At 62.2% G+C, this 111,244-nt stretch carries 114 protein-coding genes, 4 tRNA genes and 2 pseudogenes (2 of these 120 cut by a window edge); 51 read left to right on the plus strand and 69 right to left on the minus strand.

What is annotated here, in order from left to right:
• The 3 genes from THL1_RS21995 to THL1_RS29880 all read left to right on the plus strand — a co-directional run.
• Positions 1–551, plus strand: partial view of a tyrosine-type recombinase/integrase gene (locus THL1_RS21995; RefSeq protein ID WP_069085214.1) — the 3' portion only. It extends 988 nt beyond the left edge of the window; 551 of the gene's 1,539 nt are visible here — the last part of the coding sequence; its start codon lies off the left edge, out of view; it ends in the stop codon at positions 549–551.
• Between the two features lie 543 nt (positions 552–1,094).
• Positions 1,095–2,063, plus strand: a complete 969-nt coding sequence (locus tag THL1_RS29875; RefSeq protein ID WP_145928365.1) for a hypothetical protein — start codon at positions 1,095–1,097, stop codon at positions 2,061–2,063.
• 239 nt (positions 2,064–2,302) lie between these two features.
• Positions 2,303–2,542 (plus strand): hypothetical protein, encoded by a 240-nt coding sequence (locus tag THL1_RS29880; RefSeq protein ID WP_145928366.1) that lies wholly within the window; start codon positions 2,303–2,305, stop codon positions 2,540–2,542.
• 90 nt (positions 2,543–2,632) lie between these two features.
• On the opposite strand, the gene THL1_RS29885 is transcribed toward THL1_RS29880, so the two are convergent.
• From THL1_RS29885 to THL1_RS22005, 3 genes are read right to left on the minus strand one after another with little or no spacing between them, the layout of a single operon-like run.
• Positions 2,633–3,832 (minus strand): hypothetical protein, encoded by a 1,200-nt coding sequence (locus THL1_RS29885; RefSeq protein ID WP_145928367.1) that lies wholly within the window; start codon positions 3,830–3,832, stop codon positions 2,633–2,635.
• Positions 3,833–3,844: 12 nt separating this feature from the next.
• Positions 3,845–4,261, minus strand: coding sequence for a hypothetical protein (locus THL1_RS22000; protein ID WP_069085215.1), 417 nt, complete (start codon positions 4,259–4,261; stop codon positions 3,845–3,847).
• Between the two features lie 52 nt (positions 4,262–4,313).
• Positions 4,314–4,814 (minus strand): hypothetical protein, encoded by a 501-nt coding sequence (locus THL1_RS22005; RefSeq protein WP_145928368.1) that lies wholly within the window; start codon positions 4,812–4,814, stop codon positions 4,314–4,316.
• Positions 4,815–4,844: 30 nt separating this feature from the next.
• Here THL1_RS22005 and THL1_RS29240 point away from each other — a divergent pair, with 30 nt between their 5' ends.
• Positions 4,845–5,063 (plus strand): helix-turn-helix domain-containing protein, encoded by a 219-nt coding sequence (locus tag THL1_RS29240; protein WP_083245991.1) that lies wholly within the window; start codon positions 4,845–4,847, stop codon positions 5,061–5,063.
• A gap of 481 nt (positions 5,064–5,544) precedes the next feature.
• Positions 5,545–6,087: a recombinase family protein gene (locus THL1_RS22010; protein ID WP_069085217.1), complete on the plus strand. Its 543-nt coding sequence runs from the start codon at positions 5,545–5,547 to the stop codon at positions 6,085–6,087.
• A 249-nt stretch (positions 6,088–6,336) separates the two neighbouring features.
• On the opposite strand, the gene THL1_RS22015 is transcribed toward THL1_RS22010, so the two are convergent.
• The 5 genes from THL1_RS22015 to dapA all read right to left on the minus strand — a co-directional run bounded on the left by THL1_RS22015 (position 6,337) and on the right by dapA (position 10,250).
• A complete protein-coding gene (locus THL1_RS22015; protein WP_069085218.1) occupies positions 6,337–6,831 on the minus strand; it encodes a hypothetical protein in 495 nt (164 codons plus the stop codon).
• Positions 6,832–7,029: 198 nt separating this feature from the next.
• A tRNA-Ser gene (locus tag THL1_RS22020) sits at positions 7,030–7,119 on the minus strand.
• A 158-nt stretch (positions 7,120–7,277) separates the two neighbouring features.
• Positions 7,278–8,147, minus strand: coding sequence for a phosphoribosylaminoimidazolesuccinocarboxamide synthase (locus tag THL1_RS22025; protein ID WP_069085219.1), 870 nt, complete (start codon positions 8,145–8,147; stop codon positions 7,278–7,280).
• Between the two features lie 87 nt (positions 8,148–8,234).
• A complete protein-coding gene (gene bamC / locus THL1_RS22030; RefSeq protein ID WP_069085220.1) occupies positions 8,235–9,353 on the minus strand; it encodes an outer membrane protein assembly factor BamC in 1,119 nt (372 codons plus the stop codon).
• Between the two features lie 18 nt (positions 9,354–9,371).
• The gene (gene dapA / locus THL1_RS22035) at positions 9,372–10,250 is read right to left on the minus strand and encodes a 4-hydroxy-tetrahydrodipicolinate synthase (protein WP_069085221.1); all 879 of its coding nucleotides are present in this window, start codon (positions 10,248–10,250) and stop codon (positions 9,372–9,374) included.
• A 177-nt stretch (positions 10,251–10,427) separates the two neighbouring features.
• Between dapA and THL1_RS22040 the strand changes: the two genes are divergently transcribed.
• Complete coding sequence (locus THL1_RS22040) at positions 10,428–10,985, plus strand: glycine cleavage system protein R (RefSeq protein ID WP_069085222.1); 558 nt, start codon at positions 10,428–10,430, stop codon at positions 10,983–10,985.
• Between the two features lie 13 nt (positions 10,986–10,998).
• A complete protein-coding gene (locus THL1_RS22045; protein ID WP_069085223.1) occupies positions 10,999–11,472 on the plus strand; it encodes a peroxiredoxin in 474 nt (157 codons plus the stop codon).
• A gap of 53 nt (positions 11,473–11,525) precedes the next feature.
• Here the strand turns inward: THL1_RS22045 and THL1_RS22050 are convergent, their stop codons facing one another.
• Together THL1_RS22050 and THL1_RS22055 are read right to left on the minus strand one after the other, a co-directional pair.
• Positions 11,526–12,596 (minus strand): AI-2E family transporter, encoded by a 1,071-nt coding sequence (locus tag THL1_RS22050; RefSeq protein WP_069085224.1) that lies wholly within the window; start codon positions 12,594–12,596, stop codon positions 11,526–11,528.
• A gap of 36 nt (positions 12,597–12,632) precedes the next feature.
• Positions 12,633–12,884, minus strand: a complete 252-nt coding sequence (locus tag THL1_RS22055) for a sulfurtransferase TusA family protein (protein ID WP_069085225.1) — start codon at positions 12,882–12,884, stop codon at positions 12,633–12,635.
• Positions 12,885–13,041: 157 nt separating this feature from the next.
• Between THL1_RS22055 and THL1_RS22060 the strand changes: the two genes are divergently transcribed.
• Positions 13,042–14,475 (plus strand): M48 family metalloprotease, encoded by a 1,434-nt coding sequence (locus THL1_RS22060; protein WP_069085226.1) that lies wholly within the window; start codon positions 13,042–13,044, stop codon positions 14,473–14,475.
• A gap of 188 nt (positions 14,476–14,663) precedes the next feature.
• Here the strand turns inward: THL1_RS22060 and nadA are convergent, their stop codons facing one another.
• From nadA to aspS, 16 genes are all read right to left on the minus strand, one after another.
• Positions 14,664–15,722, minus strand: coding sequence for a quinolinate synthase NadA (gene nadA, locus THL1_RS22065; protein WP_069085227.1), 1,059 nt, complete (start codon positions 15,720–15,722; stop codon positions 14,664–14,666).
• Positions 15,723–15,940: 218 nt separating this feature from the next.
• A tRNA-Lys gene (locus THL1_RS22070) sits at positions 15,941–16,016 on the minus strand.
• A gap of 57 nt (positions 16,017–16,073) precedes the next feature.
• Positions 16,074–16,748: a 7-cyano-7-deazaguanine synthase QueC gene (gene queC / locus THL1_RS22075; RefSeq protein ID WP_069085228.1), complete on the minus strand. Its 675-nt coding sequence runs from the start codon at positions 16,746–16,748 to the stop codon at positions 16,074–16,076.
• Between the two features lie 69 nt (positions 16,749–16,817).
• Positions 16,818–17,465: a 7-carboxy-7-deazaguanine synthase QueE gene (queE, locus tag THL1_RS22080; RefSeq protein WP_069085229.1), complete on the minus strand. Its 648-nt coding sequence runs from the start codon at positions 17,463–17,465 to the stop codon at positions 16,818–16,820.
• A 126-nt stretch (positions 17,466–17,591) separates the two neighbouring features.
• On the minus strand, positions 17,592–18,416 hold the full coding sequence (ybgF, locus tag THL1_RS22085; protein WP_069085230.1) for a tol-pal system protein YbgF: 825 nt from the start codon (positions 18,414–18,416) through the stop codon (positions 17,592–17,594).
• Between the two features lie 6 nt (positions 18,417–18,422).
• Complete coding sequence (gene pal / locus THL1_RS22090) at positions 18,423–18,920, minus strand: peptidoglycan-associated lipoprotein Pal (RefSeq protein ID WP_028627602.1); 498 nt, start codon at positions 18,918–18,920, stop codon at positions 18,423–18,425.
• Between the two features lie 57 nt (positions 18,921–18,977).
• Positions 18,978–20,282 carry a Tol-Pal system beta propeller repeat protein TolB gene (gene tolB / locus THL1_RS22095; protein ID WP_069085231.1) on the minus strand — a complete coding sequence of 435 codons (1,305 nt, stop codon included), beginning with the start codon at positions 20,280–20,282 and terminating at the stop codon, positions 18,978–18,980.
• On the minus strand, positions 20,279–21,280 hold the full coding sequence (gene tolA, locus THL1_RS22100; RefSeq protein ID WP_069085232.1) for a cell envelope integrity protein TolA: 1,002 nt from the start codon (positions 21,278–21,280) through the stop codon (positions 20,279–20,281). Before tolA ends, tolB begins: the two co-directional genes overlap by 4 nt.
• Complete coding sequence (gene tolR, locus THL1_RS22105) at positions 21,280–21,738, minus strand: protein TolR (RefSeq protein WP_069085233.1); 459 nt, start codon at positions 21,736–21,738, stop codon at positions 21,280–21,282. The genes tolA and tolR overlap by 1 nt, the downstream gene beginning before the upstream one ends.
• Before the next feature lie 34 nt (positions 21,739–21,772).
• Positions 21,773–22,468 (minus strand): protein TolQ, encoded by a 696-nt coding sequence (gene tolQ / locus THL1_RS22110; RefSeq protein ID WP_069085234.1) that lies wholly within the window; start codon positions 22,466–22,468, stop codon positions 21,773–21,775.
• Positions 22,469–22,470: 2 nt separating this feature from the next.
• The gene (ybgC, locus tag THL1_RS22115; protein WP_069085235.1) at positions 22,471–22,917 is read right to left on the minus strand and encodes a tol-pal system-associated acyl-CoA thioesterase; all 447 of its coding nucleotides are present in this window, start codon (positions 22,915–22,917) and stop codon (positions 22,471–22,473) included.
• A gap of 92 nt (positions 22,918–23,009) precedes the next feature.
• Positions 23,010–24,062 carry a Holliday junction branch migration DNA helicase RuvB gene (gene ruvB / locus THL1_RS22120; RefSeq protein ID WP_069085236.1) on the minus strand — a complete coding sequence of 351 codons (1,053 nt, stop codon included), beginning with the start codon at positions 24,060–24,062 and terminating at the stop codon, positions 23,010–23,012.
• A 6-nt stretch (positions 24,063–24,068) separates the two neighbouring features.
• The gene (gene ruvA / locus THL1_RS22125) at positions 24,069–24,674 is read right to left on the minus strand and encodes a Holliday junction branch migration protein RuvA (RefSeq protein WP_069085237.1); all 606 of its coding nucleotides are present in this window, start codon (positions 24,672–24,674) and stop codon (positions 24,069–24,071) included.
• A gap of 21 nt (positions 24,675–24,695) precedes the next feature.
• The gene (gene ruvC, locus THL1_RS22130; protein WP_069085238.1) at positions 24,696–25,220 is read right to left on the minus strand and encodes a crossover junction endodeoxyribonuclease RuvC; all 525 of its coding nucleotides are present in this window, start codon (positions 25,218–25,220) and stop codon (positions 24,696–24,698) included.
• 137 nt (positions 25,221–25,357) lie between these two features.
• On the minus strand, positions 25,358–26,107 hold the full coding sequence (locus tag THL1_RS22135; protein ID WP_069085239.1) for a YebC/PmpR family DNA-binding transcriptional regulator: 750 nt from the start codon (positions 26,105–26,107) through the stop codon (positions 25,358–25,360).
• Between the two features lie 61 nt (positions 26,108–26,168).
• Positions 26,169–27,944: an aspartate--tRNA ligase gene (gene aspS, locus THL1_RS22140; protein ID WP_145928369.1), complete on the minus strand. Its 1,776-nt coding sequence runs from the start codon at positions 27,942–27,944 to the stop codon at positions 26,169–26,171.
• 268 nt (positions 27,945–28,212) lie between these two features.
• Here aspS and THL1_RS22145 point away from each other — a divergent pair, with 268 nt between their 5' ends.
• The 5 genes and pseudogenes from THL1_RS22145 (at position 28,213) to THL1_RS30240 (ending at position 31,564) form a co-directional block, all read left to right on the plus strand.
• Positions 28,213–29,031 carry an SDR family NAD(P)-dependent oxidoreductase gene (locus tag THL1_RS22145; protein WP_069085240.1) on the plus strand — a complete coding sequence of 273 codons (819 nt, stop codon included), beginning with the start codon at positions 28,213–28,215 and terminating at the stop codon, positions 29,029–29,031.
• Between the two features lie 135 nt (positions 29,032–29,166).
• Positions 29,167–29,637, plus strand: coding sequence for a Dps family protein (locus THL1_RS22150; protein WP_028627590.1), 471 nt, complete (start codon positions 29,167–29,169; stop codon positions 29,635–29,637).
• A gap of 105 nt (positions 29,638–29,742) precedes the next feature.
• Positions 29,743–30,810 (plus strand): GGDEF domain-containing protein, encoded by a 1,068-nt coding sequence (locus tag THL1_RS22155; protein WP_069085241.1) that lies wholly within the window; start codon positions 29,743–29,745, stop codon positions 30,808–30,810.
• Between the two features lie 136 nt (positions 30,811–30,946).
• Positions 30,947–31,285 (plus strand): annotated as a pseudogene (locus tag THL1_RS31215) (cold shock domain-containing protein membrane protein); the annotation flags it as partial.
• Between the two features lie 54 nt (positions 31,286–31,339).
• Positions 31,340–31,564: a cold shock domain-containing protein gene (locus THL1_RS30240; protein ID WP_162493754.1), complete on the plus strand. Its 225-nt coding sequence runs from the start codon at positions 31,340–31,342 to the stop codon at positions 31,562–31,564.
• Positions 31,565–31,614: 50 nt separating this feature from the next.
• On the opposite strand, the gene THL1_RS22165 is transcribed toward THL1_RS30240, so the two are convergent.
• Complete coding sequence (locus THL1_RS22165; protein ID WP_069085242.1) at positions 31,615–31,821, minus strand: SlyX family protein; 207 nt, start codon at positions 31,819–31,821, stop codon at positions 31,615–31,617.
• A gap of 3 nt (positions 31,822–31,824) precedes the next feature.
• A complete protein-coding gene (locus THL1_RS22170) occupies positions 31,825–32,250 on the minus strand; it encodes an HIT family protein (RefSeq protein ID WP_069085243.1) in 426 nt (141 codons plus the stop codon).
• A 740-nt stretch (positions 32,251–32,990) separates the two neighbouring features.
• Between THL1_RS22170 and THL1_RS22175 the strand changes: the two genes are divergently transcribed.
• On the plus strand, positions 32,991–34,328 hold the full coding sequence (locus THL1_RS22175) for an OprD family porin (RefSeq protein WP_069085244.1): 1,338 nt from the start codon (positions 32,991–32,993) through the stop codon (positions 34,326–34,328).
• 68 nt (positions 34,329–34,396) lie between these two features.
• Here THL1_RS22175 and THL1_RS22180 read toward each other — a convergent pair whose 3' ends face one another.
• Entirely contained in the window at positions 34,397–34,810 is a 414-nt protein-coding gene (locus THL1_RS22180) for a PaaI family thioesterase (protein WP_145928440.1), read from the minus strand.
• A 113-nt stretch (positions 34,811–34,923) separates the two neighbouring features.
• On the opposite strand from THL1_RS22180, the gene THL1_RS22185 reads away from it, so the two are divergent.
• Together THL1_RS22185 and THL1_RS22190 are read left to right on the plus strand one after the other, a co-directional pair.
• Complete coding sequence (locus THL1_RS22185; protein WP_069085245.1) at positions 34,924–36,639, plus strand: proline--tRNA ligase; 1,716 nt, start codon at positions 34,924–34,926, stop codon at positions 36,637–36,639.
• Positions 36,640–36,647: 8 nt separating this feature from the next.
• Entirely contained in the window at positions 36,648–37,604 is a 957-nt protein-coding gene (locus THL1_RS22190; protein WP_069085246.1) for a hypothetical protein, read from the plus strand.
• A gap of 43 nt (positions 37,605–37,647) precedes the next feature.
• Here the strand turns inward: THL1_RS22190 and THL1_RS22195 are convergent, their stop codons facing one another.
• A complete protein-coding gene (locus tag THL1_RS22195; RefSeq protein ID WP_069085247.1) occupies positions 37,648–37,923 on the minus strand; it encodes an acylphosphatase in 276 nt (91 codons plus the stop codon).
• A 4-nt stretch (positions 37,924–37,927) separates the two neighbouring features.
• The gene (locus THL1_RS22200) at positions 37,928–38,407 is read right to left on the minus strand and encodes a TlpA disulfide reductase family protein (protein WP_069085248.1); all 480 of its coding nucleotides are present in this window, start codon (positions 38,405–38,407) and stop codon (positions 37,928–37,930) included.
• A gap of 30 nt (positions 38,408–38,437) precedes the next feature.
• Here THL1_RS22200 and THL1_RS22205 point away from each other — a divergent pair, with 30 nt between their 5' ends.
• Both THL1_RS22205 and THL1_RS22210 read left to right on the plus strand, forming a co-directional pair.
• Complete coding sequence (locus THL1_RS22205; protein WP_069085249.1) at positions 38,438–39,844, plus strand: PilZ domain-containing protein; 1,407 nt, start codon at positions 38,438–38,440, stop codon at positions 39,842–39,844.
• A gap of 121 nt (positions 39,845–39,965) precedes the next feature.
• Complete coding sequence (locus THL1_RS22210) at positions 39,966–40,355, plus strand: hypothetical protein (RefSeq protein WP_069085250.1); 390 nt, start codon at positions 39,966–39,968, stop codon at positions 40,353–40,355.
• Positions 40,356–40,361: 6 nt separating this feature from the next.
• Here the strand turns inward: THL1_RS22210 and THL1_RS22215 are convergent, their stop codons facing one another.
• On the minus strand, positions 40,362–40,553 hold the full coding sequence (locus tag THL1_RS22215) for a hypothetical protein (RefSeq protein WP_069086605.1): 192 nt from the start codon (positions 40,551–40,553) through the stop codon (positions 40,362–40,364).
• Between the two features lie 136 nt (positions 40,554–40,689).
• Positions 40,690–41,910 carry a virulence factor BrkB family protein gene (locus THL1_RS22220; protein ID WP_069085251.1) on the minus strand — a complete coding sequence of 407 codons (1,221 nt, stop codon included), beginning with the start codon at positions 41,908–41,910 and terminating at the stop codon, positions 40,690–40,692.
• 124 nt (positions 41,911–42,034) lie between these two features.
• Here THL1_RS22220 and arsC point away from each other — a divergent pair, with 124 nt between their 5' ends.
• From arsC to THL1_RS22235, 3 genes are read left to right on the plus strand one after another with little or no spacing between them, the layout of a single operon-like run.
• Positions 42,035–42,388, plus strand: a complete 354-nt coding sequence (gene arsC / locus THL1_RS22225; RefSeq protein ID WP_069085252.1) for an arsenate reductase (glutaredoxin) — start codon at positions 42,035–42,037, stop codon at positions 42,386–42,388.
• The gene (gene wrbA, locus THL1_RS22230; RefSeq protein ID WP_069085253.1) at positions 42,385–42,990 is read left to right on the plus strand and encodes an NAD(P)H:quinone oxidoreductase; all 606 of its coding nucleotides are present in this window, start codon (positions 42,385–42,387) and stop codon (positions 42,988–42,990) included. The genes arsC and wrbA overlap by 4 nt, the downstream gene beginning before the upstream one ends.
• Positions 42,983–43,390: a DUF2069 domain-containing protein gene (locus THL1_RS22235; RefSeq protein WP_069085254.1), complete on the plus strand. Its 408-nt coding sequence runs from the start codon at positions 42,983–42,985 to the stop codon at positions 43,388–43,390. Before wrbA ends, THL1_RS22235 begins: the two co-directional genes overlap by 8 nt.
• Positions 43,391–43,460: 70 nt before the next feature.
• Here the strand turns inward: THL1_RS22235 and hda are convergent, their stop codons facing one another.
• The 4 genes from hda to THL1_RS22255 are packed head-to-tail and all read right to left on the minus strand — an operon-like array spanning position 43,461 to position 46,873.
• Positions 43,461–44,165, minus strand: a complete 705-nt coding sequence (gene hda / locus THL1_RS22240; RefSeq protein WP_069085255.1) for a DnaA regulatory inactivator Hda — start codon at positions 44,163–44,165, stop codon at positions 43,461–43,463.
• Positions 44,162–45,256, minus strand: a complete 1,095-nt coding sequence (locus THL1_RS22245) for an AI-2E family transporter (protein WP_069085256.1) — start codon at positions 45,254–45,256, stop codon at positions 44,162–44,164. The genes hda and THL1_RS22245 overlap by 4 nt, the downstream gene beginning before the upstream one ends.
• Position 45,257: 1 nt before the next feature.
• The gene (locus THL1_RS22250; protein ID WP_069085257.1) at positions 45,258–45,806 is read right to left on the minus strand and encodes a CDP-alcohol phosphatidyltransferase family protein; all 549 of its coding nucleotides are present in this window, start codon (positions 45,804–45,806) and stop codon (positions 45,258–45,260) included.
• 38 nt (positions 45,807–45,844) lie between these two features.
• On the minus strand, positions 45,845–46,873 hold the full coding sequence (locus tag THL1_RS22255) for a DUF2066 domain-containing protein (RefSeq protein ID WP_069086606.1): 1,029 nt from the start codon (positions 46,871–46,873) through the stop codon (positions 45,845–45,847).
• Between the two features lie 230 nt (positions 46,874–47,103).
• On the opposite strand from THL1_RS22255, the gene purM reads away from it, so the two are divergent.
• From purM to THL1_RS22275, 4 genes are all read left to right on the plus strand, one after another.
• On the plus strand, positions 47,104–48,162 hold the full coding sequence (gene purM / locus THL1_RS22260; RefSeq protein WP_069085258.1) for a phosphoribosylformylglycinamidine cyclo-ligase: 1,059 nt from the start codon (positions 47,104–47,106) through the stop codon (positions 48,160–48,162).
• Positions 48,162–48,812 carry a phosphoribosylglycinamide formyltransferase gene (gene purN / locus THL1_RS22265; protein WP_069085259.1) on the plus strand — a complete coding sequence of 217 codons (651 nt, stop codon included), beginning with the start codon at positions 48,162–48,164 and terminating at the stop codon, positions 48,810–48,812. The genes purM and purN overlap by 1 nt, the downstream gene beginning before the upstream one ends.
• A gap of 11 nt (positions 48,813–48,823) precedes the next feature.
• The gene (locus THL1_RS22270; RefSeq protein ID WP_069085260.1) at positions 48,824–49,540 is read left to right on the plus strand and encodes a DUF3108 domain-containing protein; all 717 of its coding nucleotides are present in this window, start codon (positions 48,824–48,826) and stop codon (positions 49,538–49,540) included.
• Between the two features lie 174 nt (positions 49,541–49,714).
• On the plus strand, positions 49,715–49,990 hold the full coding sequence (locus THL1_RS22275) for a Rho-binding antiterminator (protein WP_069086607.1): 276 nt from the start codon (positions 49,715–49,717) through the stop codon (positions 49,988–49,990).
• A gap of 160 nt (positions 49,991–50,150) precedes the next feature.
• On the opposite strand, the gene THL1_RS22280 is transcribed toward THL1_RS22275, so the two are convergent.
• From THL1_RS22280 to cysM, 5 genes are all read right to left on the minus strand, one after another.
• Positions 50,151–50,690 (minus strand): DUF2058 domain-containing protein, encoded by a 540-nt coding sequence (locus tag THL1_RS22280; protein WP_069085261.1) that lies wholly within the window; start codon positions 50,688–50,690, stop codon positions 50,151–50,153.
• 47 nt (positions 50,691–50,737) lie between these two features.
• Entirely contained in the window at positions 50,738–51,568 is an 831-nt protein-coding gene (gene mazG, locus THL1_RS22285; RefSeq protein WP_069085262.1) for a nucleoside triphosphate pyrophosphohydrolase, read from the minus strand.
• Positions 51,569–51,661: 93 nt separating this feature from the next.
• The gene (gene relA / locus THL1_RS22290; RefSeq protein WP_069085263.1) at positions 51,662–53,908 is read right to left on the minus strand and encodes a GTP diphosphokinase; all 2,247 of its coding nucleotides are present in this window, start codon (positions 53,906–53,908) and stop codon (positions 51,662–51,664) included.
• 83 nt (positions 53,909–53,991) lie between these two features.
• Positions 53,992–55,344 carry a 23S rRNA (uracil(1939)-C(5))-methyltransferase RlmD gene (gene rlmD / locus THL1_RS22295; protein WP_069085264.1) on the minus strand — a complete coding sequence of 451 codons (1,353 nt, stop codon included), beginning with the start codon at positions 55,342–55,344 and terminating at the stop codon, positions 53,992–53,994.
• A complete protein-coding gene (gene cysM / locus THL1_RS22300) occupies positions 55,331–56,242 on the minus strand; it encodes a cysteine synthase CysM (protein WP_069085265.1) in 912 nt (303 codons plus the stop codon). Before cysM ends, rlmD begins: the two co-directional genes overlap by 14 nt.
• A 270-nt stretch (positions 56,243–56,512) precedes the next feature.
• On the opposite strand from cysM, the gene THL1_RS22305 reads away from it, so the two are divergent.
• The 6 genes from THL1_RS22305 to THL1_RS22330 all read left to right on the plus strand — a co-directional run bounded on the left by THL1_RS22305 (position 56,513) and on the right by THL1_RS22330 (position 62,953).
• The gene (locus THL1_RS22305) at positions 56,513–57,193 is read left to right on the plus strand and encodes a Fe2+-dependent dioxygenase (RefSeq protein ID WP_069085266.1); all 681 of its coding nucleotides are present in this window, start codon (positions 56,513–56,515) and stop codon (positions 57,191–57,193) included.
• A 3-nt stretch (positions 57,194–57,196) separates the two neighbouring features.
• Complete coding sequence (locus THL1_RS22310) at positions 57,197–57,988, plus strand: tetratricopeptide repeat protein (RefSeq protein WP_069085267.1); 792 nt, start codon at positions 57,197–57,199, stop codon at positions 57,986–57,988.
• 278 nt (positions 57,989–58,266) lie between these two features.
• On the plus strand, positions 58,267–61,029 hold the full coding sequence (locus tag THL1_RS22315; protein ID WP_069085268.1) for an ATP-binding protein: 2,763 nt from the start codon (positions 58,267–58,269) through the stop codon (positions 61,027–61,029).
• 60 nt (positions 61,030–61,089) lie between these two features.
• Positions 61,090–62,073, plus strand: a complete 984-nt coding sequence (locus tag THL1_RS22320) for a 2-hydroxyacid dehydrogenase (protein ID WP_069086608.1) — start codon at positions 61,090–61,092, stop codon at positions 62,071–62,073.
• A gap of 35 nt (positions 62,074–62,108) precedes the next feature.
• The gene (locus tag THL1_RS22325) at positions 62,109–62,549 is read left to right on the plus strand and encodes a hypothetical protein (RefSeq protein WP_069085269.1); all 441 of its coding nucleotides are present in this window, start codon (positions 62,109–62,111) and stop codon (positions 62,547–62,549) included.
• Positions 62,546–62,953, plus strand: a complete 408-nt coding sequence (locus THL1_RS22330) for an META domain-containing protein (protein ID WP_069085270.1) — start codon at positions 62,546–62,548, stop codon at positions 62,951–62,953. Before THL1_RS22325 ends, THL1_RS22330 begins: the two co-directional genes overlap by 4 nt.
• 96 nt (positions 62,954–63,049) lie before the next feature.
• Here the strand turns inward: THL1_RS22330 and dinB are convergent, their stop codons facing one another.
• The gene (gene dinB, locus THL1_RS22335; protein WP_069085271.1) at positions 63,050–64,105 is read right to left on the minus strand and encodes a DNA polymerase IV; all 1,056 of its coding nucleotides are present in this window, start codon (positions 64,103–64,105) and stop codon (positions 63,050–63,052) included.
• Positions 64,106–64,343: 238 nt separating this feature from the next.
• Here dinB and THL1_RS22340 point away from each other — a divergent pair.
• The 6 genes from THL1_RS22340 to THL1_RS22365 all read left to right on the plus strand — a co-directional run bounded on the left by THL1_RS22340 (position 64,344) and on the right by THL1_RS22365 (position 71,947).
• Positions 64,344–64,420: transfer RNA gene (locus THL1_RS22340), tRNA-Met, on the plus strand.
• A 116-nt stretch (positions 64,421–64,536) separates the two neighbouring features.
• Positions 64,537–64,613, plus strand: a tRNA-Met gene (locus THL1_RS22345).
• 146 nt (positions 64,614–64,759) lie between these two features.
• Positions 64,760–67,168 (plus strand): bifunctional diguanylate cyclase/phosphodiesterase, encoded by a 2,409-nt coding sequence (locus tag THL1_RS22350; protein WP_069085272.1) that lies wholly within the window; start codon positions 64,760–64,762, stop codon positions 67,166–67,168.
• A 216-nt stretch (positions 67,169–67,384) separates the two neighbouring features.
• Complete coding sequence (gene mprF, locus THL1_RS22355) at positions 67,385–70,039, plus strand: bifunctional lysylphosphatidylglycerol flippase/synthetase MprF (RefSeq protein WP_069085273.1); 2,655 nt, start codon at positions 67,385–67,387, stop codon at positions 70,037–70,039.
• Positions 70,040–70,046: 7 nt separating this feature from the next.
• A complete protein-coding gene (locus tag THL1_RS22360) occupies positions 70,047–71,318 on the plus strand; it encodes a virulence factor family protein (protein ID WP_069085274.1) in 1,272 nt (423 codons plus the stop codon).
• A gap of 80 nt (positions 71,319–71,398) precedes the next feature.
• On the plus strand, positions 71,399–71,947 hold the full coding sequence (locus THL1_RS22365) for a cytochrome b (RefSeq protein ID WP_069085275.1): 549 nt from the start codon (positions 71,399–71,401) through the stop codon (positions 71,945–71,947).
• Between the two features lie 87 nt (positions 71,948–72,034).
• Here the strand turns inward: THL1_RS22365 and THL1_RS22370 are convergent, their stop codons facing one another.
• A complete protein-coding gene (locus tag THL1_RS22370; RefSeq protein ID WP_069085276.1) occupies positions 72,035–73,939 on the minus strand; it encodes a potassium transporter Kup in 1,905 nt (634 codons plus the stop codon).
• Positions 73,940–74,147: 208 nt separating this feature from the next.
• Between THL1_RS22370 and rimO the strand changes: the two genes are divergently transcribed.
• The 6 genes from rimO (at position 74,148) to tsaA (ending at position 78,475) form a co-directional block, all read left to right on the plus strand.
• Positions 74,148–75,470, plus strand: coding sequence for a 30S ribosomal protein S12 methylthiotransferase RimO (rimO, locus tag THL1_RS22375; RefSeq protein ID WP_069085277.1), 1,323 nt, complete (start codon positions 74,148–74,150; stop codon positions 75,468–75,470).
• 152 nt (positions 75,471–75,622) lie between these two features.
• Positions 75,623–75,973, plus strand: coding sequence for a thiol-disulfide oxidoreductase DCC family protein (locus tag THL1_RS22380; protein WP_069085278.1), 351 nt, complete (start codon positions 75,623–75,625; stop codon positions 75,971–75,973).
• Between the two features lie 49 nt (positions 75,974–76,022).
• The gene (locus THL1_RS22385; RefSeq protein WP_069085279.1) at positions 76,023–76,664 is read left to right on the plus strand and encodes a glutathione S-transferase family protein; all 642 of its coding nucleotides are present in this window, start codon (positions 76,023–76,025) and stop codon (positions 76,662–76,664) included.
• 96 nt (positions 76,665–76,760) lie between these two features.
• Positions 76,761–77,531, plus strand: a complete 771-nt coding sequence (locus THL1_RS22390; RefSeq protein WP_069085280.1) for an SDR family oxidoreductase — start codon at positions 76,761–76,763, stop codon at positions 77,529–77,531.
• A gap of 64 nt (positions 77,532–77,595) precedes the next feature.
• Positions 77,596–77,781 carry a hypothetical protein gene (locus THL1_RS22395; RefSeq protein WP_069085281.1) on the plus strand — a complete coding sequence of 62 codons (186 nt, stop codon included), beginning with the start codon at positions 77,596–77,598 and terminating at the stop codon, positions 77,779–77,781.
• Position 77,782: 1 nt separating this feature from the next.
• Positions 77,783–78,475 carry a tRNA (N6-threonylcarbamoyladenosine(37)-N6)-methyltransferase TrmO gene (gene tsaA, locus THL1_RS22400; RefSeq protein ID WP_069085282.1) on the plus strand — a complete coding sequence of 231 codons (693 nt, stop codon included), beginning with the start codon at positions 77,783–77,785 and terminating at the stop codon, positions 78,473–78,475.
• An 82-nt stretch (positions 78,476–78,557) separates the two neighbouring features.
• On the opposite strand, the gene THL1_RS22405 is transcribed toward tsaA, so the two are convergent.
• Complete coding sequence (locus THL1_RS22405; protein ID WP_069085283.1) at positions 78,558–78,872, minus strand: putative quinol monooxygenase; 315 nt, start codon at positions 78,870–78,872, stop codon at positions 78,558–78,560.
• A gap of 60 nt (positions 78,873–78,932) precedes the next feature.
• On the opposite strand from THL1_RS22405, the gene THL1_RS22410 reads away from it, so the two are divergent.
• The gene (locus THL1_RS22410) at positions 78,933–79,346 is read left to right on the plus strand and encodes a VOC family protein (RefSeq protein ID WP_069085284.1); all 414 of its coding nucleotides are present in this window, start codon (positions 78,933–78,935) and stop codon (positions 79,344–79,346) included.
• Between the two features lie 53 nt (positions 79,347–79,399).
• Here THL1_RS22410 and fpr read toward each other — a convergent pair whose 3' ends face one another.
• Positions 79,400–80,179, minus strand: coding sequence for a ferredoxin-NADP reductase (gene fpr / locus THL1_RS22415; protein ID WP_069085285.1), 780 nt, complete (start codon positions 80,177–80,179; stop codon positions 79,400–79,402).
• A gap of 128 nt (positions 80,180–80,307) precedes the next feature.
• On the opposite strand from fpr, the gene THL1_RS22420 reads away from it, so the two are divergent.
• Positions 80,308–81,234 carry a LysR family transcriptional regulator gene (locus THL1_RS22420; protein WP_069085286.1) on the plus strand — a complete coding sequence of 309 codons (927 nt, stop codon included), beginning with the start codon at positions 80,308–80,310 and terminating at the stop codon, positions 81,232–81,234.
• Between the two features lie 5 nt (positions 81,235–81,239).
• Here THL1_RS22420 and THL1_RS22425 read toward each other — a convergent pair whose 3' ends face one another.
• Entirely contained in the window at positions 81,240–81,605 is a 366-nt protein-coding gene (locus THL1_RS22425) for a diacylglycerol kinase (RefSeq protein ID WP_069085287.1), read from the minus strand.
• A 73-nt stretch (positions 81,606–81,678) separates the two neighbouring features.
• Positions 81,679–82,329, minus strand: coding sequence for a response regulator transcription factor ErdR (gene erdR, locus THL1_RS22430; protein WP_069085288.1), 651 nt, complete (start codon positions 82,327–82,329; stop codon positions 81,679–81,681).
• Positions 82,330–82,456: 127 nt separating this feature from the next.
• Between erdR and THL1_RS22435 the strand changes: the two genes are divergently transcribed.
• Positions 82,457–83,437 (plus strand): DMT family transporter, encoded by a 981-nt coding sequence (locus THL1_RS22435; RefSeq protein WP_414703696.1) that lies wholly within the window; start codon positions 82,457–82,459, stop codon positions 83,435–83,437.
• Here the strand turns inward: THL1_RS22435 and THL1_RS22440 are convergent, their stop codons facing one another.
• On the minus strand, positions 83,438–84,148 hold the full coding sequence (locus THL1_RS22440) for a tRNA-uridine aminocarboxypropyltransferase (protein ID WP_069085290.1): 711 nt from the start codon (positions 84,146–84,148) through the stop codon (positions 83,438–83,440).
• 217 nt (positions 84,149–84,365) lie between these two features.
• Between THL1_RS22440 and THL1_RS22445 the strand changes: the two genes are divergently transcribed.
• Positions 84,366–84,779, plus strand: coding sequence for a quorum-sensing-regulated virulence factor family protein (locus THL1_RS22445; RefSeq protein WP_069085291.1), 414 nt, complete (start codon positions 84,366–84,368; stop codon positions 84,777–84,779).
• A gap of 230 nt (positions 84,780–85,009) precedes the next feature.
• The gene (locus THL1_RS22450; protein WP_069085292.1) at positions 85,010–86,089 is read left to right on the plus strand and encodes an LOG family protein; all 1,080 of its coding nucleotides are present in this window, start codon (positions 85,010–85,012) and stop codon (positions 86,087–86,089) included.
• A gap of 71 nt (positions 86,090–86,160) precedes the next feature.
• Here the strand turns inward: THL1_RS22450 and recX are convergent, their stop codons facing one another.
• The 3 genes from recX to THL1_RS22465 all read right to left on the minus strand — a co-directional run bounded on the left by recX (position 86,161) and on the right by THL1_RS22465 (position 88,279).
• Positions 86,161–86,625 (minus strand): recombination regulator RecX, encoded by a 465-nt coding sequence (recX, locus tag THL1_RS22455; protein WP_069085293.1) that lies wholly within the window; start codon positions 86,623–86,625, stop codon positions 86,161–86,163.
• Between the two features lie 7 nt (positions 86,626–86,632).
• Positions 86,633–87,679, minus strand: a complete 1,047-nt coding sequence (gene recA, locus THL1_RS22460; RefSeq protein ID WP_069085294.1) for a recombinase RecA — start codon at positions 87,677–87,679, stop codon at positions 86,633–86,635.
• 87 nt (positions 87,680–87,766) lie between these two features.
• Positions 87,767–88,279: a CinA family protein gene (locus THL1_RS22465; protein ID WP_069085295.1), complete on the minus strand. Its 513-nt coding sequence runs from the start codon at positions 88,277–88,279 to the stop codon at positions 87,767–87,769.
• Between the two features lie 70 nt (positions 88,280–88,349).
• Between THL1_RS22465 and mutS the strand changes: the two genes are divergently transcribed.
• Both mutS and fdxA read left to right on the plus strand, forming a co-directional pair.
• On the plus strand, positions 88,350–90,923 hold the full coding sequence (mutS, locus tag THL1_RS22470; protein ID WP_145928370.1) for a DNA mismatch repair protein MutS: 2,574 nt from the start codon (positions 88,350–88,352) through the stop codon (positions 90,921–90,923).
• Between the two features lie 140 nt (positions 90,924–91,063).
• Entirely contained in the window at positions 91,064–91,387 is a 324-nt protein-coding gene (fdxA, locus tag THL1_RS22475) for a ferredoxin FdxA (RefSeq protein ID WP_069085297.1), read from the plus strand.
• A 572-nt stretch (positions 91,388–91,959) separates the two neighbouring features.
• Here fdxA and THL1_RS22480 read toward each other — a convergent pair.
• The 9 genes and pseudogenes from THL1_RS22480 to THL1_RS22520 all read right to left on the minus strand — a co-directional run bounded on the left by THL1_RS22480 (position 91,960) and on the right by THL1_RS22520 (position 100,488).
• Positions 91,960–93,163, minus strand: a pseudogene (locus THL1_RS22480) (ISL3 family transposase).
• Between the two features lie 144 nt (positions 93,164–93,307).
• Entirely contained in the window at positions 93,308–94,312 is a 1,005-nt protein-coding gene (rpoS, locus tag THL1_RS22485) for an RNA polymerase sigma factor RpoS (RefSeq protein WP_069085298.1), read from the minus strand.
• A 106-nt stretch (positions 94,313–94,418) separates the two neighbouring features.
• Positions 94,419–95,291, minus strand: a complete 873-nt coding sequence (locus tag THL1_RS22490) for a peptidoglycan DD-metalloendopeptidase family protein (protein WP_083245993.1) — start codon at positions 95,289–95,291, stop codon at positions 94,419–94,421.
• 158 nt (positions 95,292–95,449) lie between these two features.
• On the minus strand, positions 95,450–96,085 hold the full coding sequence (locus THL1_RS22495) for a protein-L-isoaspartate(D-aspartate) O-methyltransferase (protein ID WP_177343863.1): 636 nt from the start codon (positions 96,083–96,085) through the stop codon (positions 95,450–95,452).
• A gap of 41 nt (positions 96,086–96,126) precedes the next feature.
• On the minus strand, positions 96,127–96,876 hold the full coding sequence (gene surE / locus THL1_RS22500) for a 5'/3'-nucleotidase SurE (RefSeq protein ID WP_069085300.1): 750 nt from the start codon (positions 96,874–96,876) through the stop codon (positions 96,127–96,129).
• A complete protein-coding gene (truD, locus tag THL1_RS22505; RefSeq protein WP_069085301.1) occupies positions 96,864–97,922 on the minus strand; it encodes a tRNA pseudouridine(13) synthase TruD in 1,059 nt (352 codons plus the stop codon). The genes surE and truD overlap by 13 nt, the downstream gene beginning before the upstream one ends.
• The gene (ispF, locus tag THL1_RS22510) at positions 97,919–98,392 is read right to left on the minus strand and encodes a 2-C-methyl-D-erythritol 2,4-cyclodiphosphate synthase (RefSeq protein ID WP_069085302.1); all 474 of its coding nucleotides are present in this window, start codon (positions 98,390–98,392) and stop codon (positions 97,919–97,921) included. Before ispF ends, truD begins: the two co-directional genes overlap by 4 nt.
• A gap of 55 nt (positions 98,393–98,447) precedes the next feature.
• Positions 98,448–99,293 carry an S-formylglutathione hydrolase gene (gene fghA / locus THL1_RS22515; RefSeq protein WP_069085303.1) on the minus strand — a complete coding sequence of 282 codons (846 nt, stop codon included), beginning with the start codon at positions 99,291–99,293 and terminating at the stop codon, positions 98,448–98,450.
• A gap of 82 nt (positions 99,294–99,375) precedes the next feature.
• On the minus strand, positions 99,376–100,488 hold the full coding sequence (locus THL1_RS22520; protein WP_069085304.1) for an S-(hydroxymethyl)glutathione dehydrogenase/class III alcohol dehydrogenase: 1,113 nt from the start codon (positions 100,486–100,488) through the stop codon (positions 99,376–99,378).
• A gap of 103 nt (positions 100,489–100,591) precedes the next feature.
• On the opposite strand from THL1_RS22520, the gene THL1_RS22525 reads away from it, so the two are divergent.
• Positions 100,592–101,506 (plus strand): LysR substrate-binding domain-containing protein, encoded by a 915-nt coding sequence (locus THL1_RS22525; RefSeq protein WP_069085305.1) that lies wholly within the window; start codon positions 100,592–100,594, stop codon positions 101,504–101,506.
• Here THL1_RS22525 and ispD read toward each other — a convergent pair.
• From ispD to dnaE, 8 genes are all read right to left on the minus strand, one after another.
• A complete protein-coding gene (gene ispD / locus THL1_RS22530) occupies positions 101,482–102,192 on the minus strand; it encodes a 2-C-methyl-D-erythritol 4-phosphate cytidylyltransferase (protein WP_069085306.1) in 711 nt (236 codons plus the stop codon). The genes THL1_RS22525 and ispD overlap by 25 nt on opposite strands.
• Positions 102,189–102,473: a cell division protein FtsB gene (ftsB, locus tag THL1_RS22535; protein WP_069085307.1), complete on the minus strand. Its 285-nt coding sequence runs from the start codon at positions 102,471–102,473 to the stop codon at positions 102,189–102,191. The genes ispD and ftsB overlap by 4 nt, the downstream gene beginning before the upstream one ends.
• Before the next feature lie 163 nt (positions 102,474–102,636).
• Positions 102,637–103,926 (minus strand): phosphopyruvate hydratase, encoded by a 1,290-nt coding sequence (eno, locus tag THL1_RS22540; RefSeq protein WP_069085308.1) that lies wholly within the window; start codon positions 103,924–103,926, stop codon positions 102,637–102,639.
• A gap of 144 nt (positions 103,927–104,070) precedes the next feature.
• A complete protein-coding gene (gene kdsA / locus THL1_RS22545; protein WP_069085309.1) occupies positions 104,071–104,916 on the minus strand; it encodes a 3-deoxy-8-phosphooctulonate synthase in 846 nt (281 codons plus the stop codon).
• Positions 104,917–104,919: 3 nt separating this feature from the next.
• Positions 104,920–106,551 carry a CTP synthase gene (locus THL1_RS22550; protein WP_069085310.1) on the minus strand — a complete coding sequence of 544 codons (1,632 nt, stop codon included), beginning with the start codon at positions 106,549–106,551 and terminating at the stop codon, positions 104,920–104,922.
• 173 nt (positions 106,552–106,724) lie between these two features.
• Positions 106,725–108,041, minus strand: a complete 1,317-nt coding sequence (tilS, locus tag THL1_RS22555) for a tRNA lysidine(34) synthetase TilS (protein ID WP_069085311.1) — start codon at positions 108,039–108,041, stop codon at positions 106,725–106,727.
• Between the two features lie 69 nt (positions 108,042–108,110).
• Complete coding sequence (gene accA, locus THL1_RS22560) at positions 108,111–109,061, minus strand: acetyl-CoA carboxylase carboxyl transferase subunit alpha (protein WP_069085312.1); 951 nt, start codon at positions 109,059–109,061, stop codon at positions 108,111–108,113.
• A 127-nt stretch (positions 109,062–109,188) separates the two neighbouring features.
• Positions 109,189–111,244: the 3' portion of a DNA polymerase III subunit alpha gene (dnaE, locus tag THL1_RS22565; protein ID WP_069085313.1), read on the minus strand. It continues 1,469 nt past the right edge of the window; only the last 2,056 of its 3,525 coding nucleotides appear in the window; its start codon lies off the right edge, out of view; it ends in the stop codon at positions 109,189–109,191.

A 111,244-nucleotide genomic window follows, 5' to 3' on the forward strand; every position in this document is an offset into this window, starting at 1 on the left:
CTTTACACGCCAAAGCCCTATCCCTCGGTAATCAGCCATTAGCGGACCTAATACAGCTTGCCGCTTACACTGGGGCACGCCTGGAAGAGATAGGACGTATTTCCATTGAAAACACGATATTTAAGGACGGCAAGCCAATAGCCTTCAAGATCGAGCAGGCAAAAACATCAGCAGGGGTTCGTGAGATTCCCATTCACTCCCGGTTGCAGCCCGTGTATCAGCGTCTGCTAGAAACAGCACACACCAACGGCGGCCATCTGCTCGCAGGGGGCAAAAACAAATACGGCAATCGCCTTGACTACCTATCCAAGCAGTTCGGCCGGCTCAAGGTCACAGAAGGCCATGACAGCCGCCACGTTTTCCATTCCATACGTAAGACAACGACCACCGAACTGCACAGAGCACGCATGACCATGGAGGTAATACCTTGGATTTTGGGGCATGAGTCGGATAAATCTTTCACGCTCGATGTTTACAGCGCCGGTCCGTCTTTCGAGCAGAAGCAGGAAGCTATAGAGGCACTGAAATTCGATTTTCCAAGCCTTAAGTAGACGCAAGAGCTGTCACTACAAACAGACAGCCTGATCAAATAATAACCAATTCAAGCAACACAGTTAGGGGATTCAGAGAAATGCGACTTCCCCCCAACAAGCTCAAGTCGTACTGCGAAAGCACCAGCAACACCGGGGCTTACAGCGTAGATCGCCAATCTATCAAGTGTCGAGGAGTACCGAAATGCTAAGCACACGCGCTCCTCCCTCCTCATATTAGTCTTGACATGACCTATAAAACCTTTAAAATGGATACTCCACGAAATAATTTAGTGGGTAAACAAAGGCAGATGGTGATCATATGAAGCAGACAGCGATTTACTCAAGGATGAAACATCCTCGTTAACGTCGAACGCTTGATTACCTAAAAGCCGCCTTGTGCGGTTTTTTAATGCGTGAAAATTGGCTGACCACCACTGACGGTCATCAGCAAGACCATGAGATAAATCTTATGACTATTGCAAACCGCACCAAACCATCAAAAGGCACGGCCATGTAAATAGCTGAATTTCTAAATTCCTCCCTATGGAGATCGCTGAGTACATGCCGACCTTAGTCGGTTTTTTTGTGCTCAAAAATCATCATAGAGGAGAACTTGTGAAGAAACTTAATCATACAGTTAGCGCATCGAATGATAACAACATCGAGAAAGTGCGCGATCGTTCAGACGACATCATTACGCCTGCCACTGTGTTGGTGAACAGTGGTGACGCTCATTACATTGTAGATAAGCGGACTGGCGAGATATTAAGCGCTCAATACGTTTTTCCGCCTGCTACCCAGGTAAGTGCAGCAGATAAGAAATATTATTCCACCACCACTAAACCGCCAGAAGAGATCAACAACGAGTCGGACCTTAGAGACTATTTAGGTTTGTTGGTGGATGGTCGAATGAGTAAGTTTGATAATCTAACAAGCTTTCATAACCAAAGCTCTGGCGAAGCCGTCCGTAGCGGGGGAAGGCGTGTATTTAGCGCAGCACACCTAAAGGTAATGGAGCAGTTAGCCAAGATACTGGTTTATCGTAATATTGTTATTGGCAAGACCGAGGATGTTGCTGCAAGTCTTGGAACGACTAAAAGTAATATTTCAGCCAAACTAACCCCGCTTGAGAATGCCGGACTCTTGAGGTTTTTCACCTACCCGCAGGATATGATTAAAGGTGAAATTAAAATCCTGGTTAATCCAGCATATATTTTTAAAGCCTCAAAATCAGGATACGCAAAAAGACTATCAGCCATCCATGGTTGGTATTCAAAATCGTTCAGCGCCAAAGGAAATGAAGTTCTAAAAGCGCTGGAGCAGGATGCCTTGCATAACCTTGAGAAACACAAGCTAACACATCCACCACAAACAGAGGCCGAGTTCTTAGCCGAAATTCGTCGCGTCGATGCTTACGCAATGCAAGACCTGGATTACAACTACGCTACACCAAGACGTAAAAAGATAAACATTGCCGCACTTGACCTAACCAACCTGATTCCATGCCCGCCTACAAGAGGTGCGGCCTGAATTCCTGGTCTTAGATTTTAAATAAACTTAAGGGGCCGCACCCCTGGACCCTTAGTGCCACGGGAGGATAGCAAAACAATGTAATTAACTAAAAGGAAACAAACGATACACAAGAAATTTATGTCTACCAAAACCGAACAAGCCACCCAGTGAAGGTGTGGGCTAAGCATTAGAATGCAATCAAGGTTTAACTAAGACAGAGAAAAGATATGAAAAAATAAACCATAATGGAGAAAGAAATGAAGAACAGAAAAATCAACGTTTACACTTACGAAATTGATCCCCCACACAAAACCACCATTTCACTGCCTGATTATTTGTTTGAATTATTTGCTGTGAAACTTGGCGGAACCACACAAGCTCAAGATTGGATTCAGGCAGAATTAGAGCGCAATCCAACAAAGTATGCGATAGATACGAGTCAGCAGGTGCGTAAAACCATCACCCTGCTTCTTACTGTTCCATCGCTTGCTACGTAAAATCAAAGTTGAATGAAGAGAGGAGGGGCTAACCCCCTCCTCTCGCACTCAACTCTATCCCTCACAAGCCTATCAAGTAATTGATTTTAACTACCTGCGTAAACTTACCTCTATTGTACCTGCGCGCTGCGGTTCAAAGTAGCAGTTAGCTGTATAGCCTATTTCAGCTCCATATTCATTTTTAGCATCAAAGTTAAAAGTTATAACTACACGACCATCTGCTTGAGACCTATATACATCAGACCCAAAAACATGGATATCTACTGAGCTTGGAATAGTTGCGTTATCTTTAATTAACTCGCGACAAGCAGTTCTTGCATCATCCGTATCCCAGGCCTTTTCAGATTCTGCCCTTACAGGGGTAGCATCTTTTATTTCTTTCTCACTCAAGTAAAAGCGTTGCTGATTGGTGCAGTCAACCCAAATATGAATATTCCTTAGAGAGCTTCTGCTATCACTAAGCTCAACCGCTTCAACGTAGTCACATTTACCACTATCAATAGCCATTTCAGCAGCACGACGACGCATTCTCTCAATTTCTTTAAGTCGCGATTTATACTTGGCTACCGTTTTCGGATATTGATCAACTGTATACGGATCAAGAGCATAGCTTCTAATTCTGGTCTTATAGTTTTCTTCAGCTTCTATTTTTGCCTTTTTGGCAAGTTCTATCTCTCTAGCCTTAGCCTCGGCCTGTTCTTTAGCTTTTCGCTCAGCATCTAGCTTTTGCTCATAAGCCGCTCTGGCTGCGTAATATGCATTTTCTTTTTCTGTGAAATTAGGATCTTTAACAATGCTGTAATTTTTAATTAGTTCACTCGCCGCCTCTATATCCATGCCCTGAGTTGCAGCATCTAACCTTGATAATATCTCCCCCTTGTTGATTTTAAAGTCAGCCGCAACCAATTCAACTCTTTTACGCTCTGCATCCTCTTGTTCTTTTTTCTGCTGAGCAGCCAACTCAGCGGCTTTCTTAGCTGCAATGTCAGCCTGCTGCTGTAGCAAAGCCTGCCTATTTGCCTCTATCTCGTTTTGGTGCGCATACATTACGAATGGTGCCGAAACAAGTAGAAGCCACGTTCCAACCACCTGCAAATTCATCCATTTATTTAACCTTAGCTTTTCTTTTATTCGTAAATAAATGAATGGATTTGAAATAACAGAAGCAAATAAGACAATCAGGGCCGCCTTCCAACTCGAAGCCGCCAGGTATATACCTAATGCCAACAATCCGAACGAAATACCCCACCAAGCGAAAGTATCGGAAGAAATCTTGCTTCCCTTTTCCATAGCCCTCATCCCTTATCTACCCTGAATGTAGCTGGATATATCAAATCTCTGAGGAAAAACATCATAACAGAGCAAGTCTTTAATCAAACCAGTAGCAAATACATAAAACTCTTCTTTTTTAGAAGGCGTACTATTAACTTGACTCATGGTTGAGGATGGAAGTAGCGGAGCAACTATCATGAATACAAAACGCTTTAACTCCTGCTCCCATTCAGACGTGTCAATTACCCCATACCCCTTATCCACAGTAAGCATCATTTCCTTATCCTTCAACTCAGCAAAATGCGCTTGAACTGCCCTGTATGTAGAGTCAGAGTAATTGTGCAGCCTGTTTAACTTGAGCGTCTCAACCACAAGCCGCCTGTAATAGAAAAAGACAAACAAACTAAAACCCAAGGAAACAAGAGAGAGAAGGAATAGGGGGTGCATTTAAAACTCCTGCATAGAAACAATAATACTCAGTAATTTGCAAGTTACAGGGCTATCGAAATGTCATATCCCCATTAATGTTTCGAATAACCTTTACTGGCTTCCCTCCCTCGGCCCGTGGATTTTTTTGCAGGGTGCAGTCAAACAAGCGATATGTCTGCCCGTTCTCACTTGAGACTTTATTTTCAAAGAATTCACACTCTACTAGCTTCTTATAAGCCACACTTCCTTGGGGCATTCTTACCATCCCAACCAGTTCGCCAAGGCTCTTCATTCTTGGCGCTTGAAGCTCGCTAACTAGGAACAAGTCATTATTCACAGGCTGGCCGTATGTAAAGGGACCGAATTCGCTCCTGACAAATATCGTTAGCTCGTCGTCAACCCGATAGGAAACTAACCTTTCCATCTGCGTTTCCATGTATTTCGTCCCAATTTTTATGTCTTTGGGTGGATCGGCATTAACTGTGGTGCTAGCGACTAGAAGTGCTCCGGCCATGAATCTAGTAAGCATTGAATAGCCTCCATCCCTGAATGTCACGATTAGTGTGTTCACGATTAGAGCACATCAAAGGACGATGGGCGAATGTCTTCGCCCTCCCTACGCCGTAGTTTTGGCAACCGCATCCGTGAGCTTCGTCTTGCTACAGGCATGACCCAAGAAGCTTTTGCGGACAAGTGCGGCTTTGCCCGAACCTACATGTCACGTGTGGAGACTGGAGGGGCTAACCCAAGCCTTGATGCAATCAAGGTTCTAGCGGATGCCCTTGGGGTAGACCTTTCTACGTTATTCCAAGGGCTCTAGGCATTCCGCTATGTCGGCGTGAAGGGCACCACTAGGCTGTAATCACAGGTCGCACAGCGCCTGAGCGCATGCTTGTCCCCGATATCGATGACCTGGTGAAGGGTTTGTTTCTCGCAATGCGGGCAAATAAAGCCCTTTCCAGAACCTGGCTTGACGGACCTATTCCAGCCCCACCCGGTCGTGCCACATTTTGAACATTGAGAGGTAGGACCTTTATTGAAGAAGGTCCTCTGCTTGCAGTGGGGGCACTCTGATCCTGCCATTTCCATTCCCTCGGTTGTTGTTCGCATGAAGGCAGATTGCCACTTACCCGCCTCTTGTCGCAACACGGCTTCATTCGTGTTCATTTGAGTACACCCTCATGAGCACTCGTCAGTGAATACAGGCACCCTGCAAAATTCGTATTCATTAGGGTTGCTTTTGGTTCTGAATACAGATATCGTCTCAGCATCTAGAAGCAAATGAATACAGGAGAGGCAAAATGGCAAAGGTCGGCTATGTACGGGTTAGCTCGGTAGACCAGAACACCGAGCGTCAGCTTGATGGTGTGCAACTGGACAAGATGTTCACTGACAAAGTGTCCGGTGCCACCACAGACCGCCCCCAGCTTCAGGCCATGCTGGAGTACGTCAGAGAGGGGGATACCATCGTTGTCCACAGTATCGACCGCCTTGCACGCTCTCTGGCTGACCTGCTGCGGCTGGTGGAAGAGCTGAACACCAAGGGCATCCACATCCGCTTCCACAAAGAGCAGTTGGAGTTCACTGGCGAGAACAACGCCATGCAGAAGCTCATGCTCTCCATGATGGGCAGCTTCGCAGAGTTCGAACGCTCGATGATCAAGGAACGCCAGCGGGAAGGTATCGAGCAGGCGAAGGCCAAAGGCGTATACAAGGGGCGGGTTAAGACCGTGGATGATGAGGCAATCCGTGCTGCTGTAGTTGGTGGCCTGTCGTTCCGTAAGGCTGCTGAAGAGCTTGGGGTTAGCTTGAGCACAGTACAGCGAGCTATGAAGGGGGCTTGATTGCCCCCCAATCGGCCTGAAGGGCCCCTACCATCAACGATGAGCAGAAACGGCAACCAAGGGGAGGGCCCTGGCTACACCCCCAAATACACGCTTGCAGAGCCTTGACGATATTTCTGATTCGTACCAGTCCGGTCTGGTCAAAAAATAATCACTGCTTGAAACGTCTTATCCCGCGACGGTCCTGGAGATATTTTCCAGCTAGACCAAGACCGTCCCTACGAATGTGTCCAGTTGACCATGGAGCGGCTATTTCAGGTTGCATGCCTGAAGGAAACGGTCTGCTTCTCTTGTGGATCCAGCAACAGAGGAGGTACCAGACCACTTGCTACCCGTCTCTGTGATCTGCAATCCAATCTGTATTTGAGCCTGGGCATCGCGAATTTCTTTGAGCAGCCCGAGAATCTTGTCTCTGTCTGCCGTAGAGGACTGCACGTACTGCTCGTTTCTCTGAGAACCTTTCGCGGCAAAATCGTAGATCGCCCCTTGGTCCACCTTCACCAGCAGCCGGTAGCTGGCGAGTTCCATTCCTTCCTGCCACTTCGACTTTTCAATGAGGCTGAGGGCTAACCTTTCGGAGTCGCAGTCAAATACCAATGCGTGGAACGGGTCCACTTCCCCTATGAGCATGGCCTTCTGCCCCCCGGAGAAAATGTCGTCTTGTGTAGTTGTCATCCAGCCTGCACTGGCCAGTGATGAGAACGTCAGTGCAACTACTGCAGAAATCACGCTTAGCTTGGGCATGTGCTGTCCCTTTCCTATGCTCAGAGCGGTAATGCTCGCCCGGCTAGGCTAATGCAGTGATAGCAATTTGCAACCCAGCCGATGCGTCGAGTACGACCAAAGGTTGTGAGGCGGCTTCCGATGAGTAGTGAAATTGAGTAGTGAAATCAGAAAAGAAAAAGCCCCGTAACTCGTTGAATTACGGGGCTTTTCTATGTATGGCGGGAAGATAGGGATTTGAACCCTAGGTGCCATTGCTGACACAACGGATTTCGAATCCGTCCCGTTCGGCCACTCCGGCATCTTCCCGAACGGCGCGCATCATACCAGCTCGTGGGCTAATGTCGAAGCCCACGATGGATTTTTTTCGCGTGGTTTCAGTCAGTTGCGATTCGAAGCGAATCGCAACGCGATCCTTGAGAAAAAATTCGCCCCTGCAGATGAGGGGCGAACAGGGAACTGGTTTATCAGGAAGTCAGCTTGGTCAGGGCTTCGCGGTACTTGTCGGCAGTCTTCTGCGCGACGTCCGCGGGCACTGCCGGGGCCGGCGGTTCCTTGTTCCAGCCTGTCGATTCCAGCCAGTCACGGACGAACTGCTTGTCGAAGCTCGGCGGATTCTTGCCTTCTACGTAGCTTTCCACTGGCCAGAAGCGGCTGGAGTCAGGAGTCAGCACTTCATCCATCAGGGTCAGGGTGCCATCTTCATCGATGCCGAACTCGAACTTGGTATCGGCGATGATGATGCCGCGCGTGGCTGCGTACTCGACAGCGGTGCTGTAGAGGGCGATGGCGGTGTCACGGACCTTGGCAGCCAACTCCTTGCCGACGATGGCTTCGCACTGTTCAAAGGAGATGTTCTCGTCGTGGTCGCCTACGGCGGCCTTGGTCGAGGGGGTGAAGATAGGCTGAGGCAGCTTGGAAGCTTCTTTCAGGCCGGCCGGCAGTTGGATGCCGCAAACGGTACCGGTCTTCTGGTACTCCTTCCAGCCGGAACCCACGATGTAGCCGCGCACGATGGCTTCAACGGCTACGGGCTTCAAGCGCTTGGTCACCACCGCGCGACCTTCCACCAAGGGCAGCTCGGCCGCCGGAACAACATCCTCAACCTTATCGCCAGTGAAGTGGTTCGGAACGACGCCCGAGAGTTTGTCGAACCAGAAATTCGAGATGGCGGTGAGAATCTTGCCCTTCTCCGGAATGGGTTGCTCGAGGATCACGTCGAATGCGGAAAGGCGGTCAGTAGCGACCATCAGCATGCGCTTGTCGTCGATTTCGTAGAGGTCGCGGACCTTTCCCGAATAGATCTTCTTCAGGCTGAGAGTGGTGGGTGTGCTCATGTCATTTTCCGCCTTTATCAAACGAAACAGGCGAAACCCTGGGGTTTCGCCTTGTTGCTTCCACGCTACGCCGCCGAGCGGCGCCAGTTAGCCGAGGTTTTCCTGGATCAGGGTCAGCACACGCCGCGCCACATCGGCGGGCGCAACGGTGTTGATGTCCTTCTCGACGGTAACCTGCACGCTGTCGCCAACACGGGTCAGACGCACCTGGTAGCGCTCGGCACGGGCTTCGACCTCTTCGTCACTGGGAGAACTGCCCCACAGGCTACTGAAGAAGCCGGGCTTCTCGTCTTTCTTCTCCGCACCTTCGGCAAGGTTGATGTAATAGACGCCGAGGCTGCGGTTGATGTCGTCGACACGTACGTCACCCATCTCCAGGGCACGACCGACACTGGACCAGGAACGGTCGAAGTCGGCGCCGAGGCTGAGCATGGGGTTGCCGTTGCCGTCTTCGGAGAGGGTTACACGGTTCGGCGCATCGAAATCGCGAGCGGCCAGCAGGGAAACGGAACCACCCTGCTCGGCGCTGCGCGCCATGCTGGCGAGCATTTCGTCCAGCAATGCAGCTTCCAGGCTCGGGCTGTCGGAACGGCTCGGCCAACCAGTATCGGCAGTGCTGCCGGCCGGACGGCTGGTGGTCACGACGAAGACTTCACTGGTGTTGCGCTGCACGCCCGGCTCGATACGAACGCGGGCGCGGATTTCGCTATCCGGCTCGACGCCACTGACGCGGCTACCCAGGCGACGAGCCAGGGGGCCGGAAAGCTGGTCAAGACGCTGCCAGTCGGTGCTGAACTCGCCGGTCTGCGGACGTTCGTCAGCAATGCGGAAGCCACCATCTTCGAAGAACTGACGCGCCACCGGCCAGACTTCAGCCGGTACGCGCTGGGCAACCACCCAACGCGAGTCGCCGCTCTTCTGCAGGCTGTAGTCGCTGACTTCGCCCCTGGCCTGCAGGGCCTGCGGACGAGGCACTTCGAATTCACCTTCGGAGCGGCTATCGGCGACATTCATCGGCACCGGCAGCAGCGGGTCAAGACGTTTGGTTTCAGCATTCGGCGGCAGCTGCATGGGCGCGGTCTGGCGCGCCTCCAGGTAGTCACTGCCGCGGTCACGGAAATAGCCATCTTGGCCCCAGAGCCAGCCGCAACCGCTGGTGCTGGAAATGATCAGGGCGAGTGCGGAGAGTCCGGCCAGTCGCTTCATGCGGAATGTTTCCTTGAATTAGGCCAGTACGCCGGACTGGCGCATTGCTTGGCGCAGCGGTTCGTGGCAACGAGGACTGAGCCAGGTCAGCGGCAGGCGGATGCCATCGGGGATCAGACCCATTTCGTGCAGAGCGAACTTCACCGGAATCGGGTTGGACTCGATGAACAGCGCCTTGTGCAGCGGCATCAGCTTGTCGTTGATCGCGCGGGCTGCTTCGGCGTCGCCACGCATGGCGGCGGCGCAGAGGTCAGCCATGGCGCGCGGGGCAACGTTGGCAGTCACGGAGATGTTGCCCTTGCCACCCATCAGCATCAGCTCGACGGCGGTGGCATCGTCACCGGAGTAAACGAGGAAGTCCTTGCTGACGCGATCCAGCACTTCCTGGCCGCGTTGCAGGTCGCCAGTGGCTTCCTTGATACCGATGATGTTGCCGATCTTCGACAGGCGCTCGACGGTTTCCGGGAGCATGTCGCAAACGGTGCGGCCCGGTACGTTGTAGAGAATCTGCGGAATGGCAACGGCTTCGGCGATGTGGCGGAAGTGCTGGTACAGGCCTTCCTGGGTCGGCTTGTTGTAGTAGGGGGTCACCAGCAGGCAGGCATCGGCGCCTACCTGCTTGGCCGCGTTGGTGAGCTCGACCGACTCGCGGGTGGAGTTACCACCCGTGCCGGCGATAACCGGGATGCGGCCGTTGACCTGATCGACGACGCGACGGATTACTTCCACATGCTCGGTGACGTCCAGCGTGGCGGATTCGCCCGTGGTGCCGACGGCGACTATGGCGTTGGTGCCCTCTTGAAGATGGAAGTCAACGAGTTTGGCCAGGCTGTCCCAGTCCAATTGACCCTGCGCGTCCATGGGCGTAACCAGTGCCACCATACTGCCCGCAATCATGCAACCGCTCCTGCCGGAAAAAGAGAGCCGTAATGGTACTGTCGGCTCTGGCCTTGCACAAGGTGAACTCAAGTGCCGTCAGGCGGTTGCGGCATTTCCCTCGGCGGCGCTTTTCGCTAACCTTCCCCGTTTGAACAGAGCGGCCTCGGCCGCCTCCCCTCGCTTTAGGAATGCTGCATGTCCACCACCCCGCCCCGCGAACAATTCCTCCTGATCAGTGCCTTGGGCCGCAACCCGATGGAGCTGACCAACGTGCTGTGCCGCGCCAGCCAGGAAAACCGCTGCGCAGTGGTCAGCAGCCGACTGACCCGCCACGGCGAGTTCTGCGCGCTGGTACTGCAGATTTCCGGCAGCTGGGATGGCCTGGCACGCCTCGAGTCGGGCTTGCCGACCCTGTCCAAGCGCCATGGCTTTACCGCCAACGTGACCCGCAGCAACCCCCTGGACTCCCGCCCCCAGGCCCTGCCCTACGTGGCCTACGTCAGCGCGGCTTACCGCCCTGACATCCTCAACGAGCTGTGCCAGTTCTTCATCGACCACCGAGTCGAGCTGGAAAACCTCACCTGCGACACCTACCAGGCCCCGCAGACCGGCGGCACCATGCTCAACGCCACCATCACCGTGACCTTGCCGGCCGGCACCCAGATCAGTTGGCTGCGCGACCAGTTCCTGGATTTCGCCGACGCCCTGAACCTGGACGCCCTGATCGAACCCTGGCGCCCGCAACATCCCTGAGGAGCAAGCAGACATGGCCGTTTCCCTGAATCAACCCGTCGCCGATTTCTCCGCCCAGGCCACCAGTGGCCAAGAGATCAGCCTGTCGGCCCTCAAGGGCAAGCAGATCGTGCTCTATTTCTACCCGAAGGACAGCACCCCCGGCTGCACGACCGAAGGCCAGGGCTTCCGCGACCAGCATGAGGCCTTCCTTGCGGCCAATACGCTGATCTTCGGGGTCTCCCGCGACGGCCTGAAGTCCCACGAGAACTTCAAGTGCAAACAGGCATTTCCCTTCGAGCTGATTTCCGACAAGGACGAAACGCTCTGCCAGCAATTCGACGTGATCAAGCTGAAGAAGCTCTATGGCAAGGAATACATGGGCGTTGACCGCAGCACTTTCCTGATCGACCACGACGGCGTGCTGCGTCAGGAATGGCGCGGCGTAAAAGTCCCGGGCCATGTGGATGCGGTACTCGCCGCCGCCCAAGCGCTGAACAAGGGCTGAAGTCCACACCAACGAAAGAGGCCGCGATTGCGGCCTCTTTCATTTTCGGAGCATCAGTGTCCAGGCTGCATTGACGGACCGGCACGGGGCCAAGCATCCAGCACCGCTTTGAACAGGGTGGCCAGAGGGATGGCGAAGAACACACCCCAGAAGCCCCAAAGGCCCCCAAACAGCAGCACGGCGCAGATAATCGCGACTGGGTGCAAATTCACTGCCTCGGAGAATAACAGCGGCACCAGCACGTTGCCGTCCAGGGTCTGGATGACGGTGTAGACCACCATCAGGTAGATGAACTGATCGCTCCAGCCCCACTGGAACAGGGCGATCAGCGCCACCGGCACCGTTACCACCACCGCGCCGATGTACGGCACGACCACCGAGAGCCCCACCAGCAAGGCCAGCAGCGCCGCATAGTTGAGGCCCAACCAGACAAAAGCCACATAGGTGACAGCGCCGCAGATGACGATCTCGATCACCTTGCCGCGAATGTAATTGGCGATCTGGAGATTCACCTCATCCCACACCTCGGTCATCAGTGCGCGCTCGCTGGGCAAGTAACCGCTCAGCCAGCGCACTATCAGTTCCCGGTCCTTGAGGAAGAAGAACACCAGAATGGGTACCAACACCAGATAAATCATGATGTTGACCAAAAGCGGCAAGCTGGACAGGGAAAACGTCAGTGCCCACTGGCCGAACTTGCCCACCTCACTGCGGGTGACCTCAATAGCCTTGAGGACCTGCTCGTCGGTCACCAGGTGCGGATAGCGCTCCGGCAGCAGCAACAACAGGGACTGCCACTCACCCAGCATCCCTGGCAGCTCCTCGAAGAGCTTGCTGAGCTGCTGCCAGAGCAGCGGCACCAACACCCCCAGAATCAACGCCAAGGCGCCGATGAAGAGGGCGAAGACGAGCCAGACCGCCAGCGCCTGGGGCAACCGCAGGCGCTCCAGCAGGCTTACCAACCCCTGCATGAGGAACGCCAGCACCAGTCCGGCCAGCACAGGCGCGAGCATGTTGCCGAGGGTCAGCACGGCCGTAAAGCCGAGCACAAGGAAGACGGCCAGCACCACGGCTTCTTCATCGGAGAAGTAGCGCTGGACCCAGTCGCGAAGCACCTTGAACATCAGAAATCCTTGGATGGCCCTTAAAGAGCCCGGGGGTCAGGCTTTGCGCAGCCAGTAGCGGAATACGCCGTCTTCGACCTCTTCATGCAACAACTGGTGCCCGGCCAACTGCGCGAAGGCTCGAAAATCGCGCTGGGAACCTGCGTCGGTGGCAATCACCTTGAGTACCGCACCGCTGGGGAGGCGATTGAGCTCAAGCTTGGCCTTGAGCAAAGGTAGGGGGCAGTTCAGGCCGCTGGCATCCAGCTCGGCGTCGAACACGTCGGTTCGACTGGTGGTGTCAGTCATGGGGATTCTCCGGGGAAGGCGCCTGGCGGGTCGCTCGGGAAGGTCGCGGGACAGGAATACTTGAGCGAGCGGTTAGGATACCCAAGGTAGAGCGCCGCTGGCCAGTTGGCTGGCCTGGACGCTACAGTTAGGCCTTTGCCGCCAACGAGCCCAGTGCATGAATCTTCTGCGCCCCACTCTGCTGACGCTTGCCTGTTTTCTCGCTCCACCTGTCATGGCTGACGACCTGCCTTCGCTGGGGGACTCCAGCTCTTCGATCGTTTCTCCCGAACAGGAACATCAGTTGGGCCGAGCCTGGCTGAGCCTGCTGCGCGGTCAGGTGCCCCAGCTCAACGATCCTCAGCTCAAGGATTACGTCGAAACCAGCGTCTACCGCCTGGCCGAAACCAGCCAACTGCAGGACCGCCGCCTGGAATTCGTGCTGCTCAACAGCCCCCAGCTCAACGCCTTCGCGGCCCCTGGTGGGATCATCGGCGTCAACGGCGGCCTGTTCCTCTACGCCCCCAACGAAGCCGAATACGCCTCCGTACTGGCTCACGAACTCGCGCACTTGTCCCAACGTCACTTCGCTCGCGGCGTCGAGGCCCAGCAGCGCATGCAGATTCCGGTGATGGCGGCGATGCTGGCCGGTATCGTTGCCGCAGCGGCCGGCGCCGGTGACGCCGGCATGGCCGCGATCATGAGCACACAGGCGGCGGCCATCCAGGAACAGCGCCGCTTCTCCCGCCAGAACGAACAGGAAGCCGACCGGATTGGCCTGCTCAACCTCGAGAAGGCCGGCTACGACCCCCGCGCCATGCCGCGCATGTTCGAACGCCTGATGCGCCAGTACCGCTACGATGCCAAGCCGCCGGAGTTCCTCCTCACCCACCCGGTGACTGAAAACCGTATCGCGGACACCCGCAACCGCGCCGAACAGCTGCCAGCCGGCGGCATCGAGAACAGCCTGCGCTACCAGTTGATGCGCGCCCGTGTGCAGTTGATGTTCGAGGAAACCCCAGGCATCGCCACCAAGCGTTTCCGCGCCATGCTCGACGAGGATCCGAAACTGGATGCGGCCCGTTACGGCCTTGCCATTGCGCTGATCAAGGGTGGACAGCTCAATCAGGCACGAGAACACCTCGAACCATTACTGGTCAAGGCCCCCAACGAGATCGTCTACAACCTGGCCCAGGTGGATCTGGACATCACCGCCAACCGCCTGGCCGAAGCCCAGCAGCGCGTAGACCGGTTGCTCGGCCTCTACCCCAACAACTACCCGCTGAAGCAGATGCGCAGCGACCTGTTGCTGAAGCAGAGCAAGGCGAAAGAAGCCGAGAATGTTCTCGACCAGCTGCTCAAGAGCCGCCCGAACGATCCGGACGTGTGGTACCAGATGGCCGAAGTTCGTGGTCTGGCGGGCAATACCATCGGCCTGCATCAGGCCCGCGCCGAGTTCTTCGCCCTGGTGGGCGACTTCGACCAGGCCATCGAACAGCTAGACTTCGCCAAGCGTCGCGCCAGCAGCAACTTCCCACTGGCGGCACGAATCGACGCGCGCCAGCAGGAGCTGATCGAGCAGCAGAAGATGGTCAAGCAGATGATGCGTTGAGACCATCGTAGGTTGGTGTAGAGCGTAGCGAAACCCAACGATTGGCGACGCGACATGCGCGGCACCCGAAACTCCGCCTGTTGGGTTTCGTTCCTCTGCGGAACGCCGCCCGACCCAACCTACGGGACTGATCTCGCGCCCGGAAACGAAAAAGCCCGGACAGGTCCGGGCTTTTTCATGGGCAGGAATCAGGCGTTGCCAGCCTGCTTGAGCCGCGCCGCCTGGGTGAAGTCCAGCATGCGCTTGAGCGGTTTGATCGCCTTCGAGATCAACGCCGGATCAACAAAGATTTCGTTGGTGCCCTCACGCAGGCACTGCAACGTGCGCTCCAGGGTGTTCATAGCCATCCACGGGCAGTGGGCGCAGCTGCGGCAGGCCGCGCCGTTGCCAGCCGTGGGCGCTTCGATGAACTGCTTGTCGGGGCACAGCTGCTGCATCTTGTAGAAGATGCCGCGGTCGGTGGCAACGATGAAGGTTTTGTTCGGCAGGGTCTGCGCAGCCTTGATCAACTGACTGGTGGAACCCACCGCATCGGCCAGTTCGATCACCGCCTCGGGGGATTCCGGATGGACCAGTACCGCGGCATCCGGATAGAGCGCCTTCATGTCCTCCAGCTGCTTGGCCTTGAACTCCTCGTGGACGATGCAGGCACCATCCCAAAGCAGCATGTCGGCGCCGGTTTCACGCTGGATGTAGCGTCCCAGGTGCTGGTCCGGTGCCCAGATGATCTTTTCGCCGTTGTCCATCAGGCTCTCGACGATTTCCAAGGCACAACTGGAGGTCACGACCCAGTCGGCACGGGCTTTCACAGCCGCCGAGGTATTGGCGTAGACAACAACGGTGCGCTCGGGATGCTGGTCGCAGAATGCAGAGAATTCCTCGATGGGGCAACCCAGGTCCAGCGAGCAGGTCGCTTCCAGGGTCGGCATCAGCACGCGCTTTTCCGGATTGAGGATCTTCGCGGTCTCACCCATGAATCGGACACCGGCAACGACCACGGTCTGCGCCGAGTGCTGGTTGCCGAAGCGGGCCATCTCCAGGGAGTCGGAAACACAGCCGCCGGTTTCCTCGGCCAGGGCCTGGATCACCGGGTCGCAGTAATAGTGCGCAACCAGCACAGCATCACGGGCCTTCAGCTCGGCGGCGATGGCAGCACAGTAGTGCGCCTCCTCTTCGGCCGTCAGCGGTTTGGGCTGCTTGGCGGCAAGATGGGCCTGGACCAGGAAGCGTTCGGAAAGCTGTGTCATATGGGCTGGACCTGCGAGCGCAATGGCGCGAATTCGATTATACACCCGCCCTTTTTTGGCCACGGCGCCTCGGGCGGGCGCGCGGATGATAACGCAGATTTGGCGGCTCAGGGACTGCCCCGGCAAGCACCATCCGTCCGCCCCGCGAGGAGTTCGCGGCGGAAAAACGAATCATCCGGAAACGAAAAAGCCCGCCTGAAAAGGCGGGCTTTTGAAGGTGGTGGGTCGTGTAGGATTCGAACCTACGACCAATTGGTTAAAAGCCAACTGCTCTACCGACTGAGCTAACGACCCAACGCGAGGCGCATGATACTGATTTTATTCAGGAATTCAACACCTCTTGGAAAAAAATTACTGATAGCGCGTCGGATCGTTCACACCAGCGGCAGCAAAGCCCGCTGCACGCAGTCTGCAACTGTCGCATTTGCCACAAGCGCGCCCATCATCATCGGCCTGGTAGCAGGATACGGTCAGGCCGTAATCCACACTGTGGCGGACACCCGCCTGAACAATCTCTGCCTTGCTCAGGTTCTGCAGGGGCGCACGAATGCGGAAACCCTCCCCTTCCACCCCAGCCTTGGTCGCCAGGTTGGCCATCCGCTCGAAGGCCTCGACGAACTCGGGGCGGCAGTCGGGATAGCCGGAGTAGTCCACGGCGTTGACGCCAATGAAGATGTCACGCGCACCGAGTACTTCAGCCCAGCCAAGGGCCAGGGACAGGAAGACCGTGTTACGGGCCGGGACATAGGTCACCGGAATACCTTCGGTGGGGCTTTCGGGAACGTCGATGGAGGTGTCGGTCAGGGCAGAGCCACCAATACCGTTCAGATTGAGGCCGATCACCTTGTGCTCTACCACGCCCAGCTGGCGAGCGACATGCTCAGCCGCATTCAACTCGGCGCGATGGCGCTGGCCGTAATCGAAACTCATGGTGTAGCAGGCGTAGCCTTCCGCACGGGCGAGGGCGACGACCGTGGCAGAGTCCAGGCCACCGGATAACAGGATGACCGCTTTCTTTTCGCTCATGGCATATCCCTCGAAATCGGCCCGTCCGTACGCTTGGCGCAGACGGGCAAAGTGCACAGGCGAGCCGGATCAGTGACCCGGCTCGTCGTTCCAGAGAATCTTGTGCAACTGCAACTGCAAGCGCACAGGCAGGTTGTCGGCGACGATCCAGTCCGCCAGATCGCGTGCGCTCACCTCTTTGTGGCTAGGCGAGAACAGAACCTCACCAGCCCGCTGGTCGAGGCGATACTCGATCAGCTTGGAAACAGCCCAGTCATAGTCTTCACGGGAACAGATGACGAACTTCACCTGGTCGTTGGCCGTCAGGTGGGCGATGTTCTCGTAGCGGTTGCGGCCCACCTCGGCGGAACCCGGGGTCTTGAGGTCGACCACCTTGCTCACCCGCGGGTCCACAAACGAGACATCCAGGGCTCCACTGGTTTCGATGGATACTTCGTAACCGCTATCGCACAGGCGTTGTAGTAGAGGGATGCAGTTAGGCTGTGCCAACGGCTCGCCGCCTGTTACGCAGATGTAGCGCGGCTTGTAGGCGGCAACGCGTTCGAGGATGGCGTCGAGCGACATGAGTTCACCACCGCTGAAGGCGTAGGCAGTGTCGCAGTATTGACAGCGCAGGGGACAGCCGGTCAGGCGCACGAAGACCGTCGGTAAGCCGGCGGTACGTGTTTCCCCCTGCAGCGAGTAGAAAATCTCGGTAATGCGCAGGGTTTGATGCATATCAGCCACGGGCGTGACGGCTAAACAGGCCATCCGCCTCCGTTGCGGGAATGAAGGGTGGAAGCCGGCGATTCTAACGAAAAAACCCGCGACAGGCGCGGGTTTTCGTGATCCGGGGATCTGGAATCAGGGCAGGCGCTGCAGGTCGCGTTGAGCGAGTTGCGCCGCCGAACTGCCCGGGAACTGGGTGACCACCTGCTGGAGGATCGTCTTGGCCTTGGCCGTATTGCCCAGCCGTTGCTCGACATCAGCCAGTTTGTACAGGGAGTCCGGCACCTTGGGGTGCTGCGGATAGGCCTGGCCGACACGGGCAAAGGCCTGGCTGGCACCTGGCAGGTCGCCTTTGGCGAGGTTCACTTCACCCAGCCAGTACTGCGCGTTACCAGCGTACTGGCTATTGGGGTACTTGCGCAGGAAAGCGTTGAAGGCCTGGCTGGCCTTGTCGAAGTCCTTGGCCTTGATCAGGTCGAAGGCTGCATCGTAGTACAGCTTTTCCTTGGCGGGGTCGCCAGGCTCGCTACTGGCAGCCGGTTGCTGCGCGGGAGCGGCGGGAGCACCGTTGGCGGCAGGAGTGCCAGCGGCAGGGGAATTCTGGGTAGCCGGCGCGCCGGCAGCGGCACCACCGGAAAGACGGCGATCAAGGTCCTGGTAACGCTCCAGGCTTTCCTGCTTGAGGCGCTGGACCTCGTACTGTTGCTCCTCGAGCATGCCACGCAGGCGAGTAATCTCCTCCTGCATCTGCTGGAGCTGCATGAACAGCTCGCCCTGCGCGGAGACAGGGGCCGCAGGGGCCCCTGTTCCGGCGTAGGCAGCGCCAGTCGTGCCGTAACCGGCCGGTGGGTAACTACCGCCGTAACCGGCGTTGTTATCCACCACGGGAACCTCAGCCAGCGCCGCGAACGGCAGGCTGGCGAGAGCCAGGAAAGTCAGAGCACGACTGGACTTGCGCATAGCGAATTACTTACGCAGTTCTACGCGGCGGTTTTGCGCCCAGGACTGCTCGTCGTTGCCAGTGGCAACCGGACGCTCTTCGCCGTAGGAAACCAGTTCAGCCTGAGCCGGGGAAACGCCCTGCAGAACCAGGTAGCGCTGAACGGCCTTGGCACGACGCTCACCCAGAGCCATGTTGTACTCGCGGGTGCCGCGCTCGTCGGTGTGGCCTTCCAGGACAACGCGGTTGCCGTTGGCTTTCAGATCCTTGGCGTGTACGTCCAGAGCGCGCATGGCTTCCGGCTTCAGGTCGGAGCTGTCGTACTCGAAGTAGAAGGTGGTGATAGCGCGCAGAGCGGCTTCTTCGCTCATGCTGCCGTCTACACCGCTGCCACCGGCGTTGTAGCCAGCATTCGGGTCAACAGCGCCTTCGCCAGTGCCTTCGCCGCCTTTGGACGAGCAACCAACAGCTACAGCCATGGCCAGAGCAAGAGCGGCAAATTTGCCGAATTTCAGCATTTCCATCATGTAACTCCTAATGAACCCCAGGTGTGTTTAGCAAAGGTATTTTTAATGACCGCTTCAGTTCAGGTACGGCGACCAAGAAGGTTCGCGAATGTCGCCCTGAACGGTAGGAATCGGGACCCGTACGCGCCCGTTTGTAGACACGAGCATCAGTACGCCGCCCCCCTGCTGGCGAGTTGCGTAGATTAACATGGTGCCATTGGGCGCAACAGTGGGCGAGTCATCCAGAGAGGTGCCCGAAAGGATGCGCGGAGCCGAGCCTGCGCGGGTCAGATCCTGGGCAGCCACCTTGAAGTTGGTAAAGCCGTCCTGACGGTGGATCATCACCAGCATTTTCTCGTCAGCCGAGAGTTTCGGGTTGGCGTTGTAGTTGCCCACGAACGTCACGCGCTGGGGTTCGCCACCGTTGATATTGGTCTTGTAGATCTGCGGCTTGCCGGCGCGATCGGAGGTGAAATAGATGGTCTGGCCATCAGCCCCCCAGAACGGCTCGGTGTCGATCGCCATGTTGTTGGTGACGCGTCGCAGCTGGCGGCTGCCCAGGTCCATCACGTAGATCTCCGGGTTGCCATCGCGGGACAGCACGAACGCCAGGCGGTTGCCTTCCGGCGACCAGGCCGGGGCGCCGTTCAGGCCTTCGAAGTTGGTGATCTGCTCACGACGACCGGTGTCGATGTGCTGGATGAAGATGCGCGGACGCTTCTGCTCGAAGGACACATAGGCAATGCGACGGCCATCCGGTGCATAGCGCGGCGACAGGATCGGCTCGCGGGACTGCAGCAGGGTCACCGCACGCTGACCGTCATAGTCGGAGCGCTGCAGGGTGTAGCGGGTGTTGTTCACCGAAAAGCGTTCAGCGGTGACGTAGAGCATCCGCGTAGAGAAAGCACCCTTGATGCCGGTGAGTTTCTCGAAGGACTGGTCGGCGATGTAGTGCGCCATGTCACGCAGCTGGTCGGTCGAACCGCTGACGTTGCCCGCCATGACCTGCTGCTCGGTGGTCACATTGAACAGGGCGAACTGCACCTGCAGGCGACCACCGGACGGGACGACACTGCCCACCAGCACGTACTGCGCACCCAGGGCCTTCCAGTCGCGGTAGATGACCTCACTCGCCTGGGACGGCAAGCTGATCATGTTCTGACGCGGAATCGGCTCGAAGTAACCGGAGTTGCGCAGGTCGTTACCGACCACTTCGGAAATTTCGGTGGGCAGTACGGTGCCGCCCTGCCAGCCAAAGGGCACCACGGCAATCGGGGTGGCCCGGTCGGTACCGCTGGTGATCACCAGCGGGTCGGCGGCCTGGACGGAGCCGACCAGCATGGCCACTCCGAGCAGGACGATACGAATCAGGGTATTCACAGACCTAAATCCTCCGGTTTGAAGATGATGCGGCGCTGCCTGTACATCTGGTCAAAGGTAGCGCGATCCAGTTGTTGCATCTCGGGGATGCGCCCGACGCTGCGGACCGCACTCACGGCCGAGCTATCGAAAGGCGCATCGCCGCTGGAGCGAGTGACGCTGGCATTGGTGATGGTGCCATCGGGCAACATCTCGATCAGTACTTCTACGCTCATGCCGTTACGCGCCGATGGCGGACGACGCCACTGCTCGCTGACCAGCTTGATAATCAGGTCATCAAGGCTACCCGAGACCTGATCGCCCACTTCGTCGGCCAGCGCCTGCTGACGACCCACATCTTCGGACAGCAGTTCGGCCAGGGCTGCGGCCTTCTTGTCCTCGGTGGCCTTGCGCTTGGCATCCTCAGCCGCTTTCTTCTTCGCGGCATCGGCAGTGGCTTTTTTCTTGGCATCCTCGGCAGCCTTCTTCTTGGCTGCCTCGGCTGCCGCCTTCTTCTTCGCGTCTTCGGCGGCCTTTTTCTTGGCCTCCTCAGCTGCTTTCTTCTTGGTCTCTTCGGCCGCCTGCTTCTTGGCTTCCTCTTCGGCCTTCTTCTTGGCGAAATCAGCCTGCTTCTTCGCTTCGGCCTTCTTCACTTCGTCGGCTTTCTTCTCCGCCTGTTCGGCCTTTCGAGCTTCGTCGGCTTTCTTTTGTTCCGCCGCCTTGGCCGCCGCTACCTTCTGCTCCTCGGCCTTCTTCTGCTCCATCTGTTCGGTTTCGAACTGCGGCGCAGAGGTCTTCTTGGCCTCGCCAGCGATCTTCTGGTTGGTCTGGGTAGTGGCCTGGCTCTGGGACTTGAGCTGGTACAGGGTGGCCTGCACGATGGGACGAGCCGGCGGCAGTTCCGGTGTGAAGGCGAAGCTGACGAACAACATGCCGAACATCAGGACGTGCAGGGACACCGCCCAGACGGTCGGCCAGAAGTAACTTTCCGAGGAGGAGCGTTCGCTCTGCTGCTGCATCAGGGCGCCTCAGTGATCAGCCCGACATTACCCACGCCGGCCTGCTGCAGGCCGCCCATGACAGCCATAACGGAGCCGTAGTCGACGGCTTTGTCGCCGCGCACGAAGACCTGCACTTTCTTACCCTGGCTGGTGTTCTGACTCATGATCGCGGTGACCGTCTGCACCAGTTGCGGCAACGCAGTAGCGGTTTCGCTGCCTTTGCCCTGGTCGGGGTCGACTTCCTCGCCCATGTTCCAGTAGTACGTCTTGTCAGCCTTGATGGAGATGGTCAGCACGCGGGAGTCGTTGTCCTGCGGCAGGGCCTCGCTGGAGACCTTGGGCAAGTCGACCTTGACGCCCTGGTTGAGCATGGGTGCGGTGACCATGAAAATCACCAGCAGCACGAGCATGACATCGATGTAAGGCACGACGTTCATCTCGGCGACCGGTTTGCGTTTGTGGCGAATTCTGGCCATGGCTTGAAACCTTTCCTCTCAGGGTCTCGGCGGCTTACTCGTCGCTGGTGTGCACTTTGCGGTGCAGGATGGCCTGGAACTCGTCAGCGAAGGTGTAGTAACGACCGATGAGGGTCTCGCCACGCGCAGCGAAGCGGTTATAGGCGATTACAGCCGGGATCGCCGCGAACAGGCCAATCGCGGTTGCGATCAGGGCTTCGGCGATGCCGGGAGCCACGGTAGCCAGGGTCGCTTGCTGGACCTGGGCCAGGCCACGGAACGAGTTCATGATGCCCCAGACGGTACCGAACAGGCCGATGTAGGGGCTGGTGGAACCGACGGTGGCCAGAAAAGGCAGGCTCTGCTCGAGCTTTTCCTCTTCACGGGAGATGGCGACACGCATGGCGCGGGCCACACCCTCCATCACCGCATCCGGGTCGACGCCGGACTGCTGGCGCAGACGGGAGAACTCCTTGAAGCCGGCACGGAATATCTGCTCGACACCGCAGTCCGGGTCCGGGTTGCTGCCGGCTTGGCGGTACAGCTTGGACAGGTCGATGCCGGACCAGAAACGCTCTTCGAAGGTTTCCAGGGACTTCTTGGCGGCACGCAGCATATTGCTGCGCTGGAAAATCATGATCCAGGAGGTGACCGAGGCGGCCACCAGGATCAGCATGACCAGCTGCACCACGATACTGGCGTTGCTGATCAGGCTCCACATGGAGGTATGGTCGACGACGTTGGCTTCCACGCTTAATCTCCTGCTGGGAATAAACCCGGGTCGGCGGCGAAGGCTTCACGCAGCGCTTCGGGGATCGCCCGGGGTTTCAAACTGTCTGCACGTATACAGGCGATCAGGAACTGCCCTTCGCATAGCAATGCATTATCGGTAGCTCGCCTGACCTGTTGACGAAAACGCAGGCTGGCACGGTTCAACTCCATTACCTCGGCACTGACATTCAGTTCGTCATCCAGCCTGGCAGGCGAGATATAACGCGCCTCAGCCGAATGCACGACGAACAGCAGGTTCTCCCCGGCCAGCTCGGACTGGGCAAAGCCCAGGCTCCGCAGACGCTCGGTTCGAGCCCGCTCCATGAACTTGAGGTAATTGACGTAGTAGACGATGCCGCCAGCATCGGTGTCTTCGAAATAGACACGACAACGGTGCTGGAATGACTGGGCCCCATTTTGCGCGCGCATACTCTAGTGCTTACTCCTAAGGTTGCCAATCCGGCGAGGCAACTGTTTTTTCATGGCTTAGTCCCTGCCGAGCGGTTCGACCACAAAAGCCGCTATTCGTCACCCGCGCCGAACAGATCGGCGGTCGGATTGTCCGCCATGCGCTTGGGCAGGTTCAGCCCGAAGTGTAAGTAGGCATGACGGGTTACCACCCGCCCCCGCGGGGTACGCATGATGTAGCCCTGCTGGATCAGGTAGGGCTCGAGCACGTCTTCGATGGTGTGGCGTTCTTCACTGATGGCCGCCGCCAGGTTGTCGACACCCACCGGCCCGCCGTCGAACTTGTCGATCATGGTGAGCAGTAGACGCCGGTCCTGGTGGTCGAAGCCACGCTCGTCGACATCCAGCAGATTCAACGCCTTGTCGGCAATGGGGCGCGTGATCTCGCCCTGACCACGAACTTCGGCGAAATCTCGCACCCGACGCAGCAGGCGGTTGGCGATACGCGGCGTTCCGCGGGCGCGACGGGCAATCTCGAAGGCGCCTTCCGGTTCGATGTGCAGGCCGAGGATGCCGGCCGAGCGCACCACGATAGTGGATAGATCCTGGGTGTTGTAGAACTCCAGGCGCTGCACGATCCCGAAGCGATCACGCAGCGGATTGGTCAGCATGCCCGCGCGAGTAGTAGCGCCTACCAGGGTGAAGGGCGGCAGGTCGAGCTTGATCGAACGAGCCGCGGGCCCCTCGCCGATCATGATGTCGAGTTGGAAGTCTTCCATCGCGGGATAGAGCACTTCTTCCACTATGGGCGAGAGGCGATGGATCTCGTCGACGAAGAGCACATCGCCGGCTTCCAGGTTGGTGAGCAGTGCAGCCAAGTCGCCCGGGCGCTCCAGCACAGGGCCGGAGGTGCTTTTGATGGACACGCCCATCTCGCTGGCGATGATGTTCGCCAGGGTGGTCTTGCCCAGGCCCGGCGGACCGAAGATCAAGGTATGGTCGAGGGCCTCGCTGCGCCCCTTGGCAGCCTGGATGAACAATTCCATCTGCTCGCGCACCACCGGCTGGCCGATGTAGTCATCCAGCCTCAGCGGACGGATGGCGCGGTCCAGTTGCTCGTCGCGGTCGCGGCTGCTGGCGGTGATCAGGCGGTCGGCTTCGATCATGCGGGGTTACACCATTCCTTTCAGGGCGCGGCGGATCATTTCTTCGCTGGAAAGCCCCTCTTCCTTGATGGCGGACACCGAGCGGCTGGCCTCCTGGGGCTTGAAACCGAGGGCGATGAGCGCGCTCAGGGCGTCGCTCTCCGCACTGGAGACCGCCACGCCAACTCGGGGTTCGACCACCAGGGTGGCGATGGCCGGCATGGTTTCCCACGCCTTGAAGCGATCCTTGAGCTCCACCAGCAAACGCTCGGCGGTTTTCTTGCCCACACCGGGTATTTTCACCAGGGTCGAGGTGTCCTGGGCCTGCACGCATCGTACCAGTTCATCTACTTCCAGGCCGGACATCAATGCCAGCGCCAGCTTGGGCCCCACCCCGTTGAGCCGGATCAGTTCACGGAACAGCTCGCGCTCGCGCTTCTCGAAGAAGCCGTAGAGCAAGTGCGCGTCCTCGCGCACCACCAGATGGGTGTGCAGGGTCACCGGCTCGCCCACCGAAGGCAAGCGATACAGGGTGGTCATGGGCACTTCCAGCTCATAGCCCAAGCCGTTGACGTCGAGGATCAGGTGCGGCGGTTGCTTTTCAGCCAGGGTGCCGCGCAGGCGTCCAATCACGAATAGCGTCCTTTGAAAGGGTTACAGTCGGAGCCGGCCGCTCCGCCGCTTGGCGGTCGCCAGCCCGTGGGGAATCAGGCTCTGTCGATGGTGTGCATGGCACAGGGCGATTGCCAGGGCATCGGAGGCGTCGATCTGGGGCTTTTGCACCAGTTTGAGCAAATGCATGACCATCATCTGCACCTGCTGCTTGTCGGCGCCGCCGGTACCGGCGATGGCCTGCTTGACCTGGCTGGCGGTGTACTCGGCAATCTCCAGGCCGGCCTCCGCCGCCGCGACGATGGCCGCGCCACGGGCCTGGCCCAGTTTCAATGCGGAGTCAGCGTTGCGCGCCATGAACACCTGCTCGATGCCCATGGTCACCGGTTCGTAGGAGCGAATCACCTCACTCACACCGCGAAAGACGATCTGCAGACGCTCATGCAGCGCGCCGGCGCCTGTGCGGATGCAACCCGAGGCGACGTATTCGCAGCCACGACCGGTATCGCGAACCACGCCGTAGCCGGTAATACGCGAGCCAGGATCGATACCAAGAATCAGGGTCATGCCGCCGCTTGCTCCACGGAGCCGACGCGAGGCCGGCACACTGTCTATTTATCCAGCCGCGAGTATACGGAGCGGACCGCCAACAAAAAAGCCGGAAGCGCGCGAGGCGACTTCCGGCTTCAGGATCAACCCAGCGCTCAGCCGAGCTGCTCCATGATCTCGTCGGGGATTTCGGCGTTGTGGTAGACGTTCTGGACATCGTCCAGGTCTTCCAGCATGTCGATCAGCTTCATCACTTTCTGCGCTGTTTCCAGGTCGGTAATGGGCGCGGCGATGGACGGGATCATCGCCACCTCGGCCTCGTCACCCTTGAAGCCGGCGGCGGTCAGGGCCTCGTTCACCGAGAGGAAATCGGCGAAGGTGGTGTAGACCTCGACGGAACCGTCTTCTTCGGCCACGACATCATCGGCGCCTGCTTCCAGCGCCGCTTCCATCAGGGCGTCTTCGTTCACGCCAGGGGCATAGCTGATCTGGCCCTTGCGGTCGAACATGTAGGCAACCGAACCATCGGTACCCAGGTTGCCGCCGCACTTGCTGAACGCATGACGCACTTCCGCCGCGGTGCGGTTGCGGTTGTCGGTCATGGCTTCGATGATGATGGCGACGCCGCTCGGTGCGTAACCCTCGTAGCTCAGTTCCACCATGTTGTCAGCGTCGTTGGAGCCGGCGCCGCGCGCGATGGCACGATCGATGGTGTCGCGGGTCATGTTCGCGGTCAGCGCCTTGTCCACGGCGAGACGCAGACGTGGGTTGTCCGCCGGGTTGCCGCCGCCGTGCTTGGCGGCCACAGTCAGCTCACGGATGAGCTTGGTGAATATCTTGCCGCGCTTGGCGTCCTGGCGTTCTTTGCGGTGCTTGATGTTGGCCCATTTGGAATGACCAGCCATAACTCACTCCGTACTCTCTGAACGGACGGCGCCAGTGGGCGCCATCTCGGGTTGGTTCTACTTACTCAGCCTTGGCCTGTTCACGCAGGCGGATATTCAGCTCGCGCAGGGCCTTGGCATCCACGGTGCCTGGCGCCTGGGTCATGACGTCGCCGGCGCTCTGGGTTTTCGGGAAGGCAATCACTTCGCGGATCGACGCCGCGCCAGTCATCAGCATCACCAGACGGTCCAGGCCGAAGGCCAGGCCACCATGCGGCGGTGCGCCGTACTTGAGCGCATCGAGGAGGAAGCCGAATTTCTCTTCCTGCTCCGCATCGTCGATGCCCAGCACACGGAACACCGCCTGCTGCATGGACTTGTCGTGGATACGGATAGACCCGCCGCCCAGCTCGGTGCCGTTCAGCACCATGTCGTAGGCACGGGACAACGCGGCGGCCGGGTTGGCCTCCAGCTCCTGCGGGGTGCACTTGGGCGAGGTGAACGGGTGGTGCAGCGAAGTCAGGCTGCCGTCGTCGTTCTCTTCGAACATCGGGAAGTCCACAACCCACATCGGCGCCCACTCCCTGGTGAGCAGCTTGAGGTCATGGCCGACCTTGATACGCAATGCGCCCAGGGCGTCGCAGACGATCTTGGCCTTGTCGGCGCCGAAGAACACGATGTCGCCATCAACCGCACCCACGCGATCGAGGATCACATTGAGATTCTCTTCGGGGATGAACTTGACGATGGGCGACTGCAGGCCTTCCACGCCCTTGGCGCGCTCGTTGACCTTGATGTAGGCCAGGCCCTTGGCGCCATAGATGCCGACGAACTTGGTGTAATCATCGATCTGGCTGCGCGGCATGGAAGCGGCGCCCGGCACGCGCAGGGCGGCGACACGGCCCTTCGGATCGTTGGCTGGACCGGAGAACACCTTGAATTCCACGGCGTTCAGTTGGTCGGCGACGTCAACCAGTTCCAGCGGGATACGCAGGTCGGGCTTGTCCGAACCGTAGCGGCGCATGGCTTCTTCGAACGGCATGTGCGGGAACTCGTCGAACTCGACATCCAGCACTTCCTTGAACAGCTGGCGCACCATCTTCTCGGTAATCCCGATGATGTCGCTCTCATCCAGGAAGCTGGTCTCGATGTCGATCTGCGTGAATTCCGGTTGGCGGTCGGCACGCAGGTCTTCATCACGGAAGCACTTGGCGATCTGGTAGTAGCGGTCGAAGCCGGCCACCATCAGCAGTTGCTTGAACAGCTGGGGCGACTGCGGCAGGGCGAAGAAGTGACCCGGGTAGGTGCGGCTCGGTACCAGGTAGTCGCGGGCGCCTTCCGGAGTCGGACGGCCCAGGATCGGGGTTTCCACGTCGAGAAAGCCGTTCTCGTCCAGGTAGCGGCGGATGCTGCTGGTGATGCGCGCACGCAGCTTCAGCTTGGCGGCCATTTCCGGACGGCGCAGGTCGATGAAGCGATAGCGCAGGCGGGTTTCCTCGCCCACGTCGGAGTGTTCGTCCAGCGGGAACGGCGGGGTCTCGGCCTGGTTCAGCACTTCGAGCTCGTAGCCCAGCACTTCGATGGCGCCGGACGCCATGTTCGCGTTGCGCGCGCCTTCCGGACGCAGGCGGACCTTGCCGGTGATTTTCACCACATACTCGCTGCGGACACGGTCGGCGCGGGCGAAGGTGTCTTCGCGGTCCGGGTCGAACACTACCTGGGCCAGGCCTTCGCGATCACGGATATCGAGGAAAATGACCCCGCCGTGGTCACGGCGGCGGTGTACCCAACCGCAGAGGGTGATTTCCTGGCCGTCCAGGCTCTCGTTCAGTTGGCCGCAATAGTGGCTGCGCATCATGGTCGTGTTTCGCTTCTCTTGAGTCGTGAATTCGTCCGCCCGCCCAGGGGCTGCGGATCATCCGGCGGAGGTGCAACCCCCTGCCGGACAGGCCGGGGTTCGCGGCAAAGAGCGGGATTATATAGCGTAAATGGCTACCGCGCAGCCGCCCGCCCCGATGCCTCGCAAGCCCCGAGCGAGAGCAGGTCCGCTTGATGAGCCCAATGGCAGTGTCTAAGCTCGCCAGCACTCGCCCGACGGACGGACGCGATGTGCACAAGGAGTGAAAATGCAATCGTTTACAGGGAAGGTCGCGATCATCACGGGCGCCGGTTCCGGCATAGGCCGGGCCCTTGCCGGTCAACTGGCCAGCCAGGGTTGCCATCTTGCACTGGCCGACATCGACCCTGAAGGCCTCGAAGCCACCGCGTCGCCATTGCGCCGGGAAGGACTGCGACTGTCCACCCACGCCCTGGATGTTTCCAGCCGCGATGCCGTGCATGCGTTCGCCGATGCGGTCATGACCCATCACGGCCAGGCCCACCTGGTGATCAACAACGCCGGCGTGGCGGTCTCCCAGACCATCGCCGAACTGCGCTACGACGATTTCGAATGGCTGATGGGCATCAACTTCTGGGGCGTCGTCCACGGCACCAAGGCCTTTCTGCCACACCTCCTCGCCCAGGGCGAAGGCCATATCGTCAATCTGTCGAGCATCTTCGGCATCGTCAGCGTACCCACCCAGGGCGCCTACAACGCCAGCAAGTTTGCGGTTCGCGGCTTCACCGAGGCCTTGCGCCAGGAGCTTTGCGGAACACCGATCAACGTCAGTTGCGTTCACCCCGGCGGCATCCGCACCAACATCGCCCGTTCCGCACGCTTCTATCGGGGTGTCGATGGCAAGACGGACGCCACCAAGGCTGCGGCACGTTTCGACAAGCTGGCTCGCACCTCCGCCGACCAGGCCGCACAGATCATCCTCAAGGGCATACGCACCAACCGGCCACGCATCATGGTGGGCGCGGACGCCCGCTTCCTCGATCACCTGCAACGCCTACTGCCTGCCAACTACCCTCGCCTGCTGGGCAAGTTGCTGAGTAAGGGTTGAACCCCGCACGCACCAATGATTTCTAATCATCGCTTTCATTGATAGAAGACAAAGTCGGCCCACATATGACCCATGCTAGGCTCTGCCCATCACGGGCCCGGCCCGGGCCACAAGCCTACCGAGAGGAAAACTGGTATGGAAATCAACATCGGAATCGCCGAACAGGATCGCGCAGCCATCGCGGAAGGCTTGTCCCGACTGCTGGCCGATACGTACACCCTCTATCTCAAGACCCACAACTTCCACTGGAACGTTACCGGGCCGATGTTCAACACCCTGCACCTGATGTTCGAAGGCCAGTACAACGAACTCTCCCTGGCGGTCGACGCCATCGCCGAGCGCATCCGCGCCCTGGGCTTCCCCGCTCCTGGCACCTATGCCGCTTACGCCCGCCTGTCCTCCATCAAGGAAGAAGAAGGTGTACCGGCCGCCGAAGACATGATCAAGCAACTGGTCCAGGGCCAGGAGGCCGTCGTACGCACCGCCCGCGGAATCTTCCCGCTGCTCGACAAGGTCAGCGACGAACCCACCGCTGACCTGCTGACCCAACGCATGCAGGTTCACGAAAAGACCGCATGGATGCTCCGCAGTCTGCTCGCCGCCTGATCTCCAGTCGAAGCAAAAAGGCCCGGAAAACCGGGCCTTTCGCTATGCGCAACCGCCCGCCTGCTCTATGCTCTGGCAATTCGACATCTCGCAACAGTGAAGTGCATGAGCCAGCCTCCGAAACCGCCGTCGCTGCTTGAGCTTTACCCCGAAGAAACCCGTGAGGCTGCCGACCTGCTGAAACAGGCCATCCCCCACATGGTGCGCCATTCGATCCCGCCAAATCCGGTGCACTACGCCCTCTGGTACACCTACAGCAAGGGCATTGAACCGGACCTCAATCGCCGCCTCGACAAGATCACCAGCGATTTCGACGTCTTCCCCCCGGAGTCGGCCCTCAAGCTGTTCCGTGACTACATCATTCGCGGGGAACTGGAAGACGCGCGCCAAGGCCAACAGCAGGTCATCGACCTGGTAGACGACATCGAGGGCGACGTCAGCCGCAGCGTCACGGGCAGTCAGGCGTACCAGAACAGCCTGACTGCGGGATTGGCCGCCCTGCACGAACCCATCATCGACGACCTGCCCAGCGTGCTGAACCATTTGCAGGAAAGCACTCAGCTGATGCAGGAGCAGCAAGAACAGTTCCTCTACCGCCTGCGCGCCGCACAAACGGAAATCCAGCACCTGCGCAACCAGCTGGAGCGTGCACAATTAGCCGCCACCCTGGACGGGTTGACCCAGGTGTTCAACCGTCAGGCCTTCACCCGACTACTGGAGCAGTCGCTGAAGAACGGTCAGGAAGGCGTGGCACTGGTCATGCTGGATATCGACCACTTCAAGCAGTTCAACGACCAGTTCGGCCACCCACTGGGAGACCGCGTACTCCAACATGTGGGCCAGTTGTTGCGGGAACTGCTGCCCCCCCGCGCAATGGCTGGCCGCTACGGCGGCGAGGAATTCTGCGTGGCGCTGCGTGACTGCCACGACCTCGGCGCAGCCCGTACCTTTGCCGAGCAACTGCGCAGCAAAATGCAGGCCCTGCGGGTCAAGGTTCGACGCACCGACCAAATCCTCGACACCATTACGGCCAGCTTCGGACTGGCACTGGCGGAACCGGGCGACACCCTCGAAAGTCTCATCACCCGAGCCGACGACGCCCTCTACCAAGCCAAACACAATGGCCGTAACCGGGTGCACCCACCAGAAGCCGAAGCAGCGCTAACCGCTTGATTTGAGAAGCCCTCTCCTTTGCTGTTAAATACAGCCGGTGCCGCATGCCAATCCCGAGGCATGCTGCATAGGCCGAAGCCTGCGCTCTTTTCATCCTGCGCGGCCCGGCTCCTCCGTCAGAGATTCCGTTTCCAAGGTGAATCCATTGAACATACTTAAAATCGTCCATCTGTTGACGGGCGCTGCCGCGTTATTGCTGTCCTTCATTCCTAGTCTCCGCGCCGACGCCCTGCCCTACCCGCAGCAGCCCGATGCCCTGTACCTGGCCTTCTTCGGCCTGCTCAACCTGCTACTGGCTCCGGTTGTTCCGGCCTGGGCAAAAGGCCTGCACAACCAACTGCAGGGTCTGGTATCCGCCCTGTTGGTGCTGGCGGTCATCCTGCAAACCCTGGTTCTCCTGGCGCCAATGCCGGTGATCGGCGGGCACCCTGCGATCCTGATCAGCGTCCTCGCCGCGATCCTGGCCGTCGCAGTGCACCTGGCGATCAACCTGCGCAAGGTGAACCAGGCCTCACCGCTGCTGCAGGACATGACCAACCGCGAAACCGGCACGGTGAAGTGGTTCAACACCTCGAAGGGCTTCGGATTCATCTCCCGCGATTCCGGGGATGACATCTTCGTGCACTTCCGCGCCATCCGTGGCGAAGGTCACCGCGTGCTGATCGAGGGTCAACGCGTAGAGTTCTCCGTCATCCAACGGGACAAGGGCCTGCAGGCAGAAGACGTCATTGCAGCACTGCCCAGTCGCCGCTGAACCAAGCCATGAAGACGCCCGCCGAATCAGGCGGGCTTCTTCATGCACGATCAATAGTGAGGCGGCGGCGCCTCATCCTCCCCGGAACCGAACTGACTGAGCAGTTCCTCCTGACGCTTGGCCAGTGCGGCCAACTGAAGCTGAAGGCGGTCCACCGCCCGCTGCTGCTCGACCAGCACATCGTTGAGTGCCTGAATCGTGTCATCCTGAAAAGCCAATCGGCTTTCCAGGTCTGCGATACGCATTTCCAGACTCATGACTCAGCCCTCTACGAATTGGAAATCGTCGGCCAGCACCAGGCGAAGCTTGGCGCGAATGGCCCCGACCTGATCCGCCGAGTAAGGCACCGCCGGGTGACGCCCCCAGACCGGCGCAGGCCAGGCGGCATCATGGCGACGCCGAACGATCACGTGCATGTGCAACTGACTGACCACATTGCCCAGGGTGGCGACGTTCATCTTGTCGGCACCAAAGGTGTCTTTGAGGGTTTCAGCCAGGAAGGTGGTTTCCTGCCAGAGCTGGCGCTGCTCTTCGACGCTGAGCTGAAACAGCTCGCTGACCTCTTCGCGTCGAGGCACCAGAATGAACCAGGGATACTGGGCATCATTCATCAACAGCAGCTGGCACAGGGGAAAATCACCGATGAGCAGGGTGTCCTGCTGAAGTCTTGGGTCCAGGGCGAACATACTGGCCTCTCCTGTTCGACGGTAGGAAATCCGAGCTTAACGCGCACCCCGGTCACCAGCCCAGCGGCAAGTGACCAGGATGGGGGCGCAGCATACCCAAGGCGAGAATCGAGCGGAATCGATCAACGTGCGCCGGCGACCTCCTCATATAAAAGAGAAAGGCGAAAGCCAGCAGCGTTACCGTGCGCACCAGAATCGCGCACGCCGAACAATTCGTTACCGCTCGCAACACTCGGTTACGCCCACTCCATCCAGGCATAAACCCGCGCCAGCGGTGGAGAGACCCGAACACTGGCTGTCAATAGCCACCCCGCACGCAATCCGCTTCATTTCGGGGCATCCCATTCCCTCACCAGCCATGCAGGCATCAGGCCCCGGACCGCCTGGAACGATCGCACCACATGGGCAGAGCGGAATTTAACCCTGGCAAGCCGGTTTTGTGCACGTTTGTTGCTTAAGAGCTGCCAGGTCACACGCGGGCTCGGGAACAACTCCAATGAATGCCCGACCGCAAAGTGCCTTGATACATAGGGGATGAAGGGATGCAAGACTGAACCTATAGATATGCGACACAGTTCTTCTCGATTTGCGACAGCACTGTGAAGAAATCGTAAGGACCTGGTTTCAACTATCGCCATTATTGTCGCCGTGCTATAAGTTAGCGCCGACACAAAAAGAAAGAACCGCCTTCCATTAATAAGAAAGCGGCGAGAATCTTCAAAACCAAAGGAGCAATCACAATGCAAGTGATGAAGTGGAGCGCACTGGCTCTGGCCGTGACCGCCGGTAGCATGCAGTTGGCTTTTGCCAGCGCCCAAGAAGAGTCCAAGGGCTTCGTAGAAGACAGCAACCTGACTCTTCTGAACAAGAACTTCTTCTTCTACCGCGACTTCCGCAACAACCCCAACACCAGACAGAACTACCGTAAAGAATGGGCCCATGGCATCAGTGCCATGTACGAGTCCGGCTTTACCCAAGGCACCGTTGGCTTCGGCGTTGACGCCCATGCCATGCTGGGCCTGAAACTGGACAGCGGCAACGGCACCAACGGTACCGGCCTGTTCCCCACTGGCTCTGACGGTCGTTCCCAGGACGATTACTCCTACGCTGGCGGCGCAGTCAAAGCACAGCTCTCCAACACCCAGCTGAAGTACGGCAACCTGTTCCCGACCGCTCCGGTGTTCGCCACTGGTACCGCTCGCCTGTTCCCGGGCTCCGCTGAAGGCTTCCAGCTGACCAGCAGCGAGATCGAAGGCCTGAACATTGACGCCGGCCACTTCACCTCCATCCGTGACGGCAGCGCCTCCACCAACCGCCACGGCGAAATCACCACCACCTACACCGGCATCGCCAGCAATAGCGCTGACTACGTGGGCGGCTCCTACTCCTTCACCGACAACGTCAGCGCCAGCCTGTACGGCGCCGAGCTGGAAGACATCTGGCGTCAGTACTACGGCAACCTGAACTGGAACATTCCGTTCAGCGACAGCCAAGCCCTGAACCTGGACTTCAACGTCTACCGCACCCTGGACGAAGGTCAGGCCAAGGCCGGCGACCTCGACAGCACCGCCTGGTCCGCTGCCGCCGCCTACTCCATCGGCGCCCACAAGCTCACCCTGGCCTACCAGAAAGTGAACGGTGACGAGCCCTTCGACTACATCGCGATGGACGGCGCAAACTCCGGCGACTCCATCTTCCTCGCCAACTCCGTTCAGTACTCCGACTTCAACGGCCCGAACGAGAAGTCCATCCAGGTTCGCTACGACCTGAACATGGCTGAGTACGGCGTGCCCGGCCTGAGCTTCATGGCTCGCTACATCACCGGTGACGACGTTGACGGCACCAAGGCCGACCCGAACGGCGCCTTCGCTGGCGCCATCGGCGAAGACGGCAAGGAATGGGAACGCAACATCGAAGCCAAGTACGTGGTTCAGGAAGGCGCTGCCAAAGACCTGTCCATCCGTATTCGTCACGCCAGCTGGCGTGCCAACAGCGACATGGCCTTCTTCGGCTCCGCTGGCGGTACTGCAAGCGACGAAATCCGTGTAATCACCGAGTACCCGCTGGATATCCTGTAATATCCCTCGCGTACGCTTAAGTGATTAAAGAACCCCGGCCCAGGCCGGGGTTCTTTTTTGCTCAAAGTTTAACCAACCAATGGCAACGCATAAGTACCGGTCACATGAGCGACAAGATTCTCCTCCTCACCCAGCGAATAGAGCGAGACTTCACAAACAGCTTGACGCCGACCAAGTTTAAGTATCCGCGCGTCGGCAAGTAGATCGACGGGTGCAGGCCTGGACAAGAAGTTGATGTTCAAGTTGGACGTCACCGCCATTTCAACTTTCCCCAGCCTGCCCAACACCACGGCATACATGGCCGCATCAGCGAGCGCCATGATGGTCGGTCCGGACAGGGTGCCACCCGGACGCACCAATCTGGGCTGGAATGGAACCCGCGCCAGCGCCCCCTGATCATCGATCCGTTCAATCCGCAGATCGATGCCCTCTGCCATGGGTACCCCGCCGCGAATCAGCGCCTGTACCTGCTCTGCTGTCAGACTCACTACGTCGCCCTCTCCTGTCTACCGGACCGCAATCCTGTACGCCACTTGATCAGGGCCGTACAATGCCGAGCCATTCAAATCCATCGCAACCGACAAAACGGCCAAACATGCGTACCAGTCAGTACCTGCTGTCTACCCTCAAGGAAACCCCCGCCGATGCCGTGGTAATCAGCCACCAGTTGCTGCTGCGCGCCGGCATGATCCGCAAACTGGCCTCCGGCCTCTATACTTGGCTCCCAATGGGTCTGCGGGTGCTGCGCAAGGTCGAGACGGTGGTCCGCGAAGAGATGAACGCCGCCGGTGCGCTGGAGGTGCTGATGCCCGCTGTGCAGCCTGCCGAGTTGTGGCAGGAGTCAGGCCGCTGGCAGCAGTACGGCCCAGAACTGCTGCGCCTGAAGGACCGCCATGAGCGTGACTTCTGCGTTGGCCCGACCCATGAAGAAGTGATCACCGATCTGGCGCGCAACGAGCTGAACAGCTACAAGCAGCTGCCGCTCAACTTCTACCAGATCCAGACCAAGTTCCGTGACGAAATCCGTCCGCGCTTCGGCCTGATGCGCGGCCGCGAGTTCGTGATGAAGGACGCCTACTCCTTCCACATGAACCAGGAATCGCTGCAGGAAACCTACGGCCGCATGCACCAGGCGTACTGCAACGTGTTCAGCCGTCTGGGCCTGGATTTCCGCCCTGTGCTGGCCGACACCGGCTCCATCGGTGGCACCGGCTCCCACGAGTTCCATGTTCTGGCCGACTCGGGTGAAGACGACATCGCCTTCAGCGACAGCTCCGACTACGCCGCCAACGTCGAGAAGGCCGAAGCCCTGCCCCGCGAGACCGAGCGTCCCTCCCCGGGCCAGGAGCTGAAACTGGTCGACACCCCGAACACCAAGACCATCGCCGACCTGGTGGAAAACTTCAGCCTGCCTATCGAGAAGACCATCAAGACCCTGGTGGTGCATGCTGCCGAGGAAGGCAAACTGGTCGCCCTGATCATCCGCGGCGACCACGAGCTGAACGAGATCAAGGCCGCCAACCTGGCCCAGGTCGCCAGCCCGCTGGTATTCGCCAGCGAAGCCGAACTGCGCCAGGCCATAGGTGCCGGTGCCGGCTCACTCGGCCCGCTTAACCTGCCACTACCCTGCGTGGTGGACCGCTCCGTTGCCCTGATGAGCGATTTCGCCATCGGCGCCAATATCGACGACAAGCACTACTTCGGCGTGAACTGGGAGCGCGACCTGCCACTGCCGGAAGTCGCTGACCTGCGTAACGTGGTTGCTGGCGACCCGAGCCCCGACGGCAAGGGCACCCTGGTGATCAAGCGCGGCATCGAAGTCGGCCACATCTTCCAGTTGGGCACCAAGTACAGCGAAGCCATGAAGCTGAATGTACTCAGCGAACAGGGCAAGCCGGTCACCCTGAGCATGGGCTGCTACGGCATCGGTGTTTCCCGCGTGGTGGCTGCCGCCATCGAGCAGAACTACGACGAGCGTGGCATCCTCTGGCCGGAAGCCTTGGCGCCGTTCCAGGTCGCCCTGGTCCCGCTCAAGTACGAGACCCCCGCAGTCAAGGAAGCCACGGACAAGCTCTATGCCGAGCTGCGCGCAGCGGGTGTCGACGTCCTGCTGGATGACCGTGACAAGAAGACCAGCCCCGGCGTCAAATTCGCCGACATGGAGCTGATCGGCATTCCGCACCGCATCGTCGTGAGCGAGCGCGGCCTGACCGAAGGCAACCTGGAATACAAGAACCGCCGTGAAACCGACAGCCAGGCTGTGCCGGTCTCCGAGGTCCTGCCCTTCATCACCGCCCGCGTAAAACGCTGATCGAGAAAATGCCCAAGCGTAGTTCCCATTACCTCGCCGGTGCCGCCTTGTGCGGCACCCTCTTCGTCAGCGGCTGCGCGAACCATTTGCCACAGCGCAGCGAGCACGAGGAGCGCGTCGAGCGCAAACTGCTCAATCACAGCCTGCAGATCGACGTAGGTGATCCCCAGGTACTGGAACTGCCGCAGCGACGCATCCGCATCAATGAGCAGAAGACCTTCGAAGTCACCGAATTCGAAGTCAGCCGGCACTACGACCGCTATACCCCCTACCAGCCCTGGCGCGAGCTCTACGAGGTTCCGCTGGGCGCGGTGGCGGTGGCCGCAGGAGTCGGCGCCAACGTCCTTAACGTAGTGTTGCTCGGCAGCCTGCCAGACACTGCCACCAAGGACTGGATCAGCTACGGATTCGCCGGCCTCAACCCTGCCATGAACGTGGAATCCAACGGCCGCTCCGAGCAGAACCTGGCCAGCATCGATGAGAAGCAACAGGACAAGCGCATGGAGTATTCCAGCTTGCCCTGGGCCGAACGCCCGGTGCTGGTCAAACTGGGCAAGCAGACCCATGAACTGCTCACTGACCGCAACGGCATCCTGCGCCTGAACCTGCTGGATGGCCCCTTCGCTGACCAGGACCTCAGCCGCATCGGCATGCTCCAGTTGAGCGTCCAGGATCCGACGGACAGCGCACGCGCCGACGCCACCCTGGGCATTAGCCATGCCTTGCGCGGAAAGCTGGTAGAAGCCCACGCACTGATCTTCGAAGACCTCGAGGACGATGAAGTCCCGCAGTGGGTACACCGGGTCAAGCGCTTGTCGGATCTTGGGCTGGAAGAAGAGGCCAGCGAACTGGAACAGAGCCTGATCGAGCTGACGCGCAATGATCCGGAATTGCAGCAGGAGTTTCTGAAATCGCTGATGATGGATGCAGGGCGCCTCGCGGCAGACCCTGGCGATTCGGACTGAGCCAGACCGGGAGCGAAGCCTGTTTCGCTCCCACCTTGCGCATTCAGCGCCTTACGATGAAGCCGGTGATCCCCTGCAGCGGCTGTTCCTGCAGATCGACCTCCGTCACCTGCGCCTCGTCCGGGCCTTGTTCCAGCCAGGCAGCCAACTCGCGCACCGCGCCCTCTTCACCTTCCACCAGTACCTCGACCCGACCGTCAGCCAGGTTACGCACCCAACCGTCCAGGTCCAGACGATCCGCTTGCTCCTGGGTTGATTGGCGGTAGTAGACGCCCTGCACTTTGCCGCTCACGTAGCCATGCAGACAGATTCGCCCCATTCCTCTAGCTCCCTTTGCGCAGTTCATCGAGTCGCGCAGTGAGCCCTGCGGCGCTCTGCTCGCCCAGCAGGCGCTCACGCAGTCTGCCCTGAGCATCGATGATGTAGGTGACAGGCAATGCCTCGCTGCGTGGCAGGTCATAACGCTTGGAGGGGTCTTCGGCCAGCACAGTGAACTGGATGCCCATCTTCTGCGTGGCCTGGCCGAGCTCGTCGCCTTGCAGACCATCGAAGTTGACGCCGAGGACTTTCACGCCCTTGTCGCGCTGCTGCTCGGCGAAAGCGTTGAGCTCGGGGATTTCCGTGCGGCACGGCGCGCACCATTCTGCCCAATAATTGATCACCAGCCACTGGCCTTCGAGGCGCTCAACCGCTACCTTCTGTCCATGCTGATCGCCCCCCACGTCGTCCGAGCAGCTGGCCAGGAGCAGGCCGGCGCCCAGCAGAACCAATCCCCCTATTACAGCCTGGAGTCGCGATCCCATGCATTCGGTCCTCGTGTACGCGGGGTTGATATGACGCTGGATGCCCTGCGCCTGGAAGTGCCGGACATCCTGGAAGAAAACAGCACGCCACTGGCAAGCATTCCGGCGCTCCTCGCTGAGGCCCGCCGACTCCCTCAGGATAGTGCCCTGCAGCAGGTCCTGGGTCTTTTGTTCAGGCTCAACCGCAGCGCACTGACCTTACTCGAAAGGCAGCGCGTGCTGCAAAGCTTCAGCGAGGAGTTCCGCCACTACGCCCAGGCCTATCAGGACCGGACGGCGCCGCCCAGTCTCTTCGCAAAGCTCTGTGACGAGCTGGCCTGCGGTTTCAAGCGCCTGCTGTTGCAGATTATCCAGGGGCACCAACCCTCTCTGCCACACCTGGCCTGGTGCCTGTATATGGCCCAGCATTTCCTGGCCCAGACCCAGCTGCGCCACTACCAGCTCTACCAGGAGCCGAGCGCACGACTGTGGCGGGACAGCCACCTGCTGTACTGGATCGGCGAGCATCAGAACTGCCTGGATGAGCCGGTAGCCGCCGCCTTCCGCCCGATGCCGGCCAATACACTGCGCGGGCTCTACCAGCAGATGCTGCTACTGGCTCTGAGTAACCCTTTCCACCTGAGCGAAGGCGACTGCCCCCTGCTGTTCGGTGCCCTGGCCCCCCTCGCCGGGTTCGCGCGATTGCTGCCCTGGGACGATGACGACGAAAACAGCAGCCCCACGGTCGATCTCACGGAATCCCAACCCTGTCTGCCCCTGGACCAGCGTCCTGATGGCGCCAACACATACCTGCGCCGCTTCGAGTTGGGCGCGCTGCTGATCGCCCTTCACGAACCCGCGCCCCTGCGCAGCGACGACGAACGCCAGTTGCTGGAGAAGGTCCGCCAACATTGGCTCGGCCGCCAACAACGGCGCCACCCGCGTACCGAGCAATCGGGACAGTGCCGTCTGGTAGTCGGACTTCCGGCCATCCATGCCGAGTTGCTGGCCCAGCACCCTGACCACTGCGACGCGCAGATTCTCGATGCCAGCCCCGGTGGCGCACGGCTGCTCTGCCACGGCGACCTGGGCAACCCGTTACCCGTGGGACAGCTAGTGCTGGTTCAGACCCAGGGCACCCCCGTTCTCGCCCTGGTCCGCTGGCGTTATCAGAATGCCGAAGGTCTGCACCTGGGCCTGCGCTACCTCAAAGGCCTGCCGCGCCCGGTCTGGCTGCGTCGCGCGCCCAGCGCACAAACCCACCCTGGCGTACTGCAGAGCACGCCCGCGCCGGGTAACGGCTGGCATCACGGTCTCTGGCTGCCGTGCAAGCAGTTCATCGAAGGGGAGAACCTTTGGCTGCAGTTGGCCAGTGTGCATAATCAGGCCATTGTGCCGCTGCCAGCCCACAACCTTTGCAGTTCGCTGGTGGCGCGCTATCCCCTGCAACTTGCCTGAGTGGTCAAACTGCGAGCCGGGTCACGCCTGGCGGGGGCCGGGGCGCACAGTTCGTTCAAGACGGGCTGCTTATAATCCCGCTTCATCGGTACGAGCGTACCTTTTCCAGCCTGGATGCCCCATGCAGCAGCAAGACAGCCTGATCGGCCCGGTCCCGGCCCGCATCGTCGAAGTCGCCCGCTCCACCCTCACGCCCTTCGAAGGCCGGGTGACGGACTTCAATGTCGCGGCCTGGCTGCACGTGCCGGGTATGACGGAGCTGCCGGTTTCCCTGATCGCGAGCTACATGGACGGCGACCAACGTCGCGAAGTCTCGGTGGATCACGGCCGACTCAATGCCAAGGGCAAGATTCTGCTGGCCGGCGTTGCCCGCCTGCCCTTCAAGCAGAAGATCGAACAGCTGCAGGTGCGTCTGCGCAGCGCCGCGGCGCTCAAGGGGCTACTGGTGGAAGAACTCTTCGTCCAGGCAGTTGAACTGGCCGAACCCGCCAACCGCAAAGCCAGCGCCTGAACAGGCTCAGCCAGGCATCACCCGGCCGCTCTCCACGGTGGGCACCTCTGCTTCGCCACACTCTTTCCGTCTCTCCTCCTGCACCAGCGATTCCGGCCAGTGACGGAAATTCAGGCCGGTGACCCGGTTCAACCCCTCCAGTGCCCGTTGCGGTACGCGTTCATGCAGGTGGATCAGTGTGTCTTTCGCGCTACCCATCACCTTCGCCCCCTGGCCACCGGTTCGATGGCCCCTTCCCTGTAGAGCCATAAACATGCCAACGGTGCCGGCTCGCCATTGCAGGCCTTGCCGTTGGATCAACTCAGTGGAACCGCTCTGCAACTGACGAATTTCGTCAGTCGTGTCTCGGCTTGAGCCATTGCGCCAGGCTGCCGCCAAACAACGCCTGCTGTTCTTCCTGAAGCAGCTCCAGCGCCTTGCGCAACGGCGGGTACCACTCCTCGTCCAGATGCTCGGGCAACTGGCCAGGACGCGGCAGCGGCCAGGGCATGTGGCTTAGCAACTGATAAAGACTGTAGCCGCCGAGATCCCGACAGAGGACCCAGGAACCACCACTGGCGCGGCAGACCAGGTGCTGGCTCTCCAGCAGTTCCAGCATTTCCAGCCACTCGTCCTCCGGCAGATGCCAGCCCGCTCGCTGCACGTCCAGGTGACGCACCGGCATGCCGCGCATCTGGCGATCATGGAAGACCCGCAAGATACCCAGCATTACTAGCAGCCGCGGTAACGCACGGCGGCGCCAGTGCCAGGGCGTGGAGAGGTTACACACCAGTTCGGCGCCGAACAGCACGATCACCCACGACAGGTAAATCCACAGCAGGAACAGCGGCACTGTGGCAAACGCACCGTAGATCAGCTGATAACCGGGAAAGAAGCTGACGTAGAGGCCAAACAAGGCCTTCGCCGCCTCGAACAGCAAGGCCGTGAAAACACCCCCTGCCAGCGCATGGCGCATCGGCACCCGGGCATTGGGCACCGCTGCGTAGATCAGGGTGAAGGCCGCGACACTCGACAACAGCGGCATGAATCCCAGCAGTGTCTTGACGCCAATCAGCGCATCCGGACCTGAGATCAGCGACAGCGAGGTGACGTAGGTACTGACGGCGAACCCCGCTCCCAGCAACAAGGGGCCCAGGCTGAGGATCGCCCAGTAGAGCAGGAAACTCGACACGCCGCGCCGCGGCTGGCGCACACGCCAGATGGTGTTGAAAGCCTTCTCGATGGTCACCAGCATCATGAAGGCGGTCACCACCAGCAATCCGACGCCGACCCAGGTCAGATGCCGGGCCTGCACCGTGAAGCCACGCAGATACTCCTGCAGGGTTTCACCGGTGGAGGGTACGAAGTTATGGAAGATGAAACGCTGGATCTGCTCGCCCGTGCCCTGGAAGGCCGGAATGGCCGAGAGCATGGTGAAGGTCACGGTCATCATCGGGACCACGGCGAACAGGCTGGTATAGGTCAGCGCCGCGGCGCTGTTGGTGCCGCGATCGGCAATGAACCGCTGCAGCAGAAAGCGCCAGAATTCAACGACGTCGGTGAGGCGTTGGCGCATTCCATCTCCTTGATTCAGATCGGTCCGGCCCGACTCAGCAGACCGCAAGCACAGCGCACGGTTCAGGACGGCGGTGCGACGCGGTTAGAATAGCCGCCTCGACCAAGCCCATGCGACCCCCGACATGACTGAACTGACCCTCTACCACAACCCGCGTTGCTCCAAGTCCCGCAGCGCCTTGGAACTGCTGGAAGCCCGCGGCCTGGCCCCTACCATCGTGCGCTACCTGGAAACCCCGCCCAGTGCTGCCGAGTTGCGCGACCTGCTGGCCAAGCTGGGCCTGTCGGGCCGCCAGCTGCTGCGCAGCGGTGAGGATGAATACAAGGCGCTGAACCTGGACGACACCAGCCTCTCCGAAGCGCAGCTGATCAACGCCATGGTCACCCATCCCAAACTGATCGAACGGCCCATCCTGATCGTAGGTGACAAAGCGGTGGTCGGTCGCCCGCCGGAAAAGATTCTGGAGATCCTTCCTTGAGCGCGCCCTACATCCTGGTCCTTTACTACAGCCGCCACGGCGCCACCGCCGAAATGGCCCGGCAGATCGCGCGCGGCATCGAGCTGACCGGTCTGGAAGCACGTCTGCGCACCGTACCGGCGGTTTCCACCGAGTGCGAAGCGGTCGCGCCGGACATTCCCGCAGACGGTGCCCTCTACGCCACCCTGGATGACCTGCGCCACTGCGCCGGCCTCGTCCTGGGCAGCCCCACCCGTTTCGGCAACATGGCGGCGCCCTTGAAGTACTTCCTCGATGGCACCAGCAGCCTCTGGCTGACCGGCGAACTGGTCGGCAAGCCCGCAGCGGTATTCACCTCGACCGCCAGCCTGCACGGCGGCCAGGAGACGACCTTGCTGTCCATGCTGCTGCCGCTGATGCACCACGGCATGCTGGCCACCGGCCTGCCCTACAGCGAATCGGCACTACTGGAGACCCGTGGCGGCGGCACCCCCTATGGCGCCAGCCACCATGCGGGTGCCGATGGCAAACGCCCGCTGGATGAACACGAAATCACCCTGTGCCGCGCCCTGGGCCAACGCCTGGCGCAGATCGCCCAACGCCTGGAGGCTCCGCGTGGCTAAGAAACCCAAGAAACTCCCGGAGCTGGCCTGGCTGACCCCACGGATGACCGCCAGCCGTGCAATCAGCCTGGTCAGCTTCATCGCCCTGGCCGTGCTGCTGGCCGTGAACACCCTGTTCTTCGCCGACCTGCACGGTGCGCGGACCTGGGTAGTCCTGGCCATCCAGCTGGTGCCCCTGGCCCTGCTCGCCCCCGGCATGATCCTCGGCAATGCCCGCGCCCACGCCTGGGCCTGCTTCGTGGTGAACATCTACTTCATCCAAGGCGTACTCGCTGCCATCGACCCCTCGCGCAGCCTGTTCGGCTGGCTGGAGGCTGGTCTCGGCGTGGTGCTGTTCTGTGCAGCCCTGCTCTATACCCGCTGGCGCTTCCAGTACAACCGCAAGCTTGCCGGGGAGTGATTCCCGGCCAGTAACAAAAAAGCCCGGATCTCGATTCGGGCTTTTTTGTTTGGCGTGCAGGAAGTCCTGGCTACCAGCCGAAGATTTCCTTGAGGAACGGGATGGTCAGCTTACGCTGGGCCTGGAGCGACGCCTGGTCGAGGATGTCCAGCAAGTCGAACAAGAGGTTCATGCTGCGCGGGCCACGCGTGAGGATGAAACGCCCGACTTCGTCGGTCAGGTGCAGGCCGCGGCGCGAGGCGCGCAGCTGCAAGGCCCGCAGCTTGTCTTCGTCGGACAGCGCATGCAGCTGGAAAACCAGCGCCAGGGTCAGGCGCGACTTCAGATCCGGCAGCTTGATACCCAACTCGCGCGGTGACTTGTTGGCCGACAGCAGCAATTTGCGCCCGGCATCGCGCAGGCGGTTGAACAGGTGGAACAGCCCTTCTTCCCATTCGGGACGGCCGGCCAGGGCATGAAGGTCGTCAAGGCAGACCAGTTCGCACTGTTCGAGGTTGTCGAAGACTTCCGGGCCGTAATGCACCAGCTCGTCCATCGGCAGGTAGATCGCCTGTTCGTCGTGCTGCTCGAAGCGCAGGCAAGCCGCCTGCAGCAAATGACTGCGTCCGGAACCTTCTCCGCCCCAGAGGTAGATCAGGCTTTCAGTCCAGCCGGCGTCGGGCTCGCACAGGCGCTCGACATAGCCGAGGGCCGCAGCGTTGGCGCCTGGATAGAAGTTGGCGAAGGTGGCGTCATCACGCAGACGCACACTCAGGGGGAGCTGGATCGGTGTCATGCCGTACTGGGAGGGTCGTCTGGACCGCTACTCGACTGTCCGTAAAGGTCGGAAAGTTTATAGAAATCATGCGCATGGCGCAGCAAAACCATGATGATCGCCGCCACAGGCAGGGCTAGGAGCACGCCGGTGAAGCCAAACAGCTGGCCGCCGGCAAGTATCGCAAAGATCACGGCGACCGGGTGAAGTCCTATGCGATCGCCCACCAGCAACGGCGTCAGCAGCATGCCTTCGAGCAATTGCCCCACGGTGAAGACGGTTATGACGCCGATCAGCGGATAGAGTTCGAAACCGCCAAACTGGAAGAGCGCCGCAACCAGCGCGGCCCCGAAACCCACGACGAAGCCCATGTAGGGCACGATGCTGGCCAGACCCGCCAGCAAACCGATCAACAGCCCGAGGTCCAGCCCCACCAGCATCAGACCGACAGCGTAGATCAGGCCCAGCGCCAGCATCACCAGCAACTGTCCGCGCACGAACGCGCCCAGTACCTCATGGCACTCGCCCACCAGCCCGACCACGAAGAACTCGCGACTGCGCGGCAACAAGCCGCGAAGCTTGGCCACCATCAGGTCCCAGTCACGCAGCAGATAGAAGCCCACCACGGGAATCAGCAGCAGATTGCCCAGCCAGCCCAGCAGGGCCAGCCCCGAGGCCGTAACGCTGGCCAGCAGGGTTCCGGCGATATCGGTGGTTTGGCCAAGATGGCCACTGATCACAGCCTTGAGCTTGTCGAAGCGCCAGAACTCACCCGGCAAGCCGAGCCGCGCCTGGACCCAGGGCAGCGCGCTTTGCTGCAACCAGTCGATCATCTGCGGCGCCACCTCGTAGAGGCGGAAGAGTTGGCGACCGAGCATTGGCAGCAGCACCAGCAGCAGCGCCAGCAGGATCAGGCCGAACAACCCGAATACCAGTACCACGCCCCAGGTCCGTGACAAGCCCAGGCGCTCCAGCCGGTCCACCAGCGGGTCGCCCAGGTAGGCCAGCAACATGCCCACCAGGAAGGGCGAGAGTACCGGGTGCAGCTGATAGAGCAGCCATCCCAGCAGCAGGAAGCCACCCAGCCAAAGCCAGCGGCGTGAATCGGTCATATCAGGCCCTCATCCTTGCGTAACGAAATTTCCGTCCCCAGATCCAGATGTACTGGGCGCCACTGCACAGCGTCACCAGCAGCACCAGCCAGGTCAGCGGCCAACGCAACGGCAGGATTGCCGGCGCCAGGCTCAGCTCCACCAGCAGAAACAGCACCAGGACCATCTGCAACAACGTACTCAGCTTGCCCAATCGGCTCGGCGCGAACTCGGCGGCCCCGACCAGCAGGCGGAACAACAGTGCCCCTACCAGGATCAGCAGATCCCGCAGGAGAACCGCCAGCGTCAGCCAGAACGGCAGCACCTGGAGAAGGGTCAGACAGATGAAACTGGTCACCAGCAGGAGTTTGTCGGCCAGAGGGTCGATGAACGAACCCAAGCGGCTGGTCCAGCCGAAGCGTCGGGCGAGGAAGCCGTCCAGGGCATCGGAACCGCCCGCCACGGCAAACAGCAGCAGTGCCTCAGTGTAGCGATCAGACAGCAGCAGCCCGGCAATGGGTAGAACCAGTGCCAGGCGCAGCAACGTCAACAGATTGGGCAACTGGTGCATGACATCCCCGTCACGGGTAGGCCAGCAGTGTACGCCCGCTACCAGTGGAAACGCAGCAGGTTGTTGCGCGGCACCACCTGGGGCGCTGGCGCGGCTTGCGGGTCACTCGAGGCCGCTGGAGCTTCCGGAGCGGCCTCCTGCAACCCTGCCAGGGCCAACTGGGCACGCAGTTGCTCGGGGCTGGCGTTCACCCGGTACTCCAGGCGATCGCCATCGACCTTGATCAGGCGCGCCCCGAACGGCTCCAGCAGGCGCGACAGCTCGGCGTAACGCGCCAGATCGGCCCCCTGCACTTCCAGTTGGAGATCCTGCCCAGCACCGAGCGCGACCACAAATCGCGGCGCGAGGCGTTGGCTCACAGCCGCCATCACGGCATCGGCCAGCGCGGCGCTGTCGGCCCCTTCGGCGGCGCCCTGCTCACGGCTGTCACCCAGCCACAGGCGCCACTGCGCCTGCCATTTGCCGTCTGCTTCACTGGCATCTACCGCCAGCAGGGCATCCGCGTCGTATCGCTCGGAAGCCTGGGTCAGCGCGCCGGGCTGGGCGGAAGTGAGTTGCTCGGGCGTCGCCAGCAATTGTTCATCGAGGTCGGCCAGCGGCAGACGCAACGGCAGGCCGCGGTTCTCGGCAGCGTGGCGCAGCGGTGCGGCCGCTTCCTGGCCATCGCCCACCAGGCTGTTGCTCTGGCTGGAGCGATTCAGCCACCAGGCCAGGATGGCCGGACGGTTGGCGCTCCATAGCGGAATGCCGGCCTGGCGCAGGGTACGCTCCGTGGTAACCGGGTCGAAGTCCACCACCAGCTCCTGGCCTTCATAGCCGTACTGGCTGATGAGCTGCTGCGGGTCTTTGCGCACCGCTTCCAGGGCCGGACTCTGGGCCGCCTTGGGGTCGCCCGACAGGCGCAGCACCAGGGTCTCCAACGCTCGCACCAAGGCCTGGTTGCGCTCCTCCGGCTGCTGCGACGCGACAGTTTCGCGAACCTGGTAGAGGTTGTTGACCGTTTCCGCGTGGGCCGACAGGCCGAGCAGCGTGAAACAGAGCAGGAAAGCGTGAGCGATCAGGCGCATGGCGGATTCTCTGTGGACGAACAGGTGCAGCATAGGCCGCAATAGAAGGGCTATACCTTAATCAGCCGTCTGCCCAGGGGCAACGCGGACGTTTTTCACTCGCTTTATCCCCGGCGCCGACCGCTGCCGATGGCCGCTACCGGGCAAGCCTGATAAAATCGCGCGCCTTCGCAAACCGGCAGCCAGACTTGCCGGTCGATCCTCGAATTTCCCCCTATAGGCCTGGATTTATGAGCAAGCAACCCTCCCTGAGCTACAAGGACGCCGGTGTAGACATCGACGCAGGTGAAGCCCTGGTCGAACGCATCAAAGGCGTGGCCAAGCGCACCGCGCGCCCGGAAGTGATGGGCGGCCTGGGTGGCTTCGGCGCCCTCTGCGAGATCCCGGCCGGCTACAAGCAGCCGGTACTGGTTTCCGGTACCGACGGCGTCGGCACCAAGCTGCGCCTGGCGCTGAACCTGAACAAGCACGACAGCATCGGCCAGGACCTGGTCGCCATGTGCGTGAACGACCTGGTCGTCTGTGGCGCCGAGCCGCTGTTCTTCCTCGACTACTACGCCACAGGCAAGCTCAACGTTGACGTGGCGGCCACCGTGGTCACCGGCATCGGTGCAGGTTGCGAACTGGCCGGCTGCTCCCTGGTGGGTGGCGAAACCGCCGAAATGCCCGGCATGTATGAAGGCGAAGACTACGACCTGGCCGGCTTCTGCGTCGGCGTGGTGGAAAAAGCCGAAATCATCGACGGCTCCAAGGTCCGCACCGGCGACACCCTGATCGCCCTGCCCTCCTCCGGCCCGCACTCCAATGGCTACTCGCTGATCCGCAAGATCATCGAAGTCAGTGGCGCCGACATCGAGCAGGTCCAGCTCGACGACAAGCCCCTGACCGACCTGCTGATGGCCCCGACCCGTATCTACGTCAAGCCGCTGCTGCAGCTGATCAAGGAAACCGGCGCCGTGAAGGCCATGGCCCACATCACCGGTGGCGGCCTGCTGGACAACATTCCGCGCGTCCTGCCGGACAATGCCCAAGCCGTGATCGACGTGGCCAGCTGGCAGCGTCCCGCGGTCTTCGACTGGCTGCAGGAACAAGGCAACGTCGACGAAACCGAGATGCACCGCGTCCTGAACTGCGGCGTAGGCATGGTCATCTGCGTGGCTCCCGAGCAAGCCGAAGCGGCCCTCAAGGTACTGCGCGCCGCTGGCGAACAACCCTGGGTCATCGGTGAAATCGCCGCTGCCGCCGAAGGCGCCCAGCGCGTTGTGCTGAACAACCTGAAAAGCCACTGATGGTCGCACGCTGTGATGTGGTGGTGCTGATCTCCGGCTCCGGCAGTAACCTGCAGGCGCTGATCGACAGCGTCACCGGTGACGATCATCCGGCCCGCATCCGCGCGGTGATTTCCAACCGCGCCGATGCCTTCGGCCTGGAGCGCGCGAAGCAAGCCGGTATCGATACCCAGGTACTCGACCACAAGGCCTACGCCGACCGCGAAGCGTTCGATGCCGCCCTGATCGAAACCATCGATGCCTATTCACCACGACTGGTCGTGCTGGCCGGCTTCATGCGCATCCTCACCCCTGGTTTCGTACGCCATTACCAGGGGCGCCTGCTGAACATTCATCCCTCGCTGTTGCCCAAGCACAAGGGTTTGCATACCCACCAGCGCGCACTGGAAGCCGGCGATTCGGAACACGGCTGCAGCGTGCATTTCGTCACCGAGGAACTCGATGGCGGCCCTCTGGTAGTGCAGGCCCTGATCCCGGTAGAGTCGGATGACTCGCCGGAAAGCCTGGCCCAGCGGGTTCACGTGCAGGAACACCGCATCTATCCGCTGGCCATGCGCTGGTTTGCCGAAGGTAGACTGCGCCTGGGCCCGAACGGCGCCGAACTGGATGGACAAGCGTTGCCCTCGTGCGGGCAACAACTGCGTAACTAGGAGATTCGCCAATGCGTCGTGCCTTGCTGTTGCTCCTCGCCTTCTTCACCCTGCCCACCGTGGCGGCCGAGCTGAAACCCTTCGAAGCCAGCTATACCGCCGACTGGAAACAGCTGCCCATCAGCGGCACGGCCGGTCGCAGCCTGAAGCAGCTCGACAATGGCCGCTGGGAACTGGACTTCGAAGCCGCCATGCTGGTCGCCAGCCTGAGCGAAGTGAGCACCTTCCGCGTCGAAAGCAACGCCTTCCTGCCCCTGACCTACCGCTTCAGCCGCAGCGGCCTGGGTAAGAGCAAGCAGGTGGAATTCGACTTCGACTGGGCCCAGAAACAAATCATCGGTACCGACCGCGGCAACCAGGTGCGCCTGCCCCTGAACCGTGGCCTGCAAGACAAATCCACCTATCAGCTGGTGCTCCAGCATGACGTCGCCGACGGCAAGAAGAGCATGAGCTACCAGGTGATCGACGGCGACGAGATCGAAACCTACGACTTCCGCGTACTGGGCGAGGAGCGCGTGCGGACCAAGGCCGGCCTGGTGGATGCCATCAAGGTCGAGCGCGTGCGCGATCCGACCCAGAGCAGCCGCAAGACCGTGCTCTGGTTCGCCAAGGACTGGGATTACCTGCTGGTCCGCCTGCACCAGGTGGAAAAGGACGGCAAGGAATACCAGATCATGCTCAAGGAGGGCACGGTGAACGGCAAGGCGGTCCAGGGCCTGCCGGAGTAACACCGGCCTCACACGGAAAACCGGGCCCAGTGCCCGGTTTTTTGTGCCCGCTGAAAAGCTCGCCGTACCTTGGTCGGGCCCCGGATGGACGAAACGGGCTGATACTTGAAGGACAGTCAGGGCGCGCTGCCAGCGCCTATGCTGTTCACCCGGCACGCCGCAGAGGAAAACGCCATGACCGAGGAATACCTGCCGCTCTCCTGCGACCTTTACGACTATATCGAGATCGCTTGCCTGCACCGTTACCAGCTGCATATCGAACTGGCCGGCGGCGCCCGCCTGGACGCTCGCGCCATGACCACCCTGACGACACCGGACAAGGAGGAGTTCCTGATCGTGCAGAACGAGGGCGGCCAGGAGCGCCTGCGGCTGGACCAGATCACGGCGATCACGCCGCTGACCGAAGGGGCGAGTTTCGGACGGGTGTTGCTGGGGAATCAGATCTGCTGAGCCCCCCGGATTGCATCCGGGCTACAAGCTGAAGCTCCTTGTGGGAGCGAATTCATTCGCGACTGAAGTTGCTCCCACCACCTACGCCACCCGGCAGCCGGCAGCCGGCCAGACGAACCTCCAAAAGAAAACCGGGCCAGGGCCCGGTTTCTTCATCGCATCACCACATCAGGTCGTCCGGTACCTTGTAGGCGGCGTACGGATCATCCGCATCCGGCTCTTCGGTCTGGGTATTGAGCAGCACCACCCGGCGCGGATCACGCTCCTGGATGCGCAGGGCCGCATCACGCGGAATCACCTCATAACCACCGCCGTGGCGGACGACGGCCAGGGAACCACGGCTCAGCTTGTCACGCATCAGTGCGTTGACGGCGATGCGCTTGACCTTCTTCTCGTCGACGAAGTTGTAGTAGTCGTCGGAGGTCAGCTTGGGCAGGCGGGAGCTTTCGATCAGTTGCTTGATCTGCGCAGCCTTGGCCTTCTGCTCGGCCTTTTCCTGCTGCTGGCGGTTCAGTTCCTGATCGCGGGCGGTCTTGTCGGCGTTGGCCTGAAGGGCCGCCTGGCGCAAAGAGTCGTCCTTTTCGACCTGGTTCTTCTTCTCCAGGCGTGTTTGCTTCTGCTGTTGCTTGGCGGCCTGCTTGGCCTGCTTTTCGTTCACCAGCCCGGCTTTCAGCAGCTGGTCGCGGAGGGAAAGGCTCATAAAGAAATTCAATCTCTCGAGTTGTCAGGCTGTTGAAAAACTACCTGCTAGCAGCCAAGGCTGAGTTTTTCTTGCTTCTTGGCTTCGCCCCACAGGGCATCCAATTCTTCCAGGGTGCAATCTTCAATGGGACGCCCCGCTTTGCGCAATGCCTCTTCGATGAATCGGAAGCGGCGCTCGAACTTACCATTGGCGCTGCGCAGGGCAGTTTCCGGATCGACTTTGAGGTGACGCGCCAGGTTGACCACCACAAACAGCAGGTCGCCCACCTCGTCGGCGATGGCCTGCGGGTCGTTCTCGCTCATGGCCTCCAGCACTTCGTCCAGCTCTTCGCGGAGCTTGTCGATCACCGGCAGGGCCTCGGGCCAGTCGAACCCCACCTGGGCGGCACGCTTCTGCAGCTTGGCGGCGCGGCTCAGGGCGGGAAGCGCGGCGGGCACGTCGTCCAGCAGGGAGAGCTGCTCGGGCGCGGCAGCTTTCTCGGCGCGCTCCTCGGCCTTGATCTCTTCCCAACGCTGCTTGATCGCGGCCTCCTCCAGCCGCGCCATGTCCGGCGCGCCGTAGAGGTCACCGTCGGGGAATACGTGAGGATGGCGACGCACCAACTTGCGGGTAATCGCGTCCACCACACCGGCGAACTCGAACCGCCCCTCCTCCTTCGCCAGCTGGCTGTAGTAGACCACCTGGAACAGCAAATCGCCGAGCTCGCCCGGCAGATGATCGAAGTCGCCACGCTCGATGGCATCGGCCACTTCGTAGGCTTCCTCAATGGTGTGCGGGACGATGCTTGCGTAGTCCTGCTTCAGGTCCCAAGGGCAGCCATATTGCGGATCGCGCAGCCGGGCCATCAAGTGCAGCAGGTCGTTGAGTAGATACATGACGGAATCCTGTGGGGATCTTCCGTAGGTTGGTGCAGAGCGGAGCGAAGCCCAACATGGGCGTTGGGCCTCGCAAGCTCGGACCAACCTACATCAGGCAGCCCGATTGCGACGGGCTTCGATGATGTTCGGCAACTGCGAGATACGCGCCAACAGCCGGCCCAACGCATCCAAACCGGGAATTTCGATGGTCAGCAGCATTGCGGCGGTGTTGTCTTCCTTGTTCGAGCGGGTGTTCACCGCCAGCACGTTGATGCGCTCGTTGAGCAGCACCTGGGAAACGTCACGCAGCAGGCCGGAACGGTCGTAGGCACGGATGATGATGTCCACCGGGTAGGTCTGCACCGGCACCGGGCCCCAGCTCACCTGGATCATCCGTTCGGGTTCGCGACCCGCCAGTTGCAGGACCGACGGGCAGTCCTGGCGGTGAATGCTGACACCACGACCGAGGGTGATGTAGCCCACGATCGGATCGCCCGGCAGCGGCTGGCAGCAGCCCGCCATCTGGGTCAGCAGGTTGCCCACGCCCTGGATCTGCACGTCGCCGCGCTTGCCCGGCTTGTGGTGGTGGTATTTGCGCGGAATCAGCTCCAACTGCTCGCTGTGGCCACGCTCCGGCTCCACCAGGGCCTGAGCGGCATTGACCACATGAGCCAGGCGGAGGTCGCCCGCGCCGAGGGCGGCGTGCATGTCTTCGGCCGTGCGCAGGTTGCACTTCTCGGCCAGCTTCTCGAAATCCACTGGCGGCAGTGCCAGACGCGACAGCTCGCGCTCGAGCATGGCCTTGCCCGCGGCGACGTTCTGGTCGCGAGCCTGCAGCTTGAACCAATGAACGATCTTCGCCCGCGCCCGGGACGTGGTGATGTAGCCCAGGTTCGGGTTGAGCCAGTCGCGACTGGGTGCACCGTGCTTGCCGGTGATGATTTCAACCTGTTCGCCGGTCTGCAGGCTGTAGTTCAGCGGCACGATACGGCCGTTGACCTTGGCGCCGCGGCAGTTATGGCCGATCTCGGTGTGCACCCGGTAAGCGAAGTCCAGCGGCGTAGCGCCCTTGGGCAGGTCGATGGCGTGGCCATCCGGGGTGAAGACGTAGACGCGGTCGGGCTCGATATCCACCCGCAGTTGTTCGGCCAGGCCGCCGATGTCGCCCAGCTCCTCGTGCCACTCGAGCACCTGGCGCAGCCAGGCGATCTTCTCTTCATAGTGGTCGGAGCTCGATTTGACGTCGGTGCCCTTGTAGCGCCAGTGGGCGCAGACACCCAGCTCGGCCTCTTCGTGCATGGCATGGGTGCGGATCTGCACCTCCAGCACCTTGCCGTCCGGGCCGATCACCGCGGTGTGCAAGGAGCGGTAGCCATTTTCCTTCGGGTTGGCGATGTAGTCGTCAAACTCCTTGGGAATATGTCGCCAGAGGGTGTGGACGATACCGAGCGCGGTATAGCAATCGCGCAATTCAGGCACCAGCACGCGCACCGCACGCACGTCGTAGATCTGGCTGAACTGCAGACCCTTGCGCTGCATCTTCCGCCAGATGGAGTAGATGTGCTTGGCGCGGCCGCTGATATCGGCCTTGATGCCGGTGGCGGCCAGTTCCTCGCGCAGCTGCTTCATCACGTCGGCGATGTACTGCTCACGGTCCAGGCGGCGTTCGTGGAGCAGCTTGGCGATCTGCTTGTACTGCTCCGGCTCCAGGTAGCGGAAGGACAGGTCCTCCAGCTCCCACTTGATGTGGCCGATACCCAGGCGGTGGGCGAGCGGCGCGTAGATGTCGAACACCTCGCGGGCAACGCGGTGGCGTTTCTCCTCGTCGGTGTTCTTCACTTCACGGATGGCACAAGTACGCTCGGCCAGCTTGATCAGGGCCACGCGCACGTCGTCGACCATGGCCACCAGCATCTTGCGCAGGTTTTCCACCTGCGCCTGGGTACCGAGCACCATGGATTGCCGGGGGTTGAGACTGGCGCTGATGGCCGCCATGCGCAGCACGCCTTCGATCAGCCTGGCCACCACCGCACCAAAGCGCTGTTGCACGGCCTGTAGCTGGATCTTGCCTTCACGCACGCCACGGTAGATCACGGCGGCCACCAGGGACTCCTGGTCCAGCTTCAGGTCAGCGAGTATCTCGGCGATCTCGAGCCCCGTCTGGAAACTGGAGTTGCCCTCCGCCCAGCGATTCTGTGCGGCTATGGCCTGCTGTTCGGCGTCGCGGGCGAACTCGCACGCCTCCTTGAGCACCGCTCGGTCGAGCACCGGATCGAGGCTGATGACATGGTCCAGCCACGCCTCGAGGTTGATGCTGCCGTCCGTATTGACCGGCTGTTGCGCTCTCACCTGTACCATCTTGCCTACCTTCCCTACGACGTGAACCCCTCACGTCGAATTGTCGCCAGCCTCTGTCGTGCCGGTCGGATTACGCGGGCTTCCTAGCCCACCTCGAATAACGCCATGGCCTCGACATGGGCCGTTTGAGGAAACATGTCGAGAATCCCGGCCTTCTTCAGCTGGTATCCCTGCTTGACCAGTTCGGCGCTGTCACGCGCCAGGGTCGCTGGGTTGCAGGATACATAGACCACTCTTCGCGCACCGGTTGCAGCCATCTGCCGAACGGCTTCGAACGCACCGTCGCGCGGCGGATCGAGCAGTACGGCATCGAAACCCTGTCGTGCCCAGGCAGCATCGGCCAGGGGGTTCGACAGGTTGGCCTGGAAGAAGTGCACATTCTCCAGGCCATTGGCGGTGGCGTTGCCACGCGCCCGTTCAACCATGGCCTCGACCCCCTCCACCGCCACCACTTCACGCACCTGGCGCGCCAGTGGCAGAGCAAAGTTGCCGAGCCCACAAAACAGATCCAGCACCCGTTCGCCCGGCTGCGGGTTCAACCAGTCTAGCGCCTGCGCCACCATCGCTTCATTGACCGCCTCGTTCACCTGAACGAAATCGCCGGGGCGATATTCAAGCTCCAGGTTCCAGCGCTCCAGGCGATAGCCCAGGCGTGCATCGGGCTGGTCCGGGCAGGGCTCACCCTCGCCATGCAGCCAGAGCTGCGCCTGGTGGGCCGCGCAGAATTCACGCAGGCGTTGCAGGTCGGCCTCGCTCAAGGGCTGGGTGTGACGCAGCAGCAGCGCCGAAGCGGTGCCGTGGAACAGCTCGACATGCCCCACCGCTTGTGGCTTTTCGAGGCCACGCAGCAGTTCGGGCAACGCACGCATCAGCGGTTGCAAGGGCTGTACCAGTACCTGGCAATCCTTGATCCCGACGATCGCCTGGCTGGACGCCGCACGGAATCCGACTTCCAGCTCGCGGACCTTGGCGTCCCAGCGCACGGCGATGCGCGCACGGCGCCGATAGCCGAATTCGGTCCCCACAAGTGGGGCCGCCAGCGTCTGCGGAGCCAGGTCGGCAAAACGTGCAAGTTGCTCCACCAGGGTGCGCTGCTTGAGGGCGAGTTGGTCGCCATGGGGCAGGTGTTGCAGCGTGCAGCCGCCGCAGTGGCCGGCATGGGGGCAGGGTGGAACCAGGCGCAACGGACTGGCGCTCAGCACTCGCTCAGTGCGGGCCTCCACCACCTGGCTACGAGCGGCGAGCACACGGGCTTCCACTTCCTCGTCCGGCAGGGCGCCGGCGACGAACCAAGTGCGTCCATCGACGAAGGCGATACCGCGCCCGTCGTGAGCCAGCCGCTCGATGGTGAGGCGCTGCTTCTTGCCCACAGGGACTTGCGGGGTCCGCGCTCCGCCGCTGGGCTGGAAACGCAGGCCTGTGTTACGCCGGGACATTGGGGTCTTCGTAAATACCAGTTGAAAGGTAGCGATCGCCCCGGTCGCAGATGATCGCCACCATCACGGCGTTCTCCACTTCACGGGACAGGCGCAGCATGGCCGCCACGGCACCACCGGAAGATACGCCGCAGAAGATGCCTTCTTCACGGGCCAGGCGGCGCATGGTGTCTTCGGCTTCGCTCTGGGCCATGTCGACTACGCGGTCGACACGCTCGGCCTGGTAGATCTTCGGCAGGTATTCCTGCGGCCAGCGGCGGATGCCGGGAATGGCCGAGCCTTCCTGCGGCTGCAGGCCGACAATCTGGATAGCCGCGTTCTGCTCCTTGAGGTAGCGCGACACTCCCATGATGGTGCCGGTGGTGCCCATGGAGCTGATGAAGTGGGTGATGCTGCCCTGGGTCTGCTGCCAGATTTCCGGACCGGTGCCGACGTAGTGGGCTTCCGGGTTGTCGCCATTGGCGAACTGGTCCAGCACCTTGCCGCGACCACCGCGCTGCAGGCTTTCGGCCAGGTCGCGGGCCCCTTCCATGCCCTCTTCGCGACTCACCAGGATCAGCTCGGCACCGTAGGCGGTCATGGCGGCCTTACGTTCGGCGCTCATGTTGTCGGGCATGATCAGCATCATCTTGTAGCCCTTGATGGCCGCAGCCATGGCCAGGGCAATGCCGGTGTTGCCGGAGGTGGCTTCGATCAGGGTGTCACCGGGCTGGATATCACCGCGCAGTTCGGCGCGGGTGATCATCGACAGGGCCGGGCGATCCTTGACCGAACCGGCGGGGTTGTTGCCTTCGAGCTTGACCAGGAGGGTGTTGCTGGTTTCGCCAGCCAGGCGCTGCAAACGCACCAGCGGCGTATGGCCGATGCAATCGGCGATTGTGGGGTACTGCAGGGTCATGGCGGGTTTCGCAATCCAGACGCAGGGGGTGCATATGATAGCGGCAAACCGAGCAACGCCATATGGCGCAAGCGTTTCGGCTTATGGCGTGCGGCTATATATATGTGCCGAAATCACAGATACCCGGAGGCAGCGCCGGGCGGCTCATCCACACATAAGGCGCCGCCGACGGGCGGCCTGGACGGCAATGGGTAGCAGGCCTCCGGTTTTACAGCCTGAATGAAAATAAATACTATTCGCCTCCTTCTCACTTCGCCCCGGTGGCCCGCCATGCTCCTGCACATTCCCGGCATCTTCACGACGGATGAAGCAGCACGTATCCGCGAGGCCCTGGAACAGGCCGAATGGGTGGACGGCAAGGCGACAGCGGGCTACCAGTCGGCAAAGGCCAAGCACAACCAGCAACTGGCCGAAGGCGCTCCACTGGCCCACGAAATCAGCACCGCCATGCTGCAGCGACTTTGGAACAATCCCCTGTTCATGTCCGCGGTACTGCCCAACAAGGTCTACCCGCCGCTGTTCAACCGCTACAGCGGCGGCGGCACCTTCGGCTATCACATCGACAATGCCATTCGCGCGATCAAGGGCAGCCCGGAGCAGGTGCGCACCGACGTTTCCGCCACCCTGTTCTTCAGCGATCCGGCGTCCTACGACGGCGGTGACCTGGTGATTCAGGACACCTACGGCGAACACCGCGTCAAACTGGCCGCCGGCGACTTGGTGATCTACCCCGCCAGCAGCCTGCACAAGGTCGAACCGGTCACCCGCGGCGCACGCCTGGCATCGTTTTTCTGGGTTCAGAGCATGATTCGCGAAGACAGCCAGCGCACCCTGCTGTTCGAGATGGACCAGGCGATCCAGAGCCTCGCCCGCGACGTGCCGGACCACCCTTCGCTGGTCCAGCTCACCGGCAATTACCACAACCTCCTGCGCCGCTGGGCGGAGGTCTAGTCCGTGAGTTTCACCCTGACCCGCACCGAAACCCTCAGCAGCGACGAGCTGCACGAGCGCCTGGCCCGCGACCCGCGCCAGGCGGCCAGGACCATCCTGGCGGCTGCCCGCGAAGGCGTGGTGGAAGCGCAGACGCTGCTTGGCCAGATTCTTCTGGACGGCAACGGCATCGAGCGCGACCCGGCCCTGGCGCGCACCTGGTTCAGCATCGCCGCCGAGCGCGGTGACGCCATGGCGCGCAACATGCTCGGTCGCTGCCTGGAACAAGGCTGGGGCGGGCCGGTGGACCTCGAACGTGCCGCCGCTCAGTTCCGCAAGGCCGTGGCCGCCGGGCTGGACTGGGCGATGTACAACTACGCCGGCTTGCTCGCCACGGGACGCGGTGTGGAGCGCAACCAGAGCGAGGCCTTCGTCCTCTACCTTCGGGCCGCCGAGATGGGTCATGCCAAGTCAATGAACCTGGCGGGGCGCTATTACGAGGGAGGCATCGCCGTCGAGCCCAGTGTCAAAACCGCGTTCACCTGGTATCGCCGCTCTGCCGAAGCCGGCGACTTTCGCGGCCAGTTCAGCCACGCCGCAGTGCTGACCGCCCAAGGCAAGGTGGACGAGGCCATCGGTTGGCTGGAGCAGGCACTGTCCGGCGGCAACCTCAACTTCCTGCGGGTCAGTCGCGCCAGCCTGGCCGAAGCCACGGAACCGCGTATCCGTGCCCTCGGCCTGGCTTACCATGAACGCGCCGCCGAGCTGGGTGACGACAGCGACCACGAGGCCCTGGCGGCATTCGTCAGCGCCTGAAGGCCATTCCTGACCGACCTGCCCCCACCTTGCACATCGGTCTGGAGTTCAACGACCCAGGCCAGCGCCAACAGGGGCGCCGTTCCCAAGGGTGGCCGGCCACCAGCGGGTCGTCCTCGATGGCCAGGATACGGGCGGGAGCGCGATGGAAACCCAGCACGGGAGATAAAATGCAAATAATAATTATTACGTAATACAGCTGCAATTCTACAAGACTGTCAGCAGATTCCCATCCAATGTGTCGCTACACTGCGCGGAAACGCATGGGGAGGACGGGTGTGTACAAGGATCTGGGTATAAAGGGCCGCGTGCTGCTGCTGACGTTGCTGCCCACCAGTCTGCTGGCCTTGGTACTCGGGGGCTACTTCACCTGGGTGCAACAGGCCGACATGCAGACCCAGTTGCTGCAACGTGGCCAGATGATCGCCGAGCACCTCGCGCCGCTCGCCGCCCCTGCACTGATTCGCGGCGACGCGGTACTCCTGGAGCGCATCGCCGATCACGCCCTCGACCAGGCTGACGTCCGCGCCGTGAGTTTCATCGGCGCCGACCACAAGCGCCTGGCCCATGCCGGGCCGCGCATGCTCAACGAAAGCCCCGACGGCGAGGGCGACAACCTCGCCCTGAAAAGCAATACCGACGCCACCCGTTTCCTGCAACCCGTGTTCGAACGCCACCGCGTGCTGTCCGGCGACACCACGCCATTGCCCAACGACAACCTGCTGGGCTGGGTGGAGCTGGAAATGTCCCACCAGGGCACCTTGCTGCGCGGCTATCGCAGCCTGCTGGCCAGCCTGTTGCTGATTTCCACCGGTCTCGGCGTCACCGCCCTGCTCGCCCTGCGCATGAGCCGCGCGATCAACGACCCTCTGCGCCGAATTAAGCAGGGCGTTGCGCTGCTCAAGGAGGGCCGACTGGAAACCCGCCTGCCGCCGCTGGGCAGCCATGAGCTGGATGAACTGGCCTCGGGCATCAACCGCATGGCTGAAGCCCTTCAGTCCGCCCAGGAAGAGCTGCAGCACAACATCGACCAGGCCACCGAGGACGTCCGCCAGAACCTCGAAACCATCGAGATCCAGAACATCGAACTGGACCTGGCGCGCAAGGAGGCCCTGGAGGCGAGCCGCATCAAGTCCGAGTTCCTCGCCAATATGAGCCACGAGATCCGCACACCGCTCAACGGCATCCTCGGCTTCACCAACCTGCTGAAGAAAAGCGAACTCACCACACGCCAGCAGGACTACCTGGCCACCATCGAGAAGTCCGCCGACAGCCTGCTGGGCATCATCAACGAAGTACTCGACTTCTCGAAGATCGAGGCTGGCAAACTGGTACTGGAGAACATTCCCTTCAACCTCCGTGACCTGATCCAGGACACCCTCACCATCCTCGCCCCGGCGGCCCACGAGAAACGCCTGGAACTGGTCAGCCTGGTCTACCGCGACACACCGCTGCAGCTCATGGGCGACCCCATGCGCCTCAAGCAGGTGCTGACCAACCTGGTGAGCAACGCCATCAAGTTCACCCACGAAGGCACCATCGCCGTACGCGCCATGCTCGAAGACGACAGCGACGACGAACTGGCGCAGTTGCGCATCAGCGTCCAGGACACCGGCATCGGCCTCACCGACGCGGACCTCCGTGCGCTGTTCCAGGCCTTCACCCAGGCTGACAATTCCCTGTCCCGCCAGGCGGGTGGCACGGGTCTCGGCCTGGTGATTTCCAAGCGCCTGATCGAGCAGATGGGCGGCGAGATCGGCGTCAGCAGCACGCCAGGAGTGGGCTCGGAGTTCTGGATCACCCTCAGCCTGCCCAAATCCCTGGACGAGATAGACGACCTCGCCCAATCCAGCCTCGACGGCCGTCGGGTGGCGATACTCGAACCCCAGGAACTGACCCGCCAGGCACTGCGCCACCAGTTGGAAGACTGCGGCCTGGACGTACTGGAATACCCCGGCATCGACACCCTGGTGGACGAAGTGGCCGCACGTCGCCTGGGCAACCGCCCCATCAGCCTCGCGGTGATCGGCACCGATGTGCAGACCCTGTCGCCAGAGCAGCTCAGCCAGCGCATCTGGGAACTGGAACAGCTCGGCTGCAAGAGCCTGGTGCTCTGTCCCACCACCGAGCAGGCCCTCTATCATCGGGCCCTGCCCGAAACCCACAGTCAGTTGCAGGCCAAGCCGGCCTGCACCCGCAAGCTGCAACTGGCCCTCAGCAGCCTGGTCAGCCCACGCCAGCCGCGCCTGGAACCCCCCCAGATGAACAACAGCCGAGCACCACGGCTGCTCTGCGTGGACGACAACCCGGCCAACCTGCTGCTGGTACAAACCCTGCTGACCGACATGGGCGCGCAAGTGCGGGCCGTGGACAGTGGCTTCGCCGCCGTCGACGCCGTGCAGCGCGAGCGCTTCGACCTGGTGCTGATGGACGTGCAGATGCCCGGCATGGACGGCACCCAGGCCACCGAAGCCATCCGTCGCTGGGAGATCGAACAGCGCATCGACCCGGTGCCCATCGTCGCCCTGACCGCCCACGCGCTGGCCAATGAAAAGCGTGCCCTGCTCCAGGGCGGCATGGACGACTACCTGACCAAGCCCATCGGCGAGCGCCAGTTGGCCCAAGTGGTGCTCAAGTGGAGCGGCCTCAGCCTCGACGGCCAACCCATGCAGCGGCAGCGGCCGGGGCGGGAAGATCAGGAGGCTGACGGTCTGAGTGTGCTGGACCCGGAAGAAGGCCTGCGCCTGGCAGCCGGCAAGCCGGACCTCGCGGCCGACATGCTGTCCATGCTGCTCGCCTCGCTCGAGGCCGACCGCGAAGCCATCCGGCTGGCGGCGCGCAGCGGCGACCGCACCACCCTGCTGGAGCGCGTCCATCGCTTGCACGGTGCCACCCGCTACTGCGGCGTACCTCAACTGCGGGCAGCCTGCCAGCGCAGCGAAACCCTGCTCAAGCAGAACGACCCGGCCGCCCAGCAGGCGCTGGAGGACCTGGACGCGGCCATTGCCCGCCTGGCCGAAGTGGCGCGGATGGAGGCCTGATCCAGAGCAAGCTGCAGTGGCCAGGCGCCAGCTATGCTGCTGAACAACCAAGGAGATTCCATGCGCACCATTCTGTTCAGCAGCCAGGCCTATGACCGCGAAAGCTTTCTCGGTGCCAGCCCCACCTTCGAACTGCACTTCCAGCAGGCACGGCTGACCCTCGACACCACCACGCTGGCCAATGGCTTCGACGTGGTCTGCGCCTTCATCAACGACGACCTGTCTGCCCCGGTCCTGGAACGCTTGGCCAACGGCGGCACCCGACTGATCGCCCTGCGCTCGGCAGGCTACAACCACGTCGACCTGGCCGCCGCCAAGCGCCTGGGAATGACCGTGGTACGCGTGCCTGCGTACTCGCCCCACGCCGTGGCCGAGCATGCCGTGGCGCTGATCCTGGCGCTGAATCGCCGCCTCCATCGCGCCTACAACCGCACTCGCGAAGGCGACTTCACCCTCCACGGCCTGAGTGGCTTCGACCTGGTAGGCAAGACGGTCGGCGTGGTCGGCACCGGCCAGATCGGCGCGACCTTCGCCCGCATCATGGCGGGCTTCGGCTGCGGACTGCTGGCCTTCGACCCCCAGCGCAATCCCAGTGTGGAAGTGCTGGGCGCGGTCTATGTCGAGCTGCCGGAACTACTCGCCAACAGCGACATCATCAGCCTGCACTGCCCCCTCAACGACAGCACCCGGCATCTGGTCAACGCCCGGAGCCTGGAACGGATGAAACCCGGCGCCATGCTGATCAACACCGGGCGCGGCGCCCTGGTCGACACCCCCGCGCTGATCGACGCGCTCAAGTCCGGGCAGCTCGGCTACCTGGGCCTGGATGTCTATGAAGAGGAAGCCAACCTGTTCTTCGAGGACCGCTCCGATCTGCCCTTGCAGGACGATGTACTGGCACGGCTACTGACCTTCCCCAACGTAATCGTCACCGCCCACCAGGCCTTCCTCACCCGCGAGGCCCTGGCCGCCATCGCGCGCACCACACTGGACAACATCAGCGCCTGGGCCGCCGGGTGGCCGTGCCATCAGGTGGACTCATAGGCCATGTTAGGATGCGTGCCCTAGCCGGAGGACCTATGGCCGAACACGATTTTCGCTACAACCTGCTCAACCCCGCCCACACCCTGAATGAATGCCGCGCATTGTCGCCCGGCCTCTATCAGGTCACAGGCACCGGCGGCTCCATCCAGACCGGCGACACCCTGCTGGTCACCCTCAAGGGCAGCCGCGACCTCAGCATGCGCCTGACCGTGGACAAGGTGCGTCACCTGATCAACCCGCCCGGCCAGTGGCTGGCGGTGGCCAAGGGCCCGGTCTTCAAGGAACTCTCGATTCACAACTGGCAGGTGGATTGCGACGCCTGCGGCAAACACCTGGACTTCGAGTTCGCCGTCGACGGCGGTCTTGGCAAGCAAGCCCAGACGCCCGCCGCCGAAGCGCGCATCGCCGAGCTGGGCTGGCGCAACCACGCCGGCAAGCACTTCTGCCCGAACTGCCGTCAGGAGGACACACCATGACCCGGAACGCTTTGCTGCTGGCCTCACTGGCCGCTGCCCTCACCGGCTGCGCGACCGATCGCCCGCAACTGGATACCGGCACGACCTACCAGGTGGAATGGATCGGCGAACGCCCGCTGATCGACCGCAGCCACCTGACCATCACCCTGGGCGACGACAACCGCGCCTATGGCAACGCCGGCTGCAACCACTGGTTCGCCTCCTACACCCTGGAAGGCGGCAAGCTGACCTTCGGCGCCGCCGGCAGCACCCGCAAGATGTGCGCCCCCGCCCTGATGGAACAGGAACAACGCTTCCTCGAGGCACTGGGCAAGGTGCAGCGCTGGGACGTCTCCCCCATCGACCAGTTGCGCCTGTGGCCGGCCGAGGGCAAACCGATCCGGCTGTGGCCGGTGGAAGGCTAAAGTCCCCCTCATTCCCGTTGCCTTCCTTGTGGGAGCGAATTCATTCGCGATGAGGCCCTTCGCGAATGAATTCGCCACAGAAAAGCAGGCCATGCCTCAGAAGAGGCTCAGTTGCTCGACCGCCCCCCGCAGGTCCTGCAACCTCACCCCTACCCCGATCAACCTCACCGGTTTGTCCCCGCGGGCGAAAGCTGTGCTGAGCAATTGCCGATAACTGTCCAGGTCGCGGCGCGCTCCGGCCTGCTCCAGGGTCGTTTGGGTAAAGTCGTGGAACTTCAGTTTCACGAAGGGCTTGTCCGGCTTGTAACTGCTGTCCAGCCGCGCCATGCGTCCGCGCAGCTCGTCCAGCAAGGCCGGCAGTTGCTCCAGGCACGCCTCCAGGTTGGGCAGGTCCTGGTCGTAGGTGTTCTCGACACTGATGGACTGCCGCCGGCTGTCCACCTGCACGCTGCGATCGTCTTCCCCCCGGGCGAGGTTATAGAGGCGCTCGCCGAAGCTGCCGAACTCCCGCGCCAGCGCCAGCTTGCTCCAGTCGCGCAGGTCGGCGCAGGTGCGCACGCCCAGGCGCGCCAGCTTTTCCGCTGTAACCTTGCCCACCCCATGCAACTTGTTCACCGGCAACGCGGCGACGAAATCGTCCACCTGGTCGGGCGTGACCACAAACAAACCGTCGGGCTTGCGCCAGTCGCTGGCGATCTTGGCGATGAACTTGTTCGGCGCCACCCCGGCAGACACCGTGATATGCAGCTCCGCCGCCACCCGCCGGCGGATATCCTGGGCAATGCGTGTCGCGCTGCCGTTGAAATGCGGGCTGTCGGATACGTCCAGGTAAGCCTCGTCCAGGGACAGGGGCTCGATGACCTCCGTGTAGTCGCGAAAAATCTGGTGAATCTGTCGCGATACACCTTTATAGACATCCATCCGCGGCCGAACGATGGTCAGGTCCGGGCACAACTTGACTGCCGTACGCATCGGCATCGCTGAGCGCACCCCGTAGGCCCGCGCCTCGTAATTGCAGGTTGCGACCACGCCGCGCTTATCCGGCGAGCCCCCAACGGCCAGCGGCTTGCCCCCGAGCGCGGGGTCGTCGCGCATCTCGATGGCGGCGTAGAAGCAATCACAGTCAATGTGGATGATCTTTCGTTGCGACATGGCAGCTGACGGCGCGGGGGTTTCCGGTGGCAGGCGGTGAAGGATGAGCAGCGCCGGACAAGGCCCCGGACCGGGCCATGATACCGCAGCCAAGGACGCTCTCCAGCCCGACGGAGACGCCTCGAGCACCGTTCCGGACCGATCGTAATAAACGCCCCGAGTCGCTAAATATTTGAGAGAAAAAGATTTTCCTTCAGAAACCGTTTGACAGCCCCCCGCAGAAATGTAGAATGGCGACCGCGGGATGGAGCAGTCTGGTAGCTCGTCGGGCTCATAACCCGAAGGTCGTTGGTTCAAATCCAGCTCCCGCAACCAACATGAGAAAAAGGCCACTCTTCGGAGTGGCCTTTTTCGTTTGGGCTCGAAGTAAGTATTTGATTTAAAAAGCAGAAATCATTTGACAGCCCCCCGCCGATCTGTAGAATTGCCGGCGCGGGATGGAGCAGTCTGGTAGCTCGTCGGGCTCATAACCCGAAGGTCGTTGGTTCAAATCCAGCTCCCGCAACCAACATGAGAAAAAGGCCACTCTTCGGAGTGGCCTTTTTCGTTTCCACCCCTTTCTCTCCGTCCGTCCAAGCTGTCCGTCAGCCGCCCGCCCGGGCAACCCACCACCTCTATACTTCTAGCGCACCCATCCACAGATGGAGCTTGGCCATGCCCGCGCACTGTGCCTCCAGCGAGGAAGTCGAATACCTCAACCGCGCCCTGCGGACGCTCAGCGGTTGCAACCGCGCCCTGTTGCGCGCCGAGGATCCGTGCTTCCTGTTCCAGGAAATCTGCCGGGTGGTGGTGGAGGAAGGGGGTTACCGCATGGCCTGGGTCGGCCGCGCCGAACAGGACGAAGCGCAATCCGTGACGCCCCTGGCCCATGCCGGACTCGACAAGGAGTATATCGACTCCCTCAACATCACCTGGGCCGACCGCGAGCGCGGTCACGGCACCACCGGCACCGCCATCCGTACCGGCGTCCCGACCATCACGCGCAATATCCTCACCGATCCCCGGCTCAGCCCATGGCGGGAGCGCGCCATCACCCACGGTATTGCCTCGGTCCTGTCCCTGCCCCTGCGGGTGGACGGCCAGATCTTCGGTGCCCTGGCCATCTGCGCCAAGGAGCCGGATGCCTTCGGCGAGCGGGAACTGGAGCTGCTCAGCGAAGCCGCCGACGACCTCGCCTTTGGGCTGCAAGCCCTGCGCGGCAAAGCCAAGCGCCGGCAAGCCGAGCTCCAGGTCGAATCACTCAATCGAGCACTGGCCACCCGCGTGGCGGTAAACCACGCGGTCATACACGCCACCCAGGAAACACCGCTGCTGGCGGATATCTGCCAGGTGCTGGTGGACGAATGCGGCTACTGCCAGGCCTGGGTCGACTACCGCCAGAACGATCCAGAGCGCCCTTCTTATAAAGTGATGGCCTGCCACGCCGCCAACGGCATCTGCCAGGGCTGGGGCGCAGGCAGCCACGACAGCAACTTCCATGGCGAGCTGGAACAGGTGCTGCTGGCCGGCCATCCACTGGTGATGCGCGACCTGCTCGACAATCCCGCCGCCGCCCTGCACGAGGAGGCCCGCGAGCTGGGTTTTGCCGCCGCCCTGGCACTGCCCCTGCAGGTAGAAGACGCGCTCGTCGGCATGCTGGTGATCATGGCTGCCAGCGCCGATGCCTTCGACGAGAAGGAAGTGGAACTGTTGTTGGCGATGGCCAATGACCTGGGCTTCGGCATCGCCACCCTGCGCACCCGTGCCCGGGCCGTGGAGGCTGAAGCGACCATCCGGCGGATGGCCTATGAAGACACCCTGACCGGCCTGCCCAACCGGCTGAGCCTGCGCGAATTACTGGATACCGCCATCGTCAACGCCCGCCAGGAGCGCCGCGCCTTCGGGCTGTTGCATCTGGAGATCGCCCGCAATCAGGAAATCAACGAAACCCTTGGCTTCCGCGAAGGCGACCGCCTGCAACTGGAAATCGCCAACCGCCTGAAGCAGGCCGTGGGCGCGGAACGCACCGTGGCGCGGATGGGCGAATGCGAGTTCGCCGTGCTCATGCCCAGCGGTGGCGCCGAGCAGGCTTCGCAGTTGGCCAAGCAGATCCTCACGGCGTTGTATGACCCGGTGGAACTGTCCGGCCTTTACCTGGAGGCGCGCGCGAGCATCGGCATCGCCCTCTACCCCGGCCATGGCACTGCGCCCGAAGCACTGATCCGCCGTTCCGGCAGCGCGATGGAACAGGCCAAGCGCTCCAATGCCGGCTTTGCCGTGTTCCAGGGCGGTCTGGATCAGGAATGCGCCCAGCACCTGACACTGATGGGGGATCTGCGTCGCGCCATCGACCGCAACGAATTGCTGCTCTACTACCAGCCCAAGGTGGAGATCGCCAGTAACCGGGTCTGCGGCACCGAGGCCCTGGTGCGCTGGCGCCATCCGCTACATGGCATGCTGCCGCCGGACGCGTTCGTCAAACTAGCGGAGAACACTGGCCTGATCACCCCGCTGACCCTCTGGGTGCTGGATACCGCGCTCGGCCAGCGCTACGCCTGGCAGGAGGAAGGCGACGAGCGCCCCATTTCGGTCAATCTCTCGGCCCACGACCTGCGCGACCCTCGGTTGCTGGAGCGCATCCAGGGCTCATTCGCCACCTGGGGGGCAAAACCCCACTGGATCGAGTTCGAACTGACCGAAAGCGCGCTGATGGAAGATCCGGTGGCCTCGTTGCAGACCCTGTCTGCGCTCAAGGAACTGGATGCCCGCCTGACCATCGACGACTTCGGCACCGGCTATTCCTCCCTCGCCTACCTGCAGAAGCTGCCGGTGGACTCACTGAAGATCGACCAATCCTTCGTCAGCCGCATGAGCACCAACGACGGCTCGGCCAAGATCGTCCGCTCCATCATCGAACTGGCCCATAACCTCGACCTGACGGTCGTCGCCGAAGGCGTGGAAGACCAGACGACCTTCAACCAGCTCGGCCAGTACGGCTGCGATATCGCCCAAGGCTACAAGATCAGCCAGCCGATCCCTGCCGAGCAGTTCCGCGACTGGGAGACCCACTCGGCCTGGCACTGACCGGCGGGGCTCCGCCCGCGACAAATTGCCGCCCAAGGTTTTCCTACCTCGGCCGCCCACTGCGGCCGTACACCAGGCTCGCCTAGACTTGCCGGCGTACCGGGCGCTTCTGCACCCGGTGCCGGCCGCGATGCCCGCGAAGAAAAATTCGGCCTGACACTTGGAACTTGATGTCGGCGCCCACACTCAGTGGCGCACACTGCCCAGAGGTGCACGATGCGCGCCAACGATCCGCAATTGGATAACGTGGAAACCCCGGCCAACGGCCAGCCCAACGACGAACCCGCCCCACTCCGCTGGCTCGACAACCTCACCGCCTACCGACAGTGGATCGTCATCGCGTTCACCCTGCTGGTGTTCGTCCTCGGCCTGCTGGCCTGCTGGCATCTGCTGCGGGAACTCGACCCCAACGCCCTGCGTGCCGCGATCCGCGAGGTTCCCGGCAGCAGTCTGTTGCTGGCCCTGGGCGCTACGACCGTCAGTTTCATCGCCTACGTCGGCTATGAATGGTCCGGCTGCCGCTTCGCCGGGGTTCACCTGCCCCTTCAACGCATGGCCCTGGGCAGCTTCTGCGCGTCCGGCGTCGGCAACGCCGTGGGGCTGTCCATGCTCACCGGTGGCTCGGTGCGTTTCCGTCTCTATAGCCGTGACAACCTCGGCGCGGCGGATATCGCTCGCATCACTCTCTTTGCCAGCCTGGCCCTGGGCTCGGCCCTGCCGCCACTGGCTGCCCTGGCCGCCCTCAGCGCACCGGCCGCCGCCTCACTGGCCCTGCGCCTGCCGCAAAGCCTGGTGACCGTCCTGGCCCTGGGCGTGCTGCTGGCCGGTGCACTCTTGATCCTGTGGATATCTCGCCAGCGGGCCCCGCAAGCTCCAGTGCCAGGCTGCATCGATATTCCCTTGGGCAACCGCAGTGTGCGCCTGCCCGGCTTGCGTCTGTCGGGCTTGCAACTGCTGATTACCGTGGTGGACGTCTGCGCCGCCGCCTGCGTGCTCTACGCCCTGCTGCCCGAAGCCCCGCCGCTCGGCGCCTTCCTGCTGGTCTACATGCTGGCCCTGGCCGCTGGCGTACTGAGCCATGTCCCCGGCGGCGTCGGGGTGTTCGAGGCCGTGCTGCTGGCGGCCTTCGCCGGCCAGTTGGGGGCGGCGCCGCTGGCCGCAGCCCTGCTGCTCTACCGCCTGATCTATGTCGGCCTGCCCCTGGTCCTGGCCTGCCTGTTGCTGCTGGCCAATGAAGCCCAACGCCTGTTCCCGGCGGGCCGCCAGGCCCTGCGCGCCGCCTCTGGCCTGGCGGCTCCGGTGCTGTCGCTGCTGGTGTTCCTGTCTGGCGTCGTGCTGCTGTTCTCCGGCGTCACCCCAGCGGTAGATACGCGTCTGGAGCACCTGAGCTTCCTGATTCCCCATCGCCTGATCGATGCCTCGCACCTGGCCGCCAGCCTGGTGGGCGTGCTCTGCCTGCTGCTAGCTCACGGCTTGCGCCATCGCCTGTCGGCGGCCTGGGCACTGACCGTGGTGCTGCTGCTGGCCGGCGCCGGGCTTTCGCTGCTCAAGGGCTTCGATTGGGAAGAAGCCAGCCTGCTGACCATGACCGCCGTGCTGCTGGCCATCTTCCGATCGGCCTTCTACCGCCCCAGCCGCCTGCTCGAAGTCCCCTTCTCGCCGCTCAACCTCGCGGCCAGCGCCTGCGTGCTGCTGGCCGCGCTCTGGCTGATGTTCTTCGCCTTCCAGGACGTGCCCTACAACCACGAGCTGTGGTGGCAGTTCGCAGTGGACGGCGACGCCCCGCGCTCCCTGCGCGCCTCCCTGGCCAGCGGCGTGCTGCTGGCCGGCATCGCCCTCGCCTGGTTGCTGCGGCCGGTGCCACCGACCATCCACGAGCCCACGGTAGAGGAACTGCAACGCGCCGCCGAGGTGATCCGCAGCTCCGACCAGCCCGATGGCGGCCTGGTGCTGACCGGCGACAAAGCCCTGCTCTTCCACCCACAGGGTGATGCCTTCCTCATGTATGCCCGCCGCGGCCGCAGCCTGGTGGCGCTATTCGACCCCATCGGCCCGGCCGCCCGCCGTGCCGAGCTGATCTGGCAATTCCGCGACCTGTGCGACTTCCACCACGCGCGGCCGGTGTTCTATCAGGTACGCGCGGAGAACCTGCCCTACTACATGGACATCGGACTGTCGGCGCTGAAACTGGGCGAAGAGGCGCGCGTCGACCTGCCCCGCTTCGACCTGGACGCCAAGAACAAAGCCATGAAGGACCTGCGCTATACCCTTAGCCGTGGCCAGCGCGACGGCCTTGCCCTGGAGATCCATGAAGCAGGTGCCGCCCCGCTGGACTCGCTGCGCGCCATCTCCGAGGCCTGGATGCAGGGCAAGCAGGCCCGCGAAAAAGGCTTCTCCCTGGGCCGTTTCGACCCCGATTACCTGAACCACTTCCGCATTGCCACCATCCAGTTCGAGGGCAAACCGGTGGCCTTCGCCAACCTGCTGGAAACCGAAGGCAACACCTTGTCGAGCATCGACCTGATGCGAGTGCATCCGCAGGCGCCGAAGCTCACCATGGAGTTCCTCATGCTCAGCCTGCTGCTGCACTACAAAGAGCGCGGTCATACCCGCTTCAGCCTGGGCATGGTGCCGCTGGCGGGTTTGCAGCCGCGCCGTGGCGCCCCCCTCACCCAGCGTCTGGGCGCCCTGGTGTTTCGCCGTGGCGAGCAGTTCTACAACTTCCAGGGCCTGCGCCGCTTCAAGGAGAAGTTCCAGCCCGACTGGGAGCCGCGCTACATGGCCGTGCCCGCCGGTCTCGATCCGCTGGTGGCGCTGGCCGATACCGCGGCCCTGATCGCCGGCGGCTTCACTGGCCTGGTCAAACGTTGAGGTGCACATGCTCAAGCGCAACTGGCGACACCTGCTGCTGATCCTGATCCTCGCCCTGGTGGGTGCGGCCCTGCTGGTCTGGAGTCGCCCGGTGCCCCAGGCGAAACTCGACCGCCTCAAGCAGCCCGACGGCAGCCCCATCACCCTGGCCACCCCCGCTGGCGCGGTGCAACACCGCGTACTCCTGGTGGCCAACGGTGACCAGCGCCTGGCCGACGCCGACCTCCTGGCGCTGGCCCGCGGCAACAACGCCCGGCTCCTGCAACTGGACCTGCCAGCCAAAGACTGCACGGCCCAACAACAACGCCTGCAGCAGGCGCGCGAACAACTCGGCGGCGAGCCGACCCTGGTGGCTGGCATCGGCCCGGGTGCCGTATTCGCCTGGCGCTGGCTGGCCAGCCAGGCCGATGACAATGCCCGGGCCCTGTCCGTTGACTTCAGCCTGGATGCCCCGGACTGCTCCAGCGCCCTGCCGCAGAAAGCGCCTCACGGCCACTGGCTGGTGGCCTGGAACGACAACCCGGACGACCCCAGCGCCGCCTTCGCCCGTAACCAGGCCAACGCCGAAACCCTGATCAGCGACTACGACACCAGCCTGGTGCAGCTCCTGCTGCAACGCCTGCAAAGTCTGCTTCAGAGCCAGGGCGAGCCGTTGCCGGTGGTGGAAGTGCCCGCGTCAAAACCCGCCGGGACCGTGACCCTGTTCTATTCCGGCGACGGCGGCTGGCGCGACCTGGACCGTGCCGTGGCTGATGAAATGGCCAAGCGCGACTACCCGGTGGTCGGCATCGACGCCCTGCGCTACTTCTGGCAACACAAGAGCCCGGAACAAGGCGCCGCCGACCTCAGTCGGCTGATGAAGGAGTACCGCGAAAAATGGGGCGCCAGGCGCTTCGTGCTGGCCGGCTACTCCTTCGGCGCCGACGTGCTGCCGGCCTTCTACAACCACCTGCCCAAGGCGGACCAGGATCAGGTGGATGCCATCCTGCTGCTGGCCCTGGCCCGCAGCGGCAACTTCGAGATCGAAGTGCAGGGCTGGCTCGGCAAGGCCGGCCAGGAAGCCGCCACCGGCCCGGAACTGGCGAAACTACCGGCAGCCAAGGTGCTCTGCGTGTTCGGCAAGGAAGAGGCCAATGAAAGCGGCTGCACCCAACCGGGCGCCGTGGGGGAAAACCTCGAACTGCCCGGCGGCCACCATTACGACGAAAACTACCCGGCATTGGCGGAGAAACTGCTGGCAGCGGTGGCGAAACGCCAGGAATCAGTGGCCAAGGATTGACCCAGGTTCAGATTCGCTTAAGACAACGCGGTTATCCTGCCCGCCCGTTTCGCCATAAAAGACGAGAAAGAGGAACCGTGATGAGTCTCAACAACACACCTGCCCGCTATGGGAGCCTGTCCATCACCCTGCACTGGCTGATGCTGGTGCTGATCGCCGCCGTGTATGCCTGTATCGAATTGAAGGGCAACTTTCCCAAAGGCAGCGACACCCGCGAACTGCTCAAGCAGTGGCACTTCATGCTCGGCATGGCCGTGTTCTTCCTGGTCGGGCTGCGCCTGATCGGGCGGATGATCGCGCCAACGCCCGCCATTCAGCCCGCTCCGTCAGGCTGGCAGAACGCGCTCTCCAAGCTGATGCACCTGGCGCTTTACGCCCTGATGATCGGCGCGCCCCTGGCGGGTTGGCTGATCCTCAGCGCCGCCGGCAAGCCCACCCCCTTCTTCGGCCTGGAACTACCGGCCCTGATCGGTCCGAACAAGGAACTGGCCGGGCAGATCAAGGAACTCCATGAACTGGCGGGCACCGCCGGATACTGGCTGATCGGCCTGCACGCGGTGGCGGCGCTGTTCCACCACTATGTGAGCCGGGACAACACTCTGGTGCGGATGCTGCCGGGACGCGGCTAAGCGCCCTGTCCGGTAGGGTGCGCCGCACGCACCGGCCCCCTCGCGCGGTGTTGCGGCGCACACGGCGCACCCTACTTTCCGTCCCCCTCAGATCTCCACCTGCGTCCCCAGTTCTATCACCCGGTTCAGCGGCAGGTTGAAGTACTTCAGGTTGCTGTTGGCGTTCTTCAACAGGAATGCGAACAGCGCTTCGCGCCAGCGCGCCATACCGATGCGCTTGGTGGGAATGACCGTCTCGCGGCTGAGGAAATAGGTGGTGCTCATCGGGCTGAAAGCCAGCTCATTGAGATGACAGAGCTTCAACGCCGCCGGCACGTCCGGCTCCTCGATGAATCCGAAGTGAAGAATCACCCGGAAGAAGCCATCTCCATAGGCATCCACCTCGAAACGCCGGTCCGCCGCTACCCGCGGCGTGTCCTCGCCCACCACGGTCAGCAGCACCACCTGCTCGTGCAGCACCTGGTTGTGCAGCAGGTTATGCAACAGCGCGTGGGGCACGGCGTCCGTCCGCGCGGTGAGGAACACGGCGGTGCCTTGCACCCGGTGCGGCGGCTGCGAGCGGATGCTGGAGATGAACAGGGGCAACGGCAGCGCGGTTTCGTCCAGACGCTCAACCACGATCTGCTTGCCACGCTTCCAGGTGGTCATCAGGACAAACAGCGCGGCACCGGCGACAACCGGGAATGCACCGCCCTGGAAGATCTTCGGCACGTTGGCGGCAAAGAACAGGCTGTCGACGAAGAGAAAGCCCAGCAACACCGGAATCGCCAGCCACCAGGGGGTTTTCCACAACAGCAGCATCACCACGGACACCAGCAGCGTAGTGATCAGCATGGTGCCGGTCACCGCCACGCCATAGGCCGAGGCCAGCGCACTGGACGACTCGAAGCCCAGCACCAGCAGCACCACGCCCACCATCAACGCCCAGTTCACCGCGCCGATATAGATCTGCCCCTGCTCCTGCTGCGACGTGTGCTGCACGAACATGCGCGGGATGTAGCCCAGTTGCATGGCCTGGTGGGTCAGGGAGAACGCACCGGAAATCACCGCCTGGGACGCAATTACCGTCGCCAGGGTGGACAGCAGCACCATGGGCAATAGCGCCCAGCCCGGCGCCAATAGATAGAAGGGGTTACGCGCAGCGGAAGCATCACCGAGGATCACCGCGCCCTGGCCGAAGTAATTCAGCACCAGGCCCGGCAGCACCAGGTAGAACCAGGCGCGGGCGATGGGCTTGCGGCCGAAGTGACCCATATCGGCGTAGAGCGCCTCGGCTCCGGTCAGGGCCAGCACTACTGCTCCGAGTATGGCCACGCCCACGCCCGGATGGGTAATGAAGAAATGCACGCACCAGTAGGGATTCAGGGCCTTGAGCACCTCGGGCTGCTGGACGATCCCGAAGACGCCGAGAGCACCCAGCACGCTGAACCAGAGCACCATGATTGGCCCGAAGAAGATGCCGATCCGCGCGGTGCCGTGCTTCTGGATCAGGAACAACCCCACCAGCACGATCAGTGACAAGGGTACGACCCAGTGGCTGATACCGTCGAACGCCAGGTCCAGGCCCTCGATGGCCGACAGCACCGAAATCGCCGGTGTGATCATGCTGTCACCATAGAACAGCGCGGTCCCGAACAACCCGAGCAGCAGCACCGCCGCCTTGAGTCGCGGATACGACTTGGCGGCCCGCTGCGCCAGCGCGGTCAACGCCATGGCGCCGCCCTCGCCATCGTTGTCGGCACGCAGGATGAACAGCACGTACTTGATCGATACCACCCAGATCAGCGACCAGAAGATCAGGGACAGTATCCCCAGGACCCCATCGTGATTGACCTGGACCCCATACTGTTCGGAAAACACCTCCTTGAGGGTGTACAGCGGGCTGGTACCGATATCGCCGTAAACCACCCCGGCGGCGGCGACCAGAAGGCCGAACCCTGAGGCCGTATGTCCGGCGTGGGGCTCGGCGGGTTGAGTGATGCTCTCGCTCATCTGAACCTTCCTGCTGATGACTGTTGGCGCGCAACGCCTCATTAGCCTTCCCGGCAACGAGAAGCATCCCGCTTTCGCTCCGCCAGCTTCCTACAGGCTAGCTGCGAAATGACAACAGATGAGGGTGGAAATGGCCTTCGCCTGCCGCTAGAATTGCGCACTTTTTGATCAGAGGCGCCCTTCCGAGCGCCCATCGAGGTTAGCCGCAATGTCCACCGCCACCCCCAAAGTCGGATTCGTCAGCCTGGGTTGCCCAAAGGCCACAGTCGATTCCGAACGCATCCTCACCCAACTGCGCATGGAAGGTTACGAGATCGTACCGACCTACCAGGATGCCGACGTGGTCGTGGTCAACACTTGCGGTTTCATTGACAGCGCCAAGGCCGAATCCCTGGACGCCATCGGCGAGGCCATCGCCGAGAACGGCAAGGTAATCGTCACCGGCTGCATGGGCGTATCCGAAGATTCCATTCGTGATGTGCACCCGAGCGTGCTGGCCGTGACCGGCCCGCAGCAGTACGAGCAGGTAGTCAGCGCCGTGCACGAGGTCGTGCCTCCCAAGGCCGACCACGACCCCTTCGTCGACCTGGTCCCTCCGCAGGGTATCAAGCTGACCCCGCGCCACTACGCCTACCTGAAGATCTCCGAAGGCTGTAACCACAGCTGCAGCTTCTGCATCATCCCCTCCATGCGCGGCAAGCTGGTCAGCCGCCCGGTGGGCGATGTGCTCTCCGAGGCCGAGCGCCTGGTCAAGGCCGGCGTGAAAGAGCTGCTGGTGATCTCCCAGGACACCAGCGCCTACGGCGTCGACCTCAAGTACAAGCTGGACTTCTGGAACGGCCAGCCGGTCAAGACCCGCATGCTGGAACTGTGCGAGGCACTCTCCGCCATGGGCGTGTGGGTACGCCTGCACTACGTCTACCCGTACCCGAACGTGGATGACGTGATTCCGCTGATGGCCGAAGGCAAGCTGCTGCCCTACCTGGACATCCCCTTCCAGCACGCCAGCCCGAAGGTGCTCAAGTCCATGAAGCGCCCGGCTTTCGAAGACAAGACCCTGGCGCGCATCAAGAAGTGGCGCGAGATCTGCCCGGACCTGACCATCCGCTCCACCTTCATCGTCGGCTTCCCCGGCGAGACAGAGGAAGACTTCCAATACCTGCTGGACTGGCTGACAGAAGCCCAGCTGGACCGCGTTGGCTGCTTCCAGTACTCGCCGGTAGACGGCGCCCCGGCCAACGACCTGAGCCTGGAACCGGTGCCGGACGATGTGAAACAGGACCGCTGGGAGCGCTTCATGGCGCACCAGCAGGCCATCTCCACCGCTCGCCTGCAGCTGAAGATCGGCCGTGAAGTCGAAGTGCTTATCGACGAAGTCGACGACGAAGGCGCCGTGGCCCGCTCCTGGGCGGACGCGCCGGAAATCGACGGCAGCGTGTTCATCGAATCCACCAGCGTGAAGCCGGGCGACAAAGTGCGCGTGCGCATCGTGGATGCCGACGAGTACGACATGTGGGCCGAGTTGGTCTGATGTGATGTTGTGCTGAAAGAGCCCCGCTGATGCGGGGCTCTTTCTTGGTACAGCTGATGCACTGTGACTGAACACAGAGGTCGAATCGAGTCGTAGGATGTGGCGAGCGGCGTTCCGCTGGAGCGCAGCGATCCCCATCACCGGAGCCCGCCATGCTCAAGGTCTTCTACGACGGCGCCTGCCCCCGCTGCATCGCCGACCGCCGCTGGTACGAATCCCTGCCCCGCGCCACCGAAGGCGTGGAATGGATCGACATCACCGGTCGCGACGCCGAACTGCGCGTCCTCGGCATCGATCCCTACCTGGCCCTCACCGAACTCCATGTTCAGGACGAGAGCGGCCGCCTCTACCGCGAACTCGACGCCTACATCCTCCTGCTGTCCCGTGTCCCCAGGCTGGCACCGCTGGCCTGGCTGATCGGCCTGCCTCTGGTCAAACCACTCCTGTCGCTCGCTTACCGCCACTGGGTACTTCGCCGGCTGCGCCGCAGCGGCAGGGCCTAGAGCCAGGGTCTAGACTCGCTCCATCCACGGACCAAGCGGAACCACAACAATGACCCCACAAAACCGCCAGGTAACCCTCTATCACTGCCCTTACACCCGCTCCACTGGTGCCCTGACGCTGCTGGAAGAACTCGGCGCCGACTACAAGCTCCACGTGATGAACATGAAGCTCGGCGAGCAGCGCCAACCTGAGTTTCTCGCTATCAACCCCATGGGCAAGGTGCCCACCCTCACCCATGGCGACGCGGTCGTGACCGAGCAGGTGTCAGTCTATCTCTACCTTGCCGACCTCTACCCCGAAGCCAGGCTGGCACCACCGCTGGGCGACCCGTTGCGCGGGCCTTACCTACGCTGGATGGTGTTCTACGGCTCCTGCTTCGAGCCAGCCGTGGTAGACCGGGTACAGCAGCGCGAGCCCATCCCCGAGGCTCGCTCGCCCTACGGCGACTTCGACAGTGTGATGAAAACCCTGGTCGCGCAATTGCAGAAAGGCCCCTGGTTGCTGGGTGAACAGTTCACCGCCGCCGACGTGCTCTGGGGCAGTGCGCTGAACTGGACCACGCAGTTCGGGCTGATCCCGGAAGTGCCGGCGATCAAGGGCTACATCGCCCGTTTCATCGAACGCCCGGCCTACAAGCGAGCCCTGGCCAAAGACGCCGAACTGGCCGCCGCCCAGGCCGCACCGGCCTGAAATGCCGCTGTATTCCGCGCCTCGATAATGCCCCCGCCCCGGCACAGTCGGGGCTAGGGTATGGGCCTTTCCAGGCTCACTCGCGAGGACTGCAGCATGCACCCCTACTTCAACCTCCAGGGTCGCACCGCCCTGGTCACCGGCGGCACCCGTGGTATCGGGCGGATGATTGCCCAGGGCTTCCTTGAGGCGGGTGCGCGCGTGTTCATCTGCGCTCGCGATGCCGAAGCCTGCCGTGAAGCCGCTGCCGAACTCTCGGCCTTTGGCGAATGCCACGGCCTGACGGCCGACCTTTCCAGCGAGGAAGGCGCCAAAGCCCTGGCCGACGCACTGCAACAGCACCTCGAACAGCTGAACATCCTGGTGAACAACGCCGGCACCACCTGGGGCGCTCCCCTGGAAAGCTACCCGGTGAAGGGCTGGGAGAAGGTCATGCAGCTCAACGTGACCTCGGTGTTCAGCTGCATCCAGCAACTGCTGCCGCTGCTGCGCGCGGCCGGCAATGCAGCCAACCCGGCGCGGATCATCAACATCGGTTCGGTCGCGGGCATCACCTCCCACGGCGAGGAAGCATATGCCTATGGCCCGAGCAAGGCCGCGCTGCACCAGCTGTCGCGCCTGCTGGCGCGGGAGCTGGTGGGCGAGCACATCAACGTCAACGTCATCGCCCCCGGCCGTTTTCCCAGCAAGATGACGCGGTTCATCGCCAGCGATCCTGACGCCATGGCGCGCGATACCGCGCTGATCCCGATGAAACGCTGGGGCCGCGCCGAGGAAATGGCCGCACTGGCCATCAGCCTGGCCAGCACGGCGGGCGCTTACATGACCGGGAACATTATCCCCATCGACGGTGGTTTCCACCTGTAACGCATCGCTTGCGCAGCGCATGGGCCGGCGCTAGGGTAGCCGCGCTATCCACCGGACTCCGCCCATGCGCCTCGCCCTCCTGACACTTCTACTCACCCTCGCAGCTTCGAGCTTCGCCGCGCCGGCACCCTTCTTCATCTGGCAGAGCAAGCTGGATGGCGCGCTGACCTGCGCCCAGACCAGCCCCGGCGAAGGCTGGCAGCGCTTGGGCGGGCCCTTCCGCGACGCCGGCTGCCGCGTGTCCTACTGATATGCAGCACAGCGTTTCCCCAGTCGGCTACGTCCGTTCCTGCTTCAAGGAAAAGTTCGCCATACCCCGCCAGCCCCACCTGGCGCCTGCCGCCCGTGGCGTGCTGGAACTGGTGCCCCCCTTCGACAGCGGCGATGCCGTGGCGGGGCTGGAACAGGTCAGCCACATCTGGCTGCTGTTCCTCTTCCACCAGGCCCTGGAAGACAAGCCACGGTTGAAGGTACGCCCGCCGCGCCTGGGTGGTAACCAGTCCATCGGCGTGTTCGCCAGTCGCTCCACCCACCGCCCCAACGGTATCGGCCAGTCGGTGGTGAAGCTGGAGAAGGTGGAGGCCGGGCGCCTCTGGCTGTCCGGCATCGACCTGCTGGACGGTACGCCGATCATCGACATCAAGCCCTACGTGCCCTACGCCGACTGTCAGGACACTGCGCTGAACGCGATCGCCGATGCCGCGCCGGAACTGATTCCGGTGGACTGGGCCCCCGCCGCCCTGCTCCAGGCCCGCGAGCATAGCCAGCGCCTGGGCGAGCCCCTGGCCGAGCTAGTGGAGCAGTGCCTGGCCCAGGACCCGCGCCCGGCCTACCAGAAGCCCGAACCCGAACGCCGCTACGGGGCGCGGCTGTGGGATGTGGATGTTCGCTGGCACTACCCCGAGCCGGGGCGGATTCGTGTTCTGGAAATCGCGCGGGGCTGATTCCGGGTGGATCACGCCTCATCGATCCACCAATGACGCTCGACGCTGGCGACGATGGTGGAAATGAAGAGCGATTTCTACCCTACGTGGCGAGCTGGCGGGCAGCGTTGAGCGCCAGGGAATCCGCCTCGATGGCGTCCTGCTCGAGGATCAGCGGGTTGATCAGCGGCCGGCTGGCAAGGAAATGCGGGGTCAGCATGTGCGCCTCGAAGGCGGCTTCGTCGGTGTAGACCTCATAGAGCCAGACGAGATCGGGGTCGCTGCGGTCTTGCAGTACATCGAACACCAGGCAACCGGGCTCATCGCGCACCGAAGCCGCGGCGTTGATGCGCATGGCATCCATGAATGCGTCCAGGCTACCGGGGCGCAGGCGGGTCTTGAGAAGAAGGCAGTACACGTTTAACTCCGCTTTGTCTTATATTTCCATAAAATTGTATACAAAACTGGAGTCAAAGAAATGCCCAGCCGTCCAAGCCGCCTCAACGGCCTGCGTCATATCGCCATCGTCGTGCCCAATCTGGAGGAGTGCGAACGCTTCTACGTGGAGGTGCTGGGCATGGAAGTCCTAAACCGCGCCAATGAAGACCTGGTCTACCTCACCTGCGGCAATGACAACCTGTCCCTCGGCCGAGCCTTCGCTCCCAGCAGCGGCGTGCAGGCGGTGGACCATTACGGCTTCGTGGTAGACAGCCTTGAAGAGCTGGACGCCTGGTACCACTACCTCAAGGCCCAGGGCGTGACCATGCTGGACCGTCCCTTCGCCCATGGCGACGGCGCCCACAGCTTCCATGTACTGGACCCGGCCGGGAACAAGATCCAGCCCATCTATCATCCGGCCATCTCCGGGCAGCGTTTCAGCTTCCCGGTGTGACACCCGGAAACGACAGAGCCCGCCAATTGGCGGGCTCTGTCTTGGGGCAGCGCTTACTTCTCGACGAAGGCTCGCTCGATCAGGTAATCGCCCGGCTCACGCATACGCGCGGAGATCTTCAGGCCGAAGCTGTCGAGAACTTCGCTGGTCTCGTCGAGCATGCTAGGGCTACCGCAGATCATGGCGCGGTCGTCCTGCGGGTTGATCGGCGGCAGGCCGATGTCTTCGAACAGCTTGCCGCTGCGCATCAGGTCGGTCAGGCGGCCCTGGTTCTCGAAGGGTTCGCGGGTAACGGTGGGGTAGTAGATCAGCTTGTCTTTCACCGCCTCACCGAAGAACTCGTTCTGCGGCAGGTGCTCGGTGATGAACTCGCGGTAGGCTACTTCGTTCACGTAGCGCACGCCGTGGACCAGGATCACCTTCTCGAAGCGCTCGTAGGTTTCCGGGTCCTGGATCACGCTCATGAAGGGCGCGAGGCCGGTGCCAGTGCTCAGCAGGTAAAGGTGCTTGCCGGGGTTCAGGTCATCGAGAACCAGCGTGCCGGTGGGCTTCTTGCTGATGATGATCTCGTCGCCTGCCTTCAGGTGCTGCAGCTGGGAAGTCAGCGGGCCATCCGGCACCTTGATGCTGAAGAACTCCAGGTGCTCTTCCCAGTTCGGGCTGGCAATGGAGTAGGCGCGCATGAGCGGACGGCCACTGGGCTGCTGCAGGCCGATCATGACGAACTGACCGTTCTCGAAGCGCAGGCCCGGATCGCGAGTGCACTTGAAGCTGAACAGCGTGTCGTTCCAGTGATGAACGCTGAGGATGCGCTCGGAGTTCATGTTGCTCATTTACGGGGGCTCCGAAAATTTGGAAGTCGCCAGCGCCCCTGGAGGGGGTGCAATTGCGCGCCATTGTAATGACCGCCACAATATCTGTTAACTGAATTATCAAGATATAGGTTATCGGTTATATAGATATGCGATTTACTCTCCGTCAGCTCCAGGTGTTCGTCGCGGTCGCCCAGCAGGAAAGCGTGTCCCGCGCGGCTGAGCAGCTGTCCCTGTCGCAGTCCGCCACCAGCACCTCGCTGACCGAACTGGAGCGCCAGTCCAGTTGCCAATTGTTCGATCGCGCCGGCAAGCGACTCAGCCTCAACGCCCTGGGTCGCCAACTGCTGCCCCAGGCCGTGGCCCTGCTGGATCAGGCCCGGGAGATCGAAGACCTGCTCAACGGCAAGACTGGCTTTGGCTCCCTGGACGTCGGCGCCACCCTCACGGTAGGCAACTACCTGGCGACCCTGCTGATCGGCGCCTTCATGCAGCGCCATCCCGAGTGCCAGGTGAGCCTGCACGTGCAGAACACGGCGAACATCGTCCAGCAGATCGCCCTCTACGAACTTGATCTGGGTCTAATCGAAGGCGATTGCCAACATCCGGATATCGAGGTCCAGCCCTGGGTAGAGGATGAGCTGGTGGTGTTCTGCGCACCCCGCCATCCCCTGGCCGCAAAAGGCCAGGCGAGCCTGGAGGAGCTGAGCCGGGAAGCCTGGGTCCTTCGTGAGAAGGGCTCGGGCACCCGGCTGACCTTCGACCAGGCGATGCGCCATCACCCCACGCCGTTGAATATCCGCCTGGAGCTGGAACACACCGAGGCCATCAAGCGCGCAGTGGAATCGGGCCTGGGCATCAGCTGCATCTCGCGGCTGGCCCTGCGCGACGCCTTCCGCCGCGGCAGCCTGGTGCCCGTGGAAACCCCTGGGATCGACCTGCGCCGGCAGTTCTATTTCATCTGGCACAGGCAGAAGTACCAGACCGCTGCCATGCGCGAATTCCTCGATCAGTGCCGGGCACTGACTGCGGGGGTCAGCCGGAGCGACGAGATCGTGCTACCGCCGATCGCCTGAGAACCTCAGCCGAGCAGAATCGTTGCCCAGACTGCGGTAATCAGGGTCAGTGCGGTGAACTGCGCAGCGCTGCCCATGTCCTTGGCATTCTTCGACAACGGATGTCGCTCGAGGGAAATGCGGTCGATGGCCGCTTCCACCGCCGAATTCAGCAACTCGACGATCAGTGCGAGCAGGCACACGCCGATCATCAACGCGCGTTCGCCGCGGCTGACATCAAGGAAGAACGACAACGGGATCAGCACCACGTTGAGCAGCACCAATTGACGGAACGCGGCTTCCCCGGTGAAGGCGGCGCGCAGGCCGTCGAGGGAATAGCCGGCGGCGTTGAGGATGCGTTTGAGGCCGGTCTGGCCTTTGAATGGCGACATAGAAGACGGAACTGAAGAAAAGGAGCGCGCAGCCTAGCGCAACGCGCTTCAAATTTGCGTGAAATGACCCGGATCAGGCCGAAGGAATCGATTCCATCTGTTGCAGCAGCAGCGCGGCCTGGGTACGGGTCCGCACATTGAGCTTGCGGAAGATGGCCGTAACGTGGGCCTTTACCGTGGCTTCGGACACATGCAGCTCGAAGGCGATCTGTTTGTTCAGCAACCCCTCGCAGACCATGGTCAACACACGGAACTGCTGGGGCGTCAGGCTGGCAAGGCCCTCGCTGGCGGTCTTGGCTTCGTCGGACAGGGCCTGGGCCTCTTCCAGTTGAGGCGGCCACCAGGTATCGCCATCGAGGACCGCACGCACAGCATTCTGGATGACTTCGAGCGGACTGGATTTGGGAATGAATCCGCTGGCGCCGAACTCGCGGGAACGCGCCACCACTGCGGCTTCTTCCTGGGCGGAGATCATCACAACCGGGATCTGAGGGTACTGTCCACGCAACAACACCAAGCCGGAGAAACCGTAGGCGCCGGGCATGTTCAGGTCCAACAGGACCAAGTCCCAGTCGGCGCGCTCGGCCAGGCGGGTTTCGAGCTCGGCAATGCTCGCCGCTTCCGCCAGCCGCGCATCCGGCCCGAGGCCCAGGGTCAGGGCTTGCTGCAGGGCGCTGCGAAACAGCGGGTGGTCATCGGCGATGAGGATTTCGTATGAGGCCATGGGCATGTCCTTTTTGTAATGGGCCCAGACACGCCTCTCCGGGGGTGAGGAGAAGCTTTTCGGCACGACGGGATACGCTGGCCAGGCCCGAAGCTTGATACAGGCAGGCCGTAAAGCGGCGCTCAGCATGCCGAGCCGGAACGGGGTGGTCAAGTCGAACGCTTTGCGGCAAAGTTCTCGGCTTTTCCCGTCGAGAATCTCCATGCGAAGCCAAGCCCTGCGCGCCGACATCCTGATGCTGATCACCGCTGCCATCTGGGGCGCGGCCTTCGTTGCCCAGCGCCTGGGCATGGACGCGATCGGCCCCTTCCTTTACACCGGCCTGCGCTTCACCCTCGGCGCCCTCATCCTCCTGCCGCTGCTGCTGATCCTGCCCAGACCCGCGGTGAAGCAACCGCTCAACCGCGGCATGTTATTGGGCGGCCTGCTTATGGGGCTGGCGCTGTCGCTGGGCATCAATCTGCAGCAGGTGGGCCTGCTCTTCACCACGGTCACCAACTCCGGTTTCATTACTGGCCTCTACGTCATCATTGTGCCGCTACTGGGCCTCTTCCTTGGCCATCGCACGGGCCTGGGTACCTGGCTGGGTGCCTGCCTGGCGGTGGTGGGGATGTTCCTGCTCAGCGTCGGCGAAGGCTTCCACGTTGCGTCCGGCGACTGGCTGCAACTGGCCGGCGCCTGCGTCTGGGGCGTGCACGTGCTGCTGGTCGGTTTCTTCGCCAGCCGCTATGACCCGATCCGTCTGTCCATCCTGCAGTTCGCAGTCTGCGCGGTGGTCAGCCTGGTCCTGGCGGTCGTATTCGAGGAAATCAAGGTCGACGCCATTCTTCAGGCTGGCCCGGCCATCCTCTATGGCGGCGTGATCGCCGTCGCCATCGGCTACACCTTGCAAGTCGTGGCGCAACGTCATGCCATTGCCTCGCACGCGGCCATCATCCTGTCGCTGGAAGCGGTGTTCGCGGCCATTGCCGGCGCCCTGCTGCTGGACGAATCCCTCCACGCACGCGGGTACTTCGGCTGCGCCTTGATGTTCGTCGGCATGCTGGTGGCCCAACTCTGGCCGCAAAAGCACCTGCCGCAGCCCGAGCCCGCAAAGGCGCCCGCCTGATCAGAGGAAGGCGCGCAATGCCTGGTGCGCCGGGCTCTCCTCATCCAGGGGCAGGGCCCGCTTGGCGTCGAGATAGCGCTCGGTAAAAACATCCAGGTAAGCATTCAGCGCGGCCCCCGCCTGCTCATCCCCAGCCAACTCCAGACACAAGGCCCCGACTTCCGCGGTGCACAGGTGCTCGTCACGCTTGGAACGGCGCAGGCGATAGCGGGATATCTGCTCGGGGGTCAGGCTCAGCACCGGGAAGCGATCCAGGTAAGGGCTCTTGCGAAACATCTTGCGGGCTTCGGCCCAGGTGGCGTCCAGCAGGATGAACAGCGGTCGCTTGCCCTCCTCGGCCTCCACTCGGTCCACGACTCGCTCGGGCTCCACGTATTCGCCGGGGAACACCAGATAAGGCTGCCACTGCGGATCATCCAGCAGCGCCAGCAGCACCTCATCCACCTCGGTGCGGGACCAGCCGAATGCCCAGGTATCCGGCACCAGGTCGGCGATCAGCCAACCGGTATTGCTCGGCTTCATGGGCTCCGAGTGGTACATCAGCAGGCACGCGCCCGAACGCACAGGCACCTCGGGGCGCCAGGCACAGAAGCAGTATTCGAAGGCCACTCGGCATCCCGGGCAGCGAGGCGACCGCGAGCCACGGGCGACAAAGGGACGGGTACTGCGCGCAAGGCATTCGGCGCGCAGGCGAAAAACAGCGTGACTCATCGAAGCAGATTCCAGTAAAGCGGCCCGGCACCCGGCGCATTCCAGATCGGCAACGGGCGGCCACTTTCGGCAGTAGGAGGAAGATCTGGCAAATTCTACCAGAGGCGCAGGACGTCGCTGGCGACCGTCTGGAACAGATTTTCCACGCGACAAGCGTTGCCTGCGAACGCACAATTGCCGCGCTGGTCAAACAGCTACTTTTCGTTAGGAGATACCCATGCTGCGCCTCACCGCCCTCGCCCTCTGTGCGACCCTGCCGTTCTGCGCCCAGGCCGCCTCGCTCAAGGACTACGAGCTGACCAAGATGCTCGAGCAAGTTGCCAAGGAGAGCAGCGCTGGCACGCCCCGGGCAATCAATGAGGACATCCTCGACCAGGGCTACACGGTAGAAGGCAACGAGCTGGTGAACCACCTCAGCGTTCGCGAGACACACGCCGCACAGATGCGAGCGAACCCGGACGCCGTGCGCGCTCAACTGGGCGCCAGCGTTTGCCGCAATACCGGCTACCGCCAGCTGCTGGCCCGAGGCGCCGGCCTGCGTTACGAGTTCGGCGAGTACAAGACCAATCGCCCGGTAAGTTCCGAGCGTTTCATTGCTCAGGACTGCGGCCTGAAGGCCAAGTCCAACTGATCGGGCGGACGGCGCTCCTGCCCGGGGAGCACCGCACTGCGACAGCTTTCTCCCCGTCCGTATCCCGCCATGTACTGATCCGGACACGTCGATTCGTTTCATTCGAAGTGCGGCGAACTGGAAAAGATCCGGCCCCTGCCGCAAGCTGTAGTTGAGCGGCTCGACTGGGTCGCCCGGATTCCGGACATGGCCAGCGGAGCTGCTCTGAGATAATGAGCAAGGAGAACGCTATGCCCTATGATCCGGACGACTATCTCTCCCGGCATTTCCAAACCAGCGGCATCGACCTGACCCAGAAAGTCGATGAACTGATCAACCTGACCGTCCCAAGCGGCAGCCCGAACCTCGCCCTCTACCGCGAAATGCTGATTACCGTGGTGCGCATGGCCCAGGCCGACCGCAATCGCTGGGACGCCAAGATCATGCTGCAGACACTGCGCGAAATGGAGCACGCGTTCAGCGTGCTGGAACAGTTCAAACGGCGACGCAAAGTGACAGTCTTCGGCTCGGCCCGAACGCCGGAAGGCCACCCGATCTATACACTCGCCCGCCAACTGGGCGCCGAACTCGCCAAGCGCGACCTGATGGTCATCACCGGCGCGGGCGGCGGCATCATGGCCGCAGCCCATGAAGGCGCGGGGCTGGAAAACAGCCTGGGGCTGAACATCACCCTGCCCTTCGAGCAGCATGCCAACACCACGGTGGACGGTACCGAACATCTGCTGTCGTTCCACTTCTTCTTCGTGCGCAAGCTATTCTTCGTCAAGGAAGCCGACGCGCTGGTGCTCTGCCCGGGAGGCTTCGGCACCCTGGACGAGGCACTGGAAGTGCTGACGCTGATCCAGACCGGCAAAAGCCCGTTAGTGCCGGTGGTATTGCTGGATGAACCGGATGGGAGCTACTGGGAGGACGCCATCGGTTTCCTGCACGAGCAACTGGAGCGCAACCGCTACATCCTCCCCAGCGACATGAACCTGATGCGCCTGGTGCGTAACGCTGACGAGGCTGCTGCGGAAATCGCCCAGTTCTATCGCAACTACCACTCCAGCCGCTGGCTGAAGAACAACTTCGTGGTTCGCATGAATCACGCCCTCAACGAGCGGGCACTCGGCCAGATTCAAGAGCAGTTCGCCGACCTCTGCCTGGAGGGTGATTTCAGCCAGCAGATGTACTTGGAATCCGAGAAGGATGAGCCGGAGTTCAGCGAGCTGATTCGTCTGGCTTTCCGCTTCAATGGCCGTGACCACGGCCGCCTGCGGGAACTGATCGACTTCATCAACCTGCCGCAGCATTGGGCCGGCAAGGCCTGATCCGAATTTTCAGACACCCCTCCAGCAACCAGCCATGCGCATACGCGCATGGCTTAAGGCTGCCCGCACAATCAGTCGTCGGGATTACCCCGCAGGAGGCGGCTGATCATCTCCATGGAATAACCACGGTAGGCAAGGAATCGGCCCTGCTGGGCACGCTCACGGGCATCCTGGGGCAGTCGGCTACTGAACTTGCGGCGCCAGACGTCACGCAGCTGTTCGCTCCAGTCGACATCGGCCTCGCGCAGGGCTCGGTCGATATCGCTACGAGGCAAGCCGCGTTGTGCCAATTCCTCACGGATGCGCTGTGGTCCGTAGCCACCGCGAGCGCGGCTGGCAATGAAGCTTTCGAGATAACGGGATTCGGAGAGCAGGCCCTCTTCCATCAAACGGTCGAGAGCACTGTCGATCAACTCGGGGGGGGCGCCGCGCTGACGCAGCTTGCGCGTCAGCTCGACTCGCCCGTGTTCGCGCTGCGCCAGCAGATCCATGGCGGCCCGCCGCACGGCGGCTGGGCTGTCGAGCACAACGGGCATGGTGGGATCAGAGGTCTACGTCGGCCAGGTCATCGACCGAAGCGTTCGCTTTGTTGCTGGCCGTGGAGTTGACCAGCAGCTTCTCGCGAATGATCTTCTCGATGGCGCTGCCGACTTCCAGATTGTCTTCCAGGTACTTGGCGGCGTTGGCCTTGCCCTGGCCGATCTTGTTGCCCTGGTAGCTGTACCAGGCGCCGGACTTCTCGACCAGGCCCAGCTGCACGCCCAGGTCGATGATTTCGCCGGTGCGATAGATACCCTTGCCGTACATGATCTGGAACTCGGCTTGACGGAAGGGCGGTGCCACCTTGTTCTTCACGACCTTGACGCGGGTTTCGCTGCCTACCACTTCCTCGCCTTCTTTGACCGCGCCGGTACGACGGATGTCGAGGCGCACGGAAGCGTAGAACTTCAGGGCGTTACCACCAGTGGTGGTTTCCGGGTTGCCGAACATCACACCGATCTTCATACGAATCTGGTTGATGAAGATAACCAGGCAGTTGGCGTTCTTGATGTTACCGGTGATCTTGCGCAGCGCCTGGGACATCAGGCGCGCTTGCAGGCCAACGTGGGCATCGCCCATCTCGCCTTCGATTTCGGCCTTGGGCACCAGAGCCGCCACGGAGTCAACGATGATCACGTCAACAGCATTGGAGCGCACCAGCATGTCGGTGATTTCCAGTGCCTGCTCGCCGGTGTCCGGCTGGGATACCAGCAGGTCGTCGACATTCACCCCGAGTTTACCGGCGTAGTCCGGGTCCAGTGCGTGTTCGGCGTCGACGAAGGCGCAAGTGGCCCCCATCTTCTGGGCTTCGGCGATGACAGAGAGGGTCAGGGTGGTCTTACCGGAGGATTCCGGACCGTAGATCTCGACGATACGGCCTTTCGGCAGGCCGCCGATGCCGAGGGCGATGTCCAGGCCCAGGGAGCCGGTGGAAATAGCCGGAATGGCCTGGCGGTCGTGGTCGCCCATGCGCATGACCGCGCCTTTGCCGAACTGCTTCTCGATCTGGCCCAGGGCAGCAGCCAAGGCGCGCTTCTTGTTCTCGTCCATTGAAGTCCTCACTAAAATCAAGAGGGCCTGGCGGCCACCAACAACTGTATAAGTAGACAGTATTATTCCATAGGGCAAGTCGCTCGCCTACCCCTGGGTGGCTTTTTCTCCTGCAGCTAGTCGGATCAATCCCTGAAGCGCCTCGGCGACGGTCTGCCGGCGCACGGCCAATCGATCCCCCGGAAAATGGCGGCGCACGGCCTCCACAGCACGTCCATTTCCCCAGGCGAGCCAGACAGTACCCACCGGCTTCTCCGGCGAGCCGCCATCGGGTCCGGCGATACCACTGACGGCCACCGCAAAACGCGCACCGCTGCGCTCCTGGGCACCTCGCACCATAGCCTCGACCACCTCGCGGCTGACCGCCCCAACCTTGGGGAAAAGCTCGGCCGGCACCGCCAGCTGTGAGGTCTTCTGCTGATTGGAATAGGTGACGTAGCCCGTCTCGAACCAGGCCGAACTGCCTGGAATACGGGTGATGGCCTCGGCGATGCCACCTCCCGTGCAGGACTCGGCGGTGCTGACCAACTCACCGCGAGCCTTCAATTCTTCGCCCAGGCGGGCAGCCAGCAAAGTCAGCTCATCTTCGGTAACGGACATGTGCACTCCGGGGTTAAAGCGGGCCAGCGGGATACCGTACACTAGCGCCTTTTGCACGCAAGGCCAGGCAATGAGTCAGAGCGATCTCAGCGACCACACCCCCATGATGCAACAGTACTGGAAGCTGAAGAACCAGCATCCGGACCAACTGATGTTCTACCGCATGGGCGACTTCTACGAGATCTTCTACGAGGATGCCAAGAAAGCCGCCAAGCTCCTCGACATTACCCTGACCGCCCGCGGGCAATCGGCAGGCAAGTCGATCCCCATGGCCGGTATTCCCTTCCATGCGGTCGAAGGCTACCTGGCCAAGCTGGTCAAACTCGGCGAGTCCGTGGTGATCTGCGAGCAGATCGGTGACCCGGCGACCAGCAAAGGGCCCGTCGAGCGGCAGGTCGTCCGCATCATTACTCCAGGCACGGTCAGCGACGAGGCGCTGCTCGACGAACGCCGCGACAACCTGCTGGCTGCCGTACTGGGCGATGAGCGCCTGTTTGGTCTGGCGGCGCTGGATATCACTAGCGGTCGCTTCAGTGTTCAGGAAATCAAAGGCTGGGAAAACCTGCTGGCCGAGCTGGAGCGCCTAAACCCCGCGGAACTGCTGATTCCCGATGACTGGCCCCAGGGACTTCCGGCCGAGAAACGTCGCGGCGTGCGGCGCCGCGCCCCCTGGGACTTCGACCGCGACTCCGCGAAGAAGAGCCTGTGCCAGCAGTTCGGCGTTCAGGACCTCAAGGGTTTCGGCTGCGAAACCCTGACCCTGGCCATCGGCTCCGCCGGCTGCCTGCTGGCGTATGCCAAGGAAACCCAGCGCACCGCCCTGCCCCACCTGCGCAGCCTGCGCCATGAGCGCATCAACGACACCGTCATCCTCGACGCCGCCAGCCGCCGCAACCTGGAGCTGGATGTGAACCTCTCCGGCGGCCGCGACAATACCCTGCAATCGGTCATCGACCGCTGCCAGACCGCCATGGGCAGCCGCCTGCTGAGCCGCTGGCTGAATCGCCCGCTGCGCGACCGCGCCGTGCTGGTTGCCCGTCAGGACGCTATCGACTGTCTGCTGGATCGTTACCGTTTCGAAGGCCTGCAACCGCAATTGAAGGAGATCGGCGACGTCGAGCGCATCCTCGCCCGTATCGGCCTGCGCAATGCGCGCCCGCGCGACCTTGCCCGACTCCGCGACGCACTGGCCGCCCTGCCGCAACTGCAGGGGGCCATGACCGAACTGGAAGCACCACACCTGCAGACACTGGCCGGCGGCATTTGCACCTATCCGGAACTGGCCGACCTGCTGGCCCGAGCAGTCATCGACAACCCGCCAGCCGTCATTCGCGACGGCGGCGTGATCAAGACCGGCTACGACACCGAGCTGGATGAACTGCAGGCGCTCAGCGAAAACGCCGGCCAGTACCTCATGGACCTGGAAACCCGTGAGAAGGCCCGCACCGGCCTGCCTAACCTGAAGGTCGGCTACAACCGCATCCACGGCTATTACATCGAGCTGCCGCGCGTGCAAGCCGAACAGGCACCGGCTGACTACATTCGTCGCCAGACGCTGAAAGGTGCCGAGCGCTTCATCACGCCGGAACTGAAGGCCTTCGAAGACAAGGCGCTATCCGCCAAGAGCCGTGCCCTGGCGCGGGAAAAGCTGCTCTACGACGAATTGCTGGAGCTGCTGATCGTGCAACTCGGGCCATTACAGGATACTGCCGCGGCACTAGCTGAACTGGACGTTTTGAGCAACTTCGCCGAGCGCGCGCTGAACCTTGACCTGAATCGCCCACGCTTCGTCGATGAGCCCTGCATGCGCATCAACCAAGGCCGTCACCCGGTAGTGGAACAGGTGCTGGATACGCCGTTCGTAGCCAACGACCTGGCGCTGGACGATGCCACTCGCATGCTGATCATCACCGGCCCGAACATGGGCGGTAAATCGACCTACATGCGCCAGACTGCGCTGATCGTACTGCTCGCCCATATCGGCTGCTTCGTGCCGGCGGCCAGCTGCGAACTGTCGCTGGTCGACCGCATCTTCACCCGTATCGGCTCCAGCGACGACCTGGCCGGTGGTCGCTCTACCTTCATGGTGGAAATGAGCGAGACGGCCAACATCCTGCACAATGCCTCTGCCAGCAGCCTGGTGCTGATGGACGAGGTGGGCCGCGGCACCAGTACCTTCGACGGCTTGTCGCTGGCCTGGGCAGCGGCCGAGCACCTCGCCCGCCTGCGCGCGTTCACCCTCTTCGCGACTCATTATTTCGAGCTGACCGTGCTGCCGGAGAGCGAACCCGTCGTGGCCAACGTTCACCTCAACGCGACTGAGCACAACGAGCGGATCGTGTTCCTGCACCATGTGCTGCCCGGCCCGGCCAGCCAGAGCTATGGTCTGGCGGTGGCGCAGTTGGCGGGGGTGCCGGGTGATGTGATCCAGCGTGCCCGCGAGCATCTGGCACGCCTGGAAACCACCAGCCTGCCCCACGAGACTCCGCGTCAGATCCCCGGCCTGCCCAACGCGCCCATGCAAAGCGACCTCTTCGCCAGCCTGCCGCACCCGGTGCTGGACGAATTGGCGAAGATCAAGCCGGATGATCTGACGCCCCGGCAGGCGCTCGAGCTGTTATATACACTGAAGTCACGCATCTAACCCCTAAACCGCACAAGCTGATAGAATCCCGCGCGCTCTGGAATACACCCGGGAATCAGCCTGCCCGGCGCCGCGAGTTCCCGAGCCGAGAAGCCGGATATAGAAGGCTTCCGAGCCGCCGCTTGAGGAGAAGAATAGAAATGACCTTCGTCGTCACCGACAACTGCATCAAATGCAAATACACCGACTGTGTGGAAGTCTGTCCGGTGGACTGCTTCTACGAAGGCCCGAACTTCCTGGTCATTCACCCGGACGAGTGCATCGACTGCGCGCTTTGCGAGCCTGAATGCCCCGCGCAAGCCATCTTCTCCGAGGATGAAGTGCCTGAGGACATGCAGGAGTTCACCGAACTGAACCGTGATCTGGCTGAAGTCTGGCCAAACATCACCGAGAAGAAAGACTCCCTGCCCGACGCCGAAGAGTGGGATGGCGTCAAAGGCAAGCTGGAGCACCTGGAGCGCTGATCCACTTCCGCAGCCCCAACGCAAAAAGGCCCGCATCTGCGGGCCTTTTGCTTTTCTGCGGACGAAAAAAGGGGCGGGGATTACCCGCCCACTCTTTTGTCCCTATTCCCTGTAGTCCTTGCTCATCATCCTGATGAATCGCATCCGGCGATGTCCTTGGTCGATGTCCTTATCAACCTGCATACATCCTGTACGCAAGAGTGATATTAGCGATCCGGGAGGAACGAGCAAGCGCGTGGAAGTGCCCGAAAAGAGCGAAAAAGCTCGCACACATAAAATTAAAGATCATATATTTCAACAGCTTACTAATTATCCACTTCCTATCCTCACCATTCTCGAGCAGCAATTTCCTCCAATCACGTACATAGCATGTAAGCGATGGCTTACATTGCAATGTATAAAAGAGGATCTCCTTGCCTTTCCATGTCACCAAGTTGCATCACTGCGAACGCGATCAAGCAGCAGGTAGCCGCGCTCGGAAACGGGAGCAAACCCTTGCACCAATGCTTCCTCTATCGATCGGAAAAGCACCGGAGCGACCTATCGAAGATCACATCGCTATAAAAAAGGGTTCATCGCGCTTTCCCGGGGAAGGCGTCCTTGATTTTCAGGAAGAAGTACGCCGAGTCCCGGAAACCATAGGCCATGCGCTTGATCGCCTTGATGCGGTTGTTCACGCCCTCCAGGACGCTGGTGTGCATGGGGAAGCGAGCACTGGCGAGGATGCCCCGGAGCGTATTTGCGCAGGTTGCGGGCGAAGCGTTGGAGCGGCGCGAGGCCGCTGTCCCGGGCGTGCCGCAGCCAGGTTCGCCAGCGCCGCCAGCCTTCCCGCACGCTGGGGGCGTACCAGACTTCCTTCAGCGCATCCTTGAGCACATAGACCGTGGCCAGTGGCTGGTTGGCCGCGAGCAATTCCTGCAACTGCACGGCCTGCCCGTCCTTGAGGTTCTCGCGATTGCGCAGCAACAGCCAGCGGCTTTGCTTGACCACCTTGCGCGCCGGTTTGTCTTCGCGCAGGAGGTTGGCCTGGTCGACCCGGATGCGGTCGATCACCTCACGGCCGTAGCGCGCCACCACATGGAACAGGTCGTACACCACTTCGGCCTGCGGGCAGTGCTGCTGCACTTCCAGGTCGAAAGCGGTGTTCATGTCCATCGCCACCGCCTCGATCTGCTGGCAGCGCGCGCCGAGCAACTCGAAGAACGGGCGAATGGCCTCGCGGCTATTGCCGTGGCCGACCCACAACACGCGCGTGCGCTCGGCATCCATGATCACCGTGGCGTAGCGATGGCCCTTGTGCAGGGCAAACTCGTCCATCACCAGGCGGCGGACGTCGCCCGGCTCGAAGGTCCCGACTTCGGCTTCCAGGCGGCGTTTGTCCAGCGTCTTGAGGGTGTGCCAGTGCAGGCCGGTGAGGCGGCTGACGTGGCTGATCGGCAAGAGCTGCAAGAGGCTTTCGAGCCAGACCTGCAAGCGTCGAGTCAGCCGTGAGGCCGGCTCCAGCCAGTCGATCCGCTCGGTCACCCGCCCACAACCCAGGCAGTCGACGCGGCGCACGGGCAGTTGGAGCAGGACGCGCTGATCCAGCAGGTCACGGTCGCGCACCTGGCGGATACGCCGCTCGTGGATCAACGGGCTGGGCTGCAGGCAGCGCCCACATCGGGGCACTCGGTCGACCTGGGGCTCCAGTTCAATCAGCAGGGTGTGTTCAGCAGCGGGACGACAGGCGACGACCTCGTAGCCTGGCCAGAAAGCGGCAAGATCAATAGGATGCATGGCGACAGCAGGGCGTGGGGGTTGGTGTGTTTGGCGACTGCCAATTTACCCGCTTCCCTGACTGTCAACTCGCTCTTCCCCCAGACTCCGCGAAGAACCTAAAAAAGCCCGGCCAAAGCCGGGCTCCTTCAGATCATCAACGCTCTACTGGAACAGCGCATCGCTGGACAGGCCATTCTTCTCCAGAATCTCACGCAGACGCTTCAGCGCCTCGACCTGGATCTGCCGCACTCGCTCGCGAGTCAGGCCAATTTCCTGGCCTACTTCCTCAAGCGTGCAGCTTTCATGGCCACGCAGCCCGAAGCGCCGCACCACGACTTCGCGTTGCTTATCAGTCAGCTCGGAAAGCCACTGATCGATGCTCTGCGAAAGGTCATCATCCTGCAGGAGTTCACAGGGATCGGTTGGACGATCGTCCGTCAGCGTATCCAACAAGGTCTTGTCGGAGTCCGGCCCAAGTGAAACGTCCACCGAGGTTACCCGCTCATTGAGGCCGAGCATGCGCTTGACCTCATCGACCGGTTTCTCCAGCAGATTGGCAATCTCTTCCGGCGATGGCTCGTGGTCGAGCTTGTGGGTCAACTCGCGTGCAGCACGCAAGTAAACGTTGAGTTCCTTGACCACGTGAATCGGCAAACGAATGGTACGGGTCTGGTTCATGATGGCCCGCTCAATGGTTTGGCGGATCCACCAGGTCGCATAGGTCGAGAAGCGGAAGCCCCGTTCGGGGTCGAACTTCTCCACCGCCCGGATCAGGCCGAGGTTGCCCTCTTCGATCAGGTCGAGCAGCGAGAGACCACGATTGACGTAACGCCGCGCGATTTTCACCACGAGACGGAGGTTGCTTTCGATCATGCGCTTACGCCCGGCAGGATCTCCGCGCTGCGCAAGGCGCGCGAAGTGCACTTCTTCTTCCGGGGTGAGCAGGGGGGAGAAACCGATTTCGTTGAGGTACAGCTGAGTTGCGTCGAGCGCGCGGGTGTAGTCGATGTACTTGTGTTGCTTGGGTGAGGTTGAATGTCGGGATTTTGCGGTGGGCAGAGGCGCGTCACTCTCCTCGCTCAACGCTTCATCCAAAATGACCCCCGGCTCCAGGAGGAGCAGTTCGTCATCGACGTCAAACTCCGGCGCTTCTTTATTGAGTGCCATTGTTGTTGTCCCTTGCTGAGTTCGACAACAAGCCCTGGCGAAGCCTTGGTTCCCTGGCGCCGCCCGAGCCCGTCCTTACCACGTGGTGGAACGGGCTGAAAACGGGTCAACGACGTGGCAGGTATTGCAGCGGGTCTACAGGTTTTCCTTGACGGCGAATTTCAAAATGAAGCTTCACCCGGTCAGTCCCCGTTGAGCCCATCTCGGCAATTGTCTGCCCGACTTTGACCTGCTGTCCCTCCCGCACCAGCAGCCTGCGGTTATGACCGTAGGCGCTTACGTAGGTATCGCTGTGCTTGATTATGACCAGTTCACCGTAGCCCCGTAATCCACTTCCGGCGTAAACAACTGAACCATCTGACGCAGCCAAGACAGGCTGGCCTAATTCCCCAGCGATATCAATCCCTTTATTCAAACTGCCGTTTGACGAAAAACGACCAATCAGAGTGCCGCCCGCGGGCCATACCCAACCCGCCGCAGAGCGCGTGCTAGACGCGTTCGGCGCAACCACAGGCTTTGCGGCTACAGGTTGCTGCGTGGCGGGTTGCGGGCGGACAGCCGGTTGCTGCGGCTGCACCGGCGGGCGACTGGAAGCACTACTGCCAGCCCTGGGATTGGCAACCACAGGCGCCGTCACGACCGCGGCAGGACGCGCCTGGCCGGGCTGACCGTCGAACCGAATGATCTGACCGGGGCGAATCACGTAGGGAGGGGGAACGCCATTGCGTGCGGCAAGGGCCTTCCAGTCCCAGCCGAATCGAAAGGCGATGGAATAGAGCGTGTCACCACGCTGGACGCGGTACTGGCCGCTGGTGACGGGCTGCCGCTGTGAGGCCGTGGCCGCGCCGGAATGATTGCGATCAACCACACTAACACTGGTCTTCTGAGTGCTGGAGCAGCCGGCCAGCAAGATGCCAACGGCAATAGCGGGCAACCAGGTGAGCCCATTCCCCATGCTGATCCTCTGCCGAATGGCCATCAGGCTCACTCTTGTCCCCTTTCCCAACGTTCCATGGTGTTAGTTATTGTGCCGGAAATATCCAGTCGAGCCAGCCGCCAGCCGCACAAAGTGCAGCAAGACACCGACGTGGCGATGCATCAGATAGTTGCCCGCAGCGTGGGTTCCTTCGGTGCGGGTCAGGCCAGCGGGCCGTGCAGCAGCGGTACGAAGCGCACCGCATCCAGCACATGGCGGGTGAACCCCTGCTCTTCGCGGATGATGAGCATCAACTGCTGGACGTCACCAGCCCCAACTGGAATCACCAGGCGCCCACCCGGTGCCAGTTGGTCGAGCAACGCCTGCGGCACATCTGCAGCCGCCGCGGTCACGATGATGCCGTTGTACGGTGCCAGGGCCGGCCACCCTTCCCAGCCATCGCCCCAACGGAACACCACGTTGCGCAGATTGAGAACGCCAAGGCGCTCCTTGGCCTTGTCCTGCAGCACCTGGATCCGTTCCACGGAAAACACTCGTTCCACCAGCTGCGCGAGAATCGCCGTCTGGTAGCCCGAGCCGGTGCCAATTTCCAGCACCTTGTCCAGCGGGCCCGCGGCCAGCAGCAGCTCGGTCATCCGCGCGACCATGTAGGGCTGGGAAATGGTCTGGTTATGACCAATCGGCAGCGCCGTATCTTCGTAGGCGCGATGGGCCAGGGCTTCGTCGACGAACAAGTGACGCGGAGTGCGGCGAATGGATTCGAGCACGCGGGCGTTGGACAGCCCCTCCTCGTACAACCTCTGGATAAGGCGCTCGCGAGTACGCTGGGAGGTCATGCCGATCCCCCGACGCATCAGGTCGTCCTGTTCCCGGGACATCAGAGCAGCCCCTCCACCCAGCTATCGAGGCTCTGGAACGCCTCGTTGAAAGTCCGGTCGAGCTGCAGGGGGGTAATGGAAACATAGCCCTGCATCACCGCATGGAAATCCGTGCCCGGCCCACCGTCTTCGGCGTCGCCGGCCGCGGAAATCCAGTATCCCTCCTTTCCCCTCGGATTGACCACTTTCACCGGCGCAGCAGCGCGCGCGCGATGGCCCAGCCGGGTCAGCTGGATACCGCGGATACGCTCCAGCGGCAGGTTGGGAATGTTCACGTTGAGGACGGTGCGCGGCGGCAGATCGAGACGGTCATGCGCGGCCACCAGCCGACGGGCGATATGGGCCGCGGCCGGCAGGTTGTCCACCTGGCGTGACAGCAACGAGAAGGCGAATGCCGGCAAGCCGAGGAAGCGTCCTTCAAGCGCCGCCGCCACCGTGCCGGAATAAAGCACGTCATCCCCCAGGTTAGCGCCGAGGTTGATGCCCGACACCACCATGTCCGGCAGTTGTTCGAGCAAGCCATTGAGCCCCAGATGGACGCAATCGGTTGGCGTGCCATTGAGGCTGATGAAGCCATTGTCCAGCATGCTGGGGTGCAGCGGGCGGTCCAGCGTCAGGGAACTGCTGGCACCGCTCTTGTCCTGCTCGGGTGCGATGACCACGCAATCAGCGTAATCCTTGAGCGCACCATGCAGGGCAGCGAGACCGGGGGCATTCACCCCGTCATCGTTGGAAATCAGAATGCGCATGGGTTTTCCGTCTGCCCCGCCGGCAGCAGATCGACGAGCTCACGCACCACTGCGGTGGCGAAGCATCCAGCCGGCAGGACGAATTCCAGTTGCAGAACGTCAGGCTCGGGATAATGCCACGTCAAGCCGCCGATGGGGAGGCGGAGGATGCGCCGTTCGTGCTCCAGTCCCGCTTCTGCAAGCCACCGGCACAATGCCTCCTCGGCGGCCGCCACGCGTTGCTCCACGGATTGATTCGCCCCGCCTGCGGGCGAGGCGCCAGCGCCCCAGAGCGGTCCGGTCGGGTGCAGGTCAAGTTCTGCCAGGCGTGGATCGACGCACTCCGCCTCGCCGGCAGCAAAGAAGCTGCGGCTGTCGGTAAAGGCCAGCAGATCGCCGACCTGCGCCTGATTCCAGGTGCCAGCGGCAACGCGCTCGGCCAATACGCGGTTGAACAGGAAGCTGCGCCCCGCCGATAGCAGGCGAGAGCGCACGTTGCGCTGCACCGGCAGCTCCTTGCGCTCGGCAAAGGCACGGGCGTCAACGACGTTGCCGCCGCCATGACCGAAACGCTGCAGGCCGAAGTAGTTGGGGACACCAGCTTCCGCCAGGCGCTTCAGGCGCTGCTCCAGCGCCTCGCGATCAGCCGCCAGGCGGGCAAGACGCAGGGTGAAACCGTTGGCCGAATGGGCGCCGCGCTGAAGCTTGCGCTTGTGCCGGGCGCTCTTGAGGATGCGCAGGTTGGCGTTCTCCGCACCAGACAGATCCGGATCGGACTTGCCCGGCAGGTGCAGGCTGAACCATTGCCGGGTCAGCGCCTGGCGATCCTTGAGCCCGGCGTAGCTGACCACTTTCAGTGGTACGCCGGCGGCGCGGGCAATACGCCGCGCCGCCTCTTCGGTGTTCAGTTCGCGCTTTTCCACCCAGAGCCATAGATGCTCCCCCTCACCCGCCAGGGGAATATCCAGCACCTCGTCGACCTGGAAGTCTTCGGCGACTGCTTTCAACTGGGCCTGCCCCAGCGCCTCGCCATGGGCACGCGGGCCCAGCAGTTCGAGTTCGGTCATGCTGGCATCAGCAGGGCGACCGCATGTACGGCGATGCCCTCCTCACGCCCGGTGAAGCCGAGCTTCTCGGTGGTGGTGGCCTTTACGTTGACCTGATCCAGTTCGACCTCGAGATCCGCGGCGATGTTGGCGCGCATGGCCTCGATATGCGGCGCCATCTTCGGTGCCTGAGCCACGATGGTTCCGTCGACGTTGCCGACCTTCCAGCCCTTGGCTTTGACCTGGGCCAGAACGTGACGCAGCAGCGCGCGGCTATCGGCGCCCTTGAACTGCGGATCGGTGTCCGGAAAGTGTTTGCCGATGTCACCCAGCGCGGCGGCGCCCAGCAGCGCATCGGAAAGCGCATGGAGCAACACGTCACCGTCGGAATGGGCGATAAGCCCGAACGTGTGGGAAATGCGCACACCGCCCAGGGTGATGAAATCACCCTCGCCGAAGCGGTGTACGTCGTAACCGTGGCCAATTCGCATAGTCAGAAAAACGCCCTGAAAAGTCAGGGCGTGATTCTACCTGCTTTGGGGGTGCTTAGGCTTTCAGGGCCTCGGCGTGGTGCCGCAGGTGATCGCCGATGAAGCTGGCGATGAAGTAATAGCTGTGGTCGTACCCCGGCTGCAGACGCAGGGTCAGCGGATGGCCCGCGGCCTTGGCCGCCGCTTGCAGGACCTCGGGCTTGAGCTGGTTGGCGAGGAAGTCGTCGCGATCGCCCTGATCCACCAGGATGGGCAGCTTCTCGCTGGCTTCGGCCAGCAAGGCGCTGGCGTCCCACTCGCGCCAACGGGAACGGTCTTCACCCAGATAGCGGCTGAGGGCTTTCTCGCCCCAGGGGCAGCCCATGGGATTACTGATCGGCGCGAAGGCCGACAGCGACTGGTAACGACCCGGGTTACGCAGCGCGCAAACCAGAGCGCCGTGGCCGCCCATGGAGTGGCCGCTGATACCGCGCTTCCCGGAAACCGGGAAGTTGGCCTCGATCAGCGCCGGCAGTTCGTGCACCACGTAATCGTGCATGCGGTAATGCCGCGCATAGGGCTCCTGGGTCGCGTTGACATAGAAGCCTGCACCCAGGCCAAAGTCCCAGGCGCCATCGGGGTCACTGGGTACATCCCCGCCACGCGGGCTGGTGTCCGGGGCCACGATGATCAGCCCCAGTTCCGCCGCCAGACCCTGCGCGCCGGCTTTCTGCATGAAGTTCTCGTCAGTGCAGGTCAGCCCCGAGAGCCAGTAGAGCACCGGAAGTTTCGCGCCCTGCTCCGCCTGGGGCGGGAGGTAGACGGCGAACACCATGTCGCAGTTGAGGCTGGTGGAGCGATGACGGTAGCGCTTGTGCCAACCGCCGAAGCTCTTGTTGCTGGAAACGATTTCGAGGGTCATGAAGCGTTCTCCGCCGAAGCCACGAGCCCAGGACAGAAAGCGCCGCTGACAGCGCGCTGCCTGCCCTGGGCTACCCGCTTGATTAGAAGTGGACGACCGAGCGAATGCTCTTGCCTTCGTGCATCAGGTCGAAGGCCTCGTTGATGTCGTCCAGCCCCATGGTGTGGGTGATGAAGGTGTCCAGCGGGATCTCGCCTTTCTGCGCCTTCTCCACGTAGCTCGGCAGTTCGGTACGGCCTTTTACGCCGCCGAACGCCGAACCGCGCCAGACGCGGCCGGTAACCAACTGGAACGGACGGGTGCTGATCTCGGCACCCGCAGGCGCAACGCCGATGATGACCGACTCGCCCCACCCCTTGTGGCAGCACTCCAGGGCAGCGCGCATCAGGTTGACGTTGCCGACACATTCGAAGCTGTAGTCCACCCCGCCATCGGTCATCTCGACGATGACGTCCTGGATCGGTTTGGCATGGTCCTTCGGATTGACGAAGTCGGTGGCACCCAGTTCACGGGCGACGTCGAACTTCTCCGGGTTGATGTCGATGGCAATGATGCGCGAAGCCTTGGCCATCTTGGCGCCGATGATCGCCGCCAGGCCGATGCCACCCAGGCCGAAGATGGCCACGGTAGCGCCCTCTTCCACCTTGGCGGTATTGAGGACGGCACCGATACCGGTGGTCACACCGCATCCCAGCAGGCAGACCTTCTCCAGCGGCGCTTCCTTGGGAATCTTCGCCAGGGAGATTTCCGGCAGCACGGTGTACTCGGAGAAGGTGGAGCAGCCCATGTAGTGATAGATCGGCTGGCCGTTGTAGCTGAAACGGGAGGTACCGTCCGGCATCAGGCCCTTGCCCTGGGTGGCACGGACTTTCTGGCAGAGGTTGGTCTTGCCGGATTTGCAGAATTTGCACTCGCCGCATTCGGCCGTGTAGAGCGGAATCACGTGGTCGCCGACGGCGAGCGAGGTCACGCCCTCACCCACCGCTTCGACGATACCGCCACCCTCGTGGCCAAGGATGCAGGGGAAAACGCCTTCGGAGTCGGCGCCGGACAGCGTGTAGGCATCAGTGTGGCAGACACCGGTGGCCACAATCCGCACCAGGACTTCGCCAGCCTTGGGCGGGGCCACGTCCACTTCGACGATCTGCAGCGGCTGGTTCGGTGCGAAGGCCACGGCGGCACGGGACTTGATCATGGTGACTCTCCATCTGATTGAAATGGCCAAGGAGTGTAGTTGAGCCGCTGATAGTAAATAATCCACCACAAGGCAAAACTTTATTGCTGTGGAGGGATAATCCATGAGTCGCTGGGAAGGTCTGGACGAGTTCGTCGCCGTGGCCGAAACGGGTCAGTTCACTGCGGCGGCCGATCGCCTGGGCATTTCGTCCTCCCATGTCAGCCGGCAGATCGCACGTCTGGAAGAACGCCTGCAGGTTCGTCTGTTCTATCGCAGCACCCGCAAGGTGGCGCTGACCGAAGCCGGGCAGACCTTCCTGCAGCATTGCCAACGCCTGATGGATGCCCGAGAGGAGGCGCTGCGTGCGGTGAGCGACCTGAACAGCGAACCCAAGGGACTGCTGCGCATGACCTGTGCGGTCGCCTATGGCGAGCGCTTCATCGTCCCGCTGGTCAACGAGTTCATGGCGCGGCATCCGCAATTGCGGGTGGATATCGAGTTGAGCAACCGCACCCTGGATCTGGTGCATGATGGCCTCGACGTGGCGATTCGCCTGGGCCGCCTGCAGGACTCGCGCCTGGTCGCGACCCGACTCGCGCCACGGGTCATGTACCTGTGCGCAGCGCCGTCCTACCTGGAGCGCTACGGCCGTCCCCACAGCCTCTCGGAGCTGGCCCGGCACAACTGCCTGATTGGCAGCGCGGACCATTGGGACTTCCTCCAGCAAGGACGCGAACACGCCATCCGGGTCCAGGGCAACTGGCGCTGCAACAGTGGACAGGCCGTGCTGGATGCAGCGCTGCGGGGGTTCGGTCTGTGCCAGTTACCCGATTACTACGTGCTGGAACACTTGCGCAGCGGCGCCCTGGTGTCGCTGCTGGAGCAGCACCGTCCGCCGAACACCGCAGTCTGGGCACTTTATCCACAGCAACGGCATCTCTCGCCCAAGGTGCGGCAACTGGTGGATCTGCTGAAGGTAGGACTGGCCGAACGGCCGGAGTACGCAGCGGCTCAGCCCCGCGTGGACCAGCGCTGACGCAGCCAGTCGAGGTCTTCGGGGCGAGTGATCTTGAGGTTGTCGGCCCGGCCTTCCACCAGCTTGGGAGCATTGCCCGCCCACTCCATGGCAGAGGCTTCGTCAGTGATGGCGACGCCAGCTACGAGGGCATCGGCCAGCGCCCGATGCAGGGCGCCAAAGCGGAACATCTGCGGCGTGTAGGCCTGCCAGATCAGGCTGCGGTCGACGGTTTCCGCCACCCGGCCATCGGCGCCGACGCGTTTCAAGGTATCCCGCGCTGGAACGGCGAGGAGGCCACCGACCGGATCATCGGCCAGTTCGGCCAGCAGCAGATCGAGGTCGAAACGCGACAGGTTCGGCCGCGCCGCATCATGCACCAGAACCCAGTCGTTGGCGCGAGCGCCGTGCTCGGCGAGGCGCAACAGGGAGCTGAGCACCGAGTCCGCGCGTTCCTTGCCGCCGTCTGCTCGGATGATGCGGTCGTCAGAGGCACAAGGCAGCGTCGGCCAGTAGGGGTCATCCACGGACAGACTGATCACCAGCCCCTTGAGTTGCGGATGATCAAGGAAGCAATCGAGGCTGTGCTCGAGAATGGTTCGCCCAGCGAGTTCGAGATACTGCTTGGGACGGTCGGCGCGCATGCGGGCACCGACACCTGCAGCGGGAATCACCGCCCAGAAGAAGGGGGTATCGACCTGGTTCATTCGGCAATCTGGTAGAGGGTTTCGCCTTCCTTGACCATGCCCAGCTCATGACGGGCACGCTCTTCAACGGTTTCCATACCCTTTTTCAGCTCCATCACTTCCGCTTCGAGAATGCGATTGCGCTCCAGCAGGCGCTCGTTCTCGCCTTTCTGCTCAGCGATCTGGTGCTGTAGATCCTGGACCTGCGCCAGGCTGCCGTCGCCCACCCAGAGGCGATACTGCAGGCCAGCCAGCATCAGGATGAGGACAACAAACAACCAGTAAGTGTTAGGGCGAGTCATTTTGCCAGGGAGTATCCATGCGAAAAGGGCAGCCTGCGCTGCCCTTCTACCCTTCCCTGCCGACCAGGCAGGTTGAAATCAGGAGATGACGCGCAGTTTACATGAAGTAAAGAGGCATTCAGCGCTAGTTTTCAACCTGGCCTGACCGATTGCAGACGCAGTCTCAGCCGCGGAACTCGGCACGCCCACGGTACGGGGCCTTCTCGCCCAGTTGCTCTTCGATGCGCAGCAGCTGGTTGTACTTGGAAACGCGGTCGGAACGGCACAGCGAACCGGTCTTGATCTGGCCAGCGGCAGTGCCTACGGCCAGGTCGGCGATGGTGCTGTCCTCGGTCTCGCCGGAACGGTGGGAGATCACCGCGGTGTAGCCAGCAGCCTTGGCCATCTGGATGGCTTCCAGGGTCTCGGTCAGGGAGCCGATCTGGTTGAACTTGATCAGGATCGAGTTGCCGATGTGCTTCTCGATGCCTTCCTTGAGGATCTTGGTGTTGGTCACGAACAGGTCGTCACCGACCAGCTGGACTTTGGCGCCGATCTTATCGGTCAGGTCTTTCCAGCCGGCCCAGTCGGACTCATCCATACCGTCTTCGATGGAAATGATCGGGTAGCGCTGGGTCAGGCCAGCCAGGTAGTCGGCAAAACCGGCGGCGTCGAACACTTTGCCTTCACCGGCCAGGTCGTACTTGCCGTCCTTGAAGAACTCGCTGGAAGCGCAGTCCAGGGCCAGGGTCACGTCGGTGCCCAGCTTGTAGCCAGCGTTGGCAACGGCTTCGGCGATGGCGGCCAGGGCGTCTTCGTTGGAAGCCAGGTTCGGGGCGAAGCCACCTTCGTCACCCACGGCGGTGTTCAGGCCACGGGCCTTCAGCACGGCTTTCAGGTGGTGGAAGATCTCGGCACCCATGCGCAGGGCGTCGGCGAAGTTCTTGGCGCCAACCGGCTGCACCATGAACTCCTGGATGTCGACGTTGTTATCGGCGTGCTCGCCACCGTTGATGATGTTCATCATCGGAACCGGCATCGAGTACTGGCCCGGAGTGCCGTTCAGGTCGGCGATGTGGGCGTAGAGCGGTACACCCTTGGCCTGGGCAGCAGCCTTGGCGGCAGCCAGGGACACGGCGAGGATGGCGTTGGCACCCAGCTTGGCCTTGTTCTCGGTGCCGTCCAGTTCGATCATGGCGCGGTCGAGGGCTTTCTGGTCAGCAGCATCTTTGCCCAGCAGCAGGTCGCGGATCGGGCCGTTGATGTTGGACACGGCCTTCAGTACGCCCTTGCCCAGGTAACGGCTCTTGTCGCCATCACGCAGTTCCAGTGCCTCGCGGGAACCGGTGGAAGCACCGGACGGCGCGCAAGCGCTGCCGATGATGCCGTTCTCGAGGATCACATCGGCTTCCACGGTGGGGTTGCCACGGGAGTCCAGAACCTCGCGGCCCTTGATGTCGACGATCTTTGCCATTGTTGTTAGCACTCCAAAAGTTGACGAAAACGCTCAGCAGAAAGTGAGGCGATCCGCCGGGCCTCGGGGTCGGCTGACCCGGCGAATGTCCTGACCATTCGGTCAGATTGTGCCCACGCGGCACTTTACCGGAGATCGGCCCGTTCAGGCAGTCTCGATTGGCGGAAAACGCTTGATCAGCTCATCCAGTTGCTTGAGCTGGGAGAGGAAGGGTTCCAGCTTATCCAGGCGCAGGGCGCAGGGGCCGTCACATTTGGCGTTGTCGGGGTCCGGATGGGCTTCGAGGAAGAGACCCGCCAGGCCTTGGCTCATGCCGGCCTTGGCCAGGTCGCTGACCTGGGCACGGCGGCCGCCAGCCGAGTCCGCACGTCCGCCCGGCATCTGCAGGGCATGGGTGACGTCGAAGAACACCGGGTACTCGAACTGCTTCATGATGCCGAAGCCGAGCATGTCCACCACCAGGTTGTTGTAACCGAAGGAGGAACCACGCTCGCAGAGGATCAGGCGATCATTCCCGGCTTCTTCGCACTTGGTGAGGATGTGCTTCATTTCCTGCGGTGCGAGGAACTGGGCCTTCTTGATGTTGATCACCGCGCCGGTCCTGGCCATGGCCACCACCAGATCGGTCTGGCGGGACAGGAAGGCCGGCAGCTGGATGATGTCGCAGACCTCGGCCACCGGGGCGGCCTGGTAGGGCTCGTGGACATCAGTGATCACCGGCACGCCGAAGGTCTTCTTCACTTCCTCGAAGATCTTCATGCCCTCGTCGAGGCCCGGCCCGCGGTACGAGTTGACCGACGAGCGATTGGCCTTGTCGAAGCTGGCCTTGAACACGTAAGGGATGCCGAGCTTCTCGGTCACCCGCACATATTCCTCGCAGACCTTGAGGGCCAGGTCGCGGGACTCCAGCACGTTCATGCCACCGAACAGCACGAACGGCTTGTCGTTGGCGATCTCGATATTGCCGACGCGGACAGTCTTCTGCGCCATGGGTCAGGCCTTCTTCGCTTTCTGCGCCAGGGCGGCGGTAACGAAGCCGCTGAACAGCGGGTGGCCATAACGCGGCGTAGAGGTGAACTCCGGGTGGAACTGGCAAGCGACGAACCACGGATGGTCCGGAGCCTCGACCACTTCGACCAGGGCACCGTCGCCAGAACGGCCGGTGACCTTCAAGCCAGCTTCCTGCAACTGCGGCAGCAGGTTGTTGTTCACTTCGTAGCGATGGCGATGGCGCTCGACGATCTCGTCCTTGCCATAGCAGTCGTGCACCAGGGAACCGCTCTCCAGCTGGCAAGCCTGGGCGCCGAGGCGCATGGTGCCGCCGAGGTCGGACGCTTCAGTACGGATTTCGGTGGCGCCAGTGGCGTCTTCCCACTCGGTGATCAGGCCCACGACCGGGTGGCCGCTGGACTTGTCGAACTCGGTGGAGTTGGCGTCGGCCCAACCCAGTACGTTACGGGCATATTCGATGACCGCAACCTGCATGCCGAGGCAGATACCGAGGTAGGGGATCTTGTTCTCGCGGGCGTAGCGCACGGTGGTGATCTTGCCTTCCACGCCGCGCAGGCCAAAACCGCCGGGGACCAGGATGGCGTCAACGCCCTCCAGCAGGCCGGTGCCCTGGGATTCGATGTCTTCGGAGTCGATGTAACGCAGGTTCACCTTGGTGCGGCTCTGGATGCCGGCGTGGCTCATCGCTTCGATCAGCGACTTGTAAGCGTCCAGCAGCTCCATGTACTTGCCGACCATGGCGATGGTGACTTCGCTCGAAGGGTTCAGCTTGGCATCGACCACGCGGTCCCATTCGGAGAGGTCAGCGCCGTTGCATTGCAGGCCGAAGCGCTCGACGACGATGTCGTCCAGGCCCTGGGCATGCAGCACGGACGGAATCTTGTAGATGGTGTCGACGTCTTGCAGGGAAATGACCGCGCGCTCTTCCACATTGGTGAAGAGCGCGATCTTGCGACGCGAGGACAGGTCGACATCATGGTCGGAACGGCAGATCAGCACGTCCGGTTGCAGACCGATGGAGCGCAGCTCCTTCACCGAGTGCTGGGTCGGTTTGGTCTTGGTCTCGCCGGCGGTGGCGATGTAGGGCACCAGGGTCAGGTGCATCAGCATGGCGCGCTTGGCACCCACTTCCACGCGCAACTGGCGGATGGCTTCGAGGAAGGGTTGGGATTCGATGTCGCCGACGGTACCGCCGATTTCCACGAGGGCCACGTCCGCACCAGCGGCGCCCTTGATGATGCGGTGCTTGATCTCGTCGGTGATATGCGGGATCACCTGGATGGTCGCGCCCAGGTAGTCACCACGGCGCTCCTTGCGCAGCACGTCGGCATAGACGCGGCCGGTGGTGAAGTTATTGTTCTGGGTCATCGTGGTGCTCACGAAGCGCTCGTAGTGGCCCAGGTCGAGGTCGGTCTCGGCGCCGTCCTCGGTCACGAAGACCTCACCATGCTGGAACGGGCTCATGGTGCCCGGATCCACGTTGATGTACGGGTCAAGCTTGAGCATGGTGACCTTCAGTCCCCGCGCTTCCAGAATGGCGGCCAAGGATGCCGAGGCGATGCCTTTCCCCAAAGAAGAAACAACACCACCCGTGACGAAGATGTAGCGCGTCATGAAAAACCCTAGAAGTCTGCGTTTAGGCGGAATGCCGCCGGGGAAAGCGATGAAGGGCTATGGCCTTCAACCATGGAGCGCCACTGGGACGCTGCTTCAAAAGCAACAACCGCCGACTCTGAAGGAATCAGCGGAAGCTAAGTAAGACGGGAGCGTAGTCTACCGGAAAGACCCTACCAGCTCAAACCTTGGTCATTCGTCGGTGGCCTCCAGCGAAGCTGCCAGGCACCCTGCCGCGAACCATCCAGTCCCGGCAGGTTGGCCACAGCCAGTAGCGCTCCCTCCACCACCAACAGCGGCAATCGGCCGCGGACGAACGCTGGCAGCCGCGCTTCATTGAGCAGCCGCTTGAGGTCGCGACGCCCCCGTCCCGGCAGGTCCAGCACCTCTCCACCCTGCCGGTAATGGATTTCGATCCGACCGGCCGGCGGCCTGCCCAATACCTCCAGGCGGCCATTACCAGGCAGCTCGAGCGGCTGACCGGGGTCAGTCCATGAGAGGTTCGCCGCCGGCGTTTCGAGCCATTCACCGGACAACCACCACAACCGTCCGTCGGCCCGATGCAGCTCGCCCTTCGCCAGACGCCAGATGGGCGCAGCGTCGGCCGCCGCATCGCGCAGGTCATACCAGCCGGCCCAGTGGTCGCTGTCCGGCAGCGGTGTCAGGGAGGACAACCAGAACCGCAAGGCATTGCGCTGCCGCGCGGGCGTCAGCGCGGCCAGCGACGCCATGTCGAGGGACGGCAGCGGCAACCAGGGAAAATTGCACGAGCCTTGTGCCCGCTCGATATCCGTCAGGGCCAACTCATCCAGCAGGCTCTGCGCCTCGGCCAGATGCGCGGCACTGCGCGCCAGGCTGTCCGCCGCACGCGGCCAGCGCGCCTGCAACGCGGGAAGAACGTTCTGACGCAGGAAATTGCGGTCGAGCCCAATGTCGGTATTGCTCGGGTCCTCGACCCATTCAAACCCTTCGGCTCGGGCAAAGGCCGCCAACTCGGCACGGGACACCTGCAACAGCGGCCTGACCAGGCTGCCCCGCCCCAACGGCCGGCTCGCGGGCATGCCCGCCAGGCCACGCACCCCCGCTCCACGGAGCAGGCGAAAGAGTAAGGTTTCAGCCTGGTCATCGCGGTGCTGGGCACTGAGCAGCACCTCCCTGTCGCCCAACTGTTCCGCAAAGGCGGCATAGCGCGCATTCCGCGCCGCACGCTCCAGACTGGCTCCGGAGTCCAGCGTTACCCGCAGTACCCTGAGCGGAACGCCCAAACCATCGCAAACCCGCTGGCAATGAGCCGGCCAGGCATCGGCCGCGGCCTGGATACCGTGATGGACATGGAAGGCGGAAATTGGCGGCAATCGCTCGTGGCGCGCGAGGCGTGCCAACAGGTGCAGGAGAACGGTGGAATCGAGCCCGCCCGAGAATGCGATGCGCCAGGCCGGCGCATCGCGCCATGGAGCCAGGGCTGTCAGAAGGCGGGAGTCAAGGGACATGGACGGCTCAAAAAGAAATCGGGCCCCAAGCATAAAGCCGGGGCCCGATCTTTACAGCCTGAAGCGGGATCAGGCTACGCCGTAGCTCATCAGACGCTCATAGCGACGCGCCAGCAGGTCCTCGCTGCTGAGCTTCTGCAGCGACTTCAGCTGCTCGGCGAGTTCCTTGCGGATGGACTCGGCAGTGGCCGACGGGTCGCGATGGGCGCCGCCCAAGGGCTCGGCAATCACCTTGTCGACGATACCCAGGCCCTTCAGGCGCTCGGCGGTGATGCCCATGGCTTCGGCCGCGTCGGGTGCCTTCTCGGCGGTTTTCCACAGAATAGAAGCGCAACCTTCCGGGGAGATCACCGAATAGGTGGAGTACTGCAGCATGTTCAGACGGTCGCAGACGCCGATGGCCAGCGCGCCGCCGGAACCACCTTCACCGATCACTGTAGCGATGATCGGCGTCTTCAGGCGCGCCATCACACGCAGGTTCCAGGCGATGGCCTCGCTCTGGCCGCGCTCCTCGGCATCAATGCCCGGATAAGCACCGGGCGTGTCGATGAAGGTGAGGATCGGCATCTTGAAGCGCTCGGCCATTTCCATCAGGCGGCAGGCCTTGCGATAGCCCTCGGGGCGCGGCATGCCGAAATTGCGGCGAACCTTCTCACGCACTTCACGGCCTTTCTGGTGGCCGATGATCATGACCGGCTCGTCGTTCAGACGGGCCACGCCGCCGACGATCGCCGCGTCATCCGAGAAGTGACGGTCGCCATGCAACTCGTCGAACTCGGTGAAGATGTGCTCGATGTAATCGAGGGTGTAGGGCCGGCGCGGATGGCGCGCCAGTTGAGCGATCTGCCAGCTGGAGAGATTGCCGAAAATGCTTTCGGTGAGCGCGCTGCTCTTCTCCTGCAGACGGGAAATCTCGTCGGTGATGTTCAGGGCGTTGTCGTTACCGACCAGACGCAGCTCCTCGATCTTGGCTTGCAGATCGGCGATGGGCTGTTCGAAATCCAGAAAGTTCGGGTTCATAGGCTTCCGTCGTGCGCTTGGGGCCAGGCGGCTGGTTCCATTTGGCGCCCTACCTTAAGGGGTCGGGCGCGTACGGGTCGAGATCAAATCGAAATCGGGCCGGGGCGAGCGTACTGCCACGCTCGCATCAGCGGTAGTGCAGGAAGACGTTGTCGCGCCCGAACTGGTCACGCAATGCCTGAATCAATGCATCGGCCGGGGCAATTCGCCAGTCATCGCTGAACTGCAGCAGAGCCTTCGCATCATTACCGCTGTAGTCCAGGGTCAGGGGGCAGGAGCCACGATGACGGCGGCAAAGCTCCGCCAGCCAGCGCAGTCGATCACCTTGCAGGGCGGAGAAATCCACCTTCATGCGCAGGCTCTCGGCAAGGCCGGTACGGGCGTCCTCCAGGCTCAGCACGCGCTTGGCACGCAGGCGCAGACCGCCGGAGAAATCGTCATGGCTGACTTCACCTTCCACCACGACCAGTGCATCGGTCTGCAACAGGCCATGGGCCGCATTGAAGGCGTCGGCAAAAAGCGAAGCCTCGATACGCCCGGAACGGTCATCCAAGGTAATGAAGCCCATCTTGTCGCCCTTCTTGTTCTTCATCACCCGCAGGTTGACGATCAGGCCGGCGATGATCTGGGTGTCCCGCGCTGGTTTCAGTTCGACGATGCACTGGCGGGCGAAGCGACGGATCTCGCCTTCGTACTCGTCGATCGGGTGGCCGGTCAGGTACAGGCCCAGAGTTTCCTTCTCGCCCTTCAGGCGTTCCTTGAGGGACAGTTCCTTGGCGTTGCGGTGGTTGACGTACATGTCCGCCTCGGGCTCGGCGAACAGGCCACCGAAGAGGTCCATGTGGCCGCTGTCGTGGCTGCGCGCGGTCTGTTCGGCGGCCTGGGTGGCTTCTTCCATGGCGGCCAGCAGCACCGCGCGATTGCGGTCGATGCCTGCCTGGTAGGCCTTGGGCTCATTACTGAAGTACGGGCCGAGGCGGTCCAGGGCACCGCCCCGGATCAGGGCTTCCAGGGTGCGTTTGTTGATGCGCTTGAGGTCGACACGGTTGCAGAAGTCGAAGAGGTCCTTGAACGGCCCTCCCTCGGCGCGGCATTCGGTAATGGCTTCCACCGGGCCTTCGCCCACGCCTTTGATGGCCCCCAGGCCGTAGACGATCTGGCCGTCGTTGTCGACGGTGAAGCGGTACTCGGAGTTGTTCACATCAGGGGCGACGATGCGCAGCTTCATGTGCCGGCATTCTTCGATCAGCGTCACCACCTTATCGGTGTTGTGCATATCCGCAGTGAGTACCGCGGCCATGAACGGCGCCGGGAAATGCGCCTTGAGCCAGGCGGTCTGGTAGGAGACCCAACCGTAGGCGGCCGAGTGGGATTTGTTGAAGCCGTAGCCGGCGAACTTTTCCACCAGATCGAAGATGTTGCCCGAGAGATCGGCAGAAATACCGTTACTGGAGCAACCCTCGATGAAGCCGCCGCGCTGCTTGGCCATTTCCTCGGGCTTCTTCTTGCCCATGGCGCGGCGCAGCATGTCGGCGCCACCGAGGGTGTAGCCGGCCATCACCTGGGCGATCTGCATCACCTGCTCCTGATACAGGATGATGCCGTAGGTGGGCTTGAGCACTGGCTCCAGGCCCTCGTACTGGTAGTCCGGGTGCGGGTAGGAGAGCTCGGCGCGGCCGTGCTTGCGGTTGATGAAGTCGTCCACCATGCCCGATTGCAGCGGGCCCGGGCGGAACAGCGCCACGAGGGCGATCATGTCTTCCAGGCAGTCGGGCTTGAGCTTCTTGATCAGCTCCTTCATGCCGCGCGATTCGAGCTGGAAAACCGCGGTGGTCTCCGCCTTCTGCAGCATGTCGTAGGTTTTTTTGTCGTCCAGCGGGATGCGGTCGATATCCACCAGTGGCAGGCCCTTCTTCTCCTGCTCGCGGTTGATCATCTCCATGGCCCACTTGATGATCGTCAGGGTCCGCAGGCCGAGGAAGTCGAACTTCACCAGGCCCGCGGCCTCCACGTCGTCCTTGTCGAACTGGGTCACCAGGCCGGCACCTTCTTCGTCACAGGCGATCGGCGAGAAGTCGGTGAGCTTGGTCGGCGCGATCACCACACCACCGGCGTGCTTGCCGGTACCCCGGGTGATGCCTTCCAGCTTGAGGGCCATGTCCCAGATTTCCTGGGCCTCCTCA

The organism is Pseudomonas sp. TCU-HL1, assembly GCF_001708505.1.
In the GTDB taxonomy this organism is placed as follows: domain Bacteria; phylum Pseudomonadota; class Gammaproteobacteria; order Pseudomonadales; family Pseudomonadaceae; genus Metapseudomonas.

Excerpts from the sequence above, each read along its gene's own strand:
- kdsA (WP_069085309.1), bottom strand. The coding sequence starts at position 104,916 with ATGGCGCAGAAGACTGTCCGCGTCGGCAATATCGAGATCGCCAACGAC.
- THL1_RS22155 (WP_069085241.1), top strand. The coding sequence starts at position 29,743 with ATGAGCCAGCCTCCGAAACCGCCGTCGCTGCTTGAGCTTTACCCCGAA.
- THL1_RS22205 (WP_069085249.1), top strand. The coding sequence starts at position 38,438 with ATGACGCTGGATGCCCTGCGCCTGGAAGTGCCGGACATCCTGGAAGAA.
- dapA (WP_069085221.1), bottom strand. The coding sequence starts at position 10,250 with ATGATTGCGGGCAGTATGGTGGCACTGGTTACGCCCATGGACGCGCAG.
- THL1_RS22250 (WP_069085257.1), bottom strand. The coding sequence starts at position 45,806 with ATGCACCAGTTGCCCAATCTGTTGACGTTGCTGCGCCTGGCACTGGTT.
- THL1_RS22280 (WP_069085261.1), bottom strand. The coding sequence starts at position 50,690 with ATGAGCCTTTCCCTCCGCGACCAGCTGCTGAAAGCCGGGCTGGTGAAC.
- mprF (WP_069085273.1), top strand. The coding sequence starts at position 67,385 with ATGCGCGCCAACGATCCGCAATTGGATAACGTGGAAACCCCGGCCAAC.
- accA (WP_069085312.1), bottom strand. The coding sequence starts at position 109,061 with ATGAACCCGAACTTTCTGGATTTCGAACAGCCCATCGCCGATCTGCAA.
- THL1_RS29240 (WP_083245991.1), top strand. The coding sequence starts at position 4,845 with ATGTCTTCGCCCTCCCTACGCCGTAGTTTTGGCAACCGCATCCGTGAG.
- tolR (WP_069085233.1), bottom strand. The coding sequence starts at position 21,738 with ATGGCCAGAATTCGCCACAAACGCAAACCGGTCGCCGAGATGAACGTC.
- THL1_RS22420 (WP_069085286.1), top strand. The coding sequence starts at position 80,308 with ATGCGATTTACTCTCCGTCAGCTCCAGGTGTTCGTCGCGGTCGCCCAG.
- THL1_RS22435 (WP_414703696.1), top strand. The coding sequence starts at position 82,457 with ATGCCGAGCCGGAACGGGGTGGTCAAGTCGAACGCTTTGCGGCAAAGT.
- THL1_RS22050 (WP_069085224.1), bottom strand. The coding sequence starts at position 12,596 with ATGTTCAAGGTGCTTCGCGACTGGGTCCAGCGCTACTTCTCCGATGAA.
- THL1_RS29880 (WP_145928366.1), top strand. The coding sequence starts at position 2,303 with ATGAAGAACAGAAAAATCAACGTTTACACTTACGAAATTGATCCCCCA.
- THL1_RS22325 (WP_069085269.1), top strand. The coding sequence starts at position 62,109 with ATGGCCGAACACGATTTTCGCTACAACCTGCTCAACCCCGCCCACACC.
- THL1_RS22000 (WP_069085215.1), bottom strand. The coding sequence starts at position 4,261 with ATGCACCCCCTATTCCTTCTCTCTCTTGTTTCCTTGGGTTTTAGTTTG.
- arsC (WP_069085252.1), top strand. The coding sequence starts at position 42,035 with ATGACTGAACTGACCCTCTACCACAACCCGCGTTGCTCCAAGTCCCGC.
- THL1_RS22170 (WP_069085243.1), bottom strand. The coding sequence starts at position 32,250 with ATGTTCGCCCTGGACCCAAGACTTCAGCAGGACACCCTGCTCATCGGT.
- mazG (WP_069085262.1), bottom strand. The coding sequence starts at position 51,568 with ATGTATCTACTCAACGACCTGCTGCACTTGATGGCCCGGCTGCGCGAT.
- fghA (WP_069085303.1), bottom strand. The coding sequence starts at position 99,293 with ATGACCCTCGAAATCGTTTCCAGCAACAAGAGCTTCGGCGGTTGGCAC.
- THL1_RS22175 (WP_069085244.1), top strand. The coding sequence starts at position 32,991 with ATGCAAGTGATGAAGTGGAGCGCACTGGCTCTGGCCGTGACCGCCGGT.
- THL1_RS22425 (WP_069085287.1), bottom strand. The coding sequence starts at position 81,605 with ATGTCGCCATTCAAAGGCCAGACCGGCCTCAAACGCATCCTCAACGCC.
- rlmD (WP_069085264.1), bottom strand. The coding sequence starts at position 55,344 with ATGTCCCGGCGTAACACAGGCCTGCGTTTCCAGCCCAGCGGCGGAGCG.
- relA (WP_069085263.1), bottom strand. The coding sequence starts at position 53,908 with ATGGTACAGGTGAGAGCGCAACAGCCGGTCAATACGGACGGCAGCATC.
- eno (WP_069085308.1), bottom strand. The coding sequence starts at position 103,926 with ATGGCAAAGATCGTCGACATCAAGGGCCGCGAGGTTCTGGACTCCCGT.
- THL1_RS22255 (WP_069086606.1), bottom strand. The coding sequence starts at position 46,873 with ATGCGCCTGATCGCTCACGCTTTCCTGCTCTGTTTCACGCTGCTCGGC.
- recA (WP_069085294.1), bottom strand. The coding sequence starts at position 87,679 with ATGGACGAGAACAAGAAGCGCGCCTTGGCTGCTGCCCTGGGCCAGATC.
- THL1_RS22135 (WP_069085239.1), bottom strand. The coding sequence starts at position 26,107 with ATGGCTGGTCATTCCAAATGGGCCAACATCAAGCACCGCAAAGAACGC.
- THL1_RS22015 (WP_069085218.1), bottom strand. The coding sequence starts at position 6,831 with ATGCCCAAGCTAAGCGTGATTTCTGCAGTAGTTGCACTGACGTTCTCA.
- ybgF (WP_069085230.1), bottom strand. The coding sequence starts at position 18,416 with ATGCGCAAGTCCAGTCGTGCTCTGACTTTCCTGGCTCTCGCCAGCCTG.
- tolA (WP_069085232.1), bottom strand. The coding sequence starts at position 21,280 with ATGCAGCAGCAGAGCGAACGCTCCTCCTCGGAAAGTTACTTCTGGCCG.
- ruvB (WP_069085236.1), bottom strand. The coding sequence starts at position 24,062 with ATGATCGAAGCCGACCGCCTGATCACCGCCAGCAGCCGCGACCGCGAC.
- erdR (WP_069085288.1), bottom strand. The coding sequence starts at position 82,329 with ATGGCCTCATACGAAATCCTCATCGCCGATGACCACCCGCTGTTTCGC.
- THL1_RS29885 (WP_145928367.1), bottom strand. The coding sequence starts at position 3,832 with ATGGAAAAGGGAAGCAAGATTTCTTCCGATACTTTCGCTTGGTGGGGT.
- pal (WP_028627602.1), bottom strand. The coding sequence starts at position 18,920 with ATGGAAATGCTGAAATTCGGCAAATTTGCCGCTCTTGCTCTGGCCATG.
- THL1_RS22350 (WP_069085272.1), top strand. The coding sequence starts at position 64,760 with ATGCCCGCGCACTGTGCCTCCAGCGAGGAAGTCGAATACCTCAACCGC.
- queC (WP_069085228.1), bottom strand. The coding sequence starts at position 16,748 with ATGAGCGAAAAGAAAGCGGTCATCCTGTTATCCGGTGGCCTGGACTCT.
- THL1_RS22025 (WP_069085219.1), bottom strand. The coding sequence starts at position 8,147 with ATGAGCACACCCACCACTCTCAGCCTGAAGAAGATCTATTCGGGAAAG.
- THL1_RS22045 (WP_069085223.1), top strand. The coding sequence starts at position 10,999 with ATGGCCGTTTCCCTGAATCAACCCGTCGCCGATTTCTCCGCCCAGGCC.
- cysM (WP_069085265.1), bottom strand. The coding sequence starts at position 56,242 with ATGACCCTGCAGTACCCCACAATCGCCGATTGCATCGGCCATACGCCG.
- recX (WP_069085293.1), bottom strand. The coding sequence starts at position 86,625 with ATGCCCGTTGTGCTCGACAGCCCAGCCGCCGTGCGGCGGGCCGCCATG.
- ispD (WP_069085306.1), bottom strand. The coding sequence starts at position 102,192 with ATGAACCAGGTCGATACCCCCTTCTTCTGGGCGGTGATTCCCGCTGCA.
- THL1_RS22145 (WP_069085240.1), top strand. The coding sequence starts at position 28,213 with ATGCAATCGTTTACAGGGAAGGTCGCGATCATCACGGGCGCCGGTTCC.
- THL1_RS22320 (WP_069086608.1), top strand. The coding sequence starts at position 61,090 with ATGCGCACCATTCTGTTCAGCAGCCAGGCCTATGACCGCGAAAGCTTT.
- THL1_RS22275 (WP_069086607.1), top strand. The coding sequence starts at position 49,715 with ATGACCGAGGAATACCTGCCGCTCTCCTGCGACCTTTACGACTATATC.
- surE (WP_069085300.1), bottom strand. The coding sequence starts at position 96,876 with ATGCGCATTCTGATTTCCAACGATGACGGGGTGAATGCCCCCGGTCTC.
- ispF (WP_069085302.1), bottom strand. The coding sequence starts at position 98,392 with ATGCGAATTGGCCACGGTTACGACGTACACCGCTTCGGCGAGGGTGAT.
- THL1_RS22010 (WP_069085217.1), top strand. The coding sequence starts at position 5,545 with ATGGCAAAGGTCGGCTATGTACGGGTTAGCTCGGTAGACCAGAACACC.
- THL1_RS22165 (WP_069085242.1), bottom strand. The coding sequence starts at position 31,821 with ATGAGTCTGGAAATGCGTATCGCAGACCTGGAAAGCCGATTGGCTTTT.
- THL1_RS22150 (WP_028627590.1), top strand. The coding sequence starts at position 29,167 with ATGGAAATCAACATCGGAATCGCCGAACAGGATCGCGCAGCCATCGCG.
- THL1_RS22060 (WP_069085226.1), top strand. The coding sequence starts at position 13,042 with ATGAATCTTCTGCGCCCCACTCTGCTGACGCTTGCCTGTTTTCTCGCT.
- THL1_RS22185 (WP_069085245.1), top strand. The coding sequence starts at position 34,924 with ATGCGTACCAGTCAGTACCTGCTGTCTACCCTCAAGGAAACCCCCGCC.
- hda (WP_069085255.1), bottom strand. The coding sequence starts at position 44,165 with ATGACACCGATCCAGCTCCCCCTGAGTGTGCGTCTGCGTGATGACGCC.
- THL1_RS22380 (WP_069085278.1), top strand. The coding sequence starts at position 75,623 with ATGCTCAAGGTCTTCTACGACGGCGCCTGCCCCCGCTGCATCGCCGAC.
- fdxA (WP_069085297.1), top strand. The coding sequence starts at position 91,064 with ATGACCTTCGTCGTCACCGACAACTGCATCAAATGCAAATACACCGAC.
- purM (WP_069085258.1), top strand. The coding sequence starts at position 47,104 with ATGAGCAAGCAACCCTCCCTGAGCTACAAGGACGCCGGTGTAGACATC.
- THL1_RS30240 (WP_162493754.1), top strand. The coding sequence starts at position 31,340 with ATGACCAACCGCGAAACCGGCACGGTGAAGTGGTTCAACACCTCGAAG.
- THL1_RS22190 (WP_069085246.1), top strand. The coding sequence starts at position 36,648 with ATGCCCAAGCGTAGTTCCCATTACCTCGCCGGTGCCGCCTTGTGCGGC.
- rpoS (WP_069085298.1), bottom strand. The coding sequence starts at position 94,312 with ATGGCACTCAATAAAGAAGCGCCGGAGTTTGACGTCGATGACGAACTG.
- THL1_RS22525 (WP_069085305.1), top strand. The coding sequence starts at position 100,592 with ATGAGTCGCTGGGAAGGTCTGGACGAGTTCGTCGCCGTGGCCGAAACG.
- THL1_RS22220 (WP_069085251.1), bottom strand. The coding sequence starts at position 41,910 with ATGCGCCAACGCCTCACCGACGTCGTTGAATTCTGGCGCTTTCTGCTG.
- THL1_RS22040 (WP_069085222.1), top strand. The coding sequence starts at position 10,428 with ATGTCCACCACCCCGCCCCGCGAACAATTCCTCCTGATCAGTGCCTTG.
- ybgC (WP_069085235.1), bottom strand. The coding sequence starts at position 22,917 with ATGCGCGCGCAAAATGGGGCCCAGTCATTCCAGCACCGTTGTCGTGTC.
- THL1_RS22215 (WP_069086605.1), bottom strand. The coding sequence starts at position 40,553 with ATGGGTAGCGCGAAAGACACACTGATCCACCTGCATGAACGCGTACCG.
- ruvC (WP_069085238.1), bottom strand. The coding sequence starts at position 25,220 with ATGACCCTGATTCTTGGTATCGATCCTGGCTCGCGTATTACCGGCTAC.
- THL1_RS22370 (WP_069085276.1), bottom strand. The coding sequence starts at position 73,939 with ATGAGCGAGAGCATCACTCAACCCGCCGAGCCCCACGCCGGACATACG.
- fpr (WP_069085285.1), bottom strand. The coding sequence starts at position 80,179 with ATGAGCAACATGAACTCCGAGCGCATCCTCAGCGTTCATCACTGGAAC.
- THL1_RS22330 (WP_069085270.1), top strand. The coding sequence starts at position 62,546 with ATGACCCGGAACGCTTTGCTGCTGGCCTCACTGGCCGCTGCCCTCACC.
- THL1_RS22365 (WP_069085275.1), top strand. The coding sequence starts at position 71,399 with ATGAGTCTCAACAACACACCTGCCCGCTATGGGAGCCTGTCCATCACC.
- THL1_RS22465 (WP_069085295.1), bottom strand. The coding sequence starts at position 88,279 with ATGTCCGTTACCGAAGATGAGCTGACTTTGCTGGCTGCCCGCCTGGGC.
- THL1_RS22210 (WP_069085250.1), top strand. The coding sequence starts at position 39,966 with ATGCAGCAGCAAGACAGCCTGATCGGCCCGGTCCCGGCCCGCATCGTC.
- dinB (WP_069085271.1), bottom strand. The coding sequence starts at position 64,105 with ATGTCGCAACGAAAGATCATCCACATTGACTGTGATTGCTTCTACGCC.
- mutS (WP_145928370.1), top strand. The coding sequence starts at position 88,350 with ATGAGTCAGAGCGATCTCAGCGACCACACCCCCATGATGCAACAGTAC.
- THL1_RS22270 (WP_069085260.1), top strand. The coding sequence starts at position 48,824 with ATGCGTCGTGCCTTGCTGTTGCTCCTCGCCTTCTTCACCCTGCCCACC.
- THL1_RS22360 (WP_069085274.1), top strand. The coding sequence starts at position 70,047 with ATGCTCAAGCGCAACTGGCGACACCTGCTGCTGATCCTGATCCTCGCC.
- bamC (WP_069085220.1), bottom strand. The coding sequence starts at position 9,353 with ATGAAGCGACTGGCCGGACTCTCCGCACTCGCCCTGATCATTTCCAGC.
- THL1_RS22520 (WP_069085304.1), bottom strand. The coding sequence starts at position 100,488 with ATGATCAAGTCCCGTGCCGCCGTGGCCTTCGCACCGAACCAGCCGCTG.
- THL1_RS22305 (WP_069085266.1), top strand. The coding sequence starts at position 56,513 with ATGCTCCTGCACATTCCCGGCATCTTCACGACGGATGAAGCAGCACGT.
- ftsB (WP_069085307.1), bottom strand. The coding sequence starts at position 102,473 with ATGACTCGCCCTAACACTTACTGGTTGTTTGTTGTCCTCATCCTGATG.
- THL1_RS22490 (WP_083245993.1), bottom strand. The coding sequence starts at position 95,291 with ATGGCCATTCGGCAGAGGATCAGCATGGGGAATGGGCTCACCTGGTTG.
- tsaA (WP_069085282.1), top strand. The coding sequence starts at position 77,783 with ATGCAGCACAGCGTTTCCCCAGTCGGCTACGTCCGTTCCTGCTTCAAG.
- aspS (WP_145928369.1), bottom strand. The coding sequence starts at position 27,944 with ATGATGCGCAGCCACTATTGCGGCCAACTGAACGAGAGCCTGGACGGC.
- purN (WP_069085259.1), top strand. The coding sequence starts at position 48,162 with ATGGTCGCACGCTGTGATGTGGTGGTGCTGATCTCCGGCTCCGGCAGT.
- THL1_RS22450 (WP_069085292.1), top strand. The coding sequence starts at position 85,010 with ATGCCCTATGATCCGGACGACTATCTCTCCCGGCATTTCCAAACCAGC.
- queE (WP_069085229.1), bottom strand. The coding sequence starts at position 17,465 with ATGCATCAAACCCTGCGCATTACCGAGATTTTCTACTCGCTGCAGGGG.
- truD (WP_069085301.1), bottom strand. The coding sequence starts at position 97,922 with ATGACCGAACTCGAACTGCTGGGCCCGCGTGCCCATGGCGAGGCGCTG.
- THL1_RS22410 (WP_069085284.1), top strand. The coding sequence starts at position 78,933 with ATGCCCAGCCGTCCAAGCCGCCTCAACGGCCTGCGTCATATCGCCATC.
- nadA (WP_069085227.1), bottom strand. The coding sequence starts at position 15,722 with ATGACACAGCTTTCCGAACGCTTCCTGGTCCAGGCCCATCTTGCCGCC.
- THL1_RS22200 (WP_069085248.1), bottom strand. The coding sequence starts at position 38,407 with ATGGGATCGCGACTCCAGGCTGTAATAGGGGGATTGGTTCTGCTGGGC.
- THL1_RS22495 (WP_177343863.1), bottom strand. The coding sequence starts at position 96,085 with ATGACCTCCCAGCGTACTCGCGAGCGCCTTATCCAGAGGTTGTACGAG.
- THL1_RS29875 (WP_145928365.1), top strand. The coding sequence starts at position 1,095 with ATGCCGACCTTAGTCGGTTTTTTTGTGCTCAAAAATCATCATAGAGGA.
- THL1_RS22245 (WP_069085256.1), bottom strand. The coding sequence starts at position 45,256 with ATGACCGATTCACGCCGCTGGCTTTGGCTGGGTGGCTTCCTGCTGCTG.
- THL1_RS22550 (WP_069085310.1), bottom strand. The coding sequence starts at position 106,551 with ATGACGCGCTACATCTTCGTCACGGGTGGTGTTGTTTCTTCTTTGGGG.
- THL1_RS22385 (WP_069085279.1), top strand. The coding sequence starts at position 76,023 with ATGACCCCACAAAACCGCCAGGTAACCCTCTATCACTGCCCTTACACC.
- THL1_RS22445 (WP_069085291.1), top strand. The coding sequence starts at position 84,366 with ATGCTGCGCCTCACCGCCCTCGCCCTCTGTGCGACCCTGCCGTTCTGC.
- tilS (WP_069085311.1), bottom strand. The coding sequence starts at position 108,041 with ATGTCCCTTGACTCCCGCCTTCTGACAGCCCTGGCTCCATGGCGCGAT.
- THL1_RS22395 (WP_069085281.1), top strand. The coding sequence starts at position 77,596 with ATGCGCCTCGCCCTCCTGACACTTCTACTCACCCTCGCAGCTTCGAGC.
- THL1_RS22195 (WP_069085247.1), bottom strand. The coding sequence starts at position 37,923 with ATGGGGCGAATCTGTCTGCATGGCTACGTGAGCGGCAAAGTGCAGGGC.
- THL1_RS22390 (WP_069085280.1), top strand. The coding sequence starts at position 76,761 with ATGCACCCCTACTTCAACCTCCAGGGTCGCACCGCCCTGGTCACCGGC.
- THL1_RS22440 (WP_069085290.1), bottom strand. The coding sequence starts at position 84,148 with ATGAGTCACGCTGTTTTTCGCCTGCGCGCCGAATGCCTTGCGCGCAGT.
- rimO (WP_069085277.1), top strand. The coding sequence starts at position 74,148 with ATGTCCACCGCCACCCCCAAAGTCGGATTCGTCAGCCTGGGTTGCCCA.
- THL1_RS22055 (WP_069085225.1), bottom strand. The coding sequence starts at position 12,884 with ATGACTGACACCACCAGTCGAACCGACGTGTTCGACGCCGAGCTGGAT.